Annotated in this window: 101 protein-coding genes and 17 pseudogenes (2 of these 118 running past the window's edge); 81 read left to right on the forward strand and 37 right to left on the reverse strand. The window is 63.7% G+C overall.

Annotation, left to right across the window (positions count from 1 at the left end; genetic code table 11):
* From MYXE_RS04440 to MYXE_RS04455, 4 genes and pseudogenes are all read left to right on the forward strand, one after another.
* On the forward strand, positions 1-874 hold the 3' portion of the coding sequence (locus tag MYXE_RS04440; protein WP_085193949.1) for an acyl-CoA dehydrogenase family protein. 269 nt of this gene lie to the left of the window's left edge; only the last 874 of its 1143 coding nucleotides appear in the window; its start codon lies beyond the left edge, outside the window; the stop codon is at positions 872-874.
* A gap of 8 nt (positions 875-882) precedes the next feature.
* Positions 883-1302 carry an enoyl-CoA hydratase-related protein gene (locus MYXE_RS04445; protein WP_085193929.1) on the forward strand — a complete coding sequence of 140 codons (420 nt, stop codon included), beginning with the start codon at positions 883-885 and terminating at the stop codon, positions 1300-1302.
* Positions 1303-1417: 115 nt separating this feature from the next.
* A pseudogene (locus MYXE_RS04450) lies at positions 1418-2820 on the forward strand (IS1380 family transposase).
* A gap of 210 nt (positions 2821-3030) precedes the next feature.
* Positions 3031-3333, forward strand: a complete 303-nt coding sequence (locus tag MYXE_RS04455; protein ID WP_112649982.1) for an enoyl-CoA hydratase-related protein — start codon at positions 3031-3033, stop codon at positions 3331-3333.
* 22 nt (positions 3334-3355) lie between these two features.
* On the opposite strand, the gene MYXE_RS04460 is transcribed toward MYXE_RS04455, so the two are convergent.
* Positions 3356-4093: an alpha/beta fold hydrolase gene (locus tag MYXE_RS04460; protein ID WP_085193022.1), complete on the reverse strand. Its 738-nt coding sequence runs from the start codon at positions 4091-4093 to the stop codon at positions 3356-3358.
* Positions 4094-4215: 122 nt separating this feature from the next.
* Between MYXE_RS04460 and MYXE_RS04465 the strand changes: the two genes are divergently transcribed.
* Positions 4216-5136 (forward strand): hypothetical protein, encoded by a 921-nt coding sequence (locus MYXE_RS04465; RefSeq protein ID WP_161552044.1) that lies wholly within the window; start codon positions 4216-4218, stop codon positions 5134-5136.
* 16 nt (positions 5137-5152) lie between these two features.
* Positions 5153-5338 (forward strand): DUF7156 family protein, encoded by a 186-nt coding sequence (locus MYXE_RS23580; protein ID WP_085193023.1) that lies wholly within the window; start codon positions 5153-5155, stop codon positions 5336-5338.
* Between the two features lie 582 nt (positions 5339-5920).
* Here the strand turns inward: MYXE_RS23580 and MYXE_RS04470 are convergent.
* On the reverse strand, positions 5921-6382 hold the full coding sequence (locus MYXE_RS04470; RefSeq protein ID WP_085193025.1) for a lipoprotein LpqH: 462 nt from the start codon (positions 6380-6382) through the stop codon (positions 5921-5923).
* 364 nt (positions 6383-6746) lie between these two features.
* Here MYXE_RS04470 and MYXE_RS04475 point away from each other — a divergent pair, with 364 nt between their 5' ends.
* The 9 genes and pseudogenes from MYXE_RS04475 (at position 6747) to MYXE_RS04510 (ending at position 15322) form a co-directional block, all read left to right on the forward strand.
* Entirely contained in the window at positions 6747-7943 is a 1197-nt protein-coding gene (locus MYXE_RS04475) for a cytochrome P450 (protein ID WP_232061732.1), read from the forward strand.
* Positions 7943-9172, forward strand: coding sequence for a CaiB/BaiF CoA transferase family protein (locus tag MYXE_RS04480; RefSeq protein ID WP_085193027.1), 1230 nt, complete (start codon positions 7943-7945; stop codon positions 9170-9172). Before MYXE_RS04475 ends, MYXE_RS04480 begins: the two co-directional genes overlap by 1 nt.
* The gene (locus MYXE_RS04485) at positions 9169-9849 is read left to right on the forward strand and encodes a TetR/AcrR family transcriptional regulator (RefSeq protein WP_172468546.1); all 681 of its coding nucleotides are present in this window, start codon (positions 9169-9171) and stop codon (positions 9847-9849) included. Before MYXE_RS04480 ends, MYXE_RS04485 begins: the two co-directional genes overlap by 4 nt.
* Positions 9850-10138: 289 nt before the next feature.
* Positions 10139-10615: a hypothetical protein gene (locus MYXE_RS24220; RefSeq protein WP_232061733.1), complete on the forward strand. Its 477-nt coding sequence runs from the start codon at positions 10139-10141 to the stop codon at positions 10613-10615.
* A 156-nt stretch (positions 10616-10771) separates the two neighbouring features.
* Positions 10772-11068, forward strand: a complete 297-nt coding sequence (locus MYXE_RS24225) for a hypothetical protein (RefSeq protein ID WP_232061734.1) — start codon at positions 10772-10774, stop codon at positions 11066-11068.
* Positions 11019-12088: pseudogene (locus MYXE_RS04495) on the forward strand (IS256 family transposase); the annotation flags it as partial. The gene MYXE_RS24225 and the pseudogene MYXE_RS04495, both read left to right, overlap by 50 nt.
* A gap of 250 nt (positions 12089-12338) precedes the next feature.
* The gene (locus tag MYXE_RS04500) at positions 12339-12974 is read left to right on the forward strand and encodes a hypothetical protein (protein WP_085197096.1); all 636 of its coding nucleotides are present in this window, start codon (positions 12339-12341) and stop codon (positions 12972-12974) included.
* A gap of 75 nt (positions 12975-13049) precedes the next feature.
* A pseudogene (locus MYXE_RS04505) lies at positions 13050-14518 on the forward strand (DDE-type integrase/transposase/recombinase).
* A gap of 38 nt (positions 14519-14556) precedes the next feature.
* Positions 14557-15322, forward strand: a pseudogene (locus MYXE_RS04510) (ExeA family protein).
* A gap of 288 nt (positions 15323-15610) precedes the next feature.
* Here MYXE_RS04510 and MYXE_RS24930 read toward each other — a convergent pair.
* Together MYXE_RS24930 and MYXE_RS04520 are read right to left on the reverse strand one after the other, a co-directional pair.
* On the reverse strand, positions 15611-16933 hold the full coding sequence (locus MYXE_RS24930) for a TetR/AcrR family transcriptional regulator (protein ID WP_085197094.1): 1323 nt from the start codon (positions 16931-16933) through the stop codon (positions 15611-15613).
* Positions 16933-17241 carry an acyl-CoA synthetase gene (locus tag MYXE_RS04520; RefSeq protein ID WP_085197092.1) on the reverse strand — a complete coding sequence of 103 codons (309 nt, stop codon included), beginning with the start codon at positions 17239-17241 and terminating at the stop codon, positions 16933-16935. The genes MYXE_RS24930 and MYXE_RS04520 overlap by 1 nt, the downstream gene beginning before the upstream one ends.
* A gap of 108 nt (positions 17242-17349) precedes the next feature.
* On the opposite strand from MYXE_RS04520, the gene MYXE_RS04525 reads away from it, so the two are divergent.
* The gene (locus tag MYXE_RS04525; protein ID WP_085197090.1) at positions 17350-18546 is read left to right on the forward strand and encodes an amidohydrolase family protein; all 1197 of its coding nucleotides are present in this window, start codon (positions 17350-17352) and stop codon (positions 18544-18546) included.
* Between the two features lie 107 nt (positions 18547-18653).
* Here MYXE_RS04525 and MYXE_RS04530 read toward each other — a convergent pair whose 3' ends face one another.
* The 3 genes from MYXE_RS04530 to MYXE_RS04540 all read right to left on the reverse strand — a co-directional run bounded on the left by MYXE_RS04530 (position 18654) and on the right by MYXE_RS04540 (position 21612).
* Positions 18654-19244, reverse strand: coding sequence for a TetR/AcrR family transcriptional regulator (locus MYXE_RS04530; RefSeq protein ID WP_085197087.1), 591 nt, complete (start codon positions 19242-19244; stop codon positions 18654-18656).
* A gap of 175 nt (positions 19245-19419) precedes the next feature.
* Positions 19420-20025 (reverse strand): MarR family transcriptional regulator, encoded by a 606-nt coding sequence (locus MYXE_RS04535; RefSeq protein ID WP_085197084.1) that lies wholly within the window; start codon positions 20023-20025, stop codon positions 19420-19422.
* Positions 20026-20034: 9 nt separating this feature from the next.
* On the reverse strand, positions 20035-21612 hold the full coding sequence (locus MYXE_RS04540) for a pyruvate, phosphate dikinase (RefSeq protein ID WP_232061735.1): 1578 nt from the start codon (positions 21610-21612) through the stop codon (positions 20035-20037).
* A 328-nt stretch (positions 21613-21940) separates the two neighbouring features.
* On the opposite strand from MYXE_RS04540, the gene MYXE_RS04545 reads away from it, so the two are divergent.
* The 3 genes and pseudogenes from MYXE_RS04545 (at position 21941) to MYXE_RS25220 (ending at position 24998) form a co-directional block, all read left to right on the forward strand.
* On the forward strand, positions 21941-23059 hold the full coding sequence (locus tag MYXE_RS04545) for a phosphotransferase (RefSeq protein WP_085197079.1): 1119 nt from the start codon (positions 21941-21943) through the stop codon (positions 23057-23059).
* A gap of 102 nt (positions 23060-23161) precedes the next feature.
* Positions 23162-23989: an SDR family NAD(P)-dependent oxidoreductase gene (locus MYXE_RS04550; protein ID WP_085197077.1), complete on the forward strand. Its 828-nt coding sequence runs from the start codon at positions 23162-23164 to the stop codon at positions 23987-23989.
* Positions 23986-24998, forward strand: a pseudogene (locus MYXE_RS25220) (cytochrome P450). Before MYXE_RS04550 ends, MYXE_RS25220 begins: the two are co-directional and overlap by 4 nt.
* 62 nt (positions 24999-25060) lie before the next feature.
* Here the strand turns inward: MYXE_RS25220 and MYXE_RS04560 are convergent.
* From MYXE_RS04560 to MYXE_RS24935, 7 genes are all read right to left on the reverse strand, one after another.
* Positions 25061-25471, reverse strand: coding sequence for a Zn-ribbon domain-containing OB-fold protein (locus tag MYXE_RS04560; RefSeq protein ID WP_085197075.1), 411 nt, complete (start codon positions 25469-25471; stop codon positions 25061-25063).
* Positions 25468-26604: a thiolase C-terminal domain-containing protein gene (locus MYXE_RS04565; RefSeq protein WP_085197073.1), complete on the reverse strand. Its 1137-nt coding sequence runs from the start codon at positions 26602-26604 to the stop codon at positions 25468-25470. The genes MYXE_RS04560 and MYXE_RS04565 overlap by 4 nt, the downstream gene beginning before the upstream one ends.
* Before the next feature lie 14 nt (positions 26605-26618).
* Positions 26619-28769 carry an acyl-CoA dehydrogenase gene (locus tag MYXE_RS04570; RefSeq protein ID WP_085197071.1) on the reverse strand — a complete coding sequence of 717 codons (2151 nt, stop codon included), beginning with the start codon at positions 28767-28769 and terminating at the stop codon, positions 26619-26621.
* A gap of 19 nt (positions 28770-28788) precedes the next feature.
* Positions 28789-29394, reverse strand: coding sequence for a nitroreductase family protein (locus MYXE_RS04575; protein ID WP_085197069.1), 606 nt, complete (start codon positions 29392-29394; stop codon positions 28789-28791).
* The gene (locus MYXE_RS04580) at positions 29387-29758 is read right to left on the reverse strand and encodes a DUF4286 family protein (RefSeq protein WP_085197098.1); all 372 of its coding nucleotides are present in this window, start codon (positions 29756-29758) and stop codon (positions 29387-29389) included. Before MYXE_RS04580 ends, MYXE_RS04575 begins: the two co-directional genes overlap by 8 nt.
* A gap of 74 nt (positions 29759-29832) precedes the next feature.
* The gene (locus MYXE_RS04585) at positions 29833-30843 is read right to left on the reverse strand and encodes a DUF7065 domain-containing protein (protein WP_085197067.1); all 1011 of its coding nucleotides are present in this window, start codon (positions 30841-30843) and stop codon (positions 29833-29835) included.
* 9 nt (positions 30844-30852) lie between these two features.
* Positions 30853-32469, reverse strand: a complete 1617-nt coding sequence (locus MYXE_RS24935; RefSeq protein ID WP_085197065.1) for a PEP-utilizing enzyme — start codon at positions 32467-32469, stop codon at positions 30853-30855.
* 156 nt (positions 32470-32625) lie between these two features.
* Here MYXE_RS24935 and MYXE_RS04595 point away from each other — a divergent pair, with 156 nt between their 5' ends.
* Positions 32626-33546, forward strand: a complete 921-nt coding sequence (locus tag MYXE_RS04595; protein WP_085197063.1) for a TIGR03619 family F420-dependent LLM class oxidoreductase — start codon at positions 32626-32628, stop codon at positions 33544-33546.
* A 12-nt stretch (positions 33547-33558) separates the two neighbouring features.
* Here MYXE_RS04595 and MYXE_RS04600 read toward each other — a convergent pair whose 3' ends face one another.
* Entirely contained in the window at positions 33559-34731 is a 1173-nt protein-coding gene (locus MYXE_RS04600) for a cytochrome P450 (RefSeq protein ID WP_085197062.1), read from the reverse strand.
* A gap of 249 nt (positions 34732-34980) precedes the next feature.
* Here MYXE_RS04600 and MYXE_RS04605 point away from each other — a divergent pair, with 249 nt between their 5' ends.
* A complete protein-coding gene (locus MYXE_RS04605) occupies positions 34981-35415 on the forward strand; it encodes a TetR family transcriptional regulator (RefSeq protein WP_232061739.1) in 435 nt (144 codons plus the stop codon).
* Here the strand turns inward: MYXE_RS04605 and MYXE_RS04610 are convergent.
* The 6 genes from MYXE_RS04610 to MYXE_RS04635 form a co-directional block, all read right to left on the reverse strand.
* The gene (locus MYXE_RS04610) at positions 35412-36350 is read right to left on the reverse strand and encodes a spirocyclase AveC family protein (RefSeq protein WP_232061740.1); all 939 of its coding nucleotides are present in this window, start codon (positions 36348-36350) and stop codon (positions 35412-35414) included. The genes MYXE_RS04605 and MYXE_RS04610 overlap by 4 nt on opposite strands.
* A gap of 796 nt (positions 36351-37146) precedes the next feature.
* A complete protein-coding gene (locus tag MYXE_RS04615) occupies positions 37147-37698 on the reverse strand; it encodes an RES domain-containing protein (protein ID WP_157139298.1) in 552 nt (183 codons plus the stop codon).
* On the reverse strand, positions 37695-38027 hold the full coding sequence (locus tag MYXE_RS04620) for an antitoxin Xre/MbcA/ParS toxin-binding domain-containing protein (protein ID WP_003922519.1): 333 nt from the start codon (positions 38025-38027) through the stop codon (positions 37695-37697). Before MYXE_RS04620 ends, MYXE_RS04615 begins: the two co-directional genes overlap by 4 nt.
* A 405-nt stretch (positions 38028-38432) precedes the next feature.
* Positions 38433-38810 carry a type II toxin-antitoxin system VapC family toxin gene (locus tag MYXE_RS04625; RefSeq protein ID WP_003922521.1) on the reverse strand — a complete coding sequence of 126 codons (378 nt, stop codon included), beginning with the start codon at positions 38808-38810 and terminating at the stop codon, positions 38433-38435.
* Positions 38807-39064 (reverse strand): ribbon-helix-helix domain-containing protein, encoded by a 258-nt coding sequence (locus MYXE_RS04630; protein WP_003922522.1) that lies wholly within the window; start codon positions 39062-39064, stop codon positions 38807-38809. Before MYXE_RS04630 ends, MYXE_RS04625 begins: the two co-directional genes overlap by 4 nt.
* 105 nt (positions 39065-39169) lie before the next feature.
* Positions 39170-39763 carry a thioredoxin family protein gene (locus MYXE_RS04635; RefSeq protein ID WP_085197055.1) on the reverse strand — a complete coding sequence of 198 codons (594 nt, stop codon included), beginning with the start codon at positions 39761-39763 and terminating at the stop codon, positions 39170-39172.
* A 183-nt stretch (positions 39764-39946) separates the two neighbouring features.
* On the opposite strand from MYXE_RS04635, the gene MYXE_RS04640 reads away from it, so the two are divergent.
* Positions 39947-40600 (forward strand): M15 family metallopeptidase, encoded by a 654-nt coding sequence (locus tag MYXE_RS04640; protein ID WP_415624475.1) that lies wholly within the window; start codon positions 39947-39949, stop codon positions 40598-40600.
* A gap of 76 nt (positions 40601-40676) precedes the next feature.
* Positions 40677-41091 (forward strand): annotated as a pseudogene (locus MYXE_RS04645) (methyltransferase domain-containing protein); the annotation flags it as partial.
* Positions 41092-41118: 27 nt separating this feature from the next.
* On the opposite strand, the gene MYXE_RS04650 reads toward MYXE_RS04645, so the two are convergent.
* The gene (locus MYXE_RS04650) at positions 41119-42657 is read right to left on the reverse strand and encodes an amidase (RefSeq protein WP_039891118.1); all 1539 of its coding nucleotides are present in this window, start codon (positions 42655-42657) and stop codon (positions 41119-41121) included.
* Between the two features lie 166 nt (positions 42658-42823).
* On the opposite strand from MYXE_RS04650, the gene MYXE_RS04655 reads away from it, so the two are divergent.
* The 4 genes and pseudogenes from MYXE_RS04655 (at position 42824) to MYXE_RS04670 (ending at position 46798) form a co-directional block, all read left to right on the forward strand.
* The gene (locus MYXE_RS04655) at positions 42824-44401 is read left to right on the forward strand and encodes a methylmalonyl-CoA mutase family protein (RefSeq protein WP_003922527.1); all 1578 of its coding nucleotides are present in this window, start codon (positions 42824-42826) and stop codon (positions 44399-44401) included.
* Entirely contained in the window at positions 44402-44839 is a 438-nt protein-coding gene (locus MYXE_RS04660) for a cobalamin-dependent protein (protein ID WP_039891120.1), read from the forward strand.
* A pseudogene (locus MYXE_RS04665) lies at positions 44824-45779 on the forward strand (LLM class F420-dependent oxidoreductase). The gene MYXE_RS04660 and the pseudogene MYXE_RS04665 overlap by 16 nt, the downstream one beginning before the upstream one ends.
* Positions 45776-46798 carry a CaiB/BaiF CoA transferase family protein gene (locus MYXE_RS04670; protein ID WP_003922531.1) on the forward strand — a complete coding sequence of 341 codons (1023 nt, stop codon included), beginning with the start codon at positions 45776-45778 and terminating at the stop codon, positions 46796-46798. Before MYXE_RS04665 ends, MYXE_RS04670 begins: the two are co-directional and overlap by 4 nt.
* Here MYXE_RS04670 and MYXE_RS04675 read toward each other — a convergent pair.
* On the reverse strand, positions 46795-47112 hold the full coding sequence (locus tag MYXE_RS04675) for a DUF4286 family protein (RefSeq protein ID WP_003922532.1): 318 nt from the start codon (positions 47110-47112) through the stop codon (positions 46795-46797). The two genes, MYXE_RS04670 and MYXE_RS04675, sit on opposite strands and share 4 nt — an antisense overlap.
* A gap of 21 nt (positions 47113-47133) precedes the next feature.
* Positions 47134-48141 carry a ferredoxin--NADP reductase gene (locus MYXE_RS04680; RefSeq protein WP_085197051.1) on the reverse strand — a complete coding sequence of 336 codons (1008 nt, stop codon included), beginning with the start codon at positions 48139-48141 and terminating at the stop codon, positions 47134-47136.
* A 77-nt stretch (positions 48142-48218) separates the two neighbouring features.
* On the opposite strand from MYXE_RS04680, the gene MYXE_RS04685 reads away from it, so the two are divergent.
* The 4 genes from MYXE_RS04685 to MYXE_RS04700 all read left to right on the forward strand — a co-directional run bounded on the left by MYXE_RS04685 (position 48219) and on the right by MYXE_RS04700 (position 52408).
* Positions 48219-49628 carry a class I adenylate-forming enzyme family protein gene (locus MYXE_RS04685; RefSeq protein ID WP_085197049.1) on the forward strand — a complete coding sequence of 470 codons (1410 nt, stop codon included), beginning with the start codon at positions 48219-48221 and terminating at the stop codon, positions 49626-49628.
* On the forward strand, positions 49606-50508 hold the full coding sequence (locus MYXE_RS04690; protein WP_085197047.1) for an acyl-CoA dehydrogenase family protein: 903 nt from the start codon (positions 49606-49608) through the stop codon (positions 50506-50508). The genes MYXE_RS04685 and MYXE_RS04690 overlap by 23 nt, the downstream gene beginning before the upstream one ends.
* Positions 50495-51577 carry an acyl-CoA dehydrogenase family protein gene (locus MYXE_RS04695; RefSeq protein WP_003922536.1) on the forward strand — a complete coding sequence of 361 codons (1083 nt, stop codon included), beginning with the start codon at positions 50495-50497 and terminating at the stop codon, positions 51575-51577. The genes MYXE_RS04690 and MYXE_RS04695 overlap by 14 nt, the downstream gene beginning before the upstream one ends.
* 63 nt (positions 51578-51640) lie before the next feature.
* A complete protein-coding gene (locus tag MYXE_RS04700) occupies positions 51641-52408 on the forward strand; it encodes an enoyl-CoA hydratase/isomerase family protein (protein WP_003922538.1) in 768 nt (255 codons plus the stop codon).
* A 48-nt stretch (positions 52409-52456) separates the two neighbouring features.
* Here MYXE_RS04700 and MYXE_RS04705 read toward each other — a convergent pair whose 3' ends face one another.
* The gene (locus MYXE_RS04705; RefSeq protein ID WP_003922539.1) at positions 52457-53218 is read right to left on the reverse strand and encodes an SDR family oxidoreductase; all 762 of its coding nucleotides are present in this window, start codon (positions 53216-53218) and stop codon (positions 52457-52459) included.
* Positions 53219-53294: 76 nt separating this feature from the next.
* On the opposite strand from MYXE_RS04705, the gene MYXE_RS04710 reads away from it, so the two are divergent.
* The 9 genes from MYXE_RS04710 (at position 53295) to MYXE_RS24260 (ending at position 59854) form a co-directional block, all read left to right on the forward strand.
* Positions 53295-54434, forward strand: coding sequence for a thiolase family protein (locus tag MYXE_RS04710; RefSeq protein WP_039891203.1), 1140 nt, complete (start codon positions 53295-53297; stop codon positions 54432-54434).
* A 7-nt stretch (positions 54435-54441) separates the two neighbouring features.
* Entirely contained in the window at positions 54442-55344 is a 903-nt protein-coding gene (meaB, locus tag MYXE_RS04715) for a methylmalonyl Co-A mutase-associated GTPase MeaB (RefSeq protein ID WP_085197045.1), read from the forward strand.
* Positions 55345-55417: 73 nt separating this feature from the next.
* A complete protein-coding gene (locus tag MYXE_RS04720; protein ID WP_085197043.1) occupies positions 55418-56011 on the forward strand; it encodes a TetR/AcrR family transcriptional regulator in 594 nt (197 codons plus the stop codon).
* Between the two features lie 86 nt (positions 56012-56097).
* Positions 56098-56988 (forward strand): SDR family oxidoreductase, encoded by an 891-nt coding sequence (locus MYXE_RS04725; RefSeq protein WP_085197041.1) that lies wholly within the window; start codon positions 56098-56100, stop codon positions 56986-56988.
* A gap of 200 nt (positions 56989-57188) precedes the next feature.
* Positions 57189-57902 (forward strand): hypothetical protein, encoded by a 714-nt coding sequence (locus MYXE_RS04730; protein WP_085197039.1) that lies wholly within the window; start codon positions 57189-57191, stop codon positions 57900-57902.
* Between the two features lie 8 nt (positions 57903-57910).
* Positions 57911-58738 (forward strand): hypothetical protein, encoded by an 828-nt coding sequence (locus MYXE_RS04735; RefSeq protein WP_085197037.1) that lies wholly within the window; start codon positions 57911-57913, stop codon positions 58736-58738.
* Complete coding sequence (locus MYXE_RS04740; protein ID WP_039891126.1) at positions 58735-59331, forward strand: cytochrome c oxidase subunit 3; 597 nt, start codon at positions 58735-58737, stop codon at positions 59329-59331. Before MYXE_RS04735 ends, MYXE_RS04740 begins: the two co-directional genes overlap by 4 nt.
* A gap of 3 nt (positions 59332-59334) precedes the next feature.
* On the forward strand, positions 59335-59625 hold the full coding sequence (locus MYXE_RS04745) for a cytochrome C oxidase subunit IV family protein (protein ID WP_003922550.1): 291 nt from the start codon (positions 59335-59337) through the stop codon (positions 59623-59625).
* Between the two features lie 67 nt (positions 59626-59692).
* The gene (locus tag MYXE_RS24260; protein ID WP_157139299.1) at positions 59693-59854 is read left to right on the forward strand and encodes a hypothetical protein; all 162 of its coding nucleotides are present in this window, start codon (positions 59693-59695) and stop codon (positions 59852-59854) included.
* A 40-nt stretch (positions 59855-59894) separates the two neighbouring features.
* On the opposite strand, the gene MYXE_RS04750 is transcribed toward MYXE_RS24260, so the two are convergent.
* Complete coding sequence (locus MYXE_RS04750; protein WP_085197035.1) at positions 59895-61508, reverse strand: FAD-dependent oxidoreductase; 1614 nt, start codon at positions 61506-61508, stop codon at positions 59895-59897.
* A gap of 21 nt (positions 61509-61529) precedes the next feature.
* Positions 61530-62228 (reverse strand): IclR family transcriptional regulator, encoded by a 699-nt coding sequence (locus MYXE_RS04755; RefSeq protein ID WP_085197033.1) that lies wholly within the window; start codon positions 62226-62228, stop codon positions 61530-61532.
* A gap of 140 nt (positions 62229-62368) precedes the next feature.
* Here MYXE_RS04755 and MYXE_RS04760 point away from each other — a divergent pair, with 140 nt between their 5' ends.
* From MYXE_RS04760 to MYXE_RS04770, 3 genes and pseudogenes are all read left to right on the forward strand, one after another.
* Positions 62369-63232: an alpha/beta fold hydrolase gene (locus tag MYXE_RS04760; protein ID WP_085197031.1), complete on the forward strand. Its 864-nt coding sequence runs from the start codon at positions 62369-62371 to the stop codon at positions 63230-63232.
* A gap of 2 nt (positions 63233-63234) precedes the next feature.
* On the forward strand, positions 63235-64920 hold the full coding sequence (locus MYXE_RS04765) for a bifunctional 3-(3-hydroxy-phenyl)propionate/3-hydroxycinnamic acid hydroxylase (protein WP_085197029.1): 1686 nt from the start codon (positions 63235-63237) through the stop codon (positions 64918-64920).
* A pseudogene (locus MYXE_RS04770) lies at positions 64868-65308 on the forward strand (DODA-type extradiol aromatic ring-opening family dioxygenase); the annotation flags it as partial. The gene MYXE_RS04765 and the pseudogene MYXE_RS04770, both read left to right, overlap by 53 nt.
* Before the next feature lie 171 nt (positions 65309-65479).
* Here MYXE_RS04770 and MYXE_RS04775 read toward each other — a convergent pair.
* A pseudogene (locus MYXE_RS04775) lies at positions 65480-66881 on the reverse strand (IS1380 family transposase).
* 28 nt (positions 66882-66909) lie between these two features.
* Between MYXE_RS04775 and MYXE_RS04780 the strand changes: the two are divergent.
* The 9 genes and pseudogenes from MYXE_RS04780 to MYXE_RS04820 all read left to right on the forward strand — a co-directional run bounded on the left by MYXE_RS04780 (position 66910) and on the right by MYXE_RS04820 (position 77197).
* The gene (locus tag MYXE_RS04780) at positions 66910-67482 is read left to right on the forward strand and encodes a DODA-type extradiol aromatic ring-opening family dioxygenase (protein ID WP_112649981.1); all 573 of its coding nucleotides are present in this window, start codon (positions 66910-66912) and stop codon (positions 67480-67482) included.
* The gene (locus MYXE_RS04785) at positions 67479-69218 is read left to right on the forward strand and encodes an FAD-binding protein (RefSeq protein ID WP_085197606.1); all 1740 of its coding nucleotides are present in this window, start codon (positions 67479-67481) and stop codon (positions 69216-69218) included. Before MYXE_RS04780 ends, MYXE_RS04785 begins: the two co-directional genes overlap by 4 nt.
* 3 nt (positions 69219-69221) lie before the next feature.
* Entirely contained in the window at positions 69222-70559 is a 1338-nt protein-coding gene (locus MYXE_RS04790) for an LLM class flavin-dependent oxidoreductase (RefSeq protein ID WP_085197604.1), read from the forward strand.
* Between the two features lie 3 nt (positions 70560-70562).
* Entirely contained in the window at positions 70563-71393 is an 831-nt protein-coding gene (locus tag MYXE_RS04795; protein WP_085197602.1) for a coniferyl-alcohol dehydrogenase, read from the forward strand.
* Positions 71381-72370, forward strand: a complete 990-nt coding sequence (locus tag MYXE_RS04800) for a cyclase family protein (RefSeq protein WP_085197600.1) — start codon at positions 71381-71383, stop codon at positions 72368-72370. Before MYXE_RS04795 ends, MYXE_RS04800 begins: the two co-directional genes overlap by 13 nt.
* A gap of 7 nt (positions 72371-72377) precedes the next feature.
* The gene (locus tag MYXE_RS04805; protein WP_003922564.1) at positions 72378-72962 is read left to right on the forward strand and encodes an NADPH-dependent FMN reductase; all 585 of its coding nucleotides are present in this window, start codon (positions 72378-72380) and stop codon (positions 72960-72962) included.
* A 10-nt stretch (positions 72963-72972) separates the two neighbouring features.
* The gene (locus MYXE_RS04810) at positions 72973-73797 is read left to right on the forward strand and encodes an alpha/beta fold hydrolase (protein WP_085197598.1); all 825 of its coding nucleotides are present in this window, start codon (positions 72973-72975) and stop codon (positions 73795-73797) included.
* Between the two features lie 98 nt (positions 73798-73895).
* On the forward strand, positions 73896-75038 hold the full coding sequence (pstS, locus tag MYXE_RS04815) for a phosphate ABC transporter substrate-binding protein PstS (protein ID WP_193364273.1): 1143 nt from the start codon (positions 73896-73898) through the stop codon (positions 75036-75038).
* Positions 75039-75311: 273 nt separating this feature from the next.
* Positions 75312-77197 (forward strand): annotated as a pseudogene (locus tag MYXE_RS04820) (serine/threonine-protein kinase PknD).
* A 4-nt stretch (positions 77198-77201) separates the two neighbouring features.
* Here the strand turns inward: MYXE_RS04820 and pstA are convergent.
* From pstA to MYXE_RS04845, 5 genes and pseudogenes are all read right to left on the reverse strand, one after another.
* Positions 77202-78107: pseudogene (gene pstA, locus MYXE_RS04825) on the reverse strand (phosphate ABC transporter permease PstA); the annotation flags it as partial.
* Positions 78104-79099, reverse strand: coding sequence for a phosphate ABC transporter permease subunit PstC (pstC, locus tag MYXE_RS04830; RefSeq protein WP_085194411.1), 996 nt, complete (start codon positions 79097-79099; stop codon positions 78104-78106). The gene pstC and the pseudogene pstA, both read right to left, overlap by 4 nt.
* A 12-nt stretch (positions 79100-79111) precedes the next feature.
* Positions 79112-79801: pseudogene (pstS, locus tag MYXE_RS04835) on the reverse strand (phosphate ABC transporter substrate-binding protein PstS); the annotation flags it as partial.
* A gap of 170 nt (positions 79802-79971) precedes the next feature.
* Positions 79972-81374 (reverse strand): annotated as a pseudogene (locus MYXE_RS04840) (IS1380 family transposase).
* 119 nt (positions 81375-81493) lie between these two features.
* Positions 81494-81922, reverse strand: a pseudogene (locus tag MYXE_RS04845) (substrate-binding domain-containing protein); the annotation flags it as partial.
* A 271-nt stretch (positions 81923-82193) separates the two neighbouring features.
* On the opposite strand from MYXE_RS04845, the gene MYXE_RS04850 reads away from it, so the two are divergent.
* The 20 genes and pseudogenes from MYXE_RS04850 to MYXE_RS04945 all read left to right on the forward strand — a co-directional run bounded on the left by MYXE_RS04850 (position 82194) and on the right by MYXE_RS04945 (position 103977).
* Complete coding sequence (locus MYXE_RS04850) at positions 82194-83015, forward strand: SDR family NAD(P)-dependent oxidoreductase (RefSeq protein ID WP_085194406.1); 822 nt, start codon at positions 82194-82196, stop codon at positions 83013-83015.
* A 45-nt stretch (positions 83016-83060) separates the two neighbouring features.
* Entirely contained in the window at positions 83061-83723 is a 663-nt protein-coding gene (locus MYXE_RS04855) for a TetR/AcrR family transcriptional regulator (RefSeq protein ID WP_085194404.1), read from the forward strand.
* Positions 83723-83917 carry a ferredoxin gene (locus MYXE_RS04860; protein ID WP_085194402.1) on the forward strand — a complete coding sequence of 65 codons (195 nt, stop codon included), beginning with the start codon at positions 83723-83725 and terminating at the stop codon, positions 83915-83917. The genes MYXE_RS04855 and MYXE_RS04860 overlap by 1 nt, the downstream gene beginning before the upstream one ends.
* A gap of 4 nt (positions 83918-83921) precedes the next feature.
* Positions 83922-85166, forward strand: a complete 1245-nt coding sequence (locus tag MYXE_RS04865; protein WP_085194400.1) for a cytochrome P450 — start codon at positions 83922-83924, stop codon at positions 85164-85166.
* Positions 85167-85345: 179 nt separating this feature from the next.
* Entirely contained in the window at positions 85346-86407 is a 1062-nt protein-coding gene (locus MYXE_RS04870) for an amidohydrolase family protein (RefSeq protein WP_172468569.1), read from the forward strand.
* Positions 86408-86417: 10 nt separating this feature from the next.
* Positions 86418-87656 (forward strand): M24 family metallopeptidase, encoded by a 1239-nt coding sequence (locus MYXE_RS04875; protein WP_085194396.1) that lies wholly within the window; start codon positions 86418-86420, stop codon positions 87654-87656.
* A gap of 145 nt (positions 87657-87801) precedes the next feature.
* Positions 87802-88953, forward strand: coding sequence for a M24 family metallopeptidase (locus MYXE_RS04880; protein WP_003922585.1), 1152 nt, complete (start codon positions 87802-87804; stop codon positions 88951-88953).
* Positions 88946-89894 (forward strand): annotated as a pseudogene (locus MYXE_RS04885) (enoyl-CoA hydratase/isomerase family protein); the annotation flags it as partial. The gene MYXE_RS04880 and the pseudogene MYXE_RS04885, both read left to right, overlap by 8 nt.
* Before the next feature lie 10 nt (positions 89895-89904).
* Positions 89905-92319, forward strand: a complete 2415-nt coding sequence (locus MYXE_RS04890) for a CaiB/BaiF CoA-transferase family protein (RefSeq protein ID WP_085194393.1) — start codon at positions 89905-89907, stop codon at positions 92317-92319.
* Between the two features lie 12 nt (positions 92320-92331).
* A complete protein-coding gene (locus MYXE_RS04895; RefSeq protein ID WP_003922590.1) occupies positions 92332-93135 on the forward strand; it encodes an SDR family NAD(P)-dependent oxidoreductase in 804 nt (267 codons plus the stop codon).
* A gap of 211 nt (positions 93136-93346) precedes the next feature.
* Positions 93347-94468: pseudogene (locus tag MYXE_RS04900) on the forward strand (transposase); the annotation flags it as partial.
* Between the two features lie 852 nt (positions 94469-95320).
* Positions 95321-96148: an ABC transporter permease gene (locus MYXE_RS04905; protein WP_249026248.1), complete on the forward strand. Its 828-nt coding sequence runs from the start codon at positions 95321-95323 to the stop codon at positions 96146-96148.
* Between the two features lie 29 nt (positions 96149-96177).
* Complete coding sequence (locus MYXE_RS04910; protein WP_232061742.1) at positions 96178-96987, forward strand: MlaE family ABC transporter permease; 810 nt, start codon at positions 96178-96180, stop codon at positions 96985-96987.
* Between the two features lie 42 nt (positions 96988-97029).
* Positions 97030-98163, forward strand: coding sequence for an MCE family protein (locus MYXE_RS04915; RefSeq protein WP_232061743.1), 1134 nt, complete (start codon positions 97030-97032; stop codon positions 98161-98163).
* Positions 98160-99161: an MlaD family protein gene (locus MYXE_RS04920; RefSeq protein ID WP_085194385.1), complete on the forward strand. Its 1002-nt coding sequence runs from the start codon at positions 98160-98162 to the stop codon at positions 99159-99161. Before MYXE_RS04915 ends, MYXE_RS04920 begins: the two co-directional genes overlap by 4 nt.
* The gene (locus MYXE_RS04925) at positions 99149-100129 is read left to right on the forward strand and encodes an MlaD family protein (RefSeq protein WP_085194383.1); all 981 of its coding nucleotides are present in this window, start codon (positions 99149-99151) and stop codon (positions 100127-100129) included. Before MYXE_RS04920 ends, MYXE_RS04925 begins: the two co-directional genes overlap by 13 nt.
* The gene (locus MYXE_RS04930) at positions 100129-101235 is read left to right on the forward strand and encodes an MlaD family protein (protein ID WP_085194421.1); all 1107 of its coding nucleotides are present in this window, start codon (positions 100129-100131) and stop codon (positions 101233-101235) included. Before MYXE_RS04925 ends, MYXE_RS04930 begins: the two co-directional genes overlap by 1 nt.
* A 14-nt stretch (positions 101236-101249) precedes the next feature.
* Complete coding sequence (locus MYXE_RS04935; protein ID WP_232061806.1) at positions 101250-102230, forward strand: MlaD family protein; 981 nt, start codon at positions 101250-101252, stop codon at positions 102228-102230.
* Positions 102227-103171, forward strand: a complete 945-nt coding sequence (locus MYXE_RS04940; protein ID WP_085194381.1) for an MlaD family protein — start codon at positions 102227-102229, stop codon at positions 103169-103171. Before MYXE_RS04935 ends, MYXE_RS04940 begins: the two co-directional genes overlap by 4 nt.
* A 56-nt stretch (positions 103172-103227) precedes the next feature.
* Positions 103228-103977 (forward strand): hypothetical protein, encoded by a 750-nt coding sequence (locus MYXE_RS04945; RefSeq protein ID WP_415624476.1) that lies wholly within the window; start codon positions 103228-103230, stop codon positions 103975-103977.
* Positions 103978-104419: 442 nt separating this feature from the next.
* Here the strand turns inward: MYXE_RS04945 and MYXE_RS24940 are convergent, their stop codons facing one another.
* Positions 104420-104548 carry a hypothetical protein gene (locus MYXE_RS24940; RefSeq protein WP_269474421.1) on the reverse strand — a complete coding sequence of 43 codons (129 nt, stop codon included), beginning with the start codon at positions 104546-104548 and terminating at the stop codon, positions 104420-104422.
* A 208-nt stretch (positions 104549-104756) separates the two neighbouring features.
* Between MYXE_RS24940 and MYXE_RS04950 the strand changes: the two genes are divergently transcribed.
* The 5 genes from MYXE_RS04950 to MYXE_RS04970 all read left to right on the forward strand — a co-directional run bounded on the left by MYXE_RS04950 (position 104757) and on the right by MYXE_RS04970 (position 108703).
* Complete coding sequence (locus MYXE_RS04950; RefSeq protein WP_232061744.1) at positions 104757-105266, forward strand: hypothetical protein; 510 nt, start codon at positions 104757-104759, stop codon at positions 105264-105266.
* A gap of 128 nt (positions 105267-105394) precedes the next feature.
* Positions 105395-105892, forward strand: coding sequence for a hypothetical protein (locus MYXE_RS04955; protein ID WP_174893197.1), 498 nt, complete (start codon positions 105395-105397; stop codon positions 105890-105892).
* 1422 nt (positions 105893-107314) lie between these two features.
* Entirely contained in the window at positions 107315-107650 is a 336-nt protein-coding gene (locus MYXE_RS04960) for a hypothetical protein (protein ID WP_232061745.1), read from the forward strand.
* A gap of 52 nt (positions 107651-107702) precedes the next feature.
* Positions 107703-108101, forward strand: coding sequence for a DUF732 domain-containing protein (locus tag MYXE_RS04965; protein ID WP_112649978.1), 399 nt, complete (start codon positions 107703-107705; stop codon positions 108099-108101).
* Positions 108102-108130: 29 nt separating this feature from the next.
* Positions 108131-108703 (forward strand): hypothetical protein, encoded by a 573-nt coding sequence (locus tag MYXE_RS04970; RefSeq protein ID WP_085194375.1) that lies wholly within the window; start codon positions 108131-108133, stop codon positions 108701-108703.
* A 17-nt stretch (positions 108704-108720) separates the two neighbouring features.
* On the opposite strand, the pseudogene MYXE_RS04975 reads toward MYXE_RS04970, so the two are convergent.
* The 3 genes and pseudogenes from MYXE_RS04975 to MYXE_RS04985 all read right to left on the reverse strand — a co-directional run.
* Positions 108721-109347: pseudogene (locus MYXE_RS04975) on the reverse strand (transposase); the annotation flags it as partial.
* Between the two features lie 278 nt (positions 109348-109625).
* Positions 109626-111197 carry a phytoene desaturase family protein gene (locus MYXE_RS04980; RefSeq protein ID WP_085195863.1) on the reverse strand — a complete coding sequence of 524 codons (1572 nt, stop codon included), beginning with the start codon at positions 111195-111197 and terminating at the stop codon, positions 109626-109628.
* 64 nt (positions 111198-111261) lie between these two features.
* Positions 111262-112182, reverse strand: coding sequence for a hypothetical protein (locus MYXE_RS04985; RefSeq protein ID WP_085195865.1), 921 nt, complete (start codon positions 112180-112182; stop codon positions 111262-111264).
* 311 nt (positions 112183-112493) lie between these two features.
* Between MYXE_RS04985 and MYXE_RS04990 the strand changes: the two genes are divergently transcribed.
* The 4 genes from MYXE_RS04990 to MYXE_RS05005 form a co-directional block, all read left to right on the forward strand.
* Positions 112494-113417, forward strand: coding sequence for a hypothetical protein (locus MYXE_RS04990; protein WP_161552046.1), 924 nt, complete (start codon positions 112494-112496; stop codon positions 113415-113417).
* The gene (locus MYXE_RS04995) at positions 113414-114013 is read left to right on the forward strand and encodes a cytochrome c oxidase subunit 3 (protein ID WP_161552047.1); all 600 of its coding nucleotides are present in this window, start codon (positions 113414-113416) and stop codon (positions 114011-114013) included. Before MYXE_RS04990 ends, MYXE_RS04995 begins: the two co-directional genes overlap by 4 nt.
* A 70-nt stretch (positions 114014-114083) precedes the next feature.
* Positions 114084-114305 (forward strand): cytochrome C oxidase subunit IV family protein, encoded by a 222-nt coding sequence (locus tag MYXE_RS05000; protein ID WP_161552048.1) that lies wholly within the window; start codon positions 114084-114086, stop codon positions 114303-114305.
* 178 nt (positions 114306-114483) lie between these two features.
* On the forward strand, positions 114484-115343 hold the 5' portion of the coding sequence (locus MYXE_RS05005) for a spirocyclase AveC family protein (protein WP_161552049.1). 46 nt of this gene lie beyond the right edge of the window; the window shows 860 of its 906 coding nt (coding positions 1-860); it begins with the start codon at positions 114484-114486; its stop codon lies beyond the right edge, outside the window.

Raw genomic sequence — 115343 nt, forward strand, 5'->3', positions numbered from 1 at the left:
GCAGAACGACGTCGTCGGCCCCTACTTCAAAACGCTGGCCACCGACGAACAGAAGGAGCGTTGGCTGCCCGGCATCATCACTGGGGAGACCATCGTCGCGATCGCGATGACGGAGCCCGGTGCGGGCAGCGACCTGGCCGGTATCCGAACCTCGGCTGTACGCGATGGCGACGACTGGATCATCAATGGCTCCAAGACCTTTATCTCCTCCGGGATCAACTGCGATCTCGTCGTTGTGGTGGCGCGCACCGACCCGGAGGCCGGACATAAGGGCTTCACGCTGCTGGTTGTCGAGCGGGGGACGAAAGGCTTCACCCGCGGGCGCAAGCTCGACAAAATGGGTCTGCACTCCCAGGACACCGCCGAACTGCACTTCGAGAATGTTCGCGTCCCGGCGTCCAACGTGCTTGGGCAGGAGGGGCGCGGCTTCTACCACTTGATGCACAACCTGCCCTCCGAACGGTTATCCATCGCCATTTCCGCGATCGCCGGGGCCCGCGAAACCTGGCGCCAAACTCTGCAGTACGCGAAGGACCGCAAAGCTTTCGGTCAACCGATCGGAACGTTTCAGCACAACCGCTTCCTGCTCGCGGAGATGGACACCGAACTCGAGATCGGCGAGCAATACATCGACCGGTGTCTTCAAGCTGTGGTCGACGGCGAGTTGACCGCGGTGGAGGCGGCCAAGGCGAAATGGTGGTGCACGGAGCTGGCCAAGAAGGTCATCGACGGTTGTGTGCAGCTGCACGGCGGCTATGGCTATATGAACGAATACCGTGTCGCCCGCGACTACGTCGACTCCCGCATCTACACGATCTTCGGCGGCACCACCGAAATCATGAAGGACATCATCGGCCGCGATTTGGGCTTGTAGGACGACGCATGAACGGTATTTCGTGGCACCGAGACGGAGGCGTGCTGCGGATTGTGTTAGACCGACCAGACAAGCTCAACGCGGTCAATACACCCATGCTGAAGGAGCTGAAGGCGCGGGTCAACGACGGTCACGACGAGTCAGTGCGTGTCGTGGTGCTCACCGGCGCCGGACGCGCGTTCTGTTCGGGCGGCGATCTCACCGGCGCCGACACAGACGGCGCCGTTGTCGCCGCCAACGAGATGGTGCAGGCCATTGCTGGGCTCCCTAAGCCGGTCGTGGCCGGTGTCCACGGAGCCGCCGTCGGCCTCGGTTGCTCGCTGGCGTTGGCATGTGATCTGGTGGTCGCTGCCCGGTCGGCATTCTTCCAGTTGGCCTTCACCAAGGTCGGGCTCATGCCTGACGGCGGGGCGTCCGCCTTAGCCTAAATCCGTGGATGGTTCCGGTGATTTGATCGGCGTGTGAACAGCGAAAATGCCTTCTGAACTGGGACAATACGAGTGCTGAGGCCGCATTTGTCCATAGTCCGGGAAGGCACTTTCGATGCACTCATCGTATACGTTCACCACCGGATCGGCGGTGTTTGACGAGCAGAATCTGCTGTCGGCGGCCGGGTTGGTGCCAGTGCTGGAACTGGCTGAGCAGACCGGTCTTTCGGAATTGATCAACGAGCGCGTGGATCTGCCGTCGACTCGGGTGAAGTCCGGCGCGGTCAACCCGGCTGGCAAGCTGACCTCGATCGTCGCCGGGATGATGTGCGGCGCGGACAGCATCGATGATGCCAATGTGCTGCGCGCCGGCGGCACACCCCGGGTGTTCAACGAGGTATATGCCCCATCGACGTTGGGGATCTTTTTGCGCGAGTTCACCTTCGGGCATACCAAACAACTCGCCGCAGTGGCCCGCGAGCATCTGATCGCACTGGCGGCGCGCACCCGCTGCTGGCTGGCGCCGACGAGCGGATGTTTTTGGACATCGACTCGCTGCTGCGCCCGGTCTACGGCCACGCCAAGCAGGGCGCCTCCTTCGGTCATGCCAAGATCGCCAGCCGCGCGCTGCTGCGGCTGGGCCTGTCCCCACAGATCACCACCATCTCCACGGCGACCGCCGCGCCGGTGATCGCCGAGGCGCAGCTACGGAGCGGCAAAGCCGCCTCCGGGCGCGGTGCCGCATACCAGCTCAAGCAGGCGATCACCACCGCGAAAGCGATCAACCCCGACGCGCCGATCCTGGTGCGCGGCGACTCAATGTTTGGCACCAAGAAAGTGATCACCACCTGCATTCAGCGAGGCGCCGAATTCTCCCTGTCGATCAGCCGCAACAAGCGCATCAACGCCGCGATCGCCGCCATCGACGAGGCCGCCTGGACCCCGGTGCACTACCCGGGCGCGGTCGAAGACCCCGACACCGGGGCGTTGATCTCCGATGCCCAGGTCGCCGAAACCCCCTACACCCTGCGCCTGGCCCGCGGCCGAACACTGACCGTGCGGCTGGTAGTGCGCCGGGTCAAAGACGCCCGCCACCTGGATGCGTTGTTTCCGGTGTGGCGCTATCACCCGTTTGTCACCAACTCCGCGCTGCCGGTCGACCAGGCCGATATCACCCACCGACGCCACGCCATCATCGAAACCACCTTCGCCGATTTAATCGACGGCCCACTGGCACACATCCCGTCGGGGCTGTTCGCGGCCAACTGCGCCTGGCTGGCCTGCGCGGTGATCGCCCATAACCTGCTGCGCGCCGTCGGCACCCTCGCCGGTGGCCACCATGCCGTGGCCCGCGGGGCTACCCTGCGCCGCGACCTGATCAACATCCCGGCCCGCTTCGCCGCCCCGGCCCGCAAACCAATGCTGCACCTACCCGCCCACTGGCATTGGCGAGCCAGATGGAAGGCCCTGTGGCACAACGTCATCGGTTACCCGATCGCGCAACCCCGCGCCGCCTGACCCCACCTTCCAAGCCCTGTCCGCCCCGCCATCCCAGGCCCGACCCAAGGAACCCAAAGGAAAGCTGGTACAGGCCAGCGGATCACCCACGCCCCACCGCGCCACACTCGGCCGCATCCCAAAACAACCGCGTCGACGGCAACACGAAATCACCCATCCACGGATTCAGGCTTAGTTCCGGTAGCGATCGGCCGGGCGCGCGCAGCGCGGATGGCTATCCTGGCCGAAAAGATTCCAGCGGCAACAGCCTTTGAGTGGGGCATGATCTCACATGTGGTCGACGACGAGAGCTATGACACTGAGTTGGCGACGGTCGTGCAGGCCCTGGCGAGTGGGCCGACCATGTCATACGGTTGGCTCAAGCGAGCCTTAAGCGAAGCGACGCTCTCGGCACTTCCAACTGTGAGCCGCCTCGAAGTCGAGGGCCAGACGGCGCTGACTCGTACGGCCGACTTCCTGGAGGGCGTCCGGGCATTCGTCAAGCGCCGCAGCCCAAAATTCCAAGGGCGGTAACCTGAGTCGCCATCGGATGGCTCTACCGCCTCGCGTGGCAACGCTCGATAAGAATGCGCGCCAATGTTTTTGGATGACTGATCATTACGTCGTGGCACCCCGGGATGGTGATCACCTTGTGGACACCTCCGAGTGCGGCGATGCTGTTGCGCTGAGACCGGACTGACAGCGCCCGGTCGCGGGTCGTCATGACCCACGTCCGGGGGACGTCGTCGGGCAGGCCGCTGCGATCGACAGGTTCGGCTGGAATGCGGACCGATTCGGTGTAGAGCCGCGACAGCGTGAATCTTCGCTGCTCGCGCGTCATCCCGTTGCAAAACGCAAACCTTGCCGCTGCTGTCGGCACCTTCGTCGGCTTGCCCTTGGCCGCACCGCGGCGGGCGAACCAGGCCAACGGACCGGCCAGCGTGTCCACGATGGCCGAGCCCTGCGGGGGAACGAACGCGGTCACCAGGATCATTTCGCGTACTCGGGGTGAACCAAGCTTGGCCACCACGCCCGGCACCGTTACCCCGGCCATCGAATGACCGACGATGATGATATCGCCAAGTCCGGCCTCCTCGATGTCGGCGATGATGGAATCCACCCACTCGGCGATCGTGGCGGTTGCCAGGTTGCCGGGCTTGGCTCCATGACCGGGCAGATCGACAGCGAGGACCCGCAATTCCGGCACCAGCCGTCGCAGCTCGGCGACAGTAAGCTCCCAGCAGTCGGCGGCGTGTTCGCCGCCGTGGACCAAGACCAGATCAGGTAGCGACATGGCTGTCGTACGCTCTCCAAACGTTCGGTCGCAGATGTCGACGGTTCCTGGACACCCAGCCTAAGGATAACTAGGTTAAATATCTGTAGATTTATCGGGTTGTGATTGGCAAAGGATCCGGGTTGATCAGCCTGGCAGAAGAACAGTTGGCGCCCCCGGCCACCGTGCAACCCACCGGGGTCTGGTTTTTCAATTGGGTGATCCCCTTCGTGGGAAGTGTCTTTATCTTGCTGGCAATCGCCGATGTGATTCGTCGGCGCCGGCTGACGTGGGGGTTCTTGTTCCTGTTCAACAGCATGGCGGTGTACTGGATGGAAACCGTCGGCGACTGGGGCCAGATGCTGTTCTATAGCCCCGCGTTTGCCCGGCACCATTTGCTGGACTGGCTGCCGATTAAGACGCCTAACGATCCGCTGTTCATGCCGTTCGCCTACGCGGTGTACTGGGGCGTGCACGCCATTTTGGTGCTCTGGCTTAGTCAATGGGTGTCGTCACGGCTGGGGTGGAGCATGCTCAAATCCATGCTTATGCTTGCCGTACCGGTCAACTACGCATGGGACTTCCTTACCGAGGGCACCGCCACCGCGGTGGGATGGTGGACCTACGATCCCGGGTTGGGGCCACTGATCGAATGGCACAACGGTGGGCGCATCACCCTGCTGTGGACCATCGGCCTGATGTGCATCTGGCCCAACCTCATCGCATACTGGGCGGGTAAACCGCCGATACGCGGGCTAAACCACTTGGAGCGCTTCTGCCGCTTGGAACGCTTCACCGTGCGCAAACGGACCGCTAGCTGGGCCGGGACGTCCATGTCCGGGACGGGTGGAGCGGCTGTTGCCACCAGGCCCGCCCGCCTCACCAAGCAGCAGGAATTCGACAATTACCTCAACTACGATGTGGCGATCCCCCGCTGGCGATTTGAATTGCTGAGGCTGGGTGCTTGGTTCATTGGCTTCCAGGTTAGTTTCTTCGTGTTTCTTATTGTCCCGCTGGTTGCGTTGCGTGCGTTGACCGGCGCCGACAGCCCCTACATTCCGTGAGCCGAAAGGACGTACAGTGAAGCGTGGCCGCGACTACAAGTGGGCAAGCATGAAGGACATGCCGGCGGAGTTCTTTCTTCCGCCAGCAACAGACGCGGCCCTGTGGGCACAAACCGCCAAGCTGGTGGCGGGATGTGTCGCATTTATTCTGATACTCGCCGTCATTGTCACACTTACCCAAGGCATCGTCATCAAAGTGTGACGGCTAAGTGCGCGTCTACTAAGTGGATTCACGGTGATGCTTGTCGGGGCCAGCACCGGGTTAGCGATGTCCTAATAGAGGTCAGTCCGGGAGTAGTGGGTTGAATTGATGTCGTTCGACTATAGACAGCTTTGCGACAAATGGTATCGCGAAGGCTGGTTTTCGGACCGGACGTGTATCGATGCCTTCTATTGCGAGATCCGCTGAATTTGGTTCCACCCCGGTGGTTTTCGTCACCGGCTCAGCAGTCCAGACGCTTGCGGTGGAGGAAATCCACAACCGTGCCAGGGCATTGGCTGCTGCTTTTCAACAGCTCAGCGTGTGCGCTGGCGACGTCGTGGCGGTACAGCTGCCGAATTGCGTCCAGTGCGCCGTTGGCATTTCAGGCGGTGCTTCTGTGCGGGGCAGTGCTGGTGCCGATCGTCCAAATCTATGGTGTATCGGTCAGTGCGAGCGGCGCGGCTCGTCCACTCGCGATGTGCGATCTGCTGCCGGATGGTTGACCTTAAAATGACGTTGCTTCTGTGACTGGGCCGCGGACTCGCTAGGCCATGGCCGACAGTGTGGCAATCGGCGTTGCTGCTAGCAGGCCACCTTGATCACAAATGTGCCAGTCGTCCTGGCGCTCGGGTCGTTCTGTCGGAAACCGTCGGCACTGCCGCGGATGATGTAGGTCTGCCCTCTCATGGTCGCGTGTGCCTGGCCCTGGAGACCTTCCACGTAGCTGCCCGTGAACCCGCCCAGGCCGTGGATGCTGACCGACTTGGCGTTAAGGGCATCTTTATTCGACACGAGTGCGTCAACGCCCGCAGCCGCTGTGCCCGTCGCGATCGTCGTTAACGACTCGATCGATGTGCAACGCACCGTGTGCGTCTCAGGCATGTCTTTGTTGTCAATCGTCACCTGCGCCGTTCCCGGAGGCAAGGTTCCCGGCTGTGCCGGCGGCAGCGATGAGCATGCGCCGATGGCTAAGAGGGCCGAGCCGAGTGCCCACCTGGCAGCGAATCGGTTCCACACGAGCCCACCTCGTTCATTGGAGTTCATCGGGGCATCTGTAGTACGTCCTGTACGGAAAAATGTAACCCTCTGTCGGCCGGGCCAGTGGCCGATCGCTGCACAAGTCGGTAATTGTGCGACATGGCGGTATTCACACCCGATGCCTTAGAGGCGTATGTGCGGTGTCGATCGTCAAAGAACGCATCGCCGTGCATTCCGGCTCGCGATACCGACTTCGGGTGCGTGGGCCTCCACCGGTGAGATCCGACCGTGATTCGCAGAGTCGCCGGGCGGTCACATAGTGAGGGAATGTGATCCAGGTCTCGACACCTACTCGAACCCCTGATACTCTATGCCAAATAGTCTCACTTATGAGATGAACACCATAACTAATCTCACGTACAGGGGTGTCGTGACTACGGTGGAGAAGCGCGCCGGGGAGTCTCCGGTGCTGAATTTCGACTACACCGCAACCAAGCCAGCAGGAACGTGGCTGAAGACTTATGATGAGCTGAGGGCGCGTTATCCGTTGTTTCGCAACGATTTTGGGCCGGGGTTTTGGACCGTCGTCAACTATGAGGGCATCTTGCGGATCATGCAGGATCCGGAGACCTTCTCCAACAGCGTCGTCACCGCGCTGGACCCGAATCCGCCATACAAGTGGATCCCAGAAATGCTTGACGGCGACGAACACAAGCAATGGCGCCGCCAGCTGGGCCCGCTGTTCGCTCCGGGCGCGGTCGAGCGCCTCGAGGGCACGGTGCGTCAGCGCGCAATCAACCTGATCGACGGCCTTGCCGACGACAGATCGTGTGATTTCATCGCCGATTTCGCGCAGCGTTTCCCAACCACGATCTTTTTGGAGTTGATGGGGCTGCCCGTCAACGAGCTGGACCAGTTCTTGGAGTGGGAACACGCAATCCTTCACACCGATCTGGGAGAGGAGACCGCGCAGCAGAAGCAAATTGCCGCAATGATGGCGGTGATGGGCCGGTTCTCGACGATCATTGCCGAACGCCGGGAGCAGCCGCGTGACGACATCGTCAGCAAGGCTATCGACTACCAGATCGACGGCAAGCCGGTATCGGATGCCGACCTGCTCTCGTTCTGTCTGCTGATGTTCATGGCCGGTCTTGACACGGTGTCGGCCACGTTGGGCTGGATTTTTTTGCACCTAGCCCGCAATGACGACGATCGCACCCGGATCGTCGAAGATCCCACTGTCATCCCGAGTGCCGTCGAGGAGTTCTTGCGCGCGTACGCAATCGTCATACCTGCGCGAAAGGTGATGAAAGATGTCGAGCTGCAGGGTTGCCCAATGAAGGCCGGTGACATGGTCAACATCCCGTTGAACGCCGCTACCCGTGACGAGGCGGCGTTTCCGAACGCTACCACCGTCGATATCACGCGGAAACCGAACAACCACATCGCTTTTGGTGCTGGGCCACACCGCTGCCTAGGTTCCCACCTGGCGCGCCGCGAGCTCAGGATCGCGCTCGAAGAGTGGCACAAACGGATACCACACTATCGCCTCGCTACCGGCGCAGAGCTTTTCGAGAGCGGTGGCCAACTCGGACTCCACGCGTTGCCCTTGGTGTGGGATTCCTGATGGACCGTCCGCTTGCCGGAATCCGAGTCCTCGAAGTCGCCCAGTTTACGTTTGTCCCGGCGGCCGGTGCGGTGCTGGCCGATTGGGGCGCCGACGTGATCAAGATCGAGAACCCGGTCACCGGCGACGCCCAACGTGGGCTGGTCACCGTGCTGGGTCATGCGGCCAGTGTGCCGGGATCGTCGTTCGCGCCGATCATGGAGGCACCCAACCGTGGGAAGCGCAGCATAGGGCTCAGCCTTGCGGTCGCCGAAGCGCGACCCGTCCTCGAAGAGTTGATCCGGCGTAGCGATGTTTTTCTGACAAATTATCTGCCGACCACGCGAGCTAAGCTGCATATCGATGTCGACGACGTGCGTCATATCAACCCCGACATCATCTATGTCACCGGCAGCGGGTTCGGCACCCAAGGTCCGGACCGGGACACCGGCGCCTACGACGCCACTGCTTTTTGGGCCCGTGGCGGTAGCGCCGAAGGTGTCACTCCGGGCGACGCCGAACGGGCCGCGTTTATGCCTGCCGGCGCCTACGGTGACAACATCGGCGGACTAGCCATCGCGGGTGGGGTGGCGGCAGCACTGTATGGCAGAAGCGTCACCGGTAGGCCGTCGGTGCTCGACGTCTCGCTGCTGGCTGTCGGTGCTTGGGCCACCCAATTCAACGTGAACATGGCGCTACTGGCCGGGGGGCCGCTGCCGAAGATGGACACCAAGACTCAAGTGCCGTACAACCCGCTGACCGGCAATTACCGGACTTGCGACGGCCGGTTCATCCAGCTGTCGATGCTGCAGCCGACCCGGTACTGGCCCGAGTTCTGCCGGCTGATGGGATGCGACGACTACGCCCACGACCCGCGCTTCGCCACTATGGCGTCACTGGCTGAGAACTCCGACGCTGCATTCGAGATAGTCAAGGACGCGATCGGCAACCGCACGTTCGCCGAGTGTGCGCGCTTGCTCGAACAGGGCAGTGGTCCATGGGCCCCCGTGCAGGACGGTTGGGAAGTCGGCAATGACGACTCGCTGATTGCCAATGGCCGCATCGCCGTGGTGGTCGACGCGGACGGACGCCCGCAGAAGTTGGTCGCCAATCCGGTGAAGTTCGACGATGCTGCAGCCTCGCTGAGGCGGGCGCCGCAGTTCGCCGAGCACACCGACGACGTGCTTCAGGAACTCGGATTCGATGACCAGCAGCTCATTGAGTTAAAGGTCGCCGGGGCGATCACGTGACCGGGGTGGCCGTCGTCAACGGTGACGAGCGCACCGTCCGATTCCGTCTGATCCGCGCAGCAGACGCCGAAATCGCTGATCGCGGCATCAATGATGTGCGGATGGAGGCGATCGCGCGGCGAGCCGGGGTATCGCGGGCCACGGCGTTCAGGCAACTCGGCACCCTGTCCGAAGTCCTTGTTCAGGTTGCGCTATTGCGATCGCAGCGCCATATAAAGGCTGTACACGAATTGATGAAGTGCAAGACCGGGGCGTTCGCAAAAGTGGAGGCCGCCTTGATCTACACCGCGTGTGAACTCCCGACAGACCCTTCGATCACCGCTCTGATAGCCCAACATTCGGCGTCCATCCATAACCCGCGCGTGCACGCGGCTGCAGTGGGAGTGATGGGTCCTGTGCTCCAGGAAGGTCAGCGCAACGGTGAAATACGCACCGATGTCGGCCTGGACGAGCTCGTCGACTTCCTCGTGGAGCAAACCTACCTGGCAGCCGAAGAGATCAACCGGTCGGAAGAAGCTGTGCGCAAGCGATTCCGAAACTTTGTTGCGCCGGCTCTGGAGGCGCGCGACGTGAGCAGAGGTGAGTTCCTCTCGCGCACACGTGAAGTCGAAGAGGCGATATCCAGCGCCACTGAGGCGCTGCAGAATCTGGCCAATTTTTTGCGCAGGGACAACTAACCGGGGCTTCGCTCCAGCCCGACGAGGCGTGCCTTTGGTCACCGGATATTCAGGGGCTCCGGTCGAGGGGGTAAGACCGTGACCGGAAGCCCGGCCCGGTGCATGAACCGCCTGTAGCGGTTGGTGGGCCTACTGGCCGCCCGTCTCGATCGGAGCCTGTGATGACCGTAGCGCGATCCGTCGGCGATGTCTTGTCCGAGCATGTGGTGTGCGAGGTGCAGTGCATCGACCGCATGTACTGCAATGTCTATGTGCCGGGCTTGCAGTACGCGGCCCGGCTTGGTGGCCTATGTGCACCGCCAGCTGGGGGTTGCCAATCGCCTCGACCGCGCCACTGGCTCGCATCACCGAGGCGTTTGGCGCCGCGGTGCATCGCTTCGCCGCTGATCGCGGGCTGCCGTGGGTCGATTTCGCAAAGGCGCAACGCAAAGACGACATCGCCCATGAGTATTCGCGGGTTCACCGGCACCGAGGGGTGCTCTTCGTCGGGCGGGCGCAGGAGAAGACCAAGCTGTTTCGTACCGAGAAGCGTCGCGACACTCACGGCGATTTCTATCCGTGGATCGTGCCGGCGACCGGGCTGGTCAACCATTTTTACTTCTATTGCCTCGACGCCGATTTCGGCCCGTTCTTTTTAAAGTTTTGCTCCTACTTCCCCTACAACGCAAAGCTGTGCATCAACGGTAACCATTGGGCTCAGCGGCAGGCCGCCAAGGCGGGGACCGGGTTCACCGAGCTCGACAATGGCTTTCGCCGCTGTCGATGACATGGACCGGCTACAGCGGATCTGCGACCAGCTCGGAGAAGACCAGATCGATGCGCTGCTACGCAAGCGGCTGCCATCCTGCCGCACCCGTATAGCGCCGCGGACCGCACCGCCGGTTACCGCTACGAGCTGTCAATCCTGCAGGCCGAGTTCTCCTTGACCCAGATGCTGGACAAGCCGGTGTCGGGCCGGAAGTTCTTCGAGCAGGTCATCCGTGACAACCTCGACATCGGCCGTCCCGAACAGGTCGCCTTGGTCTTTGACCGCAAGCTAATCCGGCGCGGACCACACGCGACACCGGCACCGTTCCGTGCCAGGGTCATCACCGAGGGCGTCACCCCCAGCCTCTACGTGGACTACAAGCACACCCGCATCAAGCAGTACCACATCCGCGGCCTAGGGCGAGCTCGACGATCATCTCGGCTACGCCAAGCACGATCCAGCCGGCCGTGATGGCGGCAACTCCCGCAATGGCGCCCGTACCAAGACGGTGCTGACCGATGTCGGGCCGGTTGAGGTGGCGATGCCGCGGGATCGGGACGGGTCGTTTGAGCCGCAGATCGTGCGCAAGCGCCAGCGTCGCTTGTCGGGGATCGATTCGCTGGTGATCTCGTTGTCGGCCAAGGGATTGACCCGTGGCGAGATCGCCGCGCACCTGGCCGAGGTGTACGGGGCGCAGGTGTCCAAGCAGATGATCTCGACGATCACCGATCGGGTGATCGAGGCCATGAGCAAGTGGTGCAACCGGCCGCTGGACCCGGTTTACCCGGTGGTGTTCATCGACGCGGTCAACGTCAAGATCCGCGACGGCAACGTCGCCAACCGGCCGACCTACATCGTGCTGGGTGTCACCGTTGAGGGCACCCGCGATGTGCTGGGGCTGTGGGCCGGCGAGCATGGCGACGGGGAGGGCTCCAAGTACTGGCTGCGGGTCTTATCCGAAATCAAAAACCGAGGAGTCAACGACGTGTGCATCGTGGTGTGCGACGGCCTGAAGGGCCTGCCCGACGCCATCGGGACCGTATGGCGGCCGCGATCACCCAGACCTGCGTCATTCACCTGTTGCGCAACAGCTTTCGCTATGCCTCGAAGCGTGACTGGGCCGCGATCGCTAAAGATCTCAAACTGGTCTACACCGCGGCCAGCGAGTCCGCAGCGTTGGAAGCATTCGCCGTGTTCAGCCAGACCTGGGGCCCGCGGTACCCGGCGATCATCAAGCTGTGGGAGAACGCGTGGGCCGAGTTCGTCTCGTTCCTGGCCTTCGACAAGGAAATCCGCAGCGTGATCTGCACGACCAACAGCATCGAAAGCCTCAACTCGCGCATCCGCAGGGCCGTGAACGCCCGCGGCCACTTCCCGACCGAGCAGGCCGCGCTCAAGTGCATCTACCTGGCGATCATGAGCCTCGATCCAACCGGCAAGGGCCGCAAGCGTTGGATGAACCGGTGGAAGGCGCCGCTCAACGCATTCTAGATCGCTTTCCCGAGACGACTGACCCCAGGCCGAAAGTAACACTACGACAACCAGTTGCACCGTTAACTTGACAGCCTCACGGGGGGTGCCCTTTCTTCGTTGAGGCTGCCGGTCTGGCGGTCGGTGTGGTGGCGGGGTTGATCTTGTTCGTGTGCACCGTCAGTGTGACGAGGAACTGATGGGTGTGCGGCACCCCGCTCAAGTCTTGGCCGGCTTGTGGGGTGCCGCGCTGTAGTGCTCGGAGGCACCGATGGTGACGGTAGAGGCTGACCATGTCCGCGACGAGTCCCGGCTGGCGGCCGGCGGGATCGGCTGCCCGACGTGTGGCAACGGGGTGCTCGGCGGCTGGGGGTATGCCCGACCCCGCCAGATTGAGGGGCTCAGCGATCCGGTGCGGCCGAGACGGGCGCATTGCCGATCCTGCTTGGTGACGCATGTGTTGTTACAGGTGACTGTGCTGTTGCGCAGAGCGTATGCGGCGGAACGGATTTGGACTGTGTTGACCGCCAGAGCTGAGGGGGCTGGGCATCGCAGGATCGGCGCAAGTCTGGGTGTGCCGGCGGCGACGGTGCGGGGCTGGCTGCGTCGCGCAGGGTCGCGGCTGGAGGCGGTTCGCGTCTGGTTTGTGGGTGTGGCAGTCGCTGCCGGGGTGGACGTGAGGATCCCGGACGGGACGGGTTGTGCGTGGCGCGACCTGTTGGCCGCGGTGGCGACCGCGACCGCCGCGATCAGGTTCCGGTTCGGTTCGGCCGGGTTGCTCGGCGCGGTGACGCCGGATGGGGTGGCGGTAACGGCTAGTAGTGGGCGGCTGCTCGCGCCGGGCTGGCCGCCACCACGCGGCTGGATGGCTGCAACACGAATCGCCCCTTACGCGCGCCCGGCGTGATCGGTGATCTTCGCCAAGGCGCCTGCCCGGCAACGGTTTCGGGCAGGGCTTCGAGTGGAGAGGAGAACCGAGAAGGTGTCGTTGGAGGAGCACAAGCGCCGTGAGCGGGCGCAGGCGATCGGACTGTTCCGGTATCAGCTGATCTGCCCGGCCCTGGATGAGGGGCTGTCGACCAAGCAGCGCGGGCGGCTGGTGCGCGAGATCGCTGGCTGGCCGAACCCATGCTGACCCGTCCGGCAGCCAGGTGCGCATCTGGCGGGAGACGCTGGATCGTTGGATTCGCCGCTACCGGGCCGGCGGTTTTGAGGCGCTGGTGCCCGCCCCGCGGCGGCTGGCGGCGCGCACCGATGCGCAGGTGCTGGAGCTGGCGGCGTCGCTGAAGCGGGAAAATCCGACCCGCACCGTGGCACAGGTGGCGCGGATCCTGCGCACCGCCACCGGGTGGGCGCCTTCGGAGTCCACTCTGCTGCGTCATTTCCATCGGCTGGAGTTGATGGGCCCGGTCGGCGGGGAGGTCCCGGCGGTGTTCGGCCGGTTCGAGGCCGCCGACCGCAATGCGCTGTGGGTCGGCGACGGCCTGCATGGGCCACGGGTTGGGGACCGCAAAAACTACCTCTTCGCGTTCATCGATGATCACTCCCGGCTGGCAGTCGGCCATCGGTTCGGCTTCGCCGAAAACACCGTGCGCCTGGCCGCCGCGTTGCGCCCGGCGCTGGCCGCCCGCGGTGTCCCGGCCGGGATCTACGTGGACAATGGCAGCGCATTCTGTGATGCGTGGTTGTTGCGGGCGTGCGCGAAACTCGGTATCCGCCTGGTGCATTCGGCACCCGGACGACCTCAAGGACGGGGCAAGATCGAGCGATTCTTTCGCACCGTGCGCGAACAGTTCCTTGTCGAGGTGACCGACACCAGCAGCGAAGACCTCACTGCCGCCGGGGTCGATCACGCTACCGCGCTGTTGGAACTCAACCGGCTGTTCGTGGCCTGGGTGGAAACCGAATATCACCGCCGGGTGCACACCGAGACCGGGCAGCCTCCGCTGGATCGGTGGGAGGCCGGTTGGGACCGGTTGGGCCACACCCCGGCGATACCCACCGCCGACGATTTGACCGAGGCGTTCCTGTGGTCGAGTACCGCGTGGTGGCCAAGACTGCCACCGTGTCGCTGCACACCAACACCTACCAGGTCGATCCTGCGTTGGTCGGGCGCAAGGTCGAGCTGGTGTTCTCCCCGTTTGACCTGGAAACCATCGAGGTCCGCTACCGCGACAAGTCATATGGGAAAGCCTTGCCGCACATCATCTCCCGCCATGCGCACCCGAAAGCCCGGCCCGAGAACCCTGAGCCTGAGCCGCCGGCGACGGGGATCGACTATCTGGCGCCGGCCGCGCGGCCGCCCACCACGAGCAGCTGCGCGGTGACGAACGCATCGGCTATCACGCCCTCTACGGCAGCAGCGAGGACGGCGAGATTCCCGGCCAGCTCTCCATCGATGACGTTCAACCCTGCGTCGATGACGATCCAGAAAGTGAGGTGTCGGCGTGAGTATTCAACGGCTGCAATCACATTGGGGATTCACCCGGATGCCGTTCGGGCGTGACCTGACACCCTGCTGCACCGCCACCCCGGACACGGCGAGGCGGTCGCACGCATCACCTGGTGTGTGGACCAGCGCGCGATCGGTGTGATCACCGGCGAGGTCGGCGCCGGGGAGACCGTGGCCGTGCGCGCGGCCACCGCAGCGTTGGATCCGTCCCGGCACGTGGTCATCACCTGGCCAACCCAACCATCGGGGTGCGCGGCATGCTGCCCCACATCGTGGCCACCCCGGGCACACCCCCGCCTACCACAAATCCGCCCTGGCACCGCAGGCCGCTGAGGCCCTGCCAGCGAACACGCCGAACGGGGCCGCAACCCCGTGCTGGTCGTCGATGAAGCACACCTACTGGATAACCATCAGCTCGAAGCGATCCGGCTGTTGACCAACCACGAAATGGACAGTGGATCGCTGTTCGCGGTCATCATGGTGGGCCAACCCAGCCTGCGCCAGCACCTCCGACTGGGGGTGTTGGCCGCCCTGGATCAGCGCATCGCGGTGCGCTACAGCATCGCCGGGATGAGCGGTGCGGACACCGCCGACTAGATTCGCCATCACTGCAAAATCGCTGGACGAGCCGACACCTGTTCTCGGATGACGCAATCGGGTTGATCCACAACGCCTCCCGCATGCATCCCCGCGCGGTCAACAACCTGGCCCTACACGCGCTGACTGCCGCGTTCGCCGCCGATCACGCCATCGTCGACGAAAAGGCGGCACGCATCGCGATCAGCGAAATCGCTGCGGACTGAACCCGATCCGCGGCAACCCGACCAACACCACGTCAACGCGACAGCAACGCTGTCACCACGCCCACCACGGCCCCACTCACCACCCCTAGCGGGGCCGTTCTCATCGCCGGATCGTCGTCAACCCCAATGACGTCATCATCGTCATCCTCAGCGACGCGCAACACCAGCGCCTACAACGCGGCTCACGAAAACCTGAGTCGCACAACATTACTCGCTGCGTGAAACCAAACACCTCACCCAGCACGTCAAACTTGACTCAAAATTCCGGCTCCGCCAGTCCTAGCTTCGCTAGCGGCAATGCCCCCAGTCGCCCAATAGTGACCGCCGCAATATCAGCAACATCAATCCTGCGGTGTCATAATCCGTTTCAGTCCGGTGGTGAGACATAGACCGTTCCGCCATCCTTCCCAGCACGGCGATGAAAATTGCCGCGCCAACCCGTAAGTCCATCCCCGGCGGAAGTTCCGCTCGGCGCAATAGCGCAGTCGCAGCCAGTTGGAACGGCGTAATGCCATGGCTGACCATCTCCGCCAACCGTTGGCCGAGCGTGCCGTCATACCAAGCCCGGATCACGCCGCCGTAGCTGCGGTGGAACCGCACATAGCGGGCCAACCAGGCGTGGAGCTGATCGAAACCAGATGAGGCGTCCGCCAGCTGATACAGCTCGGCGGCCAGGTGCTTGCCCTCGACCACCGCCCGGCCGGTGAGTTCGTCAAGGATCTTCGCCTTGTTGCCGAAGTGGCGATACAGCGTGGCACGACTGACATTCGCGGCCGAAGCGATCTCGTCCATGGCGACCGAGTAGTACCCCCGTTCCAGGAACAGCAACGAACCGGCAGCCAGGATGTCCTCCCGAATCGGCGACGGGCCTGGCAGTTCGGGCTCGTCAGGTGGGGTATGCATGACCATGCTGGGCAAAGTTCCCTCGGACGGCGTAACAGACCCTGGTGCGGCCACGGTTTCGATCACGTGAACGGGTGTCTCCGGGAAGAGTAGCAATTGCATGGCGATCGACAACGACTCGGAGGTTGTTTTCTCGGATCGCAACCCGAACATGCCACGAAACCGATAAAGGTTGACCATGTGTGAGATCCGTAACAGCGCAGCGGTGGCATCTCCCGGCTCGATACCGGTTACCCCCGCCGCACGGAGTCGTTCGGTGACCAGCTGTGCGTAGCGGTCGGAGACGGCACCGGCATCGGTTTGCGGCAGGCCTTCGATGGTCCCGACGCCCGGAAACTCGAGGAACACCATCGCGTAGCGGTCATAGAGTCTCGCCCAATCCCGCAGCCATCGATGCAGGTTGCGCATGCCCTCGAGGTCGGGGCCGAGGCGGCCCAGCTGTTGACCGTGTTCGAGCACCGCTGGCTCGCATTTGCTTGCCAACTCGGCAAATATCGCCTCTTTGCTTTCGAAGTATTGGTAGACGGTTGCCCGAGACCCGCCGACGGCCTTGGCGATCGCCTCTATCGATGTGCCATGAAAACCCTTGGCAACAAACAGTTTTGCTGCGGAGCCGACAATCCGACCGCGGGTGTGGCGGCCGCGGCGACCCAACCTGTTGCTAGCTGGTGCATAACCGGGGCGCCGCAGTTTCTCGGATTGTCCCATCAGTCGCTCGGGGAGCCGGAGATGTTGCGCTTCGCCTTGCCCGGGTACCCGAAGAATCTCTCGAAGTTCGCGTCGTTGATCGGTTGGGCGGTGTTGCGTTTTGCTGCCGCGCGGAGGGCCGCCAACCGAGCCCTGATTTTATCCAGGTCGGCACGGGAGCCGGAGAGCAACAGTTCCGCTTCGGCCGCTTCGGCGGACGCGATTTCTATGCGCAGACGTTCGCCGGCTTCGCCGAAGGTCAACAGGTCATGGTCGTCCTCGTTGACCTTTTCGCGCGGGGAGGGTGGCGGATAGTGGGTCGCAGCCATGACCTTCCTCTTACCTCTGGACATTTGTGATCCATATCATATACTGTGCGAGACATATCGTCAGAAATCAAGACGGATCGTCAGAAACCGCTTATCGGGAGAGTTGCGATGCCATTGCACGACCACCACCAGATCGTTTCGGTTGACGACCACCTGGTCGAACACCCGCGCGTGTGGCAGGACCGGCTGCCACAGAAGTTCCGCGAGCAGGGTCCTCGCATCATCGAGCAAGACGGCATGCACCTGTGGAGCTATGACGGCCAGATTTTTCCCACAATCGGGCTCAACGCAGTCGCCGGCAAGCCGCCGGAGCAGTGGGGCCTGGATCCCGTCCGCTATGAGGACATGATCCCCGGCTGCTACGACCCCGTTGCGCGGATCGCCGACATGGATCTCGACGGTGTACAAGCCGCGCTGTGCTTTCCGTCGTTCCCGGGCTTCGCCGGAGGCACCTTTATCCGGGCTCAGGACAAGGAGCTAGCCCTCCTGTGCGTCAAGGCGTGGAACGACTTCTATATTGATGAGTGGTGCGCCACCGCACCGGGGCGCTACGTGCCAATGGCCATACTGCCGGTGTGGGATATTGACGCGACCATCGCCGAGGCTGAACGGGTCGCGGCCAAAGGGGCACGCACGGTGTCCTTCCCGGACAGCCCGGTGCCGCTGGGTCTGCCTTCCTTCCACACCGACCACTGGGACGGGCTATGGCGGGTCTGTTCCGATGCGCAGATGCCAGTGTCGCTGCACTTCGGCTCGGGCTCTTTCGTGCCCGGCTTTTGCTTCTCTTCGGTGAAGCCAGTGCCCGGGCAGCTGACGGTGCCCGACGCACCCTTCGCGGTAGCCACTACCCTGTTCGCGACCAACCTGATGTGGACCACCGTCGATCTGCTGTTCTCTGGCAAGCTTCAGCAGTTCCCGAACCTGCAGATTTCGCTGGCTGAGGGCGGAATCGGCTGGGTGCCATACATCTTGGAGCGATCTGACTACGTGTGGGAGCGGCATCGCTACTACCAAGACATCGACTTCGACACTCGTCCTTCGGATTTATTCCGCCAGCACTTCTGGGGTTGCTTTATCGACGACGAGCACGGCCTATCCAACCGGCATGCGATTGGTGTCGACCGCATCACATTGGAGATCGACTTCCCACATTCCGACTCCAACTGGCCGAATTCCCGCAAACGCGCCGCCGAAGTTCTAGCCGATGTACCCGACGACGAATGCTGGCTGATTGTTGAGCAGAACGCGCGCAGAATGCTGAACTTCCCGCGAGTTAGCGCCGAGCAGCTGGCTCCGGTTGGGTGAGGCCGTCGTCATAGCGCTCCTGAGGTGATGCCGTCTTCTTCAACCCAGCCACCCGGACAAATGCCGCAGCAGAGTTGACCGGATTCCCGCAGTGAACCGTAGCGGTCTCACTTGAGCGCGGCTGGCAGCGCAGCAAATTCCTGACGAATCACGTCATCGACTGCCCGATTCGGCGCGGCCAGCCAACGGCTGATCGCTCGCTCTAGAAGCAAGACTCCGACCGCCGCCAGCAACCGGCATTCATGGTCGGGCCTGGCCAGGTGCCGGCGGCGGGCGATGACTTTTGCCACGATATCGGCGTTAGCCTCGTGAATTTGCCGCTCGCGACCTAGCAATACCGGTGACGACTCGACAGCCTCACGATACTGCCCGATCCTCTTGCGGATTCGCTTCAGCGACGGCGCCAGCAGCGCGAACGAGTTTGCCATCGCGTCAAAGTCTGACATCGTATCCGGCTGCGCCAGATAAACGCCGCTAAAGGCGTGGATAAAGTCGGATTCACCGAAGAACAAGACCGATTCCTTGGTGGGGAAGTAGCGGAAAAACGTGCGTGGCGAAACCCCTGCCTTCGCGGCGATCTCTTCGGTCGTCGTGTCGTCGTAGCCCTTGGCACTGAACAGGTTCAACGCCGCGTCTACCAACGCAGATCGGGTGCGGTCCGCATGTTCGTCACGGGGCGAGCGATCACCGCGCGCCATCCGCCAGCCTCCTCGGCCTCGGTGTCTGCCCCGGCACTACAACGATGCACGACGGCAAATGTTTAGGTGTGGCCTTCGCGCCCGTCACCTGACCCACGATACTCATCCATGGCAATCTACTGTCATATCTACGCAGACACGCCCAACTGCGACTGGCGTGTGTCTTGCGGTCGGCTCAATGTGAGTGGTCCACTTCGGCTTCACACTGGCGCGTCAGTCCGGTGGCGAGGATCAGTTCTTCGTGTAGTTCAAACCATACCGTGTGGTAAGAGTCGATGCCCGGGCGGGTGAACCATTCAGTCTTGCCTGCGTGCACCATTTCCAGCGCCATCGACAATTTGTCGCCATATGCGCGCAGCCGCGGCACCTGCGCTGCGGCCGCGGCGATGATCGGCAGTACCCGTTTGTGGGTGCGGTCGAGTCGGGCTAGCACTGCGGCGTCGTAGTCGGGGTCACCGTGGTTGTTGGGCTGGCCTTCTCGAAGCTGCCAGTCAGTGACCAGTGCTTTGAAGTCGGCGTTTACACGGCGAAAATCGTTGTAGATACCCGAAAGTTCGGCTCGATTGGCGGCCGCATGTTCGTGGGCCAACAGCGCAGTCAAGCGCTGCCGCCCAGCGGTGCTGAGCTTGAGTGTATGGCCTGCGACAAGTAACCCGGCCTCAGCCAGCCGGGCCACGGTGGAAGCGACTAGCGGGAGGTCTTCACCGACGGTCCTGGCCAGTTCAGCCAAGTTAACTCTGCCCTTGAGTCGGACGGCTTGCAGGACCTCCAGTTCGGTCATGGCGCAACTTCATTTCCTGGTATCGGCGAGCCTGATGGCGGTCAACATCGTGATAAGCGGTGTTGGGCAGACAACGTCGGTGTGGCCGGCGGACAGCGCATCGCGTATGGCGGCCTCAGAATTGCTCGCTAGCGTCGGGTACTCACCGGCGGCATGCGCCCGTAGTGGGCTATGCCGGCGGGCCAGCTCGGCCAGCTCGGCCAGGTCGGCGGAATCGCTCTCCGACCATGCCGTCAACTCCAGAACTCCTTCGCGCACTTCACCTTCAGAGCCATCGATAGTGATCAGTCTGCCATTGAGAGTCTCAGCTACCCCCAAACCGCAACCCACCACAGCCGGTCGACCGATTTCGCGGCTGACTACCGCGGCATGGCTGGTAGCGCCGCCGACCTCGCTCACGATCCCACGGCTGGCCAGCATGCCCTGCACATCTTCTGGGCTTGTCGAGGGACGGACCAGTATCACGTCCTGGCCCTGGGCAGCGGCATCCAGTGCGTCATCGACGTCGGTGTAGGCCCGGCCCGACGCCACCCCAGGGCAGGCTGGCTGCCCCTTGGCCAAAAGTGCAGCAGCCAATCGGGTTTCGGGTTGGACAGATGGTAACAATAGGGTCTCGATGTGCGATGGTGTCACTCTGCGCAGTACTTCAGCATCATCGATCAATCCGTCTTGTCGCAGCTGCAACGCTAACCGGACCGCAGCCTGCGCTGAGCGTTTGGCAACTCTGGTCTGCAGCAGCCATAGCCTGCCCGCCTCGACAGTGAACTCGATGTCTTGGACGTCACGATCAAGTTGTTCGAGCGTCCAAGCGGCACTCAGCAGCGCTGCCCATACTTCTGGCTGCTCATCGTGCAGCGCGCTGAGCGGCTTACAATTGACTCCGCCCGACACGATGTCCTCGCCTTGACCACCCGGAAGCCACTCGCCGAACGGCTCATTGGCGCCAGTGATCGGGTTCCGGCTGAACAGCACGCCGGTGCCGGAGTTATGTCCGGAATTACCGAACACCATCGCCTGGATCACAACTGCGGTGCCGGGTAGAGCGTCCAGGCCATGATGGTTGCGGTAGGCAGTGGCACGTGCCGAGTTCCATGACGCGCACACTGCCTGGATCGTTCGCCGCAGTTGTGCGAATGGGTCGTCAGGCACCGCCTCGCATTCGTTGCCACCTAGTACGATGCGCCGATAGCTACTTTCAAATCGGGCGCGGGTATCGCGCGCGAACTCCTGGCCCCGTGACCAGGCCAGCGCCTTTTCAACCGCATCGTTGATACCCAGATTCAGGACGGTGTCGAGCATGCCGGGCATCGATTGCGCCGCACCGGACCGCACACTGACCAGCAGCGGTTTGGGGCCACGACCAAACGTCCGCGATGTCTCCCGTTCCAGCCAGCGAATCTTTTGCACCACGGTATCCCAAATGCAGTCAATACCAGACGCGGGATCGGCAAAGAACTGCTCGGATGCCTCGCGGGTGATGCAAAAGGCTGGCGGTACCGGCAACCTGAGGCGGCGCATTGCGTCGATACCAAAACCCTTGTTGCCGACGATTTCTCGTGGCAGATTCGCTGTGCCATCAAGGGCCACGACTTGAGGATGGCCGACTCGCAGAGGGCTAGCCCTGCGTATGCCCCTCGTCACGGTTCTCCCTGTCAGCCGCCGTGGCAACCTCGACAATCAAAACCCAGCCCTGGTCGGATAACCGCAATCCCATCCGACAGCCAGTGTCTCTCATTATGACAGTGTACTGCCATAATGTCAATCGATAGTTAATTCGGGGACTGCAATCACTGCAGTCACGAGGAATGCTGAACCGAAAGTCCTGGCTTATTCGTCGAACACGCGCACCTAAGATGAGTCGAGTACTACGATGGCAGCATACTGTCGCATTCCGCCAAAACACTGAGGATTGACATTGAGCGGTCGAGCACAAGCTCTTGTCCTGCGTTCCCCACACGATCTGACGCCCGAAGTGCTGACGGCGGTATTGCGCGGCTACGACCCCGCTGTGGCCGTCACTGGAGTAAAGCTACGGCGGACATCTCAGGGCACGAGTTCGCACGTTCACCTCGACGTGAGCTATGCCGAGCCGAAAGCCGCTCTGCCCCGGCACTTGTTCGTCAAGACGCAGCTAAGCACCGTGCACGATCTGCCGGAGGCGTTTGACGAGTCGTTGTCGGTCGGCGGGGGTGGCACCGTGCTGCTCAACGATGAAACCCGCTTTTACCGCGACCTGCGGCCGAGCATCGACGCCGAAACGCCGACCGTGTACTTCGCCGACCACCTCGAGGGGCCGTCGCAGTTTCTGATTATCACAGAAGATGTGACGGATCGCGGTGCCCGATTCCCCGACGCCATTGCCGGGCTGACGGTTGATGAAGTTGATGAGTTGCTTAAGACGCTCGTTCAAGTTCATGCGCCATTCTGGGGTAGTCCGCGAATGAGCGACAGCGGTGACTTGGGCTGGCTGGAGCACCCGGTGCGCGGGCCGTTCGCAACCTTCCTGCACGCCGACGGGTTCGGCATCATCCGTGCGTTGCTGGAAGTGCCGTATAAAAAGAAGCTGCTCGAGGTTGCCGGCGTGGACGCCGACACGATGGAGAATACCTTCTGGCGGCTGGCCGAATACTCCGCCGAAGAACCCCTCACACTGCTGCACGGTGACCCTCATCCCGCAAACACCTACGTCTTGCCCGATGGCCGGGTCGGGGTGCTTGACTGGCAACTGGTACGGCGCGGCTCATGGGCGCATGACTTCGGCTACGCCCTGGTAGGGGCGCTGGAACCGGAGCTACGCCGGGCGCATGAGCGCGAGCTGCTCGACGGCTATCTGGCGCGGCTGCAAACCGCTGGCGTCGAGGCGCTGCCGGACCGTGAACACATGTGGATCTCCTACCGCCGCACCCCGGCATGGGGATTCTGCATGTGGGCCATCACCCCGGATCAGATGTACTCGACCGAACTGGTCACCGCCGTCCTGCGCCGGTTCGCGGTGGCCTACGCCGAGCTGGGCACCGCGGAGCTGCTGCGCTGACAATCGCTAGCATGGCCTGCCTTGTATTGTGTTGGATCACACTGCCGATTAATTTGGCACCCAGCTGCCAATTGCACCTACGTAAGAGAGGATCAGGGCGCTGTGCGAATCATCGTTACCGGCGGCAACAGCGGTGTCGGCCGGGCTACCGCGTCGGCCATGGCAGCAGCCGGCCACCAGGTGGTGATCGCTTGTCGCACGCTGGACAAGGGCGAAGAAGCCGCAGCTGCGATGACAGGCCACGTCGATGTGCACCACCTCGACCTGGCGGACCTTGCCAGCGTGCGCAAGTTCGCCGATCACGTCGACTTCGTCGACGTCCTGGTGAACAACGCGGGTGTGCTCGGACTTCCCCTGACCCGGACCACGGATGGCTTCGAAGCTCACATGGGCACCAATCACCTTGGCCACTTCGCACTCACCTGCCTGCTCGGCGACCGCATCCGCGACCGCGTTGTTGTCGTCGCCAGCAGTAATTACGCCCTGGCCCGCATCCACTTCGACGACCTGAACTGGCAGCGGCGCCGGTACAACATGTGGTCGGCGTACGGTGAATCGAAACTGGCCAACCTATTGTTCGTCGCAGAATTGGTCCGCCGGGGCAGGCGGGCGTATGCGTCCGATCCTGGCATGACCGCCACCGATATCACTCGCGACGGCACGGGAGTGCTGCGGTGGGCCGGTAAAACGCTGGCCCCGCACATCGCGCAGAGCCCAGCTAATGGGGCGCGCTCGACGATTCAGGCCGTCACAACCGACTTGCCTAACGGAACATACATCGCGCCGCGCGGCCTATTTCACCAGTGGGGCAAGCCCAAGCCGACGAAATTACTTGCCAAGGCCCGCGATCCGCAGAGCGCGCGCCGGTTGTGGGAACTGTCCGCCGAACTGACGGGCTGTGACTGGGACACCATCAAAGAGGCGGTATGACCGATCAGCAGCCACTGTGGCAATGCCCCGTGGAGACCCTGGAACTAAACTCTCCATCAGCTCCCGCGTTGACGCACTTTCGTCAGCTCGACGCTGTCCAGGACCGGCTGCGGCCGGTGTTTCGCAACGCCGAGGGCGACGGCTATTGGATGTTCACCGACCACGCGGTGATCCTGGACGGCTTACAGCACCCGGAGCTCTGGTCGAGCAGCGTTATCGTTCCCACCGAACCCGATCCGCCATACAAGTGGATCCCGATCATGATCGATCCACCCGAACATGCGAAGTGGCTTTTTCCGTCGATCGTGTTTCCGAAGATCATGGGTATGCCGGTCGGCCATCTCGACCAGTTCCTGGAGTGGGAGGACAAGATCCTGCACCAGCAGGGCGTCGGTGAGCAAGTTAACGCTGCACGGTTCGAGGGCATGCAGCAGGTGATGGGCTAATTCGCTGGGCTGATCGGGCAACGTCGGATGGCGCCGAATCCGGACGCCGACGATATCGTCAGCAAGGCAATCGGCTGGACGATCGACGGCGCGCCGGTTTCTGACGGGGATCTGCTGAGCTGCCAGTTGTTGTTGTTCATGGCGGGCCTCGATACGGTGGCCAGTCAGCTGTCCTACGCTATGCTGCATTTGGCGACCCATCCCGCCGACCGGGCACGGATTGTTGCCGACCGCCAGGTTATTCCTCGGGCGGTCGAGGAACTGTTGCGTGTCTATCCGATCGTGCAAACCGCCCGTAAACCCACCCGCGACATGGATTTTCACGGCTGCCCTGTCAAAGCAGGCGACATGGCCGCCTTTCCCATGGCCGCCGCCGGCCGCGACGAGACTGCCGACCCTGATGCGCGCCGCGTCGAGTTCAATCGTGGGATCACGCGCCACCTGTGGTCATCCTTGAGGAGTGGCATCGCCGCATCCCCGAGTACGAGGTTGTCGAGCAACCCGTTGAGCATGGCGGGCAAGTTTTCGGGCTGGACTCTCTCAACCTGCGTTGGGACAGTTGATGCTCAAGCACCAGCTGGCCGCTCAATGAGCATCGACCAGCCATCCAAGATCCAAGCCGCCGTCAAGCCAAGATGAACTCGGGCACGCGAAAGCCGGTGTCCCCCAGATCAACGACACGCATTCGCACCGGTTGCCCGATCCGGACCTCGGCGGGGTCCACGGCAATAATCGCGTTGATCCGCAAGCCTGGCTGTTCGGCGAGCTCGACGATCCCGATCACGTATGGGGGTGTCCGCCCCGGCACCAGAGGCTGACGCGCGACGATGTAGCTAAAGAGCGTGCCTTCGCCGCTAGCCTGCTCGAAATGTACGGGCCCACCGGTGAATCGGCTGCGTTCCAGTGGGGGATGAATCCACTTGCCGGTGTCATCGCACCGACACAACATCAACTTGCCGTCTTTAAGTCCCTCCCAGAAGGGTGCAGTGTCCGGATCAGGGACCGGGATAGGCGGTGCGAATGCGGAGTTGGTCACGGCTTCTCCCTGCTGTAGATGTTGGCGCCACCGAACGGTCCCCCGCCAGCGGTCACAAGCGCCAGCTGTGCATCCTTGATCTGGCGGTAGCCGGCGGCGTGGCGCAGCTGCAGCGCCGCCTCGTAGTGGTGGTTGAGTCCGTGAACGTAGCCCTCGGACAGCAGCCCGCCATGTGGATTCACCACGACATCACCACCATACGTGGCCCGGCCAGTGGAGAAGAACTTGCCGACTTCACCCTTTTCGCAAAATCCAAATCCCTCCATGGTGGCCATTACGGTGTAGGTGAAGCAGTCATACATGCACGCCACGTCCATGTCGGCCGGTGACAGGCCCGTCTTCTTCCAAATCTTCGGACCGGCACTGCGCGAGTACATCTCGGTAGGGTCGTCCCAGATCGTCCAATTCGCGCCGCCCTGAGAGTTCGACGACCCGACTAGCCACACCGGCGGCTGCGCGGCGTCCGCGGCGATGTCCTCACCAGCCACCAGGATCGCCACCGCGCCGTCGACCTCCGATGCGCAATCGAGCACCCGGAACGGCTCATTGATCCAGCGGGAGGCCAGATAGTCGTCCATGGTGAGAGGTTCCCGGCGGAGGGCGTGTTCGTTGGGTCCGGCGTGTCTACGCTGGGTGATCGCGATCTGTCCGAGATCCTCACACGTCGAGCCGTATACGTGTTGATGGCGGCGGGCCCACATTGCGAACCACTGTGGCGGGACCATGAAACCTGACACAGCGTCAAACTGGTTGTCATGATCGAGTTGAATCGGGCCCTGGATGGTTCCGAACCTGTAGCCGGAGCGACCGTTCAGCGACCGATACACTAGTACCGCTCGGCACAACCCGGCCTCGATTACCGCGGCAGCTGTGGCGATCTGGTCGGCCACTATGTTGCCGCCACCGTACATCGCGTTGGCCCACGCCAATTCATCGATACCCAACGCCCAGCCCACATAGATGGGCTGCTCAGAGTCATTGACCATGTATGTGCAGATCCCGTCCACGTCAGCGGGTATCAGTCCGGCGTCGGCGATCGCATCCCGACACGCAGCGACGGCCATGCTCCGCGTCGTACGGCCTGAGTTGCGGCAGTAGGCTGTGCGGCCGATTCCGATGACAGCACAAGTCATGTCGATTCTCCGGTCTACTTCGGTGTTGGTTCCCGGGGCAGACCCAGGATGCGTTCGGCGATGAGGTTTCGTAAGATCTCGCTGGTGCCACCCGCGATGGTCAGGCAGCGGCTGAACAGGTAATCGTGCACCACCTTGCCTTCACCGCCGAGGAGTACAGCAGGCCCAGTGATGCGAAGCGCCAGTTCAGCTACACGCTGCGCGTGTTCGGCTCCGAAGAGCTTGGCGATATTGCCTTCGATACCCGGCCCGGCCGCGAAGACCGCTCGGGCGGCCTGCCGAAGGTTCAGCGCCGCAAGGGCATATGCCTCAACGAGCAGCGCGCCGACCTCACGGGCCAGCCCGGTGTCATCGGCGTTGTGGCGCAACAGAATGTCGAGCAAGCGACCGGCTTGGAGCGTCACCGAGCCGCCACCGATGGACACCCGTTCGTTGCCGAACGTCGCCATCGCAACCACCCAGCCAGCATTGACCCCACCCACCACATCTGAGTCGGGCACGAAGACCTCGTTGAGGAACACCTCGTTAAACAACGCTTCACCGGTGATCTCGGTAAGTGGGCGGATCTCGACCGCGGGATCCTCGAGATCGATGATCATCGTTGTGATCCCCTTGTGTTTGGGCGCATCGGGGTCCGTGCGCACGGTGGCCAGACCCCGCTGACAGTTCGCTGCGTCGCTGGTCCAGACTTTCTGCCCGGTGACCAGCCAGCCGCCGTCGACCCGCTTCGCTTTAGTAGTGACCGCCGCCGCATCCGAACCGGCGCCCGGTTCGCTGAACAACTGACACCAGCGGATCTCACCGTCAAGGCTGGGCCAGATCAGTCGCTCGACCTGCTCGACGCTGCCGTGCTGAAGTAGCGTCGGCACCACCCATTCGCCAAGCCCGAGGCTCGGTTTGTCGAGGCCCGCTAACTCTTGCTCGATGACGAGTTGCTCGACGGGATCGGCGTCTCGACCGTATGGCTTGGGCCAGTGGGGTTGAAGGTAACCACAGTGCGCCCAAAGCTTTCGCCGCTGCTGCGGGTCGGCCCCCTCGAGTTTGGCACGGAAATCCCGCGCAGCCTGCCGGTATTGATCAGCGACGGCGGGCAAATCCACTGCATGGGAGCGGCGCGCACCACTGCGCTGCAGCTCGACGACTTTGTCGCGCAATACGTCGGGTCCACCTGCGAAGGTCAGCAGCACAGTCGCACGCCGGATGTACAGGTGGGCGTCGTGCTCCCAGGTATAGCCGATGCCTCCATGCACCTGGACGTTGTTCAGCGCCACCCGCTGATACGCCGGTAGCACATGTCCGGCCGCCATCGTCACGGCCAACTCAGCCTCTGGGTCGCGAGCCCGCGCGGCATCCCAGGCGACTGCCACCGCGAGTTCGGTATCCATCAGCATGTTCGCGCAGTGATGCTTGATGGCCTGAAATGATCCGATAGGCCGACCGAACTGCTCGCGGGCGGCGACGTACACCTTTGCCATCTCGGTGCAGGCGCCCAGTCCGCCCACGGCCTCCGCCGTGGCCAGCAGCCGCAGGATCCGCACGGCATCGCCTGCTGTGCCCGCAAACACGTCAGCGATCCGCGCTGACGACAGCCCGAGGACCGCAATGGCTCGCATCAGCTGATCAACGGAGTCGGTGCGGCGCGCGGTGACAGCGTCTCCCTTCTCGACGAGTACCATGTCCTGGCCTACCGGGACCAGGAAGAGGTCAGCCCCTGGCTCCGCCAGCGCGGCAACCGCTTCCGCAGTGATTGTCGAACCTGCCAGGACCGCAACGTCGTTCGTGCCGATTCCTGCGACGACGTCACCGGAGACGAGCTGGGGAAGCCACCGCTTTCGTTGCTCGTCGGTGCCGGACTCGGCGATCAGCGCAGAAACCGCGACCGTCGGTAGGAACGGTCCGCCGATCGCAGCTCGGCCCAATTGCTCCAACACGATGGTCAGCTCCGGCAATCCATAACCCTGACCACCGAACTGCTCGTCGACGTGGAGGCCAAGCCAGCCGACTGCGACGATCTCCTTCCATAGCGGGTCGTCGAGCCACCAGCGCCCCGCAAGGTCGCCGTCGAGCAGAATACGACGCGCCGCGGCCGTACCGCCGTGACGCGTCACTAGCGACTGCGCGACCTCGGCCAGTGCGATATGGTCTTCGGTTATCCCCAACGGCATTGGCTGGACTCCGTTCTCGTCACCACGGGCTGCCGAAGCGGTCGCGGAAAGTCATCGACGTCGCAGGCCGACGCCGTGGCGGGGACAGTTTCTTTGCCGGACGGCCGAGGTAAATTGCCGCCATCGGAAGCATCGTGTCGGGCAGCGCCAGTTGTTCGCGCACGCGGTCGATACCGAACATGGTTAGACCCGTGGTGAGGCATGAGCCGTAACCCAGGTCGGCGGCCGCCAGCAACAGGTTCTGCACTGCGGGGTAGATGGATGCGGGCGCATAGGCCTCTTCGACCCGCGACAGATCGGCACACACCACCACAACCACGGGCGCGGCGGCGAAACCACCGCTGAACCCTTGTTCCAGGTCGGCGAAGAGCGTTTCGTCACTTAACTTCCCGCGGATGAACTCCTTCCCGCCCGCGTTCCATGTTTCCGTCCACCAGTCGGCCAGATGCGCCTTGGTCTGCTCGTCGGTGACTACCACGAACACCCACGGTTGGGTGTTCTCGGCACTCGGCGCGTGTACCGCCGCGTCGAGCATCTGCTCGATGTGAGAGTCGGGCACCTTGCTGGCTGGGTCGAATCGTCGGCACGCTCGCTGCGCGAGCATGACCTCGAGCAGGTCACCCATTGTGGTCCGCTACGCGGCGTTCGCCGTGCGGCGTCCAGCCAGTCAGCGAGATCGTGCTCAAGTCCAGCGTTTCGCCGAGCGACAACTTGCCAGTCGTGACCCGTGCCAGGAATTCCTTCATCACCGCGTCGGGGTCCCGGTCGAGTTCGTAGACCACCAGATAGCGGTGGGTCGGCGGAGGCAATTGCGCGGGAAGGTCCTCGTCTGCGGGTACTGTGACCTGCGCGAGATCGTAACGCTGCGCAGCAATTACGCCCGGAACGTCGAGAACTTCGGGCACATGCTTTGTGTCGTACCATTCGTTGAAGGCATCGTCCTGGCCCTCAATCGGATTCGTTAGCACGAGAAACAGGTTTTTGGCCACCGGCACGCCTTTCCGACAGGGCCCTCCCGAGGGCTATTGAGAACTACAATATGGCAGTCGACTGTCATGGTCAATCAGGCTCCCGCTAAGTTCGAGCGCTCGATATACGCGTGCCCGACTTCGCCGTCCCACTCGACACGTGCCCAGCTGACGGTGTAGGCCCGTGACGGATCCATGACCCCGTACGGCAACCCATCGGCCATTGAGATCCACAATGACGATCGCACCGTGCCGTGAATCGGGAGGTGTCCTGCCAACTCCAGCGTGTAGGTTTCGCCAGTGCGCATCAGCACCGCCGGTGGCGGAGCACGATTGATGTCGACATGTCGCAGTAAGCCGTCCTCAACGACGTATGCGCCCTCCAACGTGACTCGACCGTCCGGGGCCCAATACCGGCACATCCCGAACGCTCGGCCGCTCGGCATCACGGCACCGGTGATCACATGACCGCCCCACGTGGTGAGCGTGCTGGCGTCGCGGGCTCCGCGGGAATGATCGCGCCAACCGTATCCGTCGAACTCGGTTGTCACGCTGTCGATGGCAAGCTGGCCAGTGACCTTCGTCAGTTGCTCGTAATGCTCACGTGCCCAGGATTGTTCGGCCATGCCAGCGCCCGTCTTAGTGGGGGGAGCAGCCTCGGCGTCCCAGACCGGTGTGAGGCACTCGACATCCAGGTCGAGCTGCACGTGACTCTTCGGACCGTCGGTGATCAGGCCGGTGCGCATCGCCTCATACGAGGAGCGCACACAGAAACCATCGAAACTGATGTGCCACCTCGTGAATGGGTGCTCACAACGGAACTCGAGGTTTGCGCCGCCGGGTTGCCGTTCCGGTGGCGTGCGGTGGTAGCCCCACATCGCCAGCACACCGTGGTCTTCCGGAGGCGCGATCAGCACCCGTTCCTCCCACATCTCCCAGATATTGGCCACCGTGCCCAGATGTAGCCACATTCCGATGTCACGTTGCGGGTCGTATGGGGTGAATAGCAGGTTCTCGGTCCAGCCGGGGCAGTCCGGCGGGGTTCGGACGGTGGCCTCGCGTGCATCGGGCAGGCCCGAGGACAGGTCGTTGGTCGCAGCTGTCATGATGGCCTCCTAATGCCTGGCCGAGCGCTTCAGCACGGCGATCTCGCCCGTCGTTCCGTCAACGCGTACGACGTCGCCGGTGCGGAGCGCCCGGGTGCCGTTACCGGTACCAACGACACAGGCGATGCCCAGCTCGCGGGCGACGATCGCGCCGTGGCTCGCGGGACTGCCGATGTCAGTGACGAGTGCCCCGGCGAGCGAAACTAATGCGGTCCAACCGGGGTCGACGAACTTGCACACCAATACCTCGCCGTCTTCGAGGCTATCCTGGGAATCCGCGTCGAGGATGACTCGCACGGTTCCTTCGAAAACCCCTGGGCCAGCGGGTTTTCCGCGTACCGCACCGTTGTCCCCAAGGCTACCGTCTGCTACCCGGATCGGGGTCGGCATCCCGGTGAACACGTGGGGGATCTCGATGTGGCGGTACTCCTCGCGCCGAGCGCGGCGGAAGTTGACCAACTCGCGCACGTTGGTCGGCAGCGGGGCAGTCAGTTCGTCGATGGTGAGGTAGAAGGCGTCGTCTGGCCGGGCCAGGATTCCGGCGGCGGCCAGATCCTGTCCCATCGTGGTCGCGGCTGCGCGGCACCCGTCGACGGCGGTCAGGAACGCGGCCTTGGTGAGCTCGACCGAGCGCACCTGAACGCCGGCAAACCTGAGGAGTCGGCGCAACAGCGACCGCCGAACCGGTGAAAGCCCTGTCAGCAGCTCCTTCTCGGCTCGCTCCCGGGCGGCAACTGCGCGGTTGGCGCGCAATAGTGGCCGTTCGTCGTCGGGGCGTGCTGTGTGCGACGCTGCCGCGCGCAGCACTGCGCTGGGGTCCTCCCGCCAGGAATGCCCGATCACGTTTCCTTCGTTGGGCCCATGGAAGCCATGCCGCATGAGGAATTCGCCGATCTTCAGGTCGCCGCGGCCAAGCGACCACACGTCGTCGGCCAGCGCTGTTTCGATAACTCCGCCATAACCGGCCAGCAAGGCTGGCACCAGATCGTTGCGGCCCAGCCGCTCGGCGATCGAGGTGACCCGCGACCGCAACGCGTTCAAGATCAGCCGGGTGCGCACGTGTACGCGCATCGCCGTGCAGAAGCGGACAGCCGAATCGGCAAGCAACGCAGCGGCATCCGTCCAGTTGCCGGTCAGCACTATGGATTGCCACCAACGCATCTGCGCGGCGTGAACGCGGTAGGGCGCGGTGCGTTCGCGAGCCAGCGCGATGGGCCCCTTGACGGCAACGATCGGGAGCCGTGCTGGATTGCTCTTGGTCGGCGTGGCGTCCGGGCGGACCGAACCCAGCAAGTCGCGTTCGAAGTCGTCGCCGGTCATCCCGGGCAGCAGACCCGCCAGCTCCCGGGCACGATCGACATTCATCGCCTGCCTGCCGAAGAAGCATGCTGTGCTCCACTGGTTGGGATCGCTCGGCACCAATAGGGTCGAACGGGGCAAAACGCCGAAATCGTAGAGGCCGCCGCGCGACGCGAACTCTACCCCGGCACCCCATAGTGCCCAGCACAGCGGCGACAAGATGTCCGGGGTGGCTTCGCCGACATTGGTCAAAGTCCACAGCCGGTGTGGCTCGCTGGTCCCACGGATCGGGTCGGTGAGAGGCGCGACACCGCCCTCGTTTTCCATGCGCCTCCTAACGTGACAGACCACTGCCAGTATTACCGTATCATGGGAACTGTATTGACGGTGGCAGTCGACTGCCATATGGTTTGAGATCACACGAGCTCGCGCCGTCTCCCACGGCAGCGCCGTGCATTTCCGGACAAAACGGAAAGGCCAGCAATGAGATTTGCCGTCTATCTGCCGAACTGCATGCACGTCGCGGCGATCACCCAACCTTGGGAACACAAGCTGACCGGGCTTGAGATCGTCGGCGTCGCGAGACGTGCCGAGCAGCTGGGCTATTCGATGGTGTTTCTGCCCGAGCATTTCCTGACTCCCCGCCGACACCTCGAACTATCAGGCAACCACTACTTCGACGCCACCACGGCCCAGGCGTTCATCGCGGGCGCCACGTCGACGATCAGGATCGGTTCGATGGTGACGATCCTGCCGCTGCACAATCCCGTGATCGCCGCCAAGTCCATCGCTACCCTCGACTGGTTCAGCGGAGGCCGGGCACAGGTCACGATCGGAGTCGGCTGGCTCAAGGAGGAGTACGACATTGTCGGAGTGCCTTTCACCAAACGGGGACGGATGACCGACGAGTACCTTGCTGCGATGTTCGAGCTCTGGTGCAGCGACAGCCCGAGTTTTGATGGCGAGTTCGTGAAGTTCAACGATGTGGCCTTCGGGCCCAAGCCAATTCAGGAACCCCGCCCGGTGGTGTGGATGGGCGGGGATGCCGATGCCGTGCTGCGCCGGGCCGCGCGGTTCGGCGACGGCTGGGCGCCCTGGCTGACAAAGCCGGATGAACTGCCCGCCAAGATCGACTATTTGCACTCTCAGCCCGGTTTCGACGACCGGCCCTTTTCGGTTTTCTACAGCCTTGCCGTGTTGTCTATCGGAGAAGAGCATGCGATCGTCGAGGACCCGAACGCACAATTTGGTCAAAGCGCCCAGCAGGTGATCGATACCTGCAGCCGGCTTGCCGAACTGGGCGTCACCGACACGTGGGTCAATCCGCCGCCGCTCGACGACTTCAACGCTTACCTCGACCACATGCAGTGGGTGGCCGAGGAAGTGATTCCCAAAGTGGGCTGATGCCTGCCGGCGTCAGCCGATGACCAGGGGCACCGCGTCCAGGCCGAGGGTGCCGTTGGGCCACGGAGCCCTGGGATCGGCACCCGGGGCCAGGGAGTACTCAGGGATCCGACTGTGCCACTCCTCGAGAATCAGTCGCAGCTCCAGCCGCGCGAGGTGCGAGCCCAGGCACCGGTGCGGGCCCCGGCCGAACGCGAAGTGCGGCGGGCGTTTGTCCAGATGCACTCGTTCTGGTTCTTCGTAGAGCTGTGGGTCGCGGTTGGCGCAGCCATAGCTGACCAGCACGTCGGTGTTCTTGGCCAGCCGACAGCCGGCAACCTCAACGTCCTCGGTGATGACCCGCGGCGCAAAAGGAACCGGGGGATCGACCCGGAGCTGCTCCTCGATGAAGTACGGGATCAGTGCATAGTCGTTGGTGATTCTGTTCCGTAACTCCTTGTCGGAGGCGAGCCTCGCGAAGGAGAAGCCGAGGGCAGCGGTGACCGTATCCAGTCCGGCAAGCACAAAAAGGAAGCACAGGCCCAGGATTTCGGGGTCGGTCATGCCGCCTTCTTCCTTCAGGTCGATTAGCTGGGACAGCAGGTCGCCGCCGCCGGAATTGGCGCGCCGCTGTGCGATGTGCTCGCTGAGGTAGGTGTAGAGCTGCAACGCCTGATCGATCACCTCGGGCGTCGGCTCGGCACTAGCCGGATCGGTGAACTCGAGAATGGATTCCTTCCACTGCACCAACCGGTCGCGGTCCTCGAGCGGCAGGCCGAATAGCGTCAGGAACACCTGCGACGGGAAGGGAGTAGCCAGTTCAGCGACAATGTCGCAGGATCGCTTCACCTTGATGGCGTCGATCAGCTCACCGGCCTGCTTGCGAAGTTCAGGCTCTCTCTCAGCCATTCTCTTCGGGCTGAAGAACGGATCCAGGAGTCGGCGGAACCGGGTGTGGTCCGGCGGGTCGATCGCTATCGGCACCAACGGCACCGGGCTGCCGAGCCGGTCGAAGGCGCGCGCCGACGAGAAGATGTCAGGATGCTTGGCCGCGAAGTCGACCGCTGCGGCACTGGACATCACGACCTGCTGGTTCCCCCGCACGACTTCGCCGCGCTGACGTAGTTCCCGCCAGGCACGCGCCCGGTCTTCGTGGAATGGAAGATCATCGACGCTGAAATCGGATTCGTTGGTGGCGTCTGTCATGGCGGGAAATAATCCTCTCTGCAACCGGCCCCACATGCTGTCGGAAGGAAACAAATATGACAGTAGGCTGTCAACTATTTCCCAAGTATCGTCTGATGGTCGACTGGTGTCAACGATGCGCTGAAGTGCTGCCGTCGTTGCAGTGTCAAAATATCCGAGGAGGCTCAGATGGATGAGCCGGATGGCGCAGGGCGACCGTTTTGCCGCCTAGCGCGCATGCGGACTGGGCGCGGACGGCGTTAATTGGATGTGGCCCTGAATCCGTTGAGCGCCAAAGGGTACCAAATTATTACCGACGAGATCGCTGAGCGCGCCGGCACCTCGCCGGTGACCTTCTTCCGCTACTTCCCACCAAGGAAGCGGTGCTTTTTCGGTAGTACACCTTCATCGAGGCATTCAGCGGAAGGCTGCGTCGCCCAAGAGGGGTGCTCTCCGACTGCCAGGCTGATGGCGGACTCGCCGCCGTCCTGCTTGGCCGCGAATGTCGAGATCGTCGCGAAGGTGATAGCCGATAGCCGCGGGCTGTCGTCCCTCCACGACGAACGCCGGCCCCGCGCGGCTGTCGTGATGCTGCTCGTGGGGCGGGGTACTCAACGGATTGCTGTCGGCGCCGAGCCACCCGGTCGACAAGCTGATCCGCCAGGAGTTCGCCGCGCTGCCCAGGCTGCCGGCATAGCCTGCTAGCGGTCATCGAACCTGGTGCCGTCCGGGCAGGGACGAGGAGTACCCGGCCCGCAGAACTGCGTGCGCAGGTACGTCGGATAAGTCTGCGTGGGACCGGCATACAGGCCGGCGAAGTTGAATGGAACGTCGTAGACGCCGATCGCCACCACATGCAGGAAGCCGGTAACCGCCAACACTCGCAACACCGCCTTCACACGGGGCCCGGCCCAACGTAGCGTTTCGACTCCGCTCTCGACGCGAACCTGACCTTGCCTGTTCCGGAAGAACATCAGTGCGCCGCTGGACGTCAGCACCAGCGACCAAAGGATCGGACCGTACAGCGGGATCTGAACCGTCTGCCCGGCCCACAGCGTGACACCCGGGATCGCCGCGGGATAACCGACCAGTCCGTGGTGCACCGCAAAGATCTCCAGCGGGAACTCGATGACGTACACCGCGATCCAGCCGCATAAGAACGTACGCACCGGGCCCAGCGCCAGCCACTTAGCCCGCGCCCGCCCCATCGCCCAGCGCGCGATCATTCCCATGGTCAGCGGCATCCAGATGTAGATCATTCCGATCATCAGCACCGGCTCTGCCATCAATCGCCCGTCCGGGCTGAGCCAGCCGGGAATGTTCTCGGTCCAGTTGCCGAAGTTGACCAAGCCGGCGTTGTAGAACAGCGTGGGCTGGAACCAGTTGATCAGCGGGTCGTGCCACCAGGCGACCGTCGACCCGATGACGATGGCGGCCTCGACGCACAGTTGGCGCTCACGCAGGCTCTTGCGCACGACGTAGAAGACCGCGGTGGCCGCAAAAACCGGGCACAGGACCTGGAAGGCGGCCATCGCCGCGTGCGTACCTGCTGGGATCCGGTCGGGGCCGGCACTGACCGGCGTGGCATCGCCGGAGACGATCCAGGTGGTGTAGACGTAGGCGGCGACAGCGACACACACTGCGCCGACGCTCGACCAGAACAGCACTGGACGAATCGACCTCGGCTGCAGTGGCTTGGACTCGACTGGCTCGAGAGAAACGACATGATCGTGGCTCTCGAGACCTGTCATTGGTGAACCCCCTTGGGCACAAACGATTATTTAAAGATGTCAGTTCACTGTCACCATGTCAACAGCCTAGGTCGTCTTCCCGTCAGACCGCGTGATATATCACTCCATCGGCGACGACTGCAGGCGTTCGCTGTCCTGGACAGTACCCGTCCAGGCAAGGCACTCGCGATGGCCAGCCAGTCAGAAGCTGGGCCGGTTTGAGATGCATCGGTAGTGCCCAAAGTGCCGCGCCCCCCGCGCGGCGTGATACATGCCGCGACCGCACTGCGCTGGGGTTTTCGTCAAACAGATCGCTAGCCCTAACGGATACGGCCTGATGCGGTGATTGTACTGCTTGGGCAGGAAGAGTAACTATCGACAGAATCACCGGTGCCGTGCTATTGGAGTTCGGCTGGCCCACCCGCAGCACGCAATTACCGGGCTCAAAATCCACCCCATCCGCAACTGTCGCATGGGCGTCTGTACTGTAATCGATTGTGCGCCTCGGGTAATGGGAGCGATAAGGCGCGGCTTAACCGCGCCGATTGCGATGCTGGCATAGCTGGTGATCATCGCCGTCGGCCTGTCCGACAGCCACTTCGTCGGCCTCGCATAGGCGCCGGGGGACGAGCCGAGACGTTGTCAAAGTAGCGAGGCGGCAGCAGCGTCGAGTAGGCCAGCCATCCAACCCGCCTCTGTGGATCGTTCAAGCGAGGCCGAGGTACATCGCGGCGGCGATCACCGTCACGTCGTCAACGGACAGTGGCTGCACACTGTGCACACGCAATTCGCCTAGGGCGCGGTCGAATAGAGTGATCTGAATCCAACTCGCCTCCAACGTCGACCACCACCTCAACCCGGCAGCCTCCGGGTGGCGCTCGAACTGGGCAACCGCGTAGGCCTGTGTGACCGAACGCTGATTGGTCGCCACAACGGAAGGGTGTAGCGACTCGTTGACCAATACCGTGGGCTCGTCGAGGTCGACGAGTGCCGCGTCGTCGGCAAGCTCCAACTCTGCCAGTGCGAGTTGTCGGCCGGAGCGGACGAGCAAGTCGGGATGTAGGTCACCGGTGCCACGGAAAGGCGCGAGCATCTCGGCCACAGCAGAGACCGCCGCCTCAGCCAAGTACAGGCAGCCGTATCGATCCGGGGCGTCATGGCGCCCGCTGCCCTGGTACTCCCTGGGCACCCAGAGGGCGTGGCCGGGCCCTCCGACGGGTGCCGATGGATTCCACGGCAGGACGCGCCACAAGATCAAGCGAAGCTGCCGGCTTGCTCGTTGGCGATGGCGTCTAGCACTTCCCGGGTTTGGTCGCGACGGATGAGGTCGATGGGGCGGCGGCCTCCCAGGCTTGGGTTCATCCCGACGAGCCAGCGTTCGGCGGCTGCGCCGGAATAGAGGCGCAAGAGGCGCGCCATGACGAGATCAAGCAGGTCGACGCGGCCGGCGTTGATGTCGTCGATCCCTTCGCCTCGGCGCCATCGGGTGATTTGGGCGGCATTGACACCGAGCAGTTCGGCTAGGCGGCGCTGGGATCCGAAGTCGCGGCTGAGCGCGGCGACTTTTTCTTGCGTTGAAACGGGCACAAATCAAGTCTAGCGCAACAAAAAATGTTGCGCGAGCTCTGCGATCATCGACCCTGCCATCCGCAGGCCAACCTGAAGTCGAGTCGCCCGATGGCAGATGCCGGTCCCGCGGATCACTGTAGTGAAGCGCTGTCGATTGCGCGCCCGGGCAACCTCCGGTACGGGCCAATATGCGAGCTGTCGATGGCAGCGTCATCGCTGGCGACGCCAACACCGGGTTTGGCCTCGGCGACCAGATAATCGGCAATGGGCGACTTGGTCGAACACCGCCCCGACTGCTCTAAAACCCTGGGTGCGGCGGTTATGCTGGGCGGCAACGAAAATGGGCTCGAGGCCACGCAGCGCATCCGGGTCTGACGACGTGATCGCCACGTATGGCACGTATCGGGCCGAGCGGACGCGAAGTCAGTACGGGGGCTTCAGCTCGGCAAACATCGGGAAGTGGCGCACATTCGTCGTCAGCAGGTCGGCGTCGATGACGATCGCGGTCGCGGCGATCAGGTAGTCGACAGCGTCGATGCCGCTATGGCTTCTTCGGTACCGACGCGCGAGTCGTCCACCGACGCGTGCCACATCCTCGGTCACGGCGGCCCAACGCAGGGCGGAGCAGAACTCCTCAAACGCGCCGAGTTCCTTGTCCCGTACGCCCGCCAGGAGCTCGAACCGGACCAGTTCACTTGCCACCAATTCCTCACCGGTGGCGGTCAGTGCCGCGAGCAGCTCGGCAGCCGCGGGCTCGCCCCGCAAATGGTCGACAGCGATGGTGGTGTCAATCAGCTTCACGCCGAACCGAGCCGGCTAAGGCGCTCGTTGAGGTCACCGCGAACAGCGTCCACGTAGTCAGCACCGGTGAAGTCACGTCCCCGCCAGGAGCCGGCGCTTCGCTTCAGGGCCGCCACCCGCTCTTCCTTGCTTCGGCTTCCGTAAGTAGCGCGAATCGCCCGACGGATCAGCTCGGACCGGGATGCGCCAGTTGCCTTGACAGCGCGATCGAGGAGCTCGACCTCCTCATCATTAAGCGTGATCTGGGTGCGCATTACATCACCATACATCTAGTGATGCCGATACCTGCTGCGTCGCGGGACGAAACCAATGGCGTAGGGGTGCCCAGAATCACCCGCGCTCCCTTGCCGCGGCTGCCGCTAGCCGGTGGCTCCCGCGGGCCCGTAGTCGGGCTCGTTGCCCGGTTTCCATTTGATGTTGCAGCCGACGCTGGGGACCTGGTCGCCGGGGACCGGCTGACCCGCCAGCACCGCCTGGACGGCCCGGTCGAGGTCATCGCCGGTGACTGGCCGGTTGTTGCCCGGCCGACTCGCGTCGAACTGGCCTCGGTAGGCCAGCTTGCGGTCCCTATCGAAGAGGAACAGATCCGGAGTGCAGGCGGCCCGAAACGTGCGAGCGACTTCCTGGGTCTCATCCAGCAGGTAAGGGAAGCTCCACCCGTTCTGCTCGGCAAAGGCAGGCATGTGCTCGGGCCCGTCTTGCGGGTAGGCGGCGATGTCGTTGGCGTTGATCGCCAGCACGGCCAGACCCTGATCCATCCACTGGCGGGCCCGCTGCCCGAGGGTGGGCCCGATGTGGATGACGAACGGGCAGTGGTTGCAGACGAAGGCCACCAGCAGGCCCGCGGCCCCGGCCACGTCGGCCGGGCCGTGCAGCTTTCCCTGCGCGTCGGGGAGCCGGAAATCGGGCACCCGGGTGCCCAGGGGAACCATCGTCGAGTGAACAGCAACCATGGCCCCAGGATGCCATCACCGCGCTAATCCCGACGAGACCCTCCTTCGACAACCACGCGGTATGACCGGCACTGGATTTCGTTGGTGGCCTTCATGAACGCACAACTACAAACTGTCGCCCACCGACTCGATAACAATGTTGGAATGCGTACCGTGCGCTGGCTCCTGGTCGCCGTGCTGGTCATGGCTTGCAGTTACGGTTGCGCTGGACGCGCCAGCGCCGACGTCCCCCCGCTGAGCGCACAGGCGCAAGCGGCGGGTTTCGTGGATGTCCGGTCCATCGTCCCCAACGCGATCACCGACCTGCGTTACGCGACACCCAACAACTTCACCGGTGCGCCTTTGTACCCGGCTGATGCCCGCTGCCTGGTGCACGAGTCCATGGCTCCGGGACTTGCGGCGGCCGCGGCGGCGTTGCGTCCGCAGGGAGAGGTGCTCGTCTTCTGGGACTGCTACCGGCCACACGACGTCCAGGTCGAGATGTTCAAGGCTGTCCCGAACCCGGCGTGGGTGGCGCGGCCCGGCCCCTACGCGAGCAGCCATGAGGCGGGCCGTTCGGTGGACGTGACGATGGCTAGCGTGCAAGGACAATGCCCGTCCGAGCGCCAGGTCGGCGGACTGTGCCTGCTCGACATGGGAACCGACTTCGACGACTTTTCGCCCCGCGCGAAAGCATTCGCCACCGAAGGAGTTAGCCCAACCGCCCAAACGAACCGGGCCAGCCTGCGCAACGCCATGAGCCTCGGTGGGCTGACGGTCTACTCCGGTGAGTGGTGGCATTTCGACGGACCGGGCGCGGCCGTAGAACGCCCGATCCTCGCCGTCCCGGTGAACTAGGTGATCTCATATATTGAGAAATCGCCGTCCTCTACCTCTAGCGTCGGACTGCAGGGGCCGACTGTGAGGGAGCACCGAGGCGCGGATCCGCAACGCGTCAAACGAGTCGTTCGTGATTTCCGACGTGAACGCGCTCGACTTCCCCGGCGACGCCTTCGACGTCGTGCGCGCACATCAGGTGCTGCAGCACGTCGCCGACCCGATACGAACCCGATGCCGGCCGGCGCCTGCTGTCGTGGGCTCAGCGCGCGGGCTTCGACGACATCACGCCCACTGGCACCATGTGGTGCTTCGCGACGCCCGAGACCCGCGAGTGGTGGGGCGGAATGTGGGCGGACCGGGTTTTTCGCTCAGCCCTGGCCCACCAGCTGGTGGATTCGGGCCCGGCGACACCCAATCTCGACGAAATCTCCTCGGCGTGGGGGAACGGGCCGCTGCCGCTGACCGTTGGTTGGCGATTCCGATACGCCGAAATCCTTTGCCGGACATAGCCGTGCTGGCATAGTCCTTACTTACTTTCAAGATCTCGCCTTAGTTCCCGGTGCGACGGGAAAGCCGCCGCACAGCATCTCGAAGGCGTGGGCGGCGCGCAACACGGTGGCGTCGTCGAATCGCTTGCCCACGATCATCATTCCGACCGGCAGCCCGTCGACGAGGCCGGCCGGCACCGAGATTGCCGGGTGACCCGTGAGGTCCATCGGCGCGGTGTTGATGGCCTTGCCGTGCGCGTTCGCGAGCAGCGTGACATCCTGAGGGCCGCCGGCCGGAAGAGTGTCGGCCGTGTCAGGGACTGTCGGCATCACCAGCACGTCGTATTGCTCGAGCGCGTCGTCGTACGCGGCGCGTACGTGTGGCAGCAGATTGCGTGCCTTCGCATAGCACGCGCCGCCAAGGCTTTTCAGCCCATAGTGGCCGCCCAACGCCACCGCCTTGACAGCGCTGGAGAACTGATCTGCCTTGGCCAACCGTTGAGTTGCAAAGTGGGCCATCAGCTCTGGGTCGTACAGCCCGTCCACGCCGAGCCCGTATCCGTTGCCGTCCAGCATCTGATAGCTGGCGCCGTCGGTGATGATCACGGTGAACATATGAAACGCATCACGGTGCCAGGGCACGCTGATTTCGCCGACCGCGCAGCCGATTTCGGTGAACCGTCGCGCCGCTGACCGAACCAGCTCATCGACCTCTGGGCGTGAGCCGGGCTGGCCGAATCCCTCGGTGAGGAGGCCCACGCGCAGCCCGGCAACGTCGCCGGTGAGCGCGGCACGGTAGTCGACGACCGGAACGTCGTGACGCTGACGCGGGTCTTGGCCGTCCGATCCGGCAATAACCGTCAGTAGCAGCGCCGCGTCGGCCACGGTGCGGGTCATCGGGCCGAGGTGATCGATCGTGCGCTCGATGGGGAACGCTCCGGTGTAAGGCACCAGGCCATGAGTCGGCTTGTGCCCGACGATGCCGCACAGCGACGCGGGAATACGCACCGACCCGCCCTGGTCGCCGCCGAGGGCCAGCTCCACTTCGCCGGCGGCGACCAGCGCCGCACTCCCGCTGGACGATCCGCCCGCTTCGCGCGTAGGGTCCCACGGGTTGCGCACCGGTCCGCAGGCCGAGGTGAAGCTGGACCCCGAGCAGCACAGGTCTTCGCAGACGCTCTTGCCGACGATGATCGCCCCGGCGTCCAGCAGCCGCTGCACGACGGTGGCGTCCCGGCTGGGTATGAAACCCTCCACTGCCCGCGACCCGTTCATCATCGGGATCCCAGCGACGGCGATGTTGTCCTTGATCGCCACCCGCCGGCCCGACAGCGCTCCGTCGGCACCGGATGCGACTTCGGTGGTGACATACCAGGCGCCCAGCGGATTGTCGGCCGGGAAAGCGTAGGCGCGCTCGGGGGTGCGCGGGCGGGCGAACTGCTCGTATAGCTCGTCAACCGCGTCGTAGGACGCCAGCATGAATCCGGCGGCCGCGGTATACGTTGCCAGCCCCTCGGCGTCGAAATGAAATCCGAAATGTTGGGCCGCCGACGCGATGTCCGTTTCCGATGGTCGCCGAATCGCCATACCGACCTCCGTGTACTTCGGTGAGCGCCATTGTGCCGGTTGTGCGATTTCGTCCGCGACACCCCCGACACGATGCACGAAACCGCACTCTTGCGCCTCGGTCCTCTTTGGCCTGGTCAGCGTCCGGTATTGGCATTCTCTTTTTTTGCAAGTACGTTATCAGTTGATGGATAACGCAGCTCAGACCTCGTCCGGCATTCCGCTCGCGCCGGTCTACGGGCCGGAGCACCGCCGCGTCGAACCCCCGCCGCCGGGCACCTATCCGTTCACCCGGGGCAACTTCGCGTCCGGGTACCGGGGCAAGCTGTGGACGTTTCGGCAATATTCGGGGTTCGGCACCGCCGAGGAATCCAACCGTCGCTACCGTTACCTGCTCGACCAGGGCGGCACTGGGCTCTCGGTGGCACTCGATTTGCCCACCCAATGCGGCTTCGACTCCGACGATCCGGAGGTCATCGAGGAGGTTGGCCGGGTCGGGGTCGCGATCGACAGCCTGGCCGACGCCGAGATCCTGTTCGACGGCATCCCGCTGGACAAGATCAGCACCAGCATGACTATCAACGGCACCGCGGCGATCCTGCTGGCGTTCTACGTCGCCGCTGCGGAGAAGAAGGGCATACCGCGGGCCAAGCTGACCGGCACTATCCAGAACGACATCCTCAAGGAATACGCCTCGCGTGGCACTTGGATCTGGCCTCCCGAGCCGTCACTGCGGCTGATCGCTGACACCATCGAGTTCTGCGCGGCCGAGGTTCCCAAGTTCAACGCGATCTCGGTGGCCGGGGCCCATTTCCGTGACGCCGGCGCCAACGCCGTGCAGGAGATGGCGTTCACCCTCGCCGACGGCGTCACCTACTGCGACACCGTGGTGCAGCGGGGCCGAATGAGCATCGACGAGTTCGCACCCCAAATTTCGTTCTTCTTCTACACCCACGGCGACTTTTTCGAAGAGATCGCCAAATACCGTGCGGGACGGCGTCGTTGGGCGACAATCGTGCGGGAGCGCTACGGAGCCAAAACCGACAAGGCGTCGATGTTCAGGTTCGGCTGCGTGTGTGGCGGTGCCTCGCTGTATGCGCCCCAGGCCCACAACAACATCGTGCGGGTGGCCTACGAGGCGATGGCGGCAGTGCTCGGTGGGGTGCAGTCGATGTTCACCGCCGCCTGGGACGAGCCGTTCGCCCTGCCCACCGAGGAGTCCACCACGCTGGCGCTGCGCACCCAGCAGATCCTCGCCTACGAGAGCGGGGTGGCGCGGGTCGCCGACCCGCTCGGCGGGTCCTACTTCGTGGAGGCGCTGACCGACGAAACCGAGGCCCGCATCATCGAGATCATGGATGACCTCGAACGGCATGGCGGCATGGTGCACGCCATCGAAGACGGATACCTGCAAGGCCTGATCGCCGACGAGGCTTACCGCATGCACCAGGAGATCGAATCCGGCGCGCGGCCGATCGTTGGGGTCAACCGGTTCGTCACCGAGGAGCCACCCCCGGAGATCGCGACCTACGAACTCGACGCCGAAGGACGCGACCTGCAACTTAAGCGGTTGTCCAAGGTTCGGGCTGAAAGAGATTCTGCCACAGCGAAATCCAGCTTGGCCGCACTGTCACGCGCCGCGGAGGGCAGCGACAACCTTATGCCCAAGCTGATCGACTGTGCCAACGCCTACTGCACGGTCGGGGAGATGGTGTCCGCGCTCAAGGCGGTATGGGGAGAATTCCAGCAACCGGTGGTGTTTTAGATGGCAGTACGGATTCTAGTGGCCAAGCCCGGGCTCGACGGACACGACCGCGGCGCCAAGATCGTCGCCCGCACCTTGCGCGACGCAGGTTTCGAGGTGATCTACACCGGCATCCGGCAGCGCATCGAAGATATCGCGGCGATCGCGGTGCAAGAAGACGTGGCACTGGTGGGCTTGAGCATCCTCTCCGGTGCACACCTGGCGCTGACCACCCGCACCATCGAAGCGCTGCGCGCCGCCGACGCCGCCGACATCGCCGTCGTGGTCGGTGGGACAATCCCCGAGGCCGACGTGCCCAAACTGCTGGAAGCCGGTGCGGCAGCGGTATTTCCCACCGGGACACCGCTAGACATCCTGGTCCGCGAGATCCGTAAGCTGACCGGCAGCAACCCGGAACCTGACCTGAAGGGAACAGTGGAACCGTGCGCCTCGGAGTGATGATCGGTGCGGAGCGCGGCGATTCCGCGCGCAAGGTCGCCAAGTTGCTGGCCGACATCGAATGGGCTGAGGCGGCGGGCCTGGACAGCGCATGGATTCCCCAGGTGCCCAACGACTTCGACGCGCTGACCGCCGTCGCACTGATGGCCACCCGAACGAGCCGCATCGAGCTGGGCACCGCAGTGGTGCCGCTGCAGGCACAGCATCCGATCGCGTTGGCGCGCCAGGCATTGTCGGTGCACGCCGCCGCCGGCGGCCGGCTGGCGCTGGGTGTCGGGCCGTCGCATCACTGGATCATCCGCGACATGCTCGGCCTGCCCTACGAGCGGCCGGCCGCGTTCACCCGCGACTACCTCGACGTGCTGGCTGCCGCCTTCGGTGGCCCCGGGCCGGTCGACGTCGAAAACGACACCTTCACTGTCCATAACCCGTTGGACCTGGCCCCGGTGGCGCCGCTGTCGGTGCTCGTGGCCGCGCTCGGACCTGTGATGCTGGCCCTGGCCGGAGAGCGCGCCGACGGGACGGTGTTGTGGATGGCCGACGAGCGCGCCTGCGCCGAGCATGTGGTCCCGCGCATAACCAAGGCCGCCGACAACGCGGGCCGGCCGGCGCCTCGTATCGTCGCCGGCATACCCGTGTGCCTTTGCGCCGCAAGCCAAGTCGATGCGGCACGTGAGCGTGCCAACCGGATTCTGGGCGAAGCCGAAGTTTCCCCCAACTATCAGCGGCTGCTGGAATACGGCGACGCCCGCGACGTCGGCGACATTTGCGCGGCGGCGATGAAGACGCCATCCTGGCGCGCATGCGCCGCTTCGCCGACGCCGGAGTGACCGACCTGTCGGTGCGGCTGCTGCCGATCGGCGACAACCGCGACGAGCTCGTCGCCTCCAAACACCGCACCCGGGAAGTCATTGCGGCGCTCGGTGCCGAACTGCGATGACGGCACCGCTGGCCGGGATCCGGATCCTTGAGGTCGGCACCATGCTGGCCGGGCCGTATGCCACCATGCTGCTGGCCGACCTCGGCGCCGAGGTGATCAAGATCGAACCGCCCGGCGGTGAAATCTCCCGCCAGGTCTCCGACAGCTACTTTGCCAGCCTTAACCGCAACAAGGCCAGCATCTGCCTGGACCTGAATGCACCCGAGGGCCAAGCCCGGCTAGGTGAGCTTGTCGCGCAATCCCATGCGCTGCTGGTGAATCTGAAGCCGTCGGCGATCCGTCGGCTGGGGCTGACCTACGATGCGCTGCGGCGGCACAACGAGCGGATCGTCTGCGTGGCGATCACCGGCTTCGGGCTGGACGGCGGCGACGACCCGGCCTTCGACTACGTGATTCAGGCCGCCACCGGCGTTGCCGCGTTGACCGGCGAGCCGGACGGACCGCCGACGTTGCCCGGCTACTCCTCGGCGGACAACTCCACCGGGCTGGCGGCCGCGCTCGGGTTGCTGGCACAGATCACCTCGGGTCAGGGCGGCCAGGTAGACGTGTCGCTGCGTGACGTGATGCTTTCCCAGCTCAACTACCATGCCGCGGCCTACCTCAATGACGGTGTCGAGCCGCAGCGCCGGCCCTTCGGTGCCCACTCGTATTATGTTCCGGCACAAATGTTTCCGACAGCCGGTGGCTATCTGGCGCTGTTCGTCACCCATGACGGCTTTTGGAAATCCTTTGCCACAGAGGCGAATATCGACGGATTTGAGACGATGGCCGAGCGAGTGGCGCGCCGCGACGAGGTGCTCGCCGCCGTCACCGCAGCTTTGGCCAAGGACACGGCCGCCAACTGGGAGCGGCGGCTGCGGCCGCTGGGCGTGCCGGCGGCGGCTGTTCGGACGTTACCGCAAGCGCTTAACGCCACACCCGAGATCGTCGTGACCGCAGGCGATTTCCGTCTCGTCGGCAACCCGATCCGGATTTCGGGTTATCAGCCGTACTATCGGCCACCGCCGCAGCTGGATTAACGACCGCCACGCTCGGTCGTCACCTCGAGCAGCCGCATCGTCGGCGGCGGATCCAACTGCAGGGCATCGGACAGGTGCAGGTCGCCGGCGTGGGCCAGCATATTGTCCAGAATCGCTTGCAGGTCGTCGCCTTCGATCTCGTAGAGCGCGACGTAGGGCCCGTCGTCGGCGACCGGGCGCAGCCGGCGCACCGAAACGAAGCCGTCGAGCGCCATCAGCTCCGCCACATGGACGTTGTCATACCAGGTGTTGTATTCGGCGTCCCGGTCGGGCGAGCTGGGCCGACTCTCGACATACAGAATGCCTTTGGGCATCGTCGCCGCCTTTCTGCAGCATCACTCGTAGCGCACCGTCACCGATGGCGTGTCCGGTACGCCCTGGCACGTCAGAATGTAGCCGTCTTCTACCTCGTCGTCGGTGAGCGCGTCGTTGGCTCGCATGGTGGCATGGCCTTCGGTGAGCCGGGCCATGCAGGTTCCGCAGTTACCCTGCTCGCAGCTGAACGGTGGCGTCAGGCCGGCCCGGCGCGCCGTTTCCAGCAGCGTCTCGCCGGCCACCCGGGGCACGGATACCTTCTTGCGCTCAAGGTAGATCGTCACCGTGCCGGCTGCCTTAGCCTCAGCCTCCTCGCCGACGGGTGGGGGCTTGATCGTCGGTGCAATGTCGAAATCCTCGACGAAAACACGGCCCGGCCCGGGCAGCGCGGAGCGCACCACCGCCATGAAGCCCTCCGGACCGCACACATAGTTGTCCGCGTCGACGTCGGAGCCCACCCGATCCCGCACCGCGTCGGCGTCGATCAATCCTTGCTCGGCGTCGATGTGGCGCAGCACCGACAGCCGGCCTGCATAGCGCTCGGCCAGCTCGTCCATCACCTCGCCGAAGATCACCGATTCCCGATCCCGATCGGCGCACAGCACCCGCACCACCCGATCCGTGGTGGCCAGCGCGCTTTTTGCCAGCGACAGAATCGGTGTGATGCCGCTGCCGCCGGCGAAAGCCAGCAACGGCACCGAGGTCGGCTGCAAGCAGAAGGTTCCCGCGGCTCGCGTCATCGTGAGTTCGTCGCCCTCCGCGACGTTGTCCACCAGCCAGTTGGACACCTTGCCGCCGGGCACCCGCTTGACGGTGGTCATCAGCTGGGGATCGGTCTCGGGCGCGCTGGACATCGAATACGACCGATACAGCTCCTGACCATCCACACGGACGCGGAAGGTGCAGTACTGGCCGGCACGGTAGAAAAACGGCTCCTGGTGGGGTACCAGCACGAACGTGCGGGTGTCGGCGGTTTCCTTGATTACCCGGGCCACCGTCGCCTGTTGGAACGCATGCAGTTCCGCCATGGCCACACCTTCCGCATCTTGCGTTCTTCGATATAGAGAATACTATTCTCTCAAAACGATAGGATCATCTCAACGTGATGGCAGAAACCACGACCGGGCCGGCGGCGCTGGTGTGCGAGGAGCGGCACTACAGTTCGTCGCAGCTCGACGGGCTAACCGGCGGACTGGCGGCAGCCCTGGCCAAGCGCGGTGTGACGGCCGGTGCCCGCGTGGCGTTGATGTCGTCCAACCGCCCCGAATTCGTCGCCGCGCTGCGCGCGATATGGCGGTTAGGCGCCACTGTGGTGCTGCTCAGCCCAGCCTGGAGACGCGACGAAGCCGAACACGCGCTGGCGCTCACCACCCCGACCCACGCGGTCGGGGACCATCCTGTGCTGGCGGAATTGATGCCGATGCTGCACCTCGACGACCCGATCGAGCCGCATGACGTGCCCAGCGGCCGCCCAGATGCCGACGCGGTGTTGGTGTTCAGCTCCGGCACCACCGGCCTGCCAAAGGCGGTCCGGCATACCCATGCATCGCTGCAGGCCGCGGTTCGCCATTGGCGCAACGCGCTGCGGCTCACCGCGCGCGACCGGATCCAGATCGCCACGCCGCCAGCACACATACTCGGCCTGCTCAACATCCTCACCGCGCTGGACACCGGCCTTTGGGTCCGGCTGCACCGGCGGTTCGATATCGATGCGCTGTTGCAGCACATCGAAGCCGACCGCATCACCGTCGAAATGGCCGTGGCGCCAATAGCATTGGCGATGGCCTCGCATACGCGGCTGGAATCCTACGACCTGTCGTCGCTGCGGTTCATCATGTGGGGCGCGACTCCGGTCAGCCAAAGCGTCGCCGAAACCGTCACCCGGCGCACCGGCGTGGGCTGGGTTCCCGCTTACGGCACCACTGAGCTGCCGGTCATCGCCTGCAACCCGCTCGAGGGGGCGCGACTCGACTCCGTCGGTCGGCCACTGCCGGAGGTCGAGGTCCGGGTGGTGTCGCTGCAAACCGGTATGCCGGTCGGGCCCGGTGAAGTCGGCGAGATCCAGGCGCGCTCGAAATCGCTGATGGCGGGCTACCTGCCAGCCGAGGCCACTCGAAAAACGTTCTGCGACGGTTGGTATCGCACCGGAGACGTCGGTTATCTCGATAACGGCGGCTGGCTGCGCATCACCGATCGGTGCAAAGAGATGATCAAGGTGCGCGGTTTCCAGGTCGCGCCTGCTGAAATCGAAGCGGTGTTGCACGGTCATCCCGCGGTCAAAGACTGCGCGGTGTTCTGTGTTCCCGACGCCGTCAACGGGGAAGCGGTAGTTGCTGCTGTCGCGACACACGTCCCAGTGCAGGCGGGCGAACTCGCCGGTCGGGTCGCCGAGCGGCTGGCGTCGTACAAACAGCTGAGCCGCGTGGTCTTCGTGTCCGACATTCCCCGGCTGCCGTCCGGCAAGGTGCTGCGCCGAGTGCTGAAGGAGCGCTATGGATGTACGTCTGACAGCTGAACAGCAGCAACTGCGCGACGCCGCCGCCAAGTTCGCCGACGACCTCGGCCCGGGGTCGGTGCAGGCTCTCGACGACAATGCTCGAATTGCACGGCTGGACAAGCAGATTGAGGCAACAGGCTGGCGGTCGCTGCGTTCCGATGGCGCGTCAGGCGTCGAGGTGGCCATCATCGCCGAGGAGTTCGGTCGGGGGCTGGTCGACGCGCCGCTTCTCGGCCCGGTGCTGGCCGACGACCTGGCCCGCTACGTCGGTGTTGCCGAGCATGCGACGGTAGCGGTCGACGGTCGCGGAATCGACGCGCGAGGATACCAGCGCGCGCTGGTGCTTGACGGCACGGCGGTGCTGGTTGCAAGCCTCGACACCGCGTACGGCGGCGCCGACCTGACCAGAGTCGACGCTGCCGTGCTGGGATCGCCCGTGCAGGTCGGTGAAATACCCGACGAGGCGGCCGCGCGATGGCTGGCACTGGCGCTGGTCACGACGACCGCAGACCTGGTCGGCACCGCGCGCGGCGCGCACGCATTGGCGTGTGACTACGCGAAAATCCGTGAGCAGTACGGCAAGCCGATCGGATCGTATCAAGCGGTCGCGCACATGCTGGCCGAAAGCCTGGCGCTGATCGAGGGTTCGGTGAGCGTGCTGCGCCACGCCGCGTGGGCAGTTGATGAACTGGGCCCGGCGCCAGCTATTCGGGCCGCCCGCGTGGCGAAAGTCTACTGTGCGCGGGCAGCGCAGACCGTGTGTGAAACCACCGTGCAGGTGCACGGCGGCATCGGCAATACCTGGGACTGTCTGGCGCACGTGTATTTGCGGCGTGCGCTGGCGTCCACCGAGTTGTGGCCCGTGGAACTCGAGGAGATCGACATTGGACTTTCGTGATTCACCGGCGGAAGCCGCTTTCCGGGAACGGCTGCGCGCGTGGCTTGCGGTGCACGCCAAGGAGTTCGCCAGTTCCGGTGACGAGTATTGGGCCCGTCAGGGCGAGTGGCACCGGGCGCTGTATCAAGCCGGCTTCTTCGGCTTGTCTTGGCCGCGCGAATACGGCGGCCAGGAACTGCCGCCGGTCTACGACGTCATTCTCGACGAAGAGCTGGCCCGCGCCGGCGCTCCGCCGCGGCCAAGCCTCGGCTACCTGGTCGTGGGTCTGAGCAGACACGGCAGCAAGGAGCTGTGCCGACGGTTCCTGCCGCCCATGATCAATGGCACCGAGCGCTGGTGCCAAGGCTTCAGCGAACCCGGCGCCGGTTCCGATCTGGCGTCGCTGACCACGACCGCTACCCGCGACGGCGACACGTACGTCGTCCACGGCCACAAGATCTGGACCAGCTATTCCGACGTGGCCGACTGGTGTCTGCTGCTGGCCCGCACCGATCCGGAGGCGCCGCGGCACAAAGGCATTTCGGCATTCGTGATCTCGATGAAACAGCCTGGTGTGCAACAACGCCCGCTGCGGATGATGAACGGTGTCACCACCGAGTTCGGCCAGGTGTTCTTCGACGGAGCGACGGTGCCGGCTGATCAGATGGTGGGCGCCCCAGGAGAAGGCTGGGCCGTCGCCATGACGGTGGTCGCACACGAGCGTGAGCCCTCAACCCTCGGCTACGCCGCCCGATACGGCAAGCTGGTTCGCGACCTGGCCGCCCGCACCGACGGGCCCCCGGCTCGTGAACTTATCTGGGCCGCAGTGCAAACCGAGATGCTGACGCATCACGTGCGGCGGCGATTGTCTGAACAGCTCGACGGCGTATCGCACGGGTCGGAGGGGTCGCTGGACAAGCTGCTGATGACCTGGGTCGAGCAGTCGGTCGGGCATGCCGCGCTGGCGCTCGGCGGAACCCGCGATCCCGACCTGTTGAGCGCCTACTTGTACAGCCGCGCCCAAAGCGTCATGGGCGGCACCTCGCAGATCCAGAAGAACATCATCGCCTCGCGCCTCTTGGGATTGTAGGAGTGGTCGCGAACGCGGGCGAAGCCCGGGCGAAGCGGGTCACGACCATCGAAGGAGTCTGACGTGTACGACATGCCGACCGAAATCGACGTCCAAGCCGACGGGCCGCTGCGCATCATCACGCTGAACCGCCCGGACGCCCTCAATGCGGTCAACGACAGCCTGCACACCGGACTGGCGCAACTGTGGCCGCGCCTCAGCGACGACCGCTCGGCCCGCGCCGCGGTGCTCACCGGCAGCGGCCGCGCGTTCTCGGCGGGCGGCGACTTTCACTACCTGGCCGAGCTGTCCCAGGACGCCGATCTGCGAGCCAAGACCATCGCGCACGGTCGCGAAATCGTGCTCGGCATGGCCCGGTGCCGAGTTCCGGTGGTAGCAGCGGTCAATGGCCCCGCCGTGGGGTTGGGTTGCAGCCTGGTGGCGCTGTCCGACATCGTCTACATCGCCGAGGAGGCCTATCTCGCCGACCCGCACGTGCAGGTCGGGCTGGTGGCCGCCGATGGTGGGCCGATCACCTGGCCGCTGCACATCAGCTTGCTGCTGGCCAAGGAATACGCTTTGACCGGCGCGCGAATCCCCGCGGCAAAGGCGGTGGAACTCGGGCTGGCCAACCATGTGGTCGCCGATCCGCTGGCCGAGGCGGTGGCCTGCGCCAAGCGCATCATGGAACTGCCACAACAGGCCGTGGAAAACACCAAGCGAGTGCTCAATGTGCACCTCGAGCGTGCGGTGCTGGCTACGCTCGACTTCGCCCTAACCGCCGAGAACCAGTCGTTTCAGACCGAGGACTTCCGCGCGATCGTCACCAGACTGACTGCGGGCAAAAACTAGCGCAGCCGAGAGCGTAACGCCGGCAACAAATTTCAGCCCGCCGCACGGTCACTTGGGCGGGAACCGCAACGCGCCGTCAAGCCGGATGACTTCGCCGTTGAGATAGTCGTTCTCGACGATGCTTTGCACCAACGCCGCGTATTCCGCCGGTTGGCCCATCCGCTTCGGGAAGGGCACCTGAGGGCCCCAGTACGCCTCCAACTGGTCGCCCGCCTGCCCGTAAGCAGGAGTCAAGAAGGTGCCGGGAGCGATGGTGACGACGCGGATACCCAGCGGTGACAGGTCTCGTGCCGCGACCAGGGTCATGGAGACGACGCCGCCTTTGGCCGCAGCGTAGGGAAGTTGACCGATCTGCCCTTCATACGCCGCGATCGAGGCGGTATTGACGACGACGCCGCGGGTGCCGTCGATCGGTTCCTGACGCGCGATGGCGGCAGCGGCTAACCGCATCACGTTGAACACCCCGGTCAAGTAGACCTCGATCGTCGTCTTGAATCCGTCGAGGTCCAGGGGGCTGCCGTCCTTGCCCACCAGCCGGCCGCCGCTTGCGGGCCCGCCGTGCGCATCTACCGAAATCCTCAGCGGACCAAGTGTTTCCGCTTCGGCTATTGCTGCCTGCATGTCGGCGGTGTTGGTCGCGTCGGTCCGCACATAACGGGCACCGAGCTCGCCCGCCAGCTCCTGGCCTTTGTCATCGGCCAGATCGGCGATGACCACCTTCGCGCCCGCGGCATGCAGGCGGCGAACCGTTGCCTCGCCAAGACCGCCGGCGCCGCCGACGACGAGCGCCGAACTACCAGTGATCTGCATTCGATTCCCCTTCTTGCAACTCGTACTCTCGTATTGAGAGAATAATGTTCTCATACCGCTGTGAATGGAGACCGCTGTGCCTGAAGCCGTCATCGTGTCCGCCCTGCGTACTCCTATCGGCACGGCCGGAAAAGGAACGCTGCGCGACACAACCGCCTATGAGCTGGCGCATCACGTCGTCTCAAAAGCCGCCGCCAGCCTGGACCCGGCGCAAGTCGACGACGTGATCCTGGGCGAAGGGCTCTACGGCGGCGGAGTGCTGGCCCGCCACGCCGCCATCACAACGGGCCTGACCTCGGTGCCCGGTTTGGCCAACAACCGGCATTGCGCGGCCGGTCAGGCGGCGGTGCAGAGCGCCGCGGCCAGTATTCGCGCCGGCATGGACGAGCTGATCATCGCTGGCGGCGTGAACTCCGCGTCCACCTCACCGCGCTCGCGAATCCAGGTGGACGGAGAGTGGGTCGACTGGTTTCCGCCTACCCACCCCGACCGGCCCGACGCCCCGAATCTCGACATGTCGATCACGGTCGGCTGGAACGCTGCAGTCAAGGCCGGAATCAGCCGCGAGGAGATGGACGCCTGGGCGCTACGGTCGCATCGCAACGCAATCGCCGCGATCGACGAGGGTCGCTTCCAGGAAGAGATCGCTCCCATCGAAACTCCGCATGGGCTGTTTTCGGTCGACGAGCATCCGCGCCGGGACACCAGCATGGAGAAGCTGGCCGCGCTCAAGCCGCTGCATCCGGAAATCGAGGGCTTCTCGATCACGGCAGGCAATGCCTGCGGCGCCAACGACGGGGCTGCCGTGCTGACCGTCGCCAGCGACCGGCTGGGGCTGCCCGCGCTGGCTACCGTCCGCTCGTGGGCCTCGGTCGGTGTCGACCCGGCGTTCACTGGCTTGGCTCCGGTCGAGGTGATCCCGAAAGCCCTTGCTCGAGCCCATCTTTCGCTGTCCGACGTGGACCTGTTCGAAATCAACGAGGCGTTCGCGTCGATGTGTGTGGCCACCGTCAAGCTGCTCGATATCGACCCGGACCGCGTCAACGTCAATGGCAGCGGCTGCTCGCTGGGCCATCCGGTCGCGGCCACCGGAGCCCGGATGTTGGTGACCTTGGTCCACGAACTGCGCCGGCGCGGCGGCGGCATCGGGGTGGCGGCGATGTGCGCTGGCGGCGGGATGGGGTCTGCCACCGTTATCGAAGTACCGGCGCGATGATGTGTAGATGAACGTCGCCGAGCTGATCGCCGCCGCGCGCAACGGCTCCCCGCGTGCCGCCGGTCGATTGCTCAGCCTGATCGAAAGCGACCGGCGCAACGAAGTGCTGGCCAGCCTCGGGCCATCGTCGGTGCGCGTCATCGGGGTCACCGGACCGCCGGGGGCGGGCAAGTCCACGACGATCGCCGCGCTCGTCGGGGCCTATCGGCAGCAGCGGTTGCGCGTAGCTGTGTTGGCCGTCGACCCCTCCTCGCCGTTCAGTGGCGGTGCGCTGCTGGGCGATCGGATCCGAATGACCCGGCATATCAACGACTCTCAAGTGCTGATCCGTTCGCTTGCCACCCGCGGCCATCTGGGCGGGCTGACCGCAGCCGTGCCCGCGGCCATCCGGCTGCTGGGGGCGCTGTGTTACGACGTGATCCTGCTGGAGACGGTAGGGGTGGGTCAGTCCGAGGTCGAGATCGCCGCCGTGGCCGACCCGACCGTGGTGATCCTCAACCCGGGCGCGGGCGACGCGGTACAGGCCGCCAAAGCGGGCCTGCTCGAAGTCGCCGACATTGTGGTCGTCAACAAGGCCGACCGCGACGGCGCCGAGCAGACTGTTCGGGACCTGCGCGCGGAAACCAAGGCACCCATCCTGATGCTCGTTGCCGCGCGTGGGGAGGGCGTGCCCGAGTTGGCGGAGGCCATCGACGCGCACCACCGCGCCGACAGCCGGGAGCGCCGGGTAGCCCGGGCGCGTGCACAGATTCTCTCGCTGGCCCAAACCCGGCTTCGCAGCCACCGTGACCTTGACCGGCTGGCCGAGTCCGTCGCCGACGGGCGCGATGATCCGTACACCGCTGCCGAGTGGCTGATCAGAGTGGGCGAGCAGACGCAAAATCCCCTCGCCACGCCGCTGGACGGGTGATTTTGCGTCTGCTCGTGTGCGACGAACCGCACCGCGAGCGCCTGCTGGGTAGCCGGTCGACTACCCTCATGGCATGGCTTCTGCCGTGTCCGCCAGCCGATTCCGCGACATCACTCGCAGTGCCGCCCAGACACGCATCCTGGATGCGGCGCTGAAGCTGATCGCTGAGAACGGTGTGGGCGGGACGTCGCTGCAGATGATCGCCGACGAGATCGGCGTTACGAAAGCGGCTGTCTACCACCAGTTCAAGACCAAGGAAGAGATTGTCATCGCGCTCACCGAGCGGGAACTTGCCGGATTGGAGGAGGCGCTGGAGGCCGCGGAAGCCGAGGAACATCCGCTTCGCGCCCGCGAACTGCTGTTGAACCGGGTCATCGATCTGGCCGTGCAGCGCCGCGGCGCGATGAGCACCCTGCAGTTCGACCCCGTCATCGTCCGACTGCTCGCCGAGCACGAACCGTTCCAGCGGTTTATCCAACGTCTCTACGGCGTGCTGGTCGGCGACGCCGGCGACGACGCCCGGGTGTCGGCGGCGATGCTCTCGGGCGCGATCGCCGTCGGTGTCATGCACCCCTTGGTGGCGGGTATCGACGACGAAAGGCTGCGTGCTCAATTGCTTCGTCTTACGAGGCGATTCATGAATCTGAACCGTGCAAGCCGCTCCTGATCCGTACCGCGCGTTGTCGAGGTGGTAGACGATCGGCTAGTGTGCTGTCGCCAGACGGCTAACCCTGCGGGCGGAGGCAGAAATAGATGACAGCGCGGCGACGCGACACCGAGGTTCTGGTCGTCATCGGGTCAGGTGGAATGGGACTGTCGATTGCCCGCCGCATCGGCGCTGGCCGGGTGATCGTGTTGGCTGACGTCGACCGAGGATGCTTGAACGCCGCCGCGGACGCGCTGGGCGGCGACGGTCATCGGGTAGTGACCCGTGACGTCGATGTCACCTCCCGCAGCTCGGTCGCTGCACTGGCGGAGCTGGCCGAGCGAAGCGGACGGGTCACGGCTGTGGTCCACACCGCGGGGCTGTCGCCGCAGCAGGCGCCCGCTGAGACGATTCTGGCGGTCGATCTGCTCGGCGTCGCGCTGGTTCTCGACGAATTCGGCAAGGCCATTGCACCGGGAGGTGCCGGTGTGGTCATTGCCAGCATGGCCGCATACATGTATCCGGCATTCGATCCTGAGGTGCAGCGTCAGCTGGCCACCACACCCACCGACGAACTGCTGGGCCTCGACGCGTGCACGTCGATCACAGACAGTCGCCTGGCATATCCGTTTGCCAAGCGGGCCAACCAAATCCGGGTCGCGGCTGCAGCAGCTGCGTGGGCCGAGCGCGGTGCCCGCATCAACTGCATAAGCCCGGGCATCATCTCGACCGCGATGGGAAGACTGGAATTAAGCGGTGAATCTGGCGCTTTCATGCAGGCCATGGTCGACGAGGCGGGACTGGGGCGCATCGGCACGCCCGACGACATCGCCGCCGCGGCCGAATTTTTGCTCGGGCCATCGGCCAGCTTCATTACCGGCACCGATCTTCTCGTCGACGGTGGAGTCGTCGCCGCACTTCACAGCGGTACGGTCGGTCCCGGGTTCGACGGCGGCAGTGGCGATTCCCCGGATCTGATCGAGGCTTCGAAAGAATAGGTGCGTACGTCGACGCCGCGGGCTCACCCTGCACACGGTCATTCACGCCAGACCGAGCCGGCGCTGCGCTTACCCACAGTTGGTGTTGCCGGCTCCGGCGTCGAACCGCTCGCTCTTGACGCCACCTAGCCGATCGGCTACTTTGCCACTGAGCCGCGCAGCATCACCGCCGAAAAAGCGCCTCCGGTGAGGATTCGATCATGAGACGAACTGATGGCGAGCTGATCCTGTTTTGGACCCTGCCCGCAGTGGGACTCATCTGGATCTCCGCGTTTTTCTTATTCCCGGGCTTCATTCATCCGATGTCGCCAACGATGTCGGCAGAGCAGGTCGCCGCCTTTTACCGCGACCCGGCAAACCTGTCGCGCATTCGCTACAGCATGATCTTGTTCAATTGGTTCTGCGTTGGTCTGATCCCGATCGTGATGCTGCTCGTGATCCAGATTCGCCGGATGGCTCACCGCACGCCGATCTTGTCCTATTGCATGCTAGCCTGCGCTGCCGGCGGGCCAGCGATCTTTCTTATCGCTGATCTCTTCTGGCTCCTTGCCGCCTTTCGTCCGGAACGGCCTGCCGAGCTAACCCAGCTGTTCAACGATCTGGCCTGGGTCACCTTTACGGTTTCTGTGCCTTACTTGATCATGCAATGCGTGCTGCTGGCGCTGGCGATCTATTGGGATCGCCAAGACCACAAGGTATTCAAGCCGTGGGTAGCCCATTTCAACCTTGCTGTCGCGGTCGCGCTGGCACCCGCGGCATTCACCGGGCTGGCACTGGGCGGGCCAATGGCCTGGAACGGCCTCTTGCCGTTCTGGGTTAAGAACATCGCCATCGCCGTCTGGATCGTCGTGATGGGAGTCGTGATCGGCCGAGCGATCCGGCGACAACGGGTCGAGGATGAGGTCGCCGCGTGAGTACAGCGATGACAGCGACGGCGGCCCGCCTCCAGCCGCCCCCGGGTCCACCGCTTTACCGGTTTGCCTGGCACTGTTGTCACAACCCCAAGCGCGAACTGTGGTTCGCGTGGTGGGTGACTATCGTCTTCTACAACTTGTTCGCGGTGGCATTCTTCGTGCTCAGTCGCACCCAGCCGCCGCCGAGTCCGGCGTGGGACTCCTCACGGGTTGTGCAGTGGTTCAACCAGAACCACTACGGCATCCTCATCGGGTTCGGCATCATGTTCCTCATCACGGGCATGACGGCGCCAACCAACGCGCTCATCGCTTATTCAATGCGGCGGATGTCGGTGAGCCGTGCCTTCGGATATTCGTACCTCGTTTTGTATTCGCTGAGCGCGATACCCGGCATGTTGTTGATGTGTATCGCGCTGACCGTCGGAGCCCTGCGACCCGATCGCGATCCACAGCTGATCAGCTGGCTCTACGACTTCGCATTCCTGTCGTTCGTGGGAACCATGGGAGTGTTCCTGATCGGCTCGTTGGTGTGGATGCTCGCCATCCTCATCGACAAAAACCGGGTCTTTCCAAGGTGGTTCGGTTATCTCAACCTTTGCAACGCACTCACCGAGGTCGTCGTGTCGCCCGCGTGGCTCTTCAAGACCGGAGTCTTCGCTTGGAACGGATTGATTGCCTGGTGGATAGACATGGTCGTGTTTGGTTTGTACACGGGCGTTTTCATCTACCTGCTCAGGCGAATGATCCAGCGCGAAGACTTCGGTACCGGACCGCTGCCCGACCTGGCGCCAGCTAAGGAGCAGGGTGCGTCGGGGTTGGCGAAGGCCGCGTCATGACGGAGCCTGCGGGAGGGGGCTCGCGCCCACGCGCAGAGAAGTCCGCCAGGTTCGTGCCCGGACAACCCGACATGTGGGCCTTTGTTTTGTTCGAGGCGCTCGTCTTCACCAGTTACTTCGTCGTCTACATGATCTTTCGCACGCAGAACCCGGAGCTCTACCTCAGATCCCAAGCGCAGCTGGACCTGCGCATCGGCGTCTTCGAAACGCTTGTTCTGCTGATGAGTTCGTGGTCCATGGCACGATGCGTCCAGGCATCCCGCTTAGGGGAGCTCCGCTCTGCGTCGGCAAACGCCTTGGGCACCACGGTCCTTGGATTTGTGTTCCTGATTTCAAAGGTGTCAGAGTGGGTCAAGTATGTCCGTCGAGGTTTCGGGTTCTCCACCAACGAGTTCTTCCAGCACTATTTCTTTCTGACCGGGATTCACTTCCTGCACCTGTTGATCGGCTTCATTGCAGTAGGTGTCGTGGTCTATCAGCTTCGCAGTCCAGCTCGGCGTTCGCAGGAGCTCATCGAAACAGGTGCCACCTACTGGCACACCGTCGATTTCCTATGGATCGTCATCTTCGCATTGCTGTACGTCGTGAGGTGATCAGTGCACGCCGGATTCACGAAGAGGTTGCTAGTCGTCTGGCTGCTCTTGTCGGCGATCACGCTGGCCTATCTATGGGTGGGCTCCGTTGATCCCGCCCGGGCGCTGCGGCCGAGCGCCGTGGTCACGACCAGCGCTATCGTGATGGCACTCATCAAGGTGCGCATCGTCTTCCGCGAGTTCATGGAAGTCAGGCACGCTCCTGTCTTATTGTGTCGTCTCACCGACGGCTGGGTCGTGCTGATGGCTGTGTGCTTACTGGGCAGCTACTTCGTGGGGATGGCCATCCGGTAACCAGCCCGCAGATGTCGCGCCCCACAACGTCGGCGAATGATCGGTCGCCGTACATTCCGGCCGCCCAATGCCGGGCCCCTTCGCTGACTGGCGACTGCGCCACGGTGGCCAGGACGAGGGCCCCCGGCTTCGCCTACCTGGGCCCGCGGGCGGACCGGCGACGGTGTTCGAACTCACGGAGTCGACCGACGCAACCGTGGTCAAGCTGGTGCGCGATGCCGCCGGCTGAAACGGCAGTGATCCGGTACGTGTTCTGTGGAGCGGATAGCTCAGTCCAGCGACTCGCCGGTCGCCGCGGCGTAACCGGCACGATAACCGAAAACCATTGCCGGCCCGAGGGTTCCGCCAGCGCCGCCGTAAGCCTTACCGGTGACACCCGCCATCGCGTTGCCCGCGGCGAAAAGCCCTGGTATGAGCGTGCCACGAACGTGCAGCACCCGCCCGTCACGGTCGGTGCGTGGGCCGCCTTTGGTTCCCATTGCGCCCACACTTACCGGGACCGCGTAAAAAGGCGGCGTGTCGATCGGGCCCAGAGTCTTGCCGGCGAGGGTGGCGGCGTGTTCGTCGCCCCAGTAGCCGTCGTATGCGCTCGAGCCGCGTCCGAACTCAGGATCGCAGCCAGACGCAACGTTGCGGTTCCAGTTGTCGACCGTGCGGACGAGCCCGTCGGGGTCGATACCCGTCTTGGCGGCCAGCTCGGCAAGATCCGCCGACGCCGAGAACCAGTCGGGAACCGGCTGTCCCGGCGCAATACCCAGGAACCCATAGCGCTTCAAATGCACTGCGTCGAACACGATCCACGCCGGATCGTTGACATAGCCCCCGCGAGGATCCAGGTAATGGAATGCTCCGGCCATCGAATTGTATTCGCCTGCCTCGTTGACGAATCGGCGACCGGCGCGGTTGACGATGATGCTGCGCGGGCGGGTGCGTTCGAGGCGAACACTGCGGCTGCGGGGATGCCCGTCGAACGTGTCGCCCGGGATTTGCACAATGGGCACCCACCACGCCTCGCCCATGTTGGCCAGGTCGGCGCCCTGGGCCATCGCCATCCGCAGCCCATCGCCGGTGTTGTAGGGCGGTGAGACGGGACCATGCATGGGGCCACGCAGAAACGCGCCGACCAAAAAGCGATCCCATTCGAAACCGCCGCAAGCCAATATCACTCCGCGGCGAGCGCGGACCTGCCTCGTCGCATCAGGGAAAGCGATTCGGACGCCGGTGATTCCGGGGGCGTCGGCAATCAGCTCGACCGCGCGTGCACGTGTGTGGATTGCTACCCCTTTGTCCAGCAGCCCCTTGAGCAATCCGGCAACGAGCGCCGTACCGGCGACACACAACTCCCCGGGTTGGTCGCCTCGGGACGCGTGAATGCGGGCGCGGGTCTCGGCGTCGATGCCCACGTTGCTGAAATCCGCGGGGAACGACGTAATCCGATCACCCCACTCGCCGAGCTGCCCAAGGTCGTAGGGCGCAATGGTGAACGAGCGTCCGCCCGCCGGCTGGCCGCCCGGGAGTTCCGGCTTGTAATCGGGAAATCCTTCGGCAACGTGGAACCGCAGCCCGGTGTGGGCCTCGAGGAAGTCGAGCATTGCCGGGCCGGTGCGGACGAAGGTTTCCACGAGCGCGTCGTCCATCGCGCCGAGGGACTGCGCCCGCAGGTATCTCATCGCGTCAGCAACGGTGAGCTCACGGCCAGGAAGCCGGTCGTGAGCCGGAATCCACACGACCCCACCTGAAACCGCGGATGTACCACCGACAGTCGCGGCCTTCTCGAACACCTCTACGGCGGCGCCCTCGACCGCCGACGTCAACGCCGCGGTCAGGCCCGCGGCACCGGAGCCGAGCACGGCGACATCGACCTCACGATCCCAATCGGTCACCTGCGCATCCTTTCGCGGCAGTCAGCTAAGAATTGCCGATAAATCGTTGGCAGCCTTGATGACTGCGTCCTTGCCGCGCATCACCACGTCTTCTCGGTGCGAGATGAGGTTGATACAGGTCGGCGGCGACGGCGGGCTCCGACGAACCGGCACGGCGAGGCCGTAGGTGTTCGGCTCGATCTCCCCGTAAGTAAGCACCCAACCCCGTTGTCGCGTCTGCGGCACCAGGTCCCGCTCCCCCGGGCGGGCCGGCATGCTCGCGAGCAGCGCGATGCCCGCCGCGCCTCGATCCAACGGATAGCGGCTGCCCTCGTGAAACGACAGTTGATAGGAGACGTGGCCGGGCACGACTACCGCGATCGCCACTTGCTGGTCGCCCTCGGCGACCAGCAACGAGACCGTAGTTCCCAGATCGTCGGCCAGCGCGCGCAGCGTCGGCATGCTCAGTTGCCGGACGTTGTTGTCGAACGACGCGCCGAGGACCGCCAGGCCGGAAGCGGACCGGTAACGGCCGTCCCCGCCCTTCGCCAGCAGGCGGAACTGCGCAAGCGTGGTCAGCAGGCGATGCGCGATGGTCCGGTGGACCCCGATGCGGTCGGCAACCTCCTGCACGGTCAGCCCCTGCCGGGAAGTCGCGACCAGCTGCAACGCAGCCAGACCCCTGGCCAGTGTTTGCGACCCGGGTGCACCGTTCGGGCGGCCGGCGTTGGCCTCTGCCATGGCACCCCCTTCCTTGACAGACGCACCGACGAGAGGAATGCTCTAACTATAGTGCACATGCTTGTGCGATAAATGAGCAGACTGCTTACAAATTACGAGAACTCCATTCTTGCGTCAAGACCCGTCAAGAGAGGTGGCCAGTGCCCGAGCACGAGAGCATCTGGAGCGACCTGCAGGGCGTCACGTTCTCGCAGGGCTACCTTGACGCCGGTGGAGTGCGCACCCGTTACCTGCACGCCGGGGACGAGGACTTGCCCGCGCTCGTGCTGCTGCACGGTTCGGGTGGACACGCCGAGGCATATGTCCGAAACCTGGACGCCCATGCCGAGCACTTCTCGACGTGGGCGATCGACATGCTGGGCCACGGCTACACCGACAAGCCCGGCCACCCGCTGGAGATCCACCATTACGTCGACCACCTGGTCGCAGTCTTCGATGCGATCGGAGCCGAGCGGGTCAGCTTGTCCGGCGAGTCGCTCGGCGGCTGGGTGGCAGCCCGCGCCGCCATCGACCATCCCGACCGACTCGACCGGCTCGTCCTCAACACCGCTGGCGGTTCCCAGGCCGATCCGGAGGTGATGAACCGGATCGTCACATTGTCGATGGCGGCGGTAGAGAACCCGACGTGGGAGACCGTGCAGTCCCGCATCAAGTGGCTGATGGCCGACAAGTCGAAGGGCTACGACGATCTGGTCGCCAGCCGACAACGGATCTATCGCCAGCCGGGATTCGCCGCCGCGATGCGCGACATCATGGCGCTGCAGGACCCGAAGATCAGGGCGCGCAACCTGTTGGGCCCCAACGACTACGGGGCCATCACCGCGCCCACCCTCGTGCTGTGGACTAGCGATGACCCCACAGCAGACGTCAGCGAGGGCCGCCGTATTGCATCGATGATTCCCGGTGCCCGCTTCGAGCTGATGACCGGGTGCGGACATTGGCCGCAATACGAAGACGCCAAGACATTCAACCGATTACACATCGACTTTTTGCTGGGGCGCTGAGCGTGGCAACGGATGTCGACGTCGTTATCGTCGGGGCCGGACCGGTCGGGCTGACGCTTGCGAACATCCTTGGGCTGCAAGGAGTCCGCACACTAGTGGTCGAGGAGCGCGACACCCTCATCGACTACCCCCGCGGTGTCGGCCTCGACGACGAGGCGCTGCGCACCTTCCAGGCGATCGGCCTGGTCGACCGCATCCTGCCGCATACAGTGCCCAATCAGATTCTGCGATTCTTCGACGCCAAACGCAGGCTGCTCGCCGAGATGGCGCCACCGGACGCCCAATTCGGGTGGCCCAAGCGCAATGGTTTCGTGCAACCGATGGTCGACGCCGAGTTGCTCGCCGGTCTCGAGCGTTTCGACCACGTCGAGGTGATGTGGCGCCACCGGATGCAGCACTGCTCGCAAACCGCCGAGGCCGTGACCGTCGAGCTTTCCACCAACAGGTTCGTGCGCGCCCGTTATGTGGTTGGCTGCGACGGCGGGCGCAGCACCATCCGGCAGTTGATGGGCGTGTCATTCGAGGGCACTACCTCACCGACGCGCTGGCTGGTCGTCGACGTCGCCAATGATCCCTTGGGCCATCCCAACAGCGAGGTCGGCGCCGACCCCGCGCGCCCCTACGTGTCGATCTCAATTGCGCACGGAATTCGGCGCTTTGAGTTCATGATTCACGGCGATGAGTCCGACGAACAGGCCGAGGATCCGGCGTTCGTCAAGCGCATGCTCTCGCAGCGGATACCCTATCCGGACCGCGTCGAGGTGATCAGGCATCGGGTCTACACCCACCACTCGCGGATCGCCGGATCCTTTCGAAGCGGCCGGCTGTTGCTGGCCGGCGATGCCGCGCACCTGATGCCGGTGTGGCAGGGGCAGGGCTACAACAGCGGTATCCGCGACTCCGCCAACCTGGGCTGGAAGCTGGCCGCGGTGGTCAACGGCCAGGCCGACGACGCCCTGCTGGACACCTACGACGTGGAGCGACGCAAGCACGCCCGCGCGATGATCGACCTTTCCACCCTCGTCGGCCGGGTAATCTCTCCGACCAACCGCCGCGTTGCGGGGCTGCGGGACAACATAATTCGGGCTGCCTCAGTGGTACCGAGCTTGAAGCGCTTCGTACTCGAGATGAGGTTCAAACCGATGCCTCGCTACGAGCACGGCGCCGTCTTTCACAGCCAGCCGCGCTCGGCCACCTCACCGGTGGGCACGCTGTTCGTCCAGCCCCGCGTCGACACTCGCGACGCGGAGAACGTTCTGCTTGACGACGTACTCGGGCCATGGTTCGCGGTGCTGTGTTGGAGTAACAATCCCCGCGCGCTGCTCGGCAACGATGCGTTCGAACGCTGGAAACGGTTGGGCGCCAAGTTTGTCGTCGTCCGGCCGATGACCCAGCTGCATTGGACCGGCCACGACGATCCTGACGTCGTCATCGTCGGCGACCGCACCGGTGCGCTCAAGTCATGGTTTGACGCCCACACCGAATCCGTGTTGTTCCTCCGTCCCGACCGGTGTATCGCGGGCGCTTGCATCGCCCAACGCGCACCCGAAGTGAGCGCGTCGCTGTTCAACGTTCTCTATCTGACTCAGGGAGGAGGCTCACGTTCCGATGGAGGCGACTCTGGCTCTGTGCTGCATGTCCCACAGCCCGCTACTGAACCTTCCCGGACCGTCGCAGGATCTCCTTGACGACATCAACTCGGCTCTGGCCGATGCCCGCGAGTTTGTGCGCGAGTACGACCCGGAGCTTGTCGTAATCTTCGCGCCGGACCACTACAACGGCTTCTTCTACAAGCTGATGCCGCCGTTCTGCATCGGCACGGCAGCAGAAGCCGTCGGCGATTACGGCACTCAGGCCGGGCCGCTCAACGTGCCCAGCGACACCGCAACCGCTTGTGCGCAGGCTGTTCTCGACGCCGGCGTCGACGTCGCAATTTCGGCCAGCATGCAGGTCGACCACGGCGCAGTCCAGCCGTTGCAGGCACTATTCGGCGATGCCGCACAGCTCCCCGTCGTCCCGATCTTCATCAACTCGGTGGCCACACCGCTGGGCCCGATAAGACGTGCCCGGGCCTTAGCCTGAATCCGTGGATGGGTGATTTCGTGTTGCCGTCGACGCGGTTGTTTTGGGATGCGGCCGAGTGTGGCGCGGTGGGGCGTGGGTGATCCGCTGGCCTGTACCAGCTTTCCTTTGGGTTCCTTGGGTCGGGCCTGGGATGGCGGGGCGGACAGGGCTTGGAAGGTGGGGTCAGGCGGCGCGGGGTTGCGCGATCGGGTAACCGATGACGTTGTGCCACAGGGCCTTCCATCTGGCTCGCCAATGCCAGTGGGCGGGTAGGTGCAGCATTGGTTTGCGGGCCGGGGCGGCGAAGCGGGCCGGGATGTTGATCAGGTCGCGGCGCAGGGTAGCCCCGCGGGCCACGGCATGGTGGCCACCGGCGAGGGTGCCGACGGCGCGCAGCAGGTTATGGGCGATCACCGCGCAGGCCAGCCAGGCGCAGTTGGCCGCGAACAGCCCCGACGGGATGTGTGCCAGTGGGCCGTCGATTAAATCGGCGAAGGTGGTTTCGATGATGGCGTGGCGTCGGTGGGTGATATCGGCCTGGTCGACCGGCAGCGCGGAGTTGGTGACAAACGGGTGATAGCGCCACACCGGAAACAACGCATCCAGGTGGCGGGCGTCTTTGACCCGGCGCACTACCAGCCGCACGGTCAGTGTTCGGCCGCGGGCCAGGCGCAGGGTGTAGGGGTTTCGGCGACCTGGGCATCGGAGATCAACGCCCCGGTGTCGGGGTCTTCGACCGCGCCCGGGTAGTGCACCGGGGTCCAGGCGGCCTCGTCGATGGCGGCGATCGCGGCGTTGATGCGCTTGTTGCGGCTGATCGACAGGGAGAATTCGGCGCCTCGCTGAATGCAGGTGGTGATCACTTTCTTGGTGCCAAACATTGAGTCGCCGCGCACCAGGATCGGCGCGTCGGGGTTGATCGCTTTCGCGGTGGTGATCGCCTGCTTGAGCTGGTATGCGGCACCGCGCCCGGAGGCGGCTTTGCCGCTCCGTAGCTGCGCCTCGGCGATCACCGGCGCGGCGGTCGCCGTGGAGATGGTGGTGATCTGTGGGGACAGGCCCAGCCGCAGCAGCGCGCGGCTGGCGATCTTGGCATGACCGAAGGAGGCGCCCTGCTTGGCGTGGCCGTAGACCGGGCGCAGCAGCGAGTCGATGTCCAAAAACATCCGCTCGTCGGCGCCAGCCAGCAGCGGGTGCGCGCCGCCAGTGCGATCAGATGCTCGCGGGCCACTGCGGCGAGTTGTTTGGTATGCCCGAAGGTGAACTCGCGCAAAAAGATCCCCAACGTCGATGGGGCATATACCTCGTTGAACACCCGGGGTGTGCCGCCGGCGCGCAGCACATTGGCATCATCGATGCTGTCCGCGCCGCACATCATCCCGGCGACGATCGAGGTCAGCTTGCCAGCCGGGTTGACCGCGCCGGACTTCACCCGAGTCGACGGCAGATCCACGCGCTCGTTGATCAATTCCGAAAGACCGGTCTGCTCAGCCAGTTCCAGCACTGGCACCAACCCGGCCGCCGACAGCAGATTCTGCTCGTCAAACACCGCCGATCCGGTGGTGAACGTATACGATGAGTGCATCGAAAGTGCCTTCCCGGACTATGGACAAATGCGGCCTCAGCACTCGTATTGTCCCAGTTCAGAAGGCATTTTCGCTGTTCACACGCCGATCAAATCACCGGAACCATCCACGGATTTAGGCTTAGGGGCGGCCGTGGGCGGCTACCTCACGACAGTGGCCAACCGGGTGTTGGTCGTCGGATCCGGTGGGCTATCGCATGATCCACCGATGCCCACGTTGGCCACTGCCTCGCCATCCGCCCTGGAGCGCATCGTGCACGGCCGGCCCCTGACGCCCGAACAGCGGCGGGCCCGGCAGGTCGCCGTGATGGAGGCGGCGCACCACTTCGCGCACGGCGAGAGCCAACAGCAACCCCTCAACCCCGCATGGGATCACCGCTTGCTGGAAATCCTCGATCACGGTCACCTCGCCGACCTCGATTCCTGGTCGAACTCGTGGATCACACACGAGGCGGGCAACTCCGCGCACGAAATCCGCACCTGGGTTGCCGCTTTCGCCGCGCTGGCCACTCAGGGTGCATACAAGACGCTGCTGCGCTACTACCGGCCCGCACCCGAGCTGATCGCCGCTTTCGCCGTCCGAACGGCGGTGCCGGCATGACCGGGGTGTTCGACCATCTCGTCGACGTGCTCGTGGTGGGCTCCGGCGGCGGCGGGATGACCGCTGCATTGGCCGCCGACGCATCCGGGCTCGACACCCTGATCGTGGAAAAGTCGTCCCATTTCGGGGGATCGACCGCGCTCTCAGGCGGGGGTATTTGGGTGCCCGGTGCGCCAGCGCAGAAGCGAGAAGGCTATAGCCCCTCTCCGGGTGATGTTTTCGAATACCTGCGCCAGATCACCGGCGGCCTAGTCAGCGACGCCCGCTTACGGCAGTACGTCGAGGCTGCTCCAGTGATGATGGAGTTCCTGGAGCAGACCAGTCCGTGGTTGGAGTTCGTGTGGAAGCCCGGCTACGCCGACTATTACCCTGAGCTGCCCGGAGGCTCGGCGCTCGGCAGCACGATTAACGTGCCGGCCATCGACCTCCGCGCGTTGGGCGACGAAGAGCAGCACCTGCTGGCTCCGCTTACCCTGACGCCGAAGGGAATCTGGCTAGGGCCCAAGGATCTTCGTCTTTTCTATCAGATCCGTCAGAACTGGCGCGGCAAAGCCGTGCTGGTGAAGCTGATTTGGCGGATGGCGAGAGCAAGGCTGTTCGGCGAGCGAATGGCCGCAATCGGGCAGTCGCTGGCGGCGCGGCTGCGGCTGGCGCTGAAGGAGCGCGGAATCCCGATATGGCTGGGCGCTCCGATGACCGAGCTGATCACCGACGGCGACGGTGCGGTGATCGGCGCCGTGATCGAGCGCGACGGGTTGGCGCAGCGGATCGGTGCGCGCCGCGGGGTCATCCTGGCCACCGGGGGCTTCGACCATGACTTGGACTGGCGCAGGCGGTATCTGCCGGTCCTGGAAAAAGACTGGAGTTTTGGTAATCCCCTGGCCACGGGTGACGGTATCCGGGCAGGTGAGAAGGTCGGCGGCTCAACCGAACTACTCGATGAGGCGTGGTGGTTCCCGGCTATCCAGTGGCCCGACGGACGCCTGCAATTCATGCTCAACGAGCGGATGATGCCGTCGCAATTCGTGGTCAACGGCGCGGGCAAGCGATTCGTGAACGAAGCAGCTCCTTACATGGACTTCGCGCACGCCATGATCGAGGGTCAGCGCTTCGGGGTCAGCCACATTCCGTGCTGGCTGATCACCGACATCCGATCGTTTCGCCGCTACGTCATTGCCGGGCATCTGCCGATCCCCAAGGTGCCCTTCGCGCCGGTTCCCACCGGCCGGAAGGTACCCAGGGCATGGCTGCAGTCCGGGGTTGTCCACGAGGGCCGCAGCTGGGAGGAACTCGCCGGCAAGATCGATGTGCCCGCCGAGGCGCTGCGGCGTACCGCCGAGCGGTTCAACGAGTTGGCCCGCCGGGGTCATGACGACGACTTCAACCGCGGGGATTCGGCCTACGACAACTACTATGGCGATCCCACCCTCCCCAACCCCAACCTGTACCCACTGACCAAGCCGCCGTACTACGCGTTTCAGATCATTCTCGGTGACCTCGGCACCTCAGGCGGTCTGCGCACCGACGAATACGCCCGGGTACTGCGCAGCGACGACAGCGTGGTGAAAGGCCTTTACGCAGTGGGAAACACGGCTGCATCAGTGATGGGCCGAAGCTATGCAGGTGCCGGTGCCACGATCGGCCCGGCGATGACTTTCGGTTACGTCGCGGCAAAGCACATCGCCAACGAAATCACGACCGCCGCTATCGAATCGACCTCACAACGGAGGTGTTAGGTTATGAAAATCTCGCTCTTCTACGAATTTCCACTGCCGCGCCCGTGGGCACCCGACGATGAGCACAAGCTGTTCCAGGACGGCCTGGAGGAGGTCGAACTGGCCGACAAGGCCGGGTTTTCCACAGTGTGGCTCACCGAGCACCACTTCCTGGAGGAGTACTGCCATTCCACCGCGCCGGAGATTTTTCTCGCCGCAGCGAGCCAACGGACCAACAACATTCGGCTCGGGTTCGGGATCATGCACCTGCCACCGCCCGTCAACCATCCCGCGAGGGTCGCTGAACGCATCGCCACCCTCGACCTGCTGTCCAATGGCCGGGTGGAATTCGGCACCGGTGAGTCGTCGTCGGTCGGTGAATTGGGTGGGTTCGGGATCGACCCCGCCGACAAGCGGGCCATGTGGGAAGAGGCGCTGGAGGTCGCAATACGCTGCATGATCGAGGAGCCGTTCACCGGGTTCAAGGGCCGCCACGTCGAGATGCCGCCCCGCAACGTTGTGCCCAAGCCGCTGCAAAAGCCCCACCCGCCTGTGTGGGTCGCCTGCACACGACCCGCCTCTGTGCAGATGGCCGCGCAGAAATGCATCGGCGCACTAAGTTTCGCCTACACCGGCCCGGGGCCGCTGACCGAACGCGTCAACGGCTACTACAAGGAGTTGGAGGAGCATGGCGCTCCGGTGACGCCGCAGGTCAACCCGAACATCCTGGCCATCGGCGGCGACCTGTCGATGATGGTCGCCCCCACCGATGAGCAGGCCGTCGAACGCCTCGGCAAAGGGGGCGGATTCTTCGCATTCGGAATAATGCACTACTACATGACCGGTACGCACACACCCGGTCGGACCGGCGTCTGGAAGAGATATCTCGAAGAAGTCGACAAGGATCCGACGCTCGCCTACGGACCCGGGCGAGGCCCGATCGGCAGCCCGGCCACGGTGCGGGAGTTCCTGCGCGGCTACGAGGAAAGCGGCGTCGACGAACTCATCCTGTTGCTCACCCCGCGAACCCACGAGGCGACGATGGAATCGATCGAGCTGATGGGCAAGCAGGTGCTTCCTGAGTTCATCGACCGCGACGAGAAGGCGAGGACCGACAAAGCCAAGCGGCTGGAACCGATCATCGAAAAGTTGGAGGCGCGCCGACCCGAATCGCATGCCCCGGAATTCGACGAGAGCTACGCATTCGGCGGCCTGCCCACCGGTCGAGACCACTACACGGCAAACGAGGTCTCCTTGGCGATGGACGAGATGAACGCCGGCATCGAGCAAGCCGCCAAGAGACTCAAGCAGGAAGGGTGGGCCAGCAGAAACCCGGCCGCCGACCAGCAGCGAACGACGTGAACCATGGGACAGATCGACGAACTTTGGCGCTACGACGGCCGGAGGGCGGTGGTGACCGGGTGCTCGTCGGGAATCGGCGCGCAGGTCGCGCATCAGCTCGCCGAGCTCGGCGCCGACGTAGTCGGATTGGACCTGCGTCCACCGCCATTCGACATCAGTGAATTCTTCAAGCTTGACCTGGCCGATCCCGCGTCGATCGACTGCGCCGTCGCTTCGATCGGCGATCGGGTCGATTCGCTGTTCAACGTCGCCGGTGTCTCCTCGGGAATCGGCGACCCGCTGCGGGTCGTCACCATCAACTTCCTCGGCCTGCGCCAGCTCACCGAGGCGGTCATCCCTACGATGCCCGCTGGATCGAGCATCGTGAGCGTGTCCTCGCTAGCGGCCGCCTCGTACCGGGAGCATCAAGACCAGGTGGCTGGTCTGCTGCGTACCCAGACGATGGCCGAGGGGATAGATTGGTGTCGCGCTCAGCGAAATGTACTGGCCGACGGGGGCTACCGGTTGTCGAAAGAGGCGATCATCCTCTACACGATGAAGAACACTGTGCCTTTGGGCGCAAGAGGCGTTCGCATCAACTGCACCGGCCCGGGCGTCACCGAAACCCCGATACTCGACCAGCTGCGTAATGCCTACGGTCAGCCGTATCTCGACAACATCGCCAAACCGCTGGGCCGCAATGCCGAACCCGCTGAACAGGCCGCGGTGCTGGTGTTCCTCAACAGTCGTGCCGCCAGTTACATCACTGGCCAAGTTGTATGGGTCGACGGCGGCAATATCGGTGCTGCCATCGGCCGCGACCTCGAGAGAAGAGGGGTCCCGTGGCCAGCTTGACCGAATTCCGCAAAGTCGCCCGCCAAGTGTGCAATTGGGGACGCTGGGGTGACGCCGACGAACTCGGCACACTGAACTTCATCACCGCCGAGAAAGTCGCCGAGGCGGCATCCTTGGTCAAGCACGGCAAGGTCTTTCCGCTCGGCGTCGACTTCGGCTCGGGTGGCCCGCAGGGCGCGTTTCAGTTTCGTCATAATCCGATGCACGTGATGACCGTCGACGGCGGGGACGCCAGTACACTGGCCCGCTATGGTCCCCGGTGGGCCCGCAACACTGTCGCACAGCAACTGAGCGGATATTTCGAGGACAATCCGTTCCGATTCAACGACGACATGATCATCATGCCGCTGCAGGCGGCCACCCAATGGGATGCGCTGTCTCACGTCTACTACGACGATCAGCTCTACAACGGGTTTCCGGCGAGCTCAGTGACCAGCTTCGGTGCATATCACTGCGGTATTGACAAAGTCGATGGAAAAGGCATCACCTCTCGAGGAGTGCTGTTGGACCTTGTCCGGCATCGGGGCGTGGAAACCTTTCTGGAGCTAGGCAATCCGATCACCCCCGAAGAATTGGACCAGGTCGCTCGGTCCCAGAAAGTGAAAGTTGGGCGTGGTGACATCGTGTTGGTCCGAACCGGCTGGTGGGCAAGGTTTCTAAGCACTGGTGACGGCAGTGAACTCGGGTCGGGATTGGACTGGCGTTGCGCGGCTTGGCTTTACGATCACGACATCGCAGCTGTCGCCGCTGACAACCTGATGGTCGAAGACCCGCTCTCTGGGGTCGAGGGAACTTTTCTGCCGATGCACATGCTGTGCCTGCGGGATATGGGGTTGATGCTCGGCGAATACTGGGACCTCACCGCGCTGGCCGAAGACTGTGCTGCCGACGGTGTCTACGACTTCCAACTCGTCGCCCCGCCGCTGAGAGTAATTGGTGCCGTGGGCTCTCCGGTCAATCCCATCGCAATAAAGTAGGTATGCCATGACGCAAAGCATTGGGCCGTTGGTTGTCGGGGTCGGAGGCACCCTGCGCTCCAACTCATCGACGGAACGAGCGCTGCGGCACTGCCTGGCATCGGTGGAAAGACAAGGTGGTCGTGTCAGATTGTATTGCGGCGCCGACATCGAACTGCCGATGTACAACCCGCACGACCCGGCCCGCACCCCGAAAGCGGTCGAGCTTATCAGCGCGCTGCGGGAGGCCGACGCCGTCATCGTCGGCTCGCCGGGCTACCACGGCGGCGTGTCCGGGCTGGTGAAGAATGCGCTGGACTACATCGAGGACATGCGCGACGATTCCCGGGTCTACCTCGACAACAAGCCCTGGGGGTGCATCAGCTGCGCCTACGGGTGGCAGGCGGCGGTGGGCACGCTCGATCAGCTGCGAGCCATCGGGCACGCGCTGCGCGCCTGGCCCACTCCGCTGGGCGTTGCAATCAACTCTGCCGACCAGATCTGGGACGAAACGGGCGAACTCGTCGATGCCGGGGTGCGCAGCCAGCTCGAACTGCTGGCGTCACAGGTGCTGACCTTCGCGCGCTCCGCCGGAATCTCGCGCCCCAACTGAGGAGCGGTGTGTGCAGTTTGAGCGCAAAACCATGCTGGTCGACGGGCTCGTCACCAGTTATCTGGAAGCCGGGCGCGGCGACCCAGTGGTGTTGCTGCATGGCGGCGAATTCGGCGCCAGTGCCGAAATCGGTTGGGAACGCAATATTGCCGCGCTCGCCGAGCAGCATCGTGTAGTAGCCCCGGACCTGCTGGGCTTTGGCGAATCGGCGAAAGTCATCGACTTCAACGACGGGCGCGGCATGCGGATTCGGCATGTGGCCCGGTTCTGCGCCGAGCTGGGCATCGACGCCGCCCATTTCGTCGGCAATTCGATGGGTGCCATCATGCTGCTCACCGACGCGACGGCGGATTTGCCGCTGTTGCCGATGCGCAGCATGGTGGTGATCTGCGGGGGTGGCGAGATCCAGCGCAATCGCTACATGCGGGCGCTCTACGACTATGACGCGACGCTGCCCGGCATGCGCCGCATCGTCGAGGCGCTGTTTTACGACGCCGGCTACTCGGCCGACGACGAGTACGTGCAGCGCCGCTACGAGTCGAGCACTGCGCCGGGGGCATGGGAGGCGGTGGCCGCGGCTCGGTTCCGCCGCCCGGGCGCACCGCCGCCGCCGACTCCGTCGAGCGCACGGCGTTATGAGCGCATCGATGTGCCCGCACTGGTCGTGGAGGGAGGCGGCGACAAACTTCTGCCCGCAGGTTGGGCCGCCGAAATCGCCAAGCAGATCGACGGCGCAAGTTGGCAAGTGGTCGAGCGAGCTGGGCACTGCCCGCAAATCGAAAAAGCCGACGTCGTCAATGAAGTCCTGCTCGAGTTCTTCGATCAGTTACGGTGAACTCTGCGGTTGGCGATTTCACATAACCCCGCACGACGTCGGCCGTTCATGCTCCGTTCATCTTCAAATCGCCGTATATTCGCGGTGTGTTCAACTGTATTCCCGCCCGGGGCCGGCGCCTCAGCGCGTCGAAGCGCAACCGATTCAGCGCCGCGTTGAGCGTGGTGGCGGTCAGCGCACTGGTGTTGGCGGGATGCGGCGGCAAAACGAACGGCTCATCGTCGCAGGCCGACGGCGGGTCGACGACGGTGAACTGCGGCGGTAAGAAGAAGCTGCACGCCAGCGGCTCCACCGCGCAGGTGCATGCTATCGAGCAATTTGTCTACGCCTATATCCGGGCGTGCCCCGGCTACACGCTGGACTACGCGGCAAACGGCTCCGGCAAAGGGGTGGAGGAGTTCGTCAGCAACGAAACCGACCTGGCCGGCTCTGACAAGCCGCTCGACCCGTCCAAGGGTCAGCCAGACCGGGCAGCGGCGCGATGCGGTTCGCCGGCATGGGATCTGCCCGCGGTTTTCGGCCCGATCGCGATCACCTACAACATCAAAGACGTCAGCACGCTGAACCTGGACGCCCCCACCATCGCGAAGATCTTCAACGGCGCCATCACGCTGTGGAACGACCCGGCGGTCAAGGCGCTCAACGGCGACACCAATCTGCCCGCAACACCGATCCACGTCATATTCCGCAGCGACAAGTCCGGCACGACGGCCAACTTCCAGGACTATCTCGATGCCGCATCCGACGGCGCATGGGGCAAGGGCACCGGCGAAGTGTTCAACGGCGGGGTCGGTGACGGCTACAACGGAAATGACGGCACCTCAGCGGCCGTCAAGAGCACAGACGGGGCGATCACCTACAACGAGTGGTCCTATGCGGTGGGGCGTCAGCTGAGCATGGCTCAGATCATTACGTCGGCCGGTCCTGATCCGGTAGCGATCACCACCGATTCGGTCGGCAAGACGATTGCCGGGGCCAGGTTCAAGGGACAGGGCAACGACCTGGTGCTCGACACGGTGTCGTTTTACAAACCGACGCAGCCGGGCGCCTACCCGCTGGTGCTGGCGACCTACGAGATCGTGTGCTCGAAGTACCCGGATTCGGCAACCGGCGCGGCGGTAAAAGCGTTTATGCAAGCCACAATCGGTCCAGGCCAAGAGGGCTTAGACCAATATGGGTACATTCCGCTGCCGAAGTCTTTTGAGTCGAAATTGGAGACGGCGGTGAATGCTATCTCGTGATTAACGTCTGCGCGTCCCAGCAACCGGAGATCGAATTTTATGAAATGGCTCAGAATTCGCTATGAATAGGACCATCTTGCGGGTTTCTGGCCACGCAATTGTCGTGTTGACGCATAGCACCGGTTCGCCGGCGGGTTCGCCGGCGCTGGGGTGGCCGCGAGAAACCGCGGGCTGCTGCGGCGCCTCGGCGGAGCTGGCCGGGGGAAGGGAGCATCGACGGTGAGCAACCCCCAGCTTTCGCGGGTCGGATCGCGGTTTGGACCGTATCAGCTGATGCGGCTGCTCGGCCGCGGCGGGATGGGCGAAGTCTATGAGGCAGAAGACACGCGCAAACACCGGGTGGTGGCGTTGAAGCTGATCTCCGGCCAGTTTTCCGGGAACCCGGTGTTTCGTGCGCGCCTGCAACGCGAGGCCGACGCGGCAGGGCGGCTGACCGAGCCGCATGTGGTGCCGATCCATGACTACGGCGAGATCGACGGGCAGTTCTATGTGGAGATGCGCCTGATCGACGGCATCTCGTTGCGCAACGTCTTGTTGCGCCAGGGTCCGATGCCCCCGGCACGCGCGGTTGCGATCCTGAGCCAAGTCGCCAGTGCGCTGGACGCCGCGCACGCCGCGGGCGTCACGCACCGGGACGTGAAACCGGAAAACATCTTGATCACCGGCAACGACTTCGCCTACCTGGTGGACTTCGGGATCGCCCGCGCCGCCACCGACCCCGGCCTGACCCAGACCGGGACCGCGGTCGGGACCTACAACTACATGGCTCCCGAACGGTTCAGCGGCGACCAAGTAACCCACAGCGCCGACATCTATTCGCTGGCGTGCGTGCTGGCCGAGTGTTTGACGGGCTCGCCCCCCTATCCGACGGACAGCATGGAGCGGTTGATCGCCTCGCACCTGATGCAGCCGCCGCCGCGGCCCAGCGAGTTGCGGCCTGGAAAGATCCCGCCGGCCTTGGACCAGGTGATCGCCAAAGGCATGGCGAAAAACCCGAACGAGCGTTACCGGAGCGCCGGTGAGCTGGCCCGGGCCGCCCATGATGCGCTGACCACATCCGAGCAGCACCAGGCCGCGACGATTCTGCAGCAAAGCGAGGAAGAAACCCGGCCGGCCCGCGCTGTGGCCGCGGCCCCTCAGACCACGCCCGCCCCCGCCGCCCCCGCACCGGCGCGACGATGGCCCGGCCCGTGCCGTCGGGCACCGCCCCCGGCATCCCGACGGGGGGATGGTCACCCACGCCGGCGCCCACCAACTTGCCGGGGTGGCTGCACCCCCAAGATAGCCGCCAGGGCAGGCGCGGCATCCTGATCGGCGCGACTGCGCTGGTGGTCGTCGCCGTCATCGCCGCCGTCGCCTACCTGGTCCTTGCGCCGCCGCGCGGCAATCAGTCGGCGGCGGGACAGACCGTGCTTCCGTTCAACGGCTTGAACTTTCGGCTCTCCCCGGGTGGGGTGGCGCTGGACAGCGCCGGCAGCGTGTACGTCACCAACCAGGGCATGTACGGCCGGGTAGTGAAGTTGCCGGCGGGCTCGAGCACACCGGCGGTATTGCCGTTCTCAGGTCTGTACGAACCGCAGGGCGTCGCGATCGACAGCACCGGCACGGTGTATGTGTCCGATTTCAACAACAGGGTGGTCAAGCTGCCGGCCGGATCGAACAACCAGACCGACCTGCCGATCGCCGGCCTCAACTACCCGGAGGGCGTGGCCGTGGATACCGCCGGCAACGTGTACGTCGCCGACCGGGGCAACAACCGGGTGGTCAAGCTGGACGCCGGGTCCAACACCCAGAGCGATCTGCCGTTCACCGACCTCAACCACCCCGACGGCGTGGCGGTGGATACCGCCGGCAACGTCTACGTCACCGACACCGACAACAACCGGGTGCTGAAGCTCGAAGGCGGGTCCAACCAGGTTGTGCTTCCCTTCACCGGCGTCAGCGTGCCCTGGGGCGTAGGGGTAGACAAGGCCGGAAACGTGTATGCCACCGAGCACGACGACAGCAAGGTGGTGAAGTTGGCGGCCGGGACCAACACCACGACTGTGCTGCCGTTCACCGGCCTCAACACCCCACTGGGCGTCGTGGTGGACGACGGCGGCAACGTGTACGTCGCCGACCGGGGCAACAACAGGGTGGTGAAGTTACCGCCGACCTGACGGCGAGCTCACCGCGGCGGCTGGCAAATACCCGGATCGCCCCGGCGACCAGGTTGACGACGGCGACTACGACGATGAGGGTCAGGGCGGCGCCCCAGACCCGCAGATGGCCGGCGTTTTCGGGGTTGTCGAGTTCGGTGTAGATCAACAGGGGCAACGAGGCCATGTTGCCGTTGAAGATGTCGTAGTTGATCGAGCGGCTGTACCCGACGAGCACCAGCACCGGGGCGGTTTCGCCGATGATGCGCGCGATCGACAAAAAGACTCCGGAGATGATGCCCGGCAGCGCGGTGGGGATGACGATACGCACGATCGTCTTCCATTTCGGAATCCCCAAGGCGTAACCGGCTTCTCGCAGCTCGTCGGGCACCAGCTTGAGCATCTCCTCGGTGGCGCGCACCACGATCGGCAACATCAGCAGCACCAATGCCAGCGACACCGCGAAGGCGCTCTGCTCGAATCCCAGGGTGGCGATCCACAAACTGAAGATGAACAACGCCGCCACGATCGAAGGCACCCCGGCGAGCACGTCGACCATGAACGTGGTCAACCGCGTCAGGCGATCGGGACCATATTCGGCCAGGTAAACCCCGACCATCAAGCCCAGCGGCACGGCGAGAATCGCGGCCACCGCGGCTTGCACTACCGTCCCGTAGATCGCGTGGTACACCCCGCCGGCGAACTGCTCGGGCAACACACCTCGCAACGAGTGGGTCCACCAGCCGGCCCGGGTGACCGCATACCAGCCTCGCTTGACGACCACCCAGAGCAACCACACCAGCGGCACCATCGCGATGAGGAACGAGGTGACGAATAGCGTTGTTGCGAAGGCATTTTTCAGTCGTCGCCCGATGCTGATGCCGCGAAACACCGGCGCTTTGACCGGCTGGTCAAGCGCAACTGAACTCATGCGTTGACCTTTCCGCCCGCGATCACGCGGGCACCGGCGTTGACGATAAAGGTAAGCACGAACAGTGCAAATCCGGCTGAGATGTAGGCGCCCGTCGGCAACGGTTGACTGAATTCGGTGGCGGCAGAAGCGATCTTGGAGGCGAAAGTATACCCGCCATCGAACAGCGACCAACTTCCGCCGTGCACGGTCGAACGCAGGATGATCAGCACCGCCACGGTTTCGCCAAGGGCCCGGCCCAGACCCAGCATTGACGCTGCGACGACACCGCTGCGCCCGTACGGCAGCACGGTCATTCGCACCACTTCCCACTTCGTGGCGCCAAGCGCCTGCGCTGCCTCGATTTGGGTAATCGGGGTCTGCTGGAACACTTCCCGTGATACCGAAGTGATGATCGGCAAGATCATCACCGCAAGGACGATGCCGGCCGTGAAGATGCTCCCGCCACCGGCCAGCGACACGTTGCCCTTTTTGAACAGGAACAACCACCCAAGTTCGCGATTAAGGAATGTCGCGACAGGCTGGAGTTGCGGCGCCAGCACGAAGATCCCCCACAACCCGAAGATGATCGACGGCACCGCGGCCAGCAAATCAACCATTGCCCCAAGTGGACGCGAGAACCTCACCGGCACGTACTGGGCGAGGAACACCGCGATCCCGATCGCCACCGGCATCGCCAGGGCCAACGCGAACACCGAACTCAACACCGTGACCATGAACAGGTCCCGGATGCCGAACGCCAGGTTGTCGGGATCGGTGGTATCGAATTTGGCACTAGTGAAGAAGTTGGCGTGGTTGGCGCGCAGTGACGGCACCGCGCGCAGCAATAGGAAGGTCGCGATCAACGCGATCGCGGCAACGATCGTCAAACCGGCCGCAACCGCCAACGACTTGAACAGCCGGTCTCCCCGCCGTGCTGCGCGCACATCAATCGCCGTCAGCGCCGTCGACCCCCCGGGGGTGGGCCGCCGGGCTAGCGATTCTTTGGCCATGACGGCCTCAGATTACGAGATGGCGTTGATCGCGGTCGACAACCGTGGCTTGAACCCATCCGGAATTGGGATATACCCGTTGTCCGCGAGGCCCGTCTGACCGGGGCCGATGGTAGCTTGCAGAAACGCCTTGACCGCGGTGCCGACGTCGGACTCCGGGTATTTGGAGCAAACGATCTCGTACGTCGCCAGCACGATCGGATAGGCACCGGCCTGGGTCGGCTTGTAGAACGACATCGTGTCAAGCACCAAGTCGTTGCCCTGCCCCTTGATCGTTGCCCCGGAGATTGTCTTGCCGACCGAGTCCGTGCTGATCGCGACCGGCTCCGGGCTCGCCGAGGTGACGATCTTGGCCATGTTCAACTTTTGCGCTTGGGCGAACGACCACTCGTTGTAGGTAATTGCGCCCTCGGTTCTCTTCACCGCCGCGGATGTGCCGTCATTGCCCTTGGCACCCTCCCCGACACCGCCGTTGAACGTCTTTCCCGAGCCTTTGCCCCAGGCACCATTGGATGCGGCATCGAGGTATTCCTGGAAGTTGGCGGTGGTGCCGGACTGGTCGCTGCGGAACACGACATGGATCGGCTCAGCCGGCAAGGTGGCGTTGGCGTTGAGCGCCTTGATCGCGGGATCATCCCAGGTGGTGATGGCGCCGTTGAAAATCTTGGCGGCCGTCGGCCCGTCGAGAGCCAGTGTGCTTAGCCTGAATCCGTGGATGGGTGATTTCGTGTTGCCGTCGACGCGGTTGTTTTGGGATGCGGCCGAGTGTGGCGCGGTGGGGCGTGGGTGATCCGCTGGCCTGTACCAGCTTTCCTTTGGGTTCCTTGGGTCGGGCCTGGGATGGCGGGGCGGACAGGGCTTGGAAGGTGGGGTCAGGCGGCGCGGGGTTGCGCGATCGGGTAACCGATGACGTTGTGCCACAGGGCCTTCCATCTGGCTCGCCAATGCCAGTGGGCGGGTAGGTGCAGCATTGGTTTGCGGGCCGGGGCGGCGAAGCGGGCCGGGATGTTGATCAGGTCGCGGCGCAGGGTAGCCCCGCGGGCCACGGCATGGTGGCCACCGGCGAGGGTGCCGACGGCGCGCAGCAGGTTATGGGCGATCACCGCGCAGGCCAGCCAGGCGCAGTTGGCCGCGAACAGCCCCGACGGGATGTGTGCCAGTGGGCCGTCGATTAAATCGGCGAAGGTGGTTTCGATGATGGCGTGGCGTCGGTGGGTGATATCGGCCTGGTCGACCGGCAGCGCGGAGTTGGTGACAAACGGGTGATAGCGCCACACCGGAAACAACGCATCCAGGTGGCGGGCGTCTTTGACCCGGCGCACTACCAGCCGCACGGTCAGTGTTCGGCCGCGGGCCAGGCGCAGGGTGTAGGGGTTTCGGCGACCTGGGCATCGGAGATCAACGCCCCGGTGTCGGGGTCTTCGACCGCGCCCGGGTAGTGCACCGGGGTCCAGGCGGCCTCGTCGATGGCGGCGATCGCGGCGTTGATGCGCTTGTTGCGGCTGATCGACAGGGAGAATTCGGCGCCTCGCTGAATGCAGGTGGTGATCACTTTCTTGGTGCCAAACATTGAGTCGCCGCGCACCAGGATCGGCGCGTCGGGGTTGATCGCTTTCGCGGTGGTGATCGCCTGCTTGAGCTGGTATGCGGCACCGCGCCCGGAGGCGGCTTTGCCGCTCCGTAGCTGCGCCTCGGCGATCACCGGCGCGGCGGTCGCCGTGGAGATGGTGGTGATCTGTGGGGACAGGCCCAGCCGCAGCAGCGCGCGGCTGGCGATCTTGGCATGACCGAAGGAGGCGCCCTGCTTGGCGTGGCCGTAGACCGGGCGCAGCAGCGAGTCGATGTCCAAAAACATCCGCTCGTCGGCGCCAGCCAGCAGCGGGGTGCGCGCCGCCAGTGCGATCAGATGCTCGCGGGCCACTGCGGCGAGTTGTTTGGTATGCCCGAAGGTGAACTCGCGCAAAAAGATCCCCAACGTCGATGGGGCATATACCTCGTTGAACACCCGGGGTGTGCCGCCGGCGCGCAGCACATTGGCATCATCGATGCTGTCCGCGCCGCACATCATCCCGGCGACGATCGAGGTCAGCTTGCCAGCCGGGTTGACCGCGCCGGACTTCACCCGAGTCGACGGCAGATCCACGCGCTCGTTGATCAATTCCGAAAGACCGGTCTGCTCAGCCAGTTCCAGCACTGGCACCAACCCGGCCGCCGACAGCAGATTCTGCTCGTCAAACACCGCCGATCCGGTGGTGAACGTATACGATGAGTGCATCGAAAGTGCCTTCCCGGACTATGGACAAATGCGGCCTCAGCACTCGTATTGTCCCAGTTCAGAAGGCATTTTCGCTGTTCACACGCCGATCAAATCACCGGAACCATCCACGGATTTAGGCTTAGGCCTTTGACGTTGTAGGTGACCGCGATCGGGCCGAACACTACCGGCAAGTCCCACGCCGGCGAACCGCAGCGCTGTTGGGCTTTGCCGTGTTCCTCCGAACTCAGCGGTACATCGGAACCGCCGAAATCGGTTTGCTTGCCGATAAATTCGGTAATCCCCGCACCCGATCCGTTGGCCGTGTAGTTCAGCGTTTGACCTGGGCACGCCTGTTCGAACGCGTTGACGAAGCGCGCCATCGCGTTGGCCTGGGCGGTCGAGCCGCTGGCCTTGAGCGTCTTCGACCCGCCACAACTCACCTTCGCCGCCGACCCGCCAGACGTCGGCTGTCCCTGCTTCACGTTGTTCTCGGTGCCACATGCGGACAACACCAGCGCGCTGGTGGCCACGACACCCAGCGCGGCGCCAAAACGGTTGAGTTTCAAATCGGCTCCTTCGAATCGTTGACGGGTAAGTCCGAAGCGTCGAACAGATTCCGCGGCCCGTCGACCCGACGGCGCACGGAATTCCCGATATTGGACAGCCCCACCACCGCGCTGAACGTATCACGCACACGGGCCGCGCAGTCGAAGAATTAGGGTTTCCCAGGCCACCATCCGGTGACAACTGATCGGCCGAATCAGAAGCCAGGCCGTGGGAACCGAATCCTAAATCAATCGCTTGACTTAACCACGGCGACACCGATTAACTCGTCGTGTGGTCAACGAACTGGCCGGCAAGGTCGCGATCGTCACCGGCGGCGCATCAGGCATCGGGGCCGGCATCGTGGAGAAGTTTCTCGCCGAGGGTGCCCGGGTGGTGATAGCCGACATCGACGTCGACCGCGGCAGCGCGCTAGCCGAAAGCCATGGCGTTCAAGCGGTTTTCCGGCGGGCCGACGTCGCTGACATTGACGACGTCGGGGCGCTGGTGGCGTTCGCGTCGCAGCATTTCGGCGGGCTCGACATCATGGTCAACAACGCCGGCATCCCCAGCGCGATGCACCGCAGCTTCCTCGACGACGACCTCGCCGACTTCCACCGGGTGATGGCGGTCAACGTGCTCGGGGTGATGGTGGGTACCCGCGACGCCGCGCGGCAGATGACAGGCCGCGGCGGGTCGATCATCAACATGTCGTCCATCGGGGGCATCCAGGCCGGTGGCGGCGTGATGAGCTATCGCGCGTCCAAGGCGGCGGTCATCCAGTTCACCAAATCTGCCGCCATCGAGTTGGCGCAGTACGGCATCCGGGTCAATTGCATTGCGCCCGGCAACATTCCCACGCTGTTGCTGGCCTCGTCGGCGGCCGGCAAGTCGGGCGAAGAGCTCGTGCGGTTCGAGCGGGCCATCCGCGAACAGATGCGGGCAGACCGGCCGCTGGAGCGAGAAGGCACACCGGGCGACGTCGCCGAGGCCGCGCTGTATTTTGCTGGCGATCGATCCCGCTATGTGACCGGCACCGTGCTGCCGGTCGACGGCGGGACCGTTGCAGGCAAGCCAATGCGGCGGCGCGGTGACACGGTGCGATCGCAATTTTAAATCAATCGCTTGACTTAACCGCGGGCAGGGGGTTGACTAAGCGTCGTGACCACAGCGCGGACAGCGCGCAGCGAGCGGGCCAGCACCACCCAGGAGGCGATCCTTACCGCGGCCGAGCGGTTGTTCGCCGAGCATGGAGTGTTCGCTGTGTCGAACCGGCAGGTCAGCGAGGCCGCCGGCCAAGGCAACAACGCCGCGGTCGGCTACCACTTCGGCACCAAGACCGATCTGGTGCGCGCGATCGAGGAAAAACACCGGGCACCGATCGAACAGCTGCGCGAGCAGATGGTGGCGGCCATTGACGACTCCAGCGACATACGGGCGTGGGTGGGGTGCCTGGTGCGCCCGCTGACCGAGCACCTCGCGGCTCTCGGCAACCCCACTTGGTATGCGCGTTTCGCCGCGCAGGTAATGACCGACCCGGCCTATTACCACATCGTGGTCAAGGATGCGCTCAGCTCGCCGTCGCTGGTCCAGGTGATCGACGGTATCAACCACTGTCTCCCCGAATTGCCGGCCGAGGTTCGCGCGGAGCGCAACGTGATGGCCCGAAACCTGCTGGTTCACACCTGTGCCGACTACGAACGCGCGCTGGCCACCGGCACACCCGTGCCCCGTCCCAGCTGGGACACCGCCGCGTCCGGTCTGATCGACGCCATTGTGGGCCTGTGGCTCGCGCCGGTTACCCCATGGGAGGGCAGCCCGTGATGAAAGTGACCGTGGATCAACAGAAATGCGCCTCTTCCGGTAATTGCGTAATGCGAGCACCCGAGATCTTCGACCAGCGGGACGAAGACGGCGTCGTCGTACTGCTCGACCCGAACCCGCGGGCCGAGCAAGCCGAGAATGCCCGCGACGCTGCGGCAAACTGCCCCGCACTGGCCATCCACATCGAGGAGTGACGAAGTGTCCGACACCCTCACCGGACCTGCAACCGAGGCCGCCGCCGACTTCCCCGACTACCCGATGGCCAGGGACAGCCGCTGCCCGTTCGCACCGCCACCGGACGTGTTGGCGCTCGGCCGGTCCAAACCGCTAAGCAGGGTGCGGATTTGGGATGGCAGCACGCCATGGCTCATCACCGGCTACGAGGAAGTGAGGACGTTGTTCTCCGACCCTCGGGTCAGTGTTGACGACCGGCGTCCGGGGTTTCCGCACTGGAACGAGGGCATGTGGTCGACCGTGCACAAGCGTCCGCGGTCGGTTTTCACCTCAGACGCCGAGGAGCACACCCGGTTCCGGCGGATGCTGTCGCGCCCGTTCACGTTCAAACGGGTCGAAGGCCTGCGACCGGTAATCCAGCAGATCACGGACGAGCACATCGATGCCATGCTCGCCGGCCCCCAACCCGCCGACCTGGTTACCGCGTTGGCTCTGCCGGTTCCCTCGCTGGTGATCAGCCAGCTGTTGGGCGTGCCGTATGAGGATGCCGAATTCTTCCAGCATCACGCCAACATCGGGCTGGCACGCTATGCGACCGGGGAAGACACCGCCAAAGGCGCAGCCGGGCTGTCGAAGTACCTGGCGAAACTGGTTGAGACCAAAATGGACAACCCCGCCGAGGACGCCGTGTCGGATCTTGCCGAGCGCGTCAAGGCGGGCGAGATCAGCGTGCGCGAAGCCGCTCAACTGGGAACGGGGCTGCTGATCGCGGGACACGAGACCACTGCCAACATGATCGGGCTCGGCGTGCTGGCGCTGTTGGAAAACCCCGACCAGTTGACGGTGCTTCGGGATGCCGACGACCCGAAGGTCATCGCGAACGCGGTCGAGGAACTGCTCCGTTACCTGTCCATCATCCAAAACGGGCAGCGGCGGGTCGCGATCGAAGACATCGAAATCGCGGGAGAAGTCATCCGCGCCGGCGAGGGCATCATCATCGATTTGGCTCCAGCCAATTGGGACCCCAACGCTTTTGACGAGCCCGAGCGGCTATACCTGCATCGGTCCAGGGCCGGTCAGCACGTCGCATTCGGCTACGGCAGACACCAATGCGTGGGTCAGCAGCTGGCTCGAGCCGAATTGCAGATCGTGTATCACACCCTGTTCCGTCGGGTGCCCACCCTGAAACTGGCCGTACCCATTCAAGACATTCCATTCAAACACGACAGGCTCGCTTACGGCGTCTACGAACTGCCGGTGTCCTGGTAGAAGACCTACATCAGTCAGCCCACGATGAGTAGTTTCGACACGATGGTGATCCGATTGGAGGGTCGATAATGTCGACGCAAGCCACCAGCGTCTTGCGCTACCCGCCGGAAGGATATGGCGCGCCGAAGAATCGACGTGGCCATGCCGACCTTGGCAGCGTAGGCCTGCCGGAGGGAACGGTGGTTTTCTCCGCGGACAACCACATTTCGCTCGCCGAGGACATCTTCTACCAGCGCTTCCCTGACGACCTCAAAGACCAGGCGCCGCGCATCTGGTACGAAGATGGCGCCTATCAACTCGGCCGCAAAGGACAGTCGTTCCTGCCGGGCGACTTCAGCGCGGTGCTGATGCAATACGACGACCTCCCTGGTGCCGGAAGCACTAACATCGAGGCACGCATCCAGGAGTTGCACGAAGACGGCGTCGAGAAAGAGTTGGCTTTCCCCAACGCCGTGTTGGCGCTTTTCCACTACCCGGACAAGCACATTCGGGAGCTCGCCTTCCGGATCTACAACGAATACATTGCCGAGTTACAAGAGCGCTCAGGTGGCCACTTCTACGGTGCCGGCCTGATCAACTGGTGGGACCCTCAAGGTACCCGGCGCACACTTGCTGAGCTGAAGTCATTGGGTCTCAAGACATTCCTGCTGCCGCTGAACCCTGGTAAGGACGACGAAGGCAACATCATCGACTACGCAAGTGATGCCATGAGCCCGGTGTGGGACGAGATCGAGGACGCTGGTCTTCCGGTCACTCACCACATCGGTGAAACCCCGCCGAAAACCCCCTGCCAGTACAACAGCGTGGTCGTCGGGATGATGATCAACATCGACGGTTTCCGGGAGACGTTCTCCAAGTACATCTTCTCCGGGATCCTCGATCGCCATCCCGGCCTGCGAATCGGCTGGTTCGAAGGCGGAATCGCCTGGGTCCCTTGGGCTCTGCAAGACGCGGAGCACCTGGTGGCGTCGTACCAACATATGTTCAACCGGCCTCTCGAGCACGACGTGCGCTACTACTGGGACAACCACATGAGCGCGTCGTTCATGGTCGATCCGCTGGGGCTGGAACTGATCGACCGCATCGGTGTGGACAAGGTGATGTGGTCATCCGACTACCCGCACAACGAAAGCACCTATGGCTATTCCGAGAAGTCGCTGGCCGCGGTCGTCGACGCCGTCGGCCCTGCGGCGGCCGCGCGGATCGTAAGCGGCAACATCACCGACTTCTTAGATCTGTGAGGCCACTGTGATGACGACGCCCGTTGCCGCACAACCGTCCTCGATCGAGATTCCGGAAACCCCGGATCTGGCTCGGATGCGGCACGAGACCGGTGCCCGGCTGCGCGCAGCGATGTCCGAGCGCGGCGTCGACGCGCTGATCCTGCTGGGCAACAACAATGTCGTCTATGCCACCGGCGTGAGCTGGCCGTTGGGTGATGCCGGGCTGTCCTACGTCGAACGCCCGGTTGCGGTAGTGATTGCCGACGACCCGTGGCCGCACCTGTTCCTGCCGTTCCGCGAGGGCGCCGCGTCGGAGTCGGGGCTGCCCGCCGATCACCTGCACGGCCCCGTGTACCTGGAATTCGACGAGGGCGTCGAGCATTTCGCTCGTGCTATCGATGAATTGATCCCGGCGGGGGCGGCCGTCGCAGTCGACGAGTTGACGGGTGCAATGCGCCGCGCCCACCAACAGCTGTTCCGAACCGGCCGGCCAGCCGATGCCGCTCAGGTAATCGGAGCGGCCAAGGTCGTCAAGACTCGCGACGAACTGGCCTGCATTCGCCGCGCGTGCCGGATCACCGACCAAGCGATGGTCGACGTCCAAGCTGCACTTGCACCCGGAATCCGCCAGATTGACTTGTCGGCCAGCTTCCTGCGCAGGGCATTCGAGCTGGGGGCGATGGCCAGCATGCTCGAACCGATCTGGCAGGTGATGCCGCAACGCAAAGCGGACGGGGTGTGGACCACCCACGGCGACTTGGCGCTGCCGCTGCTGAGCACGGAGCGCGAGCTGGCCGAAGGCGACGTTTTGTGGACCGATGTCAGCATCACCTATGCCGGCTATTGCTCCGATTTCGGCCGCACCTGGATCGTGGGCCGCGATCCCACGCCCCGTCAACAGGCGCAGTTCGACAGGTGGCGTGAGATCATGGCGGCGGTGCTCGACGTGCTGCGCGCCGGCACAACCGCGGCGGAACTGGGCCGGGCCGCGACGAAAGCCAACGGCGGGATTCGGCCCTGGCTGCCCCACTTCTACCTGGGACATGGAATCGGGGTGAACGCCGCCGAAACTCCCATGATCGGAACCGATCTCGGCGACGAGTTCGACGAGAATTTCGTATTCGAGCCGGGCATGGTGCTAGTTCTGGAGCCCGTGGTGTGGGAGGACGGCACCGGCGGCTACCGCAGCGAAGAGATCGTTGTCGTCACCGAAAAGGGCTGGGTTCAGCTGACCGACTATCCGTATCACCCGTACGGCCCGCGCTGACGACGATGCAGAGCGCAGCGATGAGGAGGAGTAGCGCCAATGGCCCGCGCTGACGACGATGCAGAGCGCAGCGATGAGGAGGAGTAGCGCCAATGGCCCGCGCTGACGACGATGCAGAGCGCAGCGATGAGGAGGAGTAGCGCCAATGGCCCCTGCTGAGGTCCTGCCCGACGAGCGGGCGCTGCGCCTGGGGCGTCGTGAGCGTGCGTTCGCCCAAATGGCCGCCCACGACCTCGATGTCCTGGTGTTGGGACGGCAGGCCAACGTTCGTTATGTGGCCGGGGCGCCGCAACTATGGGTGGCCGGCACCCGTCCGTTCGGTCCGACCTGCGTGGTGGTCCGCGCAACCGGGGCGATCCACCTGCTCAGCACCTGGGACGAGGGTGTGCCTGATGACATCCCGCACGAGAACCTGTACGGAATCGCATGGAACCCGATGAACACCATCTCAGTGCTGAAGCGTATCGAGGGCGCGTCGACCGCGAAACGTGTTGGCACTGATGCGCTTTCGCCGACGTTTGCCCAGCTCCTGCCGATGGCCTTTCCCAAGGCCGAGCTGGTCGACGGGGAGCTGGCCATGCGGGCCGCTCGCCGGGTAAAGACACCCGAGGAGGTGGATGCCCTGCGCGCGGCCATCCGGGTCGCCGAGACAGGACTGGCCGCGGCTGTGAGTGAGCTGCGGCCAGGCGTCAGCGAGAACACCTTGGCCGGGGTCTTGCTGGAGTCCATGGCCGCTGGCGGGGTGAGCACTCCGTCCACTCAGGACGTCGCGTGGGTGACCTCGCCGGAACACCCATGGCGGCGGGGGAGCGACGATCGGCGGGTGCGGCCCGGCGATCTGGTGGCCTTCTCCGCGGGCGTGCTCGCCGGCGGTTACACCGGCGAGGTGGGCCGGACGTGGCCAGTCGGCCAGCCGAGAAGCATCGAGGCCACCGCCGACCTGTATCGGCGCTGGGAGACGTTGTGGTGCAGGCTTATTGACGCATGCTCGCCGGGCGCACCGGCCACCGACCTGCTGGCCGCCTACCAAGTCGCGGGCGAGCCGTCACCACCGATGCCGGTGGCGCGGGGCCTGGGCATGGGCTTCGACCCGCCGGTGGTGTCACCGCATTTGCCGGCGACCGCCGGCGAGGAAAGGCTGGAGCCAGGCATGGTGCTCGCGGTCACCGGTTACGTCTGGGAGCGCGGCGTCGGCGCGGTGTTCGGCCGCGATGCCGTGCTGATCACCGCCGATGGCGCCGAGGTATTGACGACTAGCCCGTCAGCACACAGAACGGTTGGTGCAACCAATGGTTGACGCTCAGCGGCCTCCTGCGGAGGAGATCATCCGTTACGCCAAGGATGCCGAAACCAAGATCGCGACGATTACCTTCAACCGGCCCGAGTTCCTCAACGCGCCCACCGCCGCGGCGCGCCTGCGCTACGCCGATCTGCTACGCGGCGCCACCGTCGACGACGACGTCAAAGTTGTGGTGATCCGCGGTGTGGGTGATGACTTCGGCAGCGGCGCTGATCTTCCCGAGTTCATGGAAGGTCAAGACTCGCCGGAATTCCGGCTTGCCGAGTTGCGGCTGGAGGACGACAGTATCCGCTACCCGCCCAAAGGATCGTTTCGCCACGGCGCCACCATCAGCGCCTGGTACGCCAATTCGCAGGCCGGCAACCGGCCGTTGCAGGAGCTGAAGAAGATAAGCATTGTCGAAACCAAAGGCTATTGCTACGGTTGGCATTTCTACCAGGCCGCCGACGCTGACCTGGTGATCTCGTCCGACGACGCGCTGTTCGGGCATCCGTCGTTCCGGTACTACGGTTGGGGACCCCGGATGTGGACGTGGATCCAGACCATGGGGCTGCGCAAGTTTCAGGAAATGGTGTTCACCGGTCGACCGTTCACCGCCGAAGAGATGTACCAGTGCAACTTCCTCAACAAGGTGGTGCCGCGGGATCAGCTGGAAGCCGAAGTGCAGAAGTACGCGCTGGCATGTGCGCGTAATCGACCAACCGACACGGTTTTCATGCAAAAGGTGTTCTTCGAAGTGGTCAAGCAATACCAAGGCGAGTACATGGGCAGCCTGCTGTCTGCGTTCTTCGAGTCGATGGGCGGCCACATCCACCACGACGCCGACGACCTGGAAATGGGGGGAGGCGATTGACCGGGGTCTCAACGACGCTGTCAAAGACAACGACAGCAAGTTTCCGCCTGAGTTCCGGCTAAGCAAATCGAGCCGCAAAAAAGAACGGCTAGCACGTGGAGCCGCTGAACGGGTACGTCGTCGTCGACCTGTCCACCGGTATCGCTGGCGCCTACTGCACCAAGCTGCTCGCCGACGGTGGAGCACAGGTGATCAAGGTCGAACCGCCACAAGGAGATCCACTGCGGCGTTGGTCGGCTTCTGGCAGCCGGATCCAAGCCGACAGCGATGGGGCACTGTTTAGCTTCCTCGCCTGCTCCAAACACAGTGTCGTTGCCGACGCTGCCGCGGACGCCGATGTCGAGTTCGTTCACCGGCTGCTGTCGTCGGCGGATGCCGTGGTGTGGTCACGAGGCTCTGCCATTGCCGAACATCCGTCGCTGGCGCCGGCCGAAATCCACCGCGGCCATTCCCACCTGGTGGTCACCGCGATCACACCGTTCGGGCTGGATGGCCCCTGGCATGACCGCGCCGCAACTGAATTCACGCTGCAGGCCTGGTCTGGCGGGATCGTCGGACTCGGACGCGGATCTTTGGACCGGGCGCCGGTATTCGTCGGCGGTCAGGTCGGTGAATACCTGGCCGGAGCCTACGCGTGCGCGGCGACACTGGCATTCCGCGGGTTCGGTGGCCAACTTGTCGATCTTTCGATGCTGGAGGCCCAGATCCTCGGGCTCACGTATCACCCGGTCACCTACTTTCAGATGCTCGGCCGGCCGTGGCGAGACGCCCGCAAGGTCACCGTGCCAGGCATCGCTCAGGCCAAAGACGGCCTGGTTGACCTCGGCTGCGGAACCGCGCAACAGTGGTTCGATCTGTGCGCAATGACCGGCCACCAGGAATGGATCGACGAAGAATCGCCGCTGTCGATCACCGAACAGGCCAACGAGAAGGCCGAAGAGATCTACGCCTGGGTCGAAAGTCACACGGTTGATGAAATCCGCGACCTGGCTACCGCATTCCGGATTCCCAATGCGCCGGTTGCCAATGGGGCCAACATTGCCGACCTGGACCACTTCCGCGCCCGGCGCTGCTTCATCAGCAACCCGCGCGACGGGTTTCGCCAGCCCCGCCATCCATACCGGATGCGGCCCGCACTCCTTCGCCCGCCACAACCGGCGCCGCGGCTAGGTGAGCACAGCGCGCATTACCGCCAGTCACCCCCGCCCGGCCGAGGGTCGGGAACTACACCCGACGCCGCCGCCCGCTTGCCGTTCAGCGGATTACGGGTGCTCGACCTGACGACGTACTGGGCCGGTCCCTGCTGCACACACTTTCTGGCTCTGCTCGGCGCGGAGGTGATCCACCTGGAGTCCACCCGCAAACCCGACGGCACCAGGCTGATCGCCGGCATACCGGTCAGCGAAGATCAGTGGTGGGAAAAGTCACCGATCTTCTCGGCGCTCAACACCAACAAGAAAGGCTTGACGCTCGATCTGCAGAGCGAACGCGGACGCGAGTTGCTGCGCCGTCTTATCGCGACATGTGATGTCATCGTCGAGAACTTCACTCCCCGGGTGCTGGACCAGATAGGCGTGGATTTCGCTGCCGCCCAGGCGATCCAGCCAAATGTGATCATGCTGCGGATGCCCGGGTTCGGGCTGGACGGTCCCTGGCGCGACCAGCCAGCGTTTGCCTACGTCATCGAAGCCGCTTCCGGATTGAGCTGGCTGACCGGCTATCCCGATCGCCCTCCCTATGAGCCGTACTCGATCGGCGATCCGAACGCCGGTGTGCATGCCCTTATTGCGCTGCTGCTGGCGTTGGAGCACCGCCGTCGCACTGGACAGGGCGTATTCGTCGAGGCGGCCATGGTCGACGCCGCGGTCAACATCGCCGCCGAGCAGGTTATCGAGTACAGCGCATACGGGGCTTTACTGCAACGCGCGGGAAACCGGGGACCGACCGCAGCTCCGCAAAACCTCTACCGCACAGCTGATGTCGACGAATTCGGTCGGCTTGACAGCTGGGTCGCGATCGCCGTGGCGACCGACGAGCAGTGGGAGGGCCTGTGCGAGGCGCTCGGGCGACCGCAGTGGGCGACGGATCCTGCGCTGTCGACCATGGCGGGGCGACGACAGCGCCACGACCTTATCGACGCGCACCTGGGGGCCTGGTGTCAGCAGCGTGGCGGCGACGAGATTGTCCGCTGCCTTTGGGACGCCGGTGTCCCGGTGGCGAAGGTGATGCAGCCGCATCGGCAAACCGAGTTGCCGCAGTTGGCTTTTCGCGGCTTCTTCGAAAACGTCGGCCACCCGGTCAATGCTCGGGTGGCACACAGCACGCTGCCGATGCGGCTAGCGCGCGGGCCAGAACGCTTCCATGTCCGTCCGGCGCCGCTGCTCGGCGAGCACAACGATGAGCTGCTCGCCGAACTCGGCGTGACGCGCGAGGAGATCGCCGACCTGGAAGTCGACGGTGTGATCGGGCGGGCACCTGTCGGCTATGGCAAGAAAACGGCCACGCCATGAGATGGTAGTTCCGTGCCGATCAGTCCATCGGATATCCAGCTGACCGGTCGTGTCGCCGTAGTGACTGGCGGGGGCGCCGGCATCGGCCGCGGCATCGCGGCCGGCATGGCGGCTTTCGGCGCCAGTGTGGCGATCTGGGAACGCGACGCCGACACCTGCGCATCAGCCGCCGAGTCCATCGGAGCGCTGGGCATTACGACGGACGTCCGCGACGGCGAGCAGGTGGACGCCGCGCTGCAGCGCACGACCGCCGAACTCGGCCCAGTGACAATTCTGGTCAACAACGCCGGCGGCACATTCTTCTCGTCACTGCTCGACACCAGCGAAAACGGTTGGGATGCGCTGTATCGAGCGAACTTGCGCCACGTGCTGCTCTGCACCCAACGGGTAGCGCGTCAGCTAGTTGCCGCCGGACTGCCGGGCAGCGTCATCAACCTGACGTCCATCGAAGGTGTTCGGGCCGCACCGGGATTCGCCGCATATGCCGCCGCCAAAGCCGGGGTCATCAACTACACCAAGACAGCGGCTTTCGAGCTGGCGCAACATGGTATCCGCGTCAACGCGATCGCACCAGATGTTACCGTGACAGAAGGGCTGACCAACCTCAGCTTTGGCGAGCTCGACGCGATCGGACACGCCATCCCGATGGGGCGCCCCGGCAGCGTGGACGAAATCGCAGGCGTCGCTGTGTTTCTCGCATCCGACATGGCAGGCTATCTCACCGGAGAGACCCTGCATGTTGACGGTGGAACGCATGCGGCCGGTGGCTGGTACCGCCATCCGCAGACCGGGCGGTTTCGATTCGGCCCAGGCTAACCCTGCAGGCGTGCTTCGCGAGCGTAACGGGATGGCGAGAAAAGAGCACATTTCTAACCGTGGCATTAGCGTCGGCGGTCCGTGGCGAATAGTTACTTCGACTAGTTACTTCGACCTGAAATAGTCGGCGCATTGATCCGCGGTCGGATGGTGCTGAACTGGAGGGATGGCCTCAAACCCTTGGGCTAGGCTAGAAGGAATTGAGGCCATCGTGTTTCGTACTGTGGGTGATCAGCAGTCGTTGTGGGAGTCGATCCTGCCGGAGGAGGTGCGGCGGCATCCCGACGAGCTGGCGCGGGTGAATGCGCTGTTGGACGATCCGGCGTTTTTCACACCGTTTGTGCCGTTCTTCGACCCGCAGATTGGTCGGCCCTCGACGCCGATGGAGACCTATCTGCGGTTGATGTTCTTGAAGTTTCGCTACCGGCTGGGCTACGAGAGCTTGTGCCGGGAGGTCTCGGACTCGATCACGTGGCGGATGTTCTGCCGGATTCCGCTGGATGTGTCGGTCCCGCATCCGAGCACGTTGATGAAGCTGACCACGCGCTGCGGGTCGGCGGCGGTGGACGGGCTCAACGAGACGCTGCTGGCCAAAGCGGCCGAGGCGAAGCTGTTGTGCACCAACCGGATCCGGGCCGACACGACGGTGGTGCCGGCCAACGTGGGCTATCCGACCGACTCGGGGTTGTTGGCCAAGGCGGTTCGGCGGATCGCCGCGACCGGTCAGCGGATCCAGGCCGCCGGCGGCGCGGTGCGCACCCGGGTGCGGGATCGGTCCCCGGCGGCGGGCAAGCGCGCGCACGCCATCGCATCGAAACTGCGCTCTCGCGCGGCACTGGGCCGCGATGCGGTCACGGCCGCGGTGCTCAATACCACCGGTGAACTGGTCGAATTGGCCGAAACCGCGGCGCGTGATGCCGAGCGGCTGCTGGTCAACGCCAAGCGGGCGGTGCGCCGGGCCATGGCCAAGGCCGCCGCCCTGCGCGCCCGTGGCAAACATGACGCGGCGGCTGGCGGCGTCGCGGCCGCCTGGTGCGCGCGGTCAAGGACCTGGCCAAGTTGGTGGCCGCGACCCGCCAGATCGCCGCGCAGACCCGGCAACGGGTGTCCGGACACACCCCGACGGCACCACTCGCGGCGGGTCAGCCTGCACGATGGCGATGCCCGCCCGATCGCCAAGGCCCGTTTAGGCAAGCCGGTCGAGTTCGGCCACAAAGCCCAGGTCACCGACAACGACGACCGCGTCATCGTCGGTCACGCCGTCGAGATGGGCAACCCGGCCGACGCGCCGCAACTGGCGCCGGCGGTGGCGCGAGTCAAAAGCGAGCCGGGCACTAAACTGCGTCGGCACGTCCGGTGGCCGTGAGTGGGCGGATGTCATGGCCACCACCGGGCAGTTCATGACCGCCACCGGGCAGTTCTTCATGTCCCTTGGCCCTTTTCACGATTCGAGGGGAAGCCCAGTCGCCGAGCTCGCTGCCGCCGCCTTGTTGGTGACACTGCGCGCGGCGGCGGTCGTCGTCTGTCCATCACCTACATCGCTTTCGATCCAGCGCGCGCTCGACGGCTTTGATCCCCCCGCTTGTAGCCCGCAAGCCCGGACCGTCCAGAGCCGGCCACCCTCGGCGCCGAGACTTCCGCAGTGGGCAGTGCACTGACACCCCTGGCGACGCCGACATCTTGATCGTCCGCGGGTGGAGGACAACCATTGCGACCGATGTGCCGATGTGCAATTTCCCGGATTTCCCGCTTGAATCTACAATTTGCGTGCCGTAGGCTTCCGAACACTGCACTGTGTCGCCGGGCACCCGTCGGTGTCATTGTGACGTGCGCCATGCCGATCCTCGCCAATGGGAGGCACGACGATGAAGGAGGGAGCGGCGGTGCGTTCATCAGGTGCGCTCATTAGATTTGACGCCGCCTATCGGTCGGAGTGTCCTGTGAGTGACTTCCTTGCTTTGCTGTTATGTCGGACGCCGACGCACTGCACAAGGCATGCAGCGTGGTCACCGCGATCTCAGGCGGCTTTCGCTTGTGCTCTGCCCGCTGAGGCCGAGGCGTTACGGTTCCCATGGTGAAGTTTGCGGGGACAGCGGATTCCGTTCGCGAACGGCGCAGCGAAAAGCCGGACGACCGGGATGGGACGCTGAGAACCGGCCTCAACGGTAATCGTGTGCAGGACGCGATGACGGCAACTCTTGCCAGAGTGGGCGGTGCGGCGAAGCGGGCTCGCGACATGCCCGTGCAATCGGCAGGCACGACCGGCCGCGGTATGCGTCTTTTCGTTGACGTGGTGCGCTACGCGGTTACCGATTCCATCACGTTGCGGCTGCCAGCGGCCGAGGTCCTGTGGCAAGCATGGGTATTGCTCAAAGTGACGGCGACCCCCGCACTGTTGATGGCCATGCCATTCGGTGCGATGGTGACGGTGGTTACGTCGGGATTGGTCGCTCAAGTGGGGGCGACCGCGCTGCTTGGTGCCGCCAGTGGAGTGGGTGTTGTTCGGCAGGGCGCGCCCATCACAGCGGGGTTCTTGATGGGTGGCGCGGCGGCTTCGGCCATCGCTTCCGATTTCGGGGCGCGTGCAATGCGCGAGGAACTCGATGCGATGCGGGTACTCGGCGTTGATCCGGTCCGCCGACTGGTGGCGCCACGGTTCTTGGCACTGATTCTGATAGCCCCGATTTTGTGCACGATTATTATTGGGGCGGGAACGGGCGCTGCGTTCATTCTGTCGGTGGCGGTCAATGAAGTGGCCCCTGGAAGTTACTGGCAGTCATTCGGAACATTCGCGAAAATGACCGACGTATGGTTCGCCGTGGGGAAGAGTGTCACCTTTGCCGCGATCGTGGCGATAATTTCGTCGTTGCGAGGAATGGAGGCAAAGGGCGGCCCCCGCGGTGTCGCCGACGCCGTGAATGCCGCGGTGGTAATCAATGTCATCCTGATCGTTTTCGCAAACCTGGCGATAACACAAATTCAGACCATGTTCTTTCCGGCGGCGATCGCATGATGGCTCCCTCCGTGCTACTGCGCACCCGGATGACCTCGACGATCCGCAGGCCGCTGCGCGGAGTCGGGCACTGGGTGTTGTTCATCGGCCAGACATTGTGGTACCTGCCACTCACAGTCCGTCGATACACCAAGGAAACACTGCATCAGACGATCAGTCTTGCCTGGGGCCGCGGCAACCTCATCGTGGATGGCGGCACGATCAGCGTCCTGCTGATCCTCGGCATAGCGGTCGGCGCTTCGTTGGCGATTGAGGCGCTCGCGGTCTTGAAAGTCATCGGCTTTGAAGCGCTTTCGGGGCTGATCGGCGGGGTGGGCGCTGTTCGCGTGATCGGGCCACTCGTGGCCGGCATTGCATTCACCGCGCAGGCGGGGACCAGAATGACTGCGGAAATCGGCGCTATGCGCATCGCGGAGGAGATCGATGCCACCGAAACAATGGCGATCCGACCGATACCATTCGTGGTCGGTACTCGCCTGATCGGCGGGATGCTGTGTGTGGTACCGGGATACCTGCTGACAATTTCCACGACTTTCTTCGTGTTGGACACGGTAGTCACCGTATTTAACAATGAACCTCGCGGAACTTACGACCACTATTTCATTCAGTTCCTGACGCCCACTGACCTTACCTACTCCTTGATTAAAGCGTCTGTCTACTGCATGGCGGCGACGTTGATCCATTGCTACTACGGCTACTTCGCCTCGGGTGGACCCGTCGGTGTCGGCGAAGCTTCCGGCCGCGCGGTGCGCGCGAGTCTGGTCACGATCATGATCCTGGATCTGACGACGACGGTCATGCTCTGGGGCCTCCAACCCGTCTACGTGTTCAAAGGCTAGCCGGCAGTCATGCTACGAGGATCAGAAAGACGTGAAGAATCGATGCTGACGCTCATCGGCACTGCGGTGCTGCTCTGCGTCGTGCTCGCAGTTCTTGCAGCAGCGGTCAATCTATTCGGCGGCCGACCACCGGACCGGATTTCTGTAGCAATCGATACCCCGTACGTTGGTCAGGGCGTCGAGGCGGGAACAGCAGTGGTCCTACACGGGGTCCAAGTTGGAAAGGTCACCGACGTGGCTCTTTCGCCCGGCGGTGGTGTCCGGCTCGCGATCGGCCTGCAAAAGGGCCCGGTGGCCGGCCTCACGGACAAGATGAACATCGATTTTCGGCCGATCAATTATTTCGGCGTTCCCGGCGTCAATATCATCCCGGCTTCTGGCGGCCAGGCAGTCCGCGACGGGTCCGAGATCAGCGTGATGCCGAAGGGAAATTTCACGCTTTCGGAGCTGTTGTCTCAGCTCGGCGATGTGTCTGCCGCTGCGCTGACTCCCCAACTGATATCGGTCCTCGATCGGGTCACTCGATACACTGACGGACTTAACCCGCTGTTCGAAACCCTGGTGACCGTCACTAAAGCAGTTGCCGACGTGCAAGAAGTATCGACGGCGCGACTTTTGGCCAACACCGCACCCATCAGCGCGGCATACCCGGCATTTGCCAACGCGACGATCAATCTTGCTGCGCGTGTCGCCAACATGAATTACTACCCGGAGCCGGGCGATCCAAGTGGCCGCTACCCTACTGTTCCGCCGCCGTCATCGCCCGCCGCGTCAGGACGAAAACTGACACCGCCATACAAAGAATTCGCAAAGCAGAGGGATCCTGCGTTAGACACCGACGAGCAGTTTCAAAACACGTACCTGCGATTCCTTGAAATTGCCTCCGGCGGTCTGTTTCTCGGCGTCGGAACGCTACTGAAAAGTCATTCCGATGATCTGCTGCCTCTGGTCAACGGGATCAAATTTTTATCTGACCCGGTGCCTTCTTTGCTGAGGCCCGCTGACATCGCCCGGACATTGGCGGAGCTGCGTTCCCGGTTTGAGAAACTATACGGAGGCAACGGCGAACAGCGTGCCCTTCGAGTTCGAATTCTCCTGGACAGCCTTCCCGGTGTTGCGGCACCACTAGGCGTGCAGGTCGTGCCCCCCGTTGCCGAGGGAGGGCCGGGACGATGAAGCCGAAAGCTGCACTGTGGCGCCTCGCAATCAGCGTCGCCGTGATGATCGTGCTGCTCATCGCGTTGCGTAACGTGATCACCAACCCCGTGGCGACGGACACTCGGACCTACACGGCAGATTTCACCGATGCATCCGGACTACAAACCGACGGCGACGTACGCGTCCACGGAGTTCGCGTCGGTAAGGTCAAGTCGGTCAACCTCGTGCGACGCAACAAGCAAAACATCGCCGCAGTCACCTTCACCCTTGACAAGCGATACGGTGTCGTGTCCGTTACGAGGCTTGCCATCAAATTCCAAGCCCTCACCGGCGTGCGCTACATAGATGTGTCGAACCCAGCCGAGGGCTACTCCGCAGCTGACCTGGTCACAGTACTGCCCACGTCGATGACGCAGCCGTCCTTTGACGTCACAGCGCTGTTCAACGGACTTCAACCAGTGCTCGCCACGTTGAGTCCCGAAGAGATCAACACCTTCACAGCGAATGCCGCATCCTTTTTGTCCGGCGACGAGACCCGTTTGACGCCGCTGCTCGACAGCCTACGAAAGCTCACCCGATTCGTGTCCGACCGGGAGCAAGTCGTTGCGACAATAGTGCACAATCTCGCGGAAGTGGCCGACGCCATCAGCGGCACGTCGAAACAATTCATCCACCTACTCGAGTTGGCGGAACAGCCGGTCGACGCTGGCCTCACGGTGCTCGACGAATTCCGAAAAGATTTCCTTTACGGAAATGAATTCTTTAATCCGGCGGTGCGGTTGTTGCATAATGCCGGGCTTCGGAATGGAAATAATATTGATGAGGCATTCGATCGCGCCTTCAGCAATCTTGACAATTTTTTTGACGCATTCAAATTGGTACCGGTAATCAATGAAAACATTCCGCCGCCGGGACAAGCTGGTACGCCCGAGCCGTGCACTCGAGGTCGTTTTCAGCTACCGGAGACAATGGACGTACTTTTGAACGGCAGGAGGGTTGTCCTATGCAATCACTGAAATGGCGCACAGCGCTGCGAAACCCGGTCAGCTGGGGTGCTAGTGGGATCGCGTTCGCGACGGTGGTAGCCCTCGTGCTTGGCTATATCTATTACAACCCTCCCGGGCAGGGAAAACTGGTCACCTTCTACACCCTCGACGCAGCGCAGATCAGGCAGGGTGACGATGTGCGGATGGCCGGGATCACGGTGGGTAAGGTGAAAGACATTGCTCTGGAATCGAAACGGGTGCGGGTGCGGGCGCGCATCAATGACGACGCATTCGTAGGCGACCAGTCACAAATAGATGTCCGAATGCTCACCGTGGTCGGCGGCTACTACGTGAACATCAATTCTATTGGTGACCGGCCACTGGGCGCCGAACCTATCCCGCCGGAGCGGGTGAAACTGCCTTACATCTTGACCAATGCTCTTGAAGATACGATCAAGGTCACTTCCAATGTCGCCACAAAGCCGATCAATGAGTCGCTCAATGCAATACAGCAGGGACTCAAGGGCACGAATGTGGAAGCGCTCGCCGCGATAGTTGATGCTGGAAACTCCATTATGTCGTCGGTCGACAGACAACGAGGAGAGGTGACCAAGATCTTAAATGTCTCCAACGAGTATATTCGGGCCCTCACAAATTATCGCGGGGAACTTGTGCAGCTGATCCGCAAGATTGCGATCTTGACCCAGACACTCACCCTTTACGGCAAGGGAATCGAGAATCTCATTAACGGGTTGGGTGAGACCACGTTGGCACTCAAACCGATCGGAGATTTCTACGGCACCCACCGTGCGGAGTTCATCGAGAAGGTCCGGCAGTACATCCACAGGACGCGGTTATTTGTAGAACGCACTGGTGTAACCGTGCGCCTCCTGCAGCGGTTGCAAAACTTGTTTGACAGAGTGCTCAACGCGCAGAACGCTAGCCCAGGGCTGTTGGCCACCGACCTATGTATTCCCATGCCGGGGAGCCCGTGCTGATGGCCGCACCACGTAGGCACCGGGTCTGCCAGGTGGCCGCGGTCTCACTGGTCGCCGCGACCGTCATTGCCCTGTGCGGCTCGTGCGCGCCGCAGATCCGGCGGCAGCACGCCGAATACTGCGCGATCATGCCCGATAGCGGCGGTTTATATGTCGGCAACGCGGTGACCCAGATGGGTGTTCGGATCGGCAAGATCACTGCCATCACCCCCGACGCGCTCAGTGTCCGGGTCAATTTCACCGCCGGTGAGCGTCCGCTGCCCAGTGATGTCAAGGCAGTCACCAGGTCGCCGTCGATCCTCGTTGACCGATCGCTGGAACTGGTCGGCAACTATGACTCGGGTCCCCGGCTGCATGCCGGCGGGTGCATTCCCATGAGCCGATCGTTCACCCCGAAGAGCTTGACTCAGGCCATCGGGTCGGCGACCGACTTCATCAACGCGATCAATCCCCGAGGGTCGACGAATGTCGGTGATGTCGTCAACGGAATCGATCAGTCATTGCACGGCCAAGGAGCCGGAATCAACAAGTTGCTGACCACGACGTCGGCTGTGCTTGATTCTCCCGATCAAGCTGTCGGCGACGTCGGCTCCATCACCAAGAACCTTGCTGTGCTGACTTCATCGCTGCGAGCGATCGAGCCGACACTCAAGCAGGTGCTGACAGAAGCCGACGAGGTCGCGCCAGAAGCGACAGCCGCAGCGCTGGGAACGACCAAGTCGCTCGAAGGGCTTCAGATGCTCATTCCCTTGGCCGGAGATCTAGAACGTGAACTCGGTGGGGAAATCCAGCAACTCCTCGACGTGGTGTCGGTCGTCACGCGGAAGCTGGCAGGGCGCGCGCCGTTCTACGCGAGCACCCTCAACATCGCGCCTCGCTTGATCAACGGCCTCGCCAACTTCGTACAAACCCGCGGGACCTCTGGGTTCGCGGCGTTCACTATCCGCTACCGCCCCCCGTTGTACCGCGTCCGCACGCCGAATGGAGCGTTTCTATGTGGATACATGAACGCGGCAATGCCCGGCAGCTGCGCGAACGTCAACGGAACGCCGTATGCGGTCGACGTCGCCCTCCTTCAGTACGTTCTCACGATGGCCAACCGATGAGGCGCCCGACCGGCATGTTGGCGGTACTGATCGCCGGCGTTGTCACTGTTTCGTCGTGCTCAATGATTGACGTCAACTCGCTGCCACAGCCGGGCAAGTCCTATCGCGACGGGTACGACATCGTCCTGGCGTTCGACAACGTGCTCAACTTGCCGTTGCGGGCGAAGGTGGTGTTGAACGGCGTGACCGTCGGAGTGGTCACGAATGTTGCCCTCAAGACTCAGGAAGTCGATGTCACCGCGCGCATCGGCTCCGGGACCGTGGTGCCGTCGGATACCGAGGCGTCGCTGCAGCAAGCCACCGTGCTGGGCGACATTTACGTCGCCTTGGAGCGCCCCCACGCTGGCGGCTCACCGGCACCCGCACTGGGTCCGGGCGGGCGGATCCCCCGATCCCAAACGACGTCTCCACCCCAGCTGGAAGACACCATCGCTAGCCTCGCCAATTTTGTGTCGAGTGGGTCCATCCAGCGCATGCAGAACACGGTGATCCGTCTCAATCGCCTGACACCGCCACCCACTGAAGTGCGCAGGCTCACGTCGCGGGTCGTCGACGACCTTACGGACCTCTCCGACAACATCGATCGGGTCGATCAACTGCTTGACGGCGTGTCCCGAACGGCTGAGGTCTTACATGCCCGAATCCCGCAATTGCAGGACTATTTCTCGCCCAGAGGGCAGCTGGCTATCGCACGCAGTATGAGTTTCTACCGGTATCTGGCCACACTCCTACCGGGGGTCGGCTCCATCGCCCTCGGCGGATATTGGCTCGTTCCTTTACTTAATTCGCTGGGCAATACCTTCGCTGCGCTTTTTCAGCGTTCCAAAATCGCTTTCGAAGAAGAGATCCCGAAGTATCGAAAATTATTCACTGATTTCTTCCTACCAGAAGACAAGTATCCGGCGATCAACATCACCTCGATAATTGGCCCTGACGGGCGCGAAATGTCGGGCAATGTGCAAGACGTGTTACGAATCCTCGGAGCGATGCCATGAGGACGAAAGACGTAATATCATTTGCCGCATTTGCCGCCATCATCGTGTTTGTCCTTGGTTACTTCGCAACACTCGGGATCCGAGTCAAACCGCCTTCTGAGCGCACCAACCTGTCCATGGAGGTCGCCGACATCAACGGTCTCGTGGTTGGATCCAACGTGCTGCTGCGCGGAGTGCCGATCGGCAAAGTCACCAAGATCGGCACGGCCATCCAAGCCGCAACCGTCGACTTTTACGTCGAGGGCCGCTACCGAATTCCGGTCGACAGTCAAATACGGCTCGAGAATCTCTCGGCGCTCGGGGAGTCCTACATCAGTCTGACACCGCACACTGCCGGCGGCCCGATGCTGCACGACGGGCAGCACATCGCCGCCCAAGCGGTCACCGCGCCCCCGTCGATCTCCGAGCTGGCCACGAGCGTTGTCAGAGTTCTCAATCAGCTTAACCCCCCGGCACTCAAACGCATCGTCGGCGAGACCGACGCCGCATTGCCGGACCCGGTCGCGGTACTGCCCAACATATCGCGTGCCAGCACACTGTTGAGAAACACCATTGCGGATTTCCATGGCAGCGGACGTGCGATGCTCGACAATGTTCAGAAACTGCTAAAACACGCCGAATATGTTGCTCCCGCTTTAACTGGACTGACACCCCGTATCACGGAATTGGGCGTATGGGTTCAAGATATCGACAAAGAAGCCACCAATTTCGTCTACGGAGATGGGGTATCTAATGTTGCCAACCTCAACAAACTACTCAGACGAATTCAGCTTTTCTTAGATGATCGGGGCCCCGACCTCAAAGTGCTGGGCGAGGCGTTCCAACCAAAGCTGAACGCGATCGCCGCCGCGCTGTCGAACTTCGACACAGGTCAAATCCTGGACCACGTGCTGGCAGCGGTACCTCCCGACGGAGTCATGACGCTGCGCGTCGTCCCTTAGGGCGAAATGAATCACGACATGCACCGCCGTGACATGCAATCGAGGAAGGGATGGCCATGAAGCTCAGAAGGAGTGCGACTCTGGAATCGGCTCCGGCCGAAACGGATCCAACCACTCCTGAGTCAACGGATTCGGCCGACGTGCGACCTGAAAAGCAGGCCGACCCGGAGCCCGTGGGTTCGGCTGACGTGGGACGTGAAGAAGACGCCCGGCCGGAATCCGCGGATTCGGCCGACACACGGGCGGGCGACGCGACCGTCGACGCACGGTCACCGCGGGTGCGTCGTTCAATCTCACTGAGTGTTCGTAGCTTGGTGGTCGCGGCGGTGATCGCTGTCCTGGCCGGCGCGGTGGCCACGTTGGCTTGGCTCTATGTTGGAGCGCGAGGCCAGCTCAGCGCACAGGCGAGCGAAGCGGCGAACGATGCTCGCGCCGAAAAGACGGCGCTCGAATACGCGGTCAACGCAGCGACGATGGACGTCAAGGATCTCCAGGCGTGGAAGGTCAAACTCGTGGCCGGAACCAGCCCGGAACTCAACCACAAATTGAGTGAAGCGGCGAACTCCATGGAGCAGATCCTGGTCCCTCTGGAATGGAGTTCGACCGCGCAACCGCTCGTAGCCAAGGTTCGTTCGAGAAGTGGCGGACTCTTCGTCGTCGACTGTTTTGTCAGCGTTCAGACCAAGACTGTGCAAGCCCCCGAGCCGCTGCAATCAACAGCAACATACAGCGTGACGATCGACAGCAACAACAACTGGCTGATCACCGATGTCGGCGGAGTTGGCTCGGTAGTCGGACCGAAGTAAATCTTCTGATCGTCGGGAGGATGAGGCAGTTATGACTCTCAGGTTTGTTACCCAGGCACTGCCGGGGTCCGGTTGGATGGGCTCAGCATCTTCGCGGCAACAGCGAATACGGCTCGCGCGGGCGGTGAATCCGACTGTGCGACACCGATCGCGTCACGGCGGGGCCGTGGCGACCGGCGCGGTGATCGTGTTGTCGGCGATAGCAACCCTCATCCCGCCGAAGTCCGGTGCCGACCCCGACCCTGCCGCGCCGCCCTCCGACAATGACCTGATCTACGCGTTCCCGGAATTCACGCCGACACCGTCAAACTGGAAGCCGAAATTCCCGTTCCCCTACGACCAAACCAGAGACCGCGTTACAACGGCGGATATCACCGCCATGGGTGAAATGTGCCAATGGTTCAACCGTCAATATGCCACCCTGAGAGATCAAATCGACAGGCTACAGTTCAACCGGATTAACCCCGACGGTAAGGACTTCGACTACGGCCGCGACAATATTCAACAGCAGGTCGACATTGTCACCGGAAACATCGATAAGTCTCTGGCCTTTCTCGACCCACGCGTTCATGCGCTGACCGTCGCTCAAAACTCATTCGGAGACAACTACTTCCCCATCTACGAAGGCGAGGAGTTCTTCAAGCTCTACGAGCAGCTATCCAACGTCAACACGGCATCAAGGCCCACCAGCCGGACTGGTTCACGGGGCCGTCGGTCCAGAAGGCGAAGCGCCACGGTAGCGACATCTTTCGCTCACATGTGTGCGGGTAGGAGAGACGATGCGCGCGGATGCCCGGCCTGCCTTCCCCAAATGGATGACCTCCTCCTTGTCGCACCGCTGCGTTCGAGGCATTTCAGCAGCCGTCGCGGCGATGCCATTCCTGGCCGCGACGATGCTATTGCCCCCGCCAGCGGTTGCAGATTCCGCCGATACCCTAAGGGCCGCGGTCGACTCGGTGCGCTCGGCGTCCTGCGCGCCGCTGCGGCCCGACCCGTTAGTCGAAAGCACCGCAGAAGACGTGAATCGATCAACCGCTGCGTGGCTCGATCACGCCGGACGCGTCGCGCCGGTGGACGACCCCCTGCCCTTGTTGAAGGACCGCGGCTTTGGCGGTAAGAAAGCCCGGCTGGTGCAGGGCGCAGGCCGCACCAGCACTGATGCGATAAAAGGTCTATTGCTTGAAGGCTATCTCGACATCCCCGATTGCTCCTACACCGAATATGGCGTCAGCTTGATAAGGAATCGCACTACTAACTATGTGCTCGCAGCGATGGTGTTGGCCGCCTAGATGCGTACGTGGCGACAGAGGGTGTTTGAGGCTCATGCCCCCAACTCATCGGATCGGTCAACAGTCGGCCCGGGGCCTAACGCGTCCTCGGCGCGCGGCGTTCCATTTCGGCGCGGAGGAGGGTGCTCATGAATCGAATCCACGGTACAGCGGCTTCGCTCATTGCCGGCGTCGCGGCGGTAGTGTCGGCCCCTGCCGCTCACGCCGACGACATCGTCACCTATGAGGTCTTTTCAAGCTTCGTGGACCAGGCGGGAGGTATCGAATACCGCGATCTGTCGGGAAAGCACTTAATAAAAGACGTGCCGCTGCCCTGGAAGATCACGGTTCCCGTGGCCAAGGTGTTCAGCCCGGAAGACGCCGGCGCCGAAGTGCGCGCCGACTGGCGGCCGAATTTCCGGACGGCGGCGACCGTCGGCCGAGTTCTGCAAGGTCAATTGGTGACGGTGCGCATTTCTTTCCGCGGCGCTGTCATCTGCGAGAACACGATCGACGTAGGTAATGCGACGTGCTACGGCAGCGCGCCGCACACGCCGGACACCGACTCGACGTATGACCGGAGCCCTTTATTTCCCGAACCAGCATCGGGATTGGTGCCAGGAGTGGATCCGGGCCGTGTTAATTAGAAACGAGGATTCGAGGGTAGCGATGATGGGTCAGCGTGCGGGAGTCTGCTGGTGGTTGGCGACGAGTGCGTGTCTCATCGGGTTGGCGCTCGGGGCCGCGCCCAACGGGCAAGCACAGCCGGACGACAACGTCGACAACGGCGCTGGCGCGCCATCGTATGCTGATCCCCTACCCCCACCCGCAGGGGATCTGCGGGGGAAGAAACCAGAGGCAGACCTTCCGATACCTCCTAAGCCCACTCCATTTCCCGACGCCGGCCCCATTCTGCAGTCCTACCAACGACACCAGCCCAGCGAATTCTTCACCGCCAGCAATGAAGGCGTATGGTTTTCCACCCCCCTTGGCCTGAACTGCGGCATCTGGGATAGAGGCAGCTTTGGCTGCGCGGGGAATATTCCGGGTGCACCGCAGGGAGACACCCATATCGGCTGGGTGACCGGGAACATCGTCACCCGTTACGACCCCCTGCTGAGTTTTCAGTTCCCCCCCGGGCGGGCGGAGCGAATGCTGCCGCCACGCAGTTACGTGGAATACAACGGAACCAGGTGCGCCACCATGACAGATGACAGCACCTACTGCGCGCGTGGCCCGTACCGATTCTTCGTCACACCCACCAAAACTTTTCTGAGCCCGCCGTGATGGTTCGCAACCGCCGTGAGCGTCAGGCACGTCACGCGATGCCCCGGAAACAACGCGCACAATGCGGCGAGATTGCTCATCGTCGAGATGGGCCACGTCATGCTGCGCACAGGCAAGCGGGCACAGCACGATTTGCGAACGCCTTTCGCGGCCCAGCGGCGAAGCGGCAGCCGGTTTCTCGTACGCCGCAGCCGGCTCGCTCCCCCAAACTCGCGGGTGGCGTGGTCACCCCTGACGTACCAGGGTGGCAGACGATGATCCGCGCAGCACAGACTCCGGCCTTCAGCGCCGCCGTCATGCTTGGCTTGGCTCTCACCTGGCTCGGAACAGAAGCGCCTTCGGTCCTCGCCTGGCTTGAGGGGGGGAGCGCCTCCCCATCTTCACAGTGCGCACAGCCCGCCCCGTCCTGCCCCTCGGGAAACCCCGCGCAGGTCAGGACCTACCACGCCGGGCCTTCGAAAAAGCGACACCCAGGTCTGGTGCCCTACCTACGACAGGCGATCGGCCGCCGGCACGCGAAGACATCGATCCCAAAGTCTTTGCCGAGCTTGAAGAGGTCCTGGCCGAACTCAGTCACGACGCGCGCCCACCACAACCCCCACCTAGGTCCAACCCACTACCGGACTCGACAAAAGTGCAGCCATCCACCGCCGCGCAGCCCGAACAAACACTCGATGCGCCGTTACCCAAAACGGCCCCGACAGACCCAGCAAGTGTGCCAACGACCCAGCAGCCCAGTGGCGCGCGGCCGGGTCCGGCCACGTGAGGTTCACGTCCGGCTGATGGCGGAGACACGACAGGAGACAGCGTTGACCACACTCAAGATGCTGACCGCGGGACTGCTGCTGGTCGGCCCGGCATTGCTGGCCTGCGCACCGGCGGTGCCGGCCGACCCGCTGACCCCACCAACTCCTGCCGAGATGCAGTTCCTCGATCAAGCGCGCCGCCTGCTGCCGATCACTCCAGATTCGATGGTCGCATTCAACAGTGACGGGGAGCTGCTCGACCAGGGTCGCCAAGCGTGCTTCATGCGTGATCAGGGGAGGGTGGGATACGAAGCGTCGATGTTGCCGCCGATCGTCACACAGCTAGCGCTCGTCTATCTGTGCCCGAAATGAACCGCTCCATGTCCGCCGAATGGCGGCACCTCTCACAAGGGGAGAAACCGAGATGCAGAATCCCGCCAGACATGTCGGCTGCGCCATGATGGGTATAGCGCTTGCGCTGCTGGGGACACCGATGGCGCATGCCGATGAGGCCAGCTTCCTCGCCGGGGCTCGTGCTCTCGGGCTCCCGCAGTCCGACGACGTTCTGATCAGAACAGCGCTGTCCGCATGTCGCTTCCTTCAAAGCGGCGAGCTGGAACGCTACGGGTTCCCTAACTTGCGGAGGCTCCCCCAAGACGTAGAGGCCCACATCGCGCGGCACCTGAACCTCGAACCCGCCTCTATTCCGCCGCCGGGCCGAGCGCCCCAACCAGGGGAGGGAAAAGCACACGAACTGCTCGTGCTGTCGGTCAACGAGTACTGCCCGCAGTTGGCCTATCGGCTCTCCGATCCGCCCGCCTAAGCAGTCGCCACCACGCAGAAGGATTTGCGATGACCACCCATATCGTCCGCCGCCCCGCTGTCGTACGTTGGGCCGCTGCGCTTTTCGCTGGATTGCTGGTCTCGATGGCTTTGCCGTGTGTGGCGCCAGTCGGCGCTGAACCGTCCCCATCGGTCGATTCGGACGGCGACGGCCTCAGCGATCAGTTTGAGCGTGACGTGTCGAAAACCGATCCGTTCGACAAGGACTCCGACGGCGACGGGCTGGACGACGGCTTTGAAGTCCTCGTGCTCAAGTCGAACCCGAATTCGAAGAACTCCGACCTCGACAGCTTGACTGATTACGACGAGGTGTACAAGTACCGTACCAGCCCTATTAAGGCCGACACCGACGGCGACGCACTCCGCGACGACATCGAAGTTCTCCCGTGGTTCGAGAACACCAATCCGCTCGATCCGGACACTGATCACGACGGCCTGTCGGACGGCGACGAAGTCCAGCTTTATGGCACCGACCCGAAAAACCCTGACACCGATGGCGATGGCGTGTCGGACGGTCAGGAAGTCAACGTTGACAAGACCGACCCCCTAATCCCGGGTGCGACGGCTCTTGTAACTCGTTGAGAGTTATGTCATGTCGGTACCCCGATCAGCACCAGCAGGCACAGCTTGGTCTCCTCCAGGCGCACGTTGACGTGGATGCCGTCGGCCCACACGTACACATAGTCCACACCCGAGAGGTCGCGGGCCGAAAACGCCTTCCGCTCGGCTTGCCAGGTCTAGGTCAGCTTGCTGATCGTGGCCGCCGACAGGCCCTTGGTCGAGCCCAGAAACTGGCCCAGCGCCGGCCCGAAGTCCTGCGACGAGAGGCCGTGCAGGTACAGTAGCGGCAGCACCTGCTCCACCTGCGGGGTCTTGCGCGCCCACGGCGGCAGGATCGCCGAACAAAACCGCACCCGCTTACCGGTTTGCGGGTCAACCCGCTTATCGTTGACCCGCGGCGCGTGCACCTCGATCGCACCCGCGGCGGTGGTCACCTCACGCGGCTCGTGATAGCCGTTACGCACCACCAGCCGATGCCCGTTCTCGTCGCGCTCATCGGCGAACTGGGCACAATAGGCGGCCACCTCGGCCCGCAACGCCGCGGCCAGCATCTGCTGCGCACCCTCGCGCACGATCTCATCGATCACCGACGACACCGGGCCCACCAACACGACAGGCGCCGCCGAACCATCACGATTGCCGCCCTCAGCGACTACATTGAGCATGGGTCGTACCTTCCTGAACCAGCGCGTCAACGCCGGTCCTTGATCAGACAAATGGACTTCAGATCATCCTCGGGAAGGTGCGCCCAACCACGCCGCCTCGCCGAGGCTCATCCACAGGATCTGATCATTGCTCAAACGTCGAGCCTGTGTAGGCCAGCGTCGTGCTGAAGAGGTTGGCCCGACCGGCATTGCAGACGGTTACCTTCCACCACGTATGCGACCATAGTCGGGTTGTTGGGCTTGCCGAGGCGGGGCGCCAGCGCAGCTACCCCATACTGCTACCGACGCCGACGGCGACCGAGGTCCTTAAGCACTGCCGCAGCGGCATGCTTGCCCGGAAGACCCGAAACGCCACCGCCGGGGTGGAACCCAGCGCCGGTGAGATATAGACCACGAAGCGGCGTCCGGTACCCCGCGGCGCCGAGAGTAGGCCGGAGGGGTCCCATGCGCGTCACCAGATGGTCGACGTGGTAGAGACATCCGTTGACCGTTGCTGTTCTACGCGTCAGATCTTCCGGGGTTTCCACGAGTCGGCCGATCTCGAGCTCGTGAACGCCCGGCATAACCCGCCCAACTTGATCGACGAGTCGCTTCGCCGCTTCGTCTCGGCGCAGGTGCCAACCTCCAGTAGCGGTCACCGGCGCGGGACTGTACAACTGCACTGTGTCCTGACCCGATGGAGCCTGCGAGGCGTCCATCGCGGTGAAGATCGTGCACCACCAGGGAGCATCGGTTGGCAGCTCACCGCGCGACGACTGCTCACAGCTCTTCATCACCCCATCGAACGAGCCAGTGAAGAGCGCGGGTTTACGTAGGTCCACATCGCTGCGCCGAAGTTGATGGGCGGAAAGTTGCAGCTGCCCCGACAATGCGAGGTTGACGGTGAATGAGGCGACCCCACCGGCGTTCGCCGGCGCCGCTCGCAGACGCTGGGCAAGCGGTACCGGGATTCCGTCACCGACGAGGTCGGGCACCCGCTGCGGCGGAATCGCGGTGAGGACGGCATGTCGCGCCGTAACAGTTGTCCCGTCGCTCAATGTGACGCCCGTAGCGCGATCATCGTTGTGCTCAATCTGCGATGCCGCGAGGCCAGTTCGCACCACACCGCCAAAGGACTGCAGACATTCCTGCAATGCGTGCACCAACCCGCCCATGCCGCCGATCGGGCGCGCCGCTCCGGCTCCATGCAGTGACGACGTGCCCAACAGCGCCAGTGCGCTGCCCTCCGCCGTCGGAGCGCCCAAAATCGTTGCGATCGATGCGAAAGCACCGCGCACCTGATCCGATTTAAACGTCGAGGTAATCGCATCAGCGGCCGTACCCGTGAGCAATCCCGCCAGGGTCGAGCGAAGCTTACGGTCTCGCACCAGCATGCGCAGGCCCGCTGCGATGGTACCCAAAGAGGGCCGCACAGGTGACCCTGCGCCATAGCGGCCCTGAAGGTCAACGGCCTTCAGGGCGATAGCCACCAGTTCACGATAGGATTCCGCGTCTCGCTTGCTAAAGCGCGCAATGTCGGCGGCGGTCTTTTCGACATCGGCTTGAAAGAGCAAAGATTCACCGTCTTCGCCGAGCCACGCCCATCCCACGCTGTCGACCTCGCGATAGCCGAAACGTTGCAGGCCGAGATCCTCAACGACGCCTCCCGCTCGCAGGTACACGTTCTCGTAAGCACCGGGATTGACCATGTGCTGCGGAGCCGCATCGATCAACGGTGCACTGAGGGTCATCCCGCCTAAACGGTCGTACTGCTCGACGACGAGGACCGATCGTCCGGCGCGGGCGAGGTAACAGCCCGCAACCAACCCGTTGTGCCCGCCACCGATAACGACGACGTCGTAGCTCTCCATGGTCCCTCTTCACATTGCCAGGTCGGCTAACCGGTGCTGCACGATGAGCCGGCGACGACGGCCGTCAGGGCCTCCTTGCGACAGGGTCGGCCGCCATGGAGTGCGCCGGTGGGCTGATGCCGACACCCACCTTGGCGAGGAACACTTCTGCCAGGGTGACCTCCGGGTGGATCGAGATTCCAGCTCGCTGCTGGGCTTTCGCGATCTCAGTCACCACTAGCCAAACCAGAAGCCCACAGAGAGCAACCGTCAGCGATCCGCCCAGATACACCAGCGCCGTGGACCCGTTGCCATTGACGTCGGCGTGGTAGTTACTGTTCAGGGCCGTGAAGACCGGCCATCCGGCCGCACCATTCAATCCGGCATAGAGCATCGGCAGCAACGGGATCACGATCAGCTTGCCCCAGCCGGAAAACCGCTCGCGCAGACCGAAGAAGACGAGGCCGGCTAGCAACTGCAGGGTCGCGTCGATGGTGAACCACCATGCCGGAGCTCCGGCGATAAGGAAGGGTTGATGCCCGTAGTACCGGTAGAGCCCGAAGGCGCGGCCGGTGACCTGCAACGCCAGATCGAACACCCATGAGATGGCGTAGGCGCAGAGGAAGAACCTGGTGCCCTTTCCCAGCAGGATTGCCCGGTAGATGAAGTAGGCCTGCAGACCGAAGAAGAAGGCATAACCCAACACGACGTAGAGCGGGATGTGTCGGCCGAAGAGGTTGAGGACGATGGCTACGTTGTCACCAGCGAACCAGAGCAAACCAATATAGTCGAGATACGCCTCGAGCACCCCCATAAACAGTCCGCCGAGCAAGAAATAGACGCCAAGCGTTTCCCCACGCATCGCAAGGCGGACGATCCACCCCACAGCGACCGCCATGAACGCAACACAGATCAGGGTGAAGGCCAGGCTGGCCCCATGATCGGCCGACAGGTCAGCCGGTGGGACGGGATACGACGGGGGCAACTGGGTGAGAATGCCAGGCATATGGCTCCTTCCGGTGCGGTCACGTCGGTCTCCGTCAGGTGCCGCGCAGGGCCCACTGCGGCCGTGCCGATCTCACGGATGTGACGGGCCCCACATTGCCACAGCTATCTCTTGTTGTCCACATGTTTGCGTGTACACCTCCACTATTTGCTATGCACAATAAACGGATTTAGCGGCATGTCGCTAGTTTGCATCTGTAGTAACGCGTTGTGATGCCGCGTTATTGATCCCACTGCGGTACGGCTCGGCAACGGCTGCCGACCCCCGCCCCAACAGTCACGCATACCCTGCCAGCCGGACGGATCGAAATCTTGCGTGGCCATTATGGTATTAATACGCGCAAAGTTTCGTACACTTCAGCCATGAAGGAAGCTCACCAGGCATCGACGCCTGTTTTGGACGCAACCAGCAGCCCCCATCCGACCGAGACATCTGATAGCTCCCCTCAACGAGTCGGCCGCCTATCGGGTGCATACGGGTTTGGCTTCGGGATGCCGGACCGTCTCGGGATGTGGTCAATGTGGGTCGGGTTCGCCTGCTTTGGCTTCGGCTTTTTTGGCGGCGGATTTGTACCGCCGCCCGCACCCGCGGATGCAGCGACGACGGCCGCGTTCTACCACGAACACGTCGAGTTGCGCCGTGTCGCCGTCATCATGCTGATCGTCGGCGGGACGATGTTCATCCCCTTCGGCGCCGCGCTCGCCGACCGGCTACGCCGCATCCCGGGCATCGGGGCGACGGCCGTCTACACCGAGCTTGCGGCGGCGACCGCCTCCGGAACGCTCATGATGGTCTTCGGGCCGTTCCTGCTCACCGCGCTGCTACGGCCGGACATGCCAGCGTCCAGCTACGAACTTCTCAACCACGTCACGTGGATGGCATGGATTGGGCTCTGGCAGCCGGGTGCACTAGAGGCCGGCGCGACCGCCGCTGCGATTCTTAGTGATCGGTCGACCCCCCCCGTGTTCCCTCGCTGGGTGGGATGGTTTAGCGCGTGGATGGCTTTCGGATCACTCGTGGGGTCTCTGATCCCGTTCTTCACCGAAGGCCCCTTCGCATGGAACGGGTTCATGGCCTTCTACATCGCAGCTGTGGTGTTTTTCTCCTGGTTCACCGTAATCCTGGTGCAGTTGCACAAGATGGCCGCCCGCGACCGCGCTGCACAAGCAGCGCACCCACCCGCTCCTCCCGACGCATCACTATCGAACGCACAGAATCAGCAGGTCCTGCGGTGACCGCCGCGCCCACGGCCGGGATGCGGCAACACAAGGTCTCGCCGCCAAGGATCCCGGGAGAGCCCGACGCGTGGGTTTTCATCATCGGCGAGATGATCATCTTCACCGCACTTTTCGGCCTGATCGGATACAATCGCGGAAAGAATCCTGGCCTGTTCGCCGCCGGGCAACGCGAACTGGCCCAAGGGCTCGGACTGACCAACACCATCGTTCTACTCACCGGCTCCATCCTCGTTGTGCTCGCGACTCAGGCCGTCGCGGATAGACGCTTTGACACTGCGTCGCCGTTGATAGCCTCCGTCATCGGTTGCGGGCTAACGTTTGCATCTGTCAAGGCGATTGAGTATTGGTCCCTATTCCACGACGGGATCACAATCCACACCAACCGCTTCTGGATGCTGTTCTTTGTCATCACCGGTGCGCATCTGGTACACGTCGCTGTCGCCAGTGCAGGTCTGGTGCTGCTACGCAGCCGAGTCAGGTTAGGGCTGCCGGGCCCACGGGAGCCGGCGCTCTTCGAATCCGGTGCCTGTTACTGGCACATGGTCGACCTGATCTGGTTGATTCTGTTTCCCCTCTTTTATCTGGTGAATTGACATGTCAGACAGAACTTCTCCGCTAATCGCGGTGTCTCGCCAGCCAGCCGTCATCGTATGGGCGATTCTGGTGGCGCTGACCGGTGTATCGTACTGGCTCGGCGCTGACCACGCGCTGGGCACCACATCGGCCGCGCTGTCGCTCGTACTCGTCATCGCGATCGCCAAATCGTGGTTGGTTCAGTGGTTTTTCATGGACATGCGCCACGCACCACGACGGCTGCAGTCAATCGTCGGTGCATGGCTTGCAGTCACGGCCGGGATCGTCATCGGGATGCAAATTCTGTTGTGACTGCCAATCCAAAAGAGGGTGTCGACCTTCGAAAGCCGAAATTGATTTAGGGGCCGCAGGCGAGTCCTCAGCGGCGTATGCGACAAGTCGTTCGTATCCCCTTGTTCTGGAGTACCGAATGTCTTCTCCTACCGCCAATCACCGAATAGAATCTGCTGGCCGTCTATCCCGCTTCCCCGTGGTCGGTTGGGCAAGTCTCGGCGCCGCGTCGGTTCTCCTGATCGTCCGGGTGCTCGCAAAGTGGGTTCTTGGCGGGGTCAGCTCGATCGATCCAGGCCCGGATCCGATGTCACCGATGAAGCTATGTCTTCTACACGGCTTGGAGTGGGGACAGTTCGCGGTATTTCTTGTGATCCTCTACCGGTTCGTCGCACGCCCGCTATTTCGGCGGGAGCCTTTGGGTTTCGACGGTCTATTCGTGCTCGGTGCAATCCTGCTGAACTTCTGGGATCCGCTGGACAACTATTGGCTGTTCAGCTTTCAGTACAACGCCCATCACCTCAATGTCGAGAGTTGGGGCGGATACATCCCAGGATGGCACAGCCAACACGCTGAACTCTGGGCTGTGCCAGTAGCATTCGTATTCGGTGCATACACGTGGGCGTTCTTCCTCGCTGTTCGAATGGGCTGCGCGATCCTCGGACGGTTGAAGAGGACGCGGCCATCTTGGGGTCCTTTGCGTGGTTTCGGCGCCGTATTTCTCGCGAGCGCCGCGCTGTCTGCGGTGGCCGAACTCGTCTACCTCCGCATCGGTGCGATCGCGAACGTACATCCGGCAAATCAACTGACACTGTGGAACCAACAGCCTTACGGCTGGCCGTTATACAACCCGGTATTCTTCGGCCTCACGTGGACCGCCATGACGGCTTTGCGTTGGTCACGCAATGACGACGGCCTTTCATTCGTCGAGCGCGGAGCGCAGGTTGTACAGTCCACTCGCGGACAGGCTATCGTCCGGTTCCTCGCGACCTTCGCGTTCATGGAAGTCGCCTACATTGGTCTCTACTTCTTGCCATGGAACGCCATGGCGTTCCTGCG

This window comes from Mycobacterium xenopi (assembly GCF_009936235.1).
Taxonomy (GTDB): domain Bacteria; phylum Actinomycetota; class Actinomycetes; order Mycobacteriales; family Mycobacteriaceae; genus Mycobacterium; species Mycobacterium xenopi.

Excerpts from the sequence above, each read along its gene's own strand:
- MYXE_RS04805 (WP_003922564.1), top strand. The coding sequence starts at position 72,378 with ATGACGCAAAGCATTGGGCCGTTGGTTGTCGGGGTCGGAGGCACCCTG.
- MYXE_RS04585 (WP_085197067.1), bottom strand. The coding sequence starts at position 30,843 with ATGACAGCTGCGACCAACGACCTGTCCTCGGGCCTGCCCGATGCACGC.
- MYXE_RS04780 (WP_112649981.1), top strand. The coding sequence starts at position 66,910 with ATGCGGCCTCAGCACTCGTATTGTCCCAGTTCAGAAGGCATTTTCGCT.
- MYXE_RS04460 (WP_085193022.1), bottom strand. The coding sequence starts at position 4,093 with ATGTCGCTACCTGATCTGGTCTTGGTCCACGGCGGCGAACACGCCGCC.
- MYXE_RS04740 (WP_039891126.1), top strand. The coding sequence starts at position 58,735 with ATGACGGAGCCTGCGGGAGGGGGCTCGCGCCCACGCGCAGAGAAGTCC.
- MYXE_RS04755 (WP_085197033.1), bottom strand. The coding sequence starts at position 62,228 with ATGGCAGAGGCCAACGCCGGCCGCCCGAACGGTGCACCCGGGTCGCAA.
- MYXE_RS04600 (WP_085197062.1), bottom strand. The coding sequence starts at position 34,731 with ATGACAGACGCCACCAACGAATCCGATTTCAGCGTCGATGATCTTCCA.
- MYXE_RS04480 (WP_085193027.1), top strand. The coding sequence starts at position 7,943 with ATGGACCGTCCGCTTGCCGGAATCCGAGTCCTCGAAGTCGCCCAGTTT.
- MYXE_RS04575 (WP_085197069.1), bottom strand. The coding sequence starts at position 29,394 with ATGGGTGACCTGCTCGAGGTCATGCTCGCGCAGCGAGCGTGCCGACGA.
- MYXE_RS04985 (WP_085195865.1), bottom strand. The coding sequence starts at position 112,182 with ATGCCTGGCATTCTCACCCAGTTGCCCCCGTCGTATCCCGTCCCACCG.
- MYXE_RS04955 (WP_174893197.1), top strand. The coding sequence starts at position 105,395 with ATGAATCGAATCCACGGTACAGCGGCTTCGCTCATTGCCGGCGTCGCG.
- MYXE_RS04910 (WP_232061742.1), top strand. The coding sequence starts at position 96,178 with ATGACCTCGACGATCCGCAGGCCGCTGCGCGGAGTCGGGCACTGGGTG.
- MYXE_RS24940 (WP_269474421.1), bottom strand. The coding sequence starts at position 104,548 with ATGAACGCGTGGGTCGAGAAAGGCCAGAGACTTATCGATGTTTCCGGT.
- MYXE_RS04690 (WP_085197047.1), top strand. The coding sequence starts at position 49,606 with ATGGATGTACGTCTGACAGCTGAACAGCAGCAACTGCGCGACGCCGCC.
- MYXE_RS04530 (WP_085197087.1), bottom strand. The coding sequence starts at position 19,244 with ATGGCGCGCGGTGATCGCTCGCCCCGTGACGAACATGCGGACCGCACC.
- MYXE_RS04790 (WP_085197604.1), top strand. The coding sequence starts at position 69,222 with ATGAAAATCTCGCTCTTCTACGAATTTCCACTGCCGCGCCCGTGGGCA.
- MYXE_RS24930 (WP_085197094.1), bottom strand. The coding sequence starts at position 16,933 with ATGGGACAATCCGAGAAACTGCGGCGCCCCGGTTATGCACCAGCTAGC.
- MYXE_RS04880 (WP_003922585.1), top strand. The coding sequence starts at position 87,802 with ATGGCCCCTGCTGAGGTCCTGCCCGACGAGCGGGCGCTGCGCCTGGGG.
- MYXE_RS04520 (WP_085197092.1), bottom strand. The coding sequence starts at position 17,241 with ATGGCTGCGACCCACTATCCGCCACCCTCCCCGCGCGAAAAGGTCAAC.
- MYXE_RS04980 (WP_085195863.1), bottom strand. The coding sequence starts at position 111,197 with ATGGAGAGCTACGACGTCGTCGTTATCGGTGGCGGGCACAACGGGTTG.
- MYXE_RS04680 (WP_085197051.1), bottom strand. The coding sequence starts at position 48,141 with ATGGCGGAACTGCATGCGTTCCAACAGGCGACGGTGGCCCGGGTAATC.
- MYXE_RS04500 (WP_085197096.1), top strand. The coding sequence starts at position 12,339 with ATGGTGACGGTAGAGGCTGACCATGTCCGCGACGAGTCCCGGCTGGCG.
- MYXE_RS04915 (WP_232061743.1), top strand. The coding sequence starts at position 97,030 with ATGCTGACGCTCATCGGCACTGCGGTGCTGCTCTGCGTCGTGCTCGCA.
- MYXE_RS04735 (WP_085197037.1), top strand. The coding sequence starts at position 57,911 with ATGACAGCGACGGCGGCCCGCCTCCAGCCGCCCCCGGGTCCACCGCTT.
- MYXE_RS04570 (WP_085197071.1), bottom strand. The coding sequence starts at position 28,769 with ATGCCGTTGGGGATAACCGAAGACCATATCGCACTGGCCGAGGTCGCG.
- MYXE_RS04655 (WP_003922527.1), top strand. The coding sequence starts at position 42,824 with ATGGATAACGCAGCTCAGACCTCGTCCGGCATTCCGCTCGCGCCGGTC.
- MYXE_RS04675 (WP_003922532.1), bottom strand. The coding sequence starts at position 47,112 with ATGCCCAAAGGCATTCTGTATGTCGAGAGTCGGCCCAGCTCGCCCGAC.
- MYXE_RS04660 (WP_039891120.1), top strand. The coding sequence starts at position 44,402 with ATGGCAGTACGGATTCTAGTGGCCAAGCCCGGGCTCGACGGACACGAC.
- MYXE_RS04730 (WP_085197039.1), top strand. The coding sequence starts at position 57,189 with ATGAGACGAACTGATGGCGAGCTGATCCTGTTTTGGACCCTGCCCGCA.
- MYXE_RS04630 (WP_003922522.1), bottom strand. The coding sequence starts at position 39,064 with ATGCGCACCCAGATCACGCTTAATGATGAGGAGGTCGAGCTCCTCGAT.
- MYXE_RS04535 (WP_085197084.1), bottom strand. The coding sequence starts at position 20,025 with ATGACCGAACTGGAGGTCCTGCAAGCCGTCCGACTCAAGGGCAGAGTT.
- MYXE_RS04685 (WP_085197049.1), top strand. The coding sequence starts at position 48,219 with ATGGCAGAAACCACGACCGGGCCGGCGGCGCTGGTGTGCGAGGAGCGG.
- MYXE_RS04565 (WP_085197073.1), bottom strand. The coding sequence starts at position 26,604 with ATGACTTGTGCTGTCATCGGAATCGGCCGCACAGCCTACTGCCGCAAC.
- MYXE_RS04960 (WP_232061745.1), top strand. The coding sequence starts at position 107,315 with ATGGCGGAGACACGACAGGAGACAGCGTTGACCACACTCAAGATGCTG.
- MYXE_RS04940 (WP_085194381.1), top strand. The coding sequence starts at position 102,227 with ATGAGGACGAAAGACGTAATATCATTTGCCGCATTTGCCGCCATCATC.
- MYXE_RS04935 (WP_232061806.1), top strand. The coding sequence starts at position 101,250 with ATGTTGGCGGTACTGATCGCCGGCGTTGTCACTGTTTCGTCGTGCTCA.
- MYXE_RS04525 (WP_085197090.1), top strand. The coding sequence starts at position 17,350 with ATGCCATTGCACGACCACCACCAGATCGTTTCGGTTGACGACCACCTG.
- MYXE_RS04595 (WP_085197063.1), top strand. The coding sequence starts at position 32,626 with ATGAGATTTGCCGTCTATCTGCCGAACTGCATGCACGTCGCGGCGATC.
- MYXE_RS04860 (WP_085194402.1), top strand. The coding sequence starts at position 83,723 with ATGAAAGTGACCGTGGATCAACAGAAATGCGCCTCTTCCGGTAATTGC.
- MYXE_RS04640 (WP_415624475.1), top strand. The coding sequence starts at position 39,947 with ATGGCTTGCAGTTACGGTTGCGCTGGACGCGCCAGCGCCGACGTCCCC.
- MYXE_RS04905 (WP_249026248.1), top strand. The coding sequence starts at position 95,321 with ATGACGGCAACTCTTGCCAGAGTGGGCGGTGCGGCGAAGCGGGCTCGC.
- MYXE_RS04670 (WP_003922531.1), top strand. The coding sequence starts at position 45,776 with ATGACGGCACCGCTGGCCGGGATCCGGATCCTTGAGGTCGGCACCATG.
- MYXE_RS24220 (WP_232061733.1), top strand. The coding sequence starts at position 10,139 with ATGTGCACCGCCAGCTGGGGGTTGCCAATCGCCTCGACCGCGCCACTG.
- MYXE_RS04705 (WP_003922539.1), bottom strand. The coding sequence starts at position 53,218 with ATGCAGATCACTGGTAGTTCGGCGCTCGTCGTCGGCGGCGCCGGCGGT.
- MYXE_RS04720 (WP_085197043.1), top strand. The coding sequence starts at position 55,418 with ATGGCTTCTGCCGTGTCCGCCAGCCGATTCCGCGACATCACTCGCAGT.
- MYXE_RS04875 (WP_085194396.1), top strand. The coding sequence starts at position 86,418 with ATGACGACGCCCGTTGCCGCACAACCGTCCTCGATCGAGATTCCGGAA.
- MYXE_RS04970 (WP_085194375.1), top strand. The coding sequence starts at position 108,131 with ATGACCACCCATATCGTCCGCCGCCCCGCTGTCGTACGTTGGGCCGCT.
- meaB (WP_085197045.1), top strand. The coding sequence starts at position 54,442 with ATGAACGTCGCCGAGCTGATCGCCGCCGCGCGCAACGGCTCCCCGCGT.
- MYXE_RS24935 (WP_085197065.1), bottom strand. The coding sequence starts at position 32,469 with ATGGAAAACGAGGGCGGTGTCGCGCCTCTCACCGACCCGATCCGTGGG.
- MYXE_RS04945 (WP_415624476.1), top strand. The coding sequence starts at position 103,228 with ATGAAGCTCAGAAGGAGTGCGACTCTGGAATCGGCTCCGGCCGAAACG.
- MYXE_RS04445 (WP_085193929.1), top strand. The coding sequence starts at position 883 with ATGAACGGTATTTCGTGGCACCGAGACGGAGGCGTGCTGCGGATTGTG.
- MYXE_RS04965 (WP_112649978.1), top strand. The coding sequence starts at position 107,703 with ATGCAGAATCCCGCCAGACATGTCGGCTGCGCCATGATGGGTATAGCG.
- MYXE_RS04470 (WP_085193025.1), bottom strand. The coding sequence starts at position 6,382 with ATGAACTCCAATGAACGAGGTGGGCTCGTGTGGAACCGATTCGCTGCC.
- MYXE_RS04455 (WP_112649982.1), top strand. The coding sequence starts at position 3,031 with ATGGCTATCCTGGCCGAAAAGATTCCAGCGGCAACAGCCTTTGAGTGG.
- MYXE_RS04650 (WP_039891118.1), bottom strand. The coding sequence starts at position 42,657 with ATGGCGATTCGGCGACCATCGGAAACGGACATCGCGTCGGCGGCCCAA.
- MYXE_RS04725 (WP_085197041.1), top strand. The coding sequence starts at position 56,098 with ATGACAGCGCGGCGACGCGACACCGAGGTTCTGGTCGTCATCGGGTCA.
- MYXE_RS04950 (WP_232061744.1), top strand. The coding sequence starts at position 104,757 with ATGCGCGCGGATGCCCGGCCTGCCTTCCCCAAATGGATGACCTCCTCC.
- MYXE_RS24260 (WP_157139299.1), top strand. The coding sequence starts at position 59,693 with ATGCCGGGCCCCTTCGCTGACTGGCGACTGCGCCACGGTGGCCAGGAC.
- MYXE_RS04795 (WP_085197602.1), top strand. The coding sequence starts at position 70,563 with ATGGGACAGATCGACGAACTTTGGCGCTACGACGGCCGGAGGGCGGTG.
- pstC (WP_085194411.1), bottom strand. The coding sequence starts at position 79,099 with ATGGCCAAAGAATCGCTAGCCCGGCGGCCCACCCCCGGGGGGTCGACG.
- MYXE_RS04635 (WP_085197055.1), bottom strand. The coding sequence starts at position 39,763 with ATGGTTGCTGTTCACTCGACGATGGTTCCCCTGGGCACCCGGGTGCCC.
- MYXE_RS04930 (WP_085194421.1), top strand. The coding sequence starts at position 100,129 with ATGGCCGCACCACGTAGGCACCGGGTCTGCCAGGTGGCCGCGGTCTCA.
- MYXE_RS04920 (WP_085194385.1), top strand. The coding sequence starts at position 98,160 with ATGAAGCCGAAAGCTGCACTGTGGCGCCTCGCAATCAGCGTCGCCGTG.
- MYXE_RS04785 (WP_085197606.1), top strand. The coding sequence starts at position 67,479 with ATGACCGGGGTGTTCGACCATCTCGTCGACGTGCTCGTGGTGGGCTCC.
- MYXE_RS04925 (WP_085194383.1), top strand. The coding sequence starts at position 99,149 with ATGCAATCACTGAAATGGCGCACAGCGCTGCGAAACCCGGTCAGCTGG.